The sequence below is a fragment of the Streptococcus sp. 2018110 genome (genome assembly GCF_019754115.1).
Classification (GTDB): Bacteria; Bacillota; Bacilli; order Lactobacillales; family Streptococcaceae; genus Streptococcus; species Streptococcus hashimotonensis.
On record NZ_JAIJZO010000008.1, the window covers coordinates 1 to 98,993 of the forward strand.

Below are 98,993 nucleotides of genomic sequence, written 5' to 3' on the forward strand. Positions count from 1 at the left end.
TTAGCCTTGGCCACCTAGCCTAACAGCTTCAAACCTGTTATCAAATGAAATCATCAACTTACTCAAACATAGTGAAACATCTAATTCTTGACTAAGGTAAGGTGGCTAACTTCATTATAGAACTTTCGAAGGGAGATAAATTCCTGATTTTTCTAAAATACAAGGATATTGCTATGTATCCAAAGGAATCTTTTGGTATAATGGAGAAATGAATAATCAAATTATCTTATTAACTATTCAGGTCTTTATTATAGCCCTGATTCTTTGGATGCTTTACACAATTCTATACTATGCTAAAAAGCACGATATTTCTCTAAAAGAGAAATTTTGGACAGGATTTGGTATCGGTTATGTTACTGATTTGCTAGACACCTTGGGGATTGGAACCTTTGCAACGACAACCACTATGTTTAAACTGACAAAGTTGGTGGAAGACGATCGTAAAATTCCTGCGACCATGACAACGGCGCACATCATACCAGTCTTAGTAGAGGCGCTATTGTTTATTACGATAGTTGAGGTTGACATGGTCACTCTGATTGCTATGGCAGTAGCGGCATTTACGGGTGCCTTTGTTGGTGCCAAGGTAACTCAAAAATGGGATACAAAGAAAGTTCAACGAATTCTTGGGATTTTGCTAATTATTGCAGCCTGTTTCATGGTCTATCGCATGATTACTAACCCTGGCGCAGATCTTACCAATGAAGTAAAGGGCTTAACTGGTTGGAAACTGGCTGTTGGTATTGCCTTTGATTTTATGGTGGGAATGCTGATGAGTATGGGACTGGGTAACTATGCTCCTGAGTTAATCTTCTTCTCATTGATGGGAATTAGTCCAGCGGTTGCTCTTCCAGTTATGATGTTGAATGCTGCTATGATTATGACAGCGGGTGCCAAGCAGTTTATCCAATCAGGACGAGTAAACTGGCCAGGAGTTCCAGGAATCATTGTCGGTGGGGTACTGGGTGTTTTGACAGCCGCTTTCTTCTTATCAAATTTGGATATTAATAATTTAAAAATTTTGGTTGTCTTCATTGCAGCGTATACAGGCTTTACTCTGCTTCGTTCTTCCTTTGTTACTAGGATTAAAAAATAGTAGGAGGACCTATGGATATTTATTTACGAAATGAAATTGATCTGGACGGGCAGATTGAGGTAGTGGATCAGCAATTTCAAGTGGAAGTTAAGGAAAAAGATGGCACTCTCTATCTCATTTATAGTAACGATGAAGCTGAAAAAGTTGTCATAAAATGTGACGAAGAAGAGTTAGTGATGACACGCTTTTCCACTCCGAAGTCTATTATGCGATTCATTTCTGGTAAAGAAGCTATTGTGACCATTCCTACACCGTTAGGAATCCAGCATTTTGTGACCGATACAAAACGTTACCAATTAAACCGTTCGGATCAAAGTGTCCAGTTGCAATATGAATTAAAGGGATTAGAGAACCAGCAAGTTTTTGCTTCCTATGATTTGGAAATCTCGTGGAAATAATCTCTTATTTCCAGAAAAATATTCTTGAATTTCTCGGGATTTTTGATATAATAGTTAACAAATCGAGGGAGTAGCTAGCGGAAATTTCCGTGATATTGTCGTCAATCCGACTTGTTTCCGGCAATATATTAAATAGCGAGACTTGTTTTAATAAGACAGGTCTCTTTTTTATTTGTTAGGTAAAAAAGAGACCGAGAAGGAGAAGGAAATTGTCAAAAGAACAAAAACGCGATTTGTTTTATACACAGAGCGAAGAGCAAGTATTGTCAAGCATGGGGTCTTCTTTGGACGGTTTGTCTAGTGATGAGGCAAGCAAACGTCTAGCAGACTACGGTCGTAACGAATTGGATGAGGGTGAAAAACGCACACTCTTAGCTAAATTCTTGGATCAGTTTAAGGACTTGATGATCATTATCTTGATTGCAGCAGCAATCTTGACGGTGATTACAGAAGGTTCACACGGTTTGACAGATGCCATTATCATCTTGGCCGTGGTTATCTTGAACGCTGCCTTTGGTGTTTATCAAGAAGGGCAAGCTGAGGCAGCCATTGAGGCGCTAAAAAACATGTCAAGCCCAGTTGCGCGTGCGCTTCGTGACAATCATGTAGTCGAAGTTGATTCTAAAGACTTGGTACCTGGTGACATCGTCTTGCTTGAAGCAGGTGATGTTGTTCCTGCCGATATGCGTTTGTTGGAAGCTAACTCCCTCAAAATCGAAGAGGCAGCTCTTACAGGTGAGTCTGTACCAGTTGATAAAGATTTGTCAGCAGTTTTGGCTGAAGATGCACCGATCGGTGACCGTGTCAACATGGCTTACCAAAACTCAAACGTTACTTACGGTCGTGGTCTTGGTGTGGTTACAAATACAGGTATGTACACTGAAGTTGGTCATATTGCTGGTATGCTTGCCAATGCTGATGAGACTGATACACCATTGAAACAAAACTTGCACCAGTTATCAAAAGTCTTGACTTATGCAGTTCTTGTCATTGCTGCGGTAACCATGGCTGTTTCGGTATTTGTACGTGGAGAAGGTATCTTACCTGCTCTTATGACTTCTGTAGCTCTTGCGGTTGCGGCCATTCCTGAAGGTTTGCCAGCTATTGTTACAGTGGTTCTTTCGCTTGGTACACAGGTCTTGGCTAAGCGTAACTCGATTATCCGTAAGTTACCAGCTGTTGAAACACTTGGTTCAACTGAAATCATCGCATCAGATAAGACTGGTACTTTGACTATGAACCAGATGACTGTTGAAAAAGTTTATACAAACGGTCAGTTGGTGGATGCTAAAGAAGCTTTGGATGCAAGCAATACAACGCTTCGTGTTATGAACTTTGCCAACGATACAAAAGTTGACCCAACTGGTAAATTGATCGGTGACCCAACTGAAACGGCACTTGTTCAATTTGGTTTGGATCAAAACTTTGATGTTCGTGAAGTCTTGGTATCTGAGCCTCGTGTAGCTGAATTGCCATTTGATTCAACACGTAAATTGATGTCAACCGTTCACCAACAAGCTGCTGGAAACTTCTTCGTAGCTGTTAAAGGTGCTCCAGACCAATTGCTCAAACGTGTAACGCAAATTGAAGAAAACGGTACAATCCGTCCGATTACCGATGCGGATAAACAAGCTATTCTTGCAACTAACAAAGAGTTGGCTAAACAAGCCCTTCGTGTCTTGATGATGGCATACAAGTATGTTGATGCTATTCCTGAATTGGAATCTGACATTGTTGAAAACGACCTTATCTTCTCAGGTTTGGTTGGTATGATTGACCCTGAGCGTCCTGAAGCAGCAGAAGCTGTTCGTGTCGCTAAGGAAGCTGGTATCCGTCCAATCATGATTACAGGTGACCACCAAGATACAGCTGAGGCAATTGCAAAACGTCTTGGGATCATCGATCCAAACGATACAGAAGACCATGTATTTACAGGTGCAGAGCTCAACGAATTGACGGATGAAGAGTTCCAGAAAGTCTTCAAGCAATATTCTGTATATGCTCGTGTATCTCCAGAACATAAGGTTCGTATTGTAAAAGCTTGGCAAAATGATGGTAAGGTTGTTGCAATGACTGGTGACGGTGTTAACGATGCGCCATCACTTAAGACTGCCGACATTGGTATCGGTATGGGGATTACAGGTACGGAAGTATCTAAAGGTGCCTCTGATATGGTCCTTGCAGATGACAACTTTGCGACTATTATCGTAGCGGTAGAAGAAGGACGTAAGGTCTTCTCAAACATCCAAAAAACTATCCAGTATCTCTTGTCAGCTAATACAGCTGAGGTATTATGTATCTTCCTTGCTACCCTCTTTGGTTGGGACGTATTGGAGCCAGTTCATCTTCTTTGGATTAACTTGGTAACAGATACACTTCCAGCGATTGCCCTTGGTGTTGAACCTGCTGAGCCAGGTGTGATGCAGCACAAACCTCGTGGTCGTAACTCAAGCTTCTTCTCAGGTGGTGTCTTGAGCTCTATTGTCTATCAGGGTATTCTACAAACAGCATTGGTACTTGGTGTCTATGGTTTTGCACTGCTTTACCCAGAACACAGTACTTATGAAGAAATCCATGCAGATGCCTTGACAATGGCCTATGTTACTCTTGGATTGATTCAGTTGGTACATGCCTTCAACGTTAAGTCTGTCTACCAATCTATCTTTACCGTTGGTCCATTCAAGAACAAACTCTTTAACTGGTCTATCGTAGCTGCCTTCTTGCTCTTGATGGCAACTGTTGTGATTCCAGGATTCAACACCTTCTTCAAGGTTTCAATCTTGACACCAACTCAATGGATGGTAACGGTAATTGGTTCAGGTCTCATGGTTGTTGTTGTAGAAATTGTTAAATTTGTACAACGTAAGTTGGGCTTGGATGAAAAAGCTATCTAATATAGTTATTCAGCTTATCTTTTATTACTTCGTTAACTCGCCTTGGGAGTGGGAAAGAACTCAACCAAGATAAAAAGAGTTCGTCTTCCCACCCCCGCACAGTTGATTAGGCCAGATTTGGAGTGCAAAACACGAACAAATCTGCCAATCAACCACTGCGCTGAGATGTTGACACGAACTCTGAATAGTGGTTCTGGGCTTTTTGCCCAGCCTCCTGCGACTCGTTGCCTTGTACTAAAAGCAAACTGAAGACTATATCATTTGAAAAAGCTCAGATTTAGTGGTCTGAGCTTTTTTCTGTACTGATAATGTATTTTGGGAAGATTACTTGTCCCAAAAATGTAAAGATTAGAGATGTAGCAAGTAGGATTATCTTTATCATCGTAGAAAATTGGAAAAAGATGACAATTGGAAGGATAGCCAAGCTGAAATAGTAGAGGGTGAAGTACCTACTACTTTCCACTATTTGGACCCTATCGCCGTCTTTAACTTGAATGCTTGATTTTTTATCCCCTCGAATGCTTAGTGTAACAGATGGTTGTGTAATTGGTAAGCTTAGAATTTTACCTTGAGTAACTGTCACAGCAATTTTTCCATCTACCAGGAGTGGAAGTTTTTGGGAGGATAGTTGTTTGATAGGTTTTGGATAATGAATAATAACTCTCATATGAACCTCCTTGTAATCTAGTTTCATTATAGCAAAAAAAGAAAATATGTAAACGATTTCTGGTACTGTTTTCCCCTGTAGGCTTGCTTGAAGAATAAGAAACTGCTATAATTTTGAAGAGGTAGGAGTTTATATGAATTATCTTCAGAATTATATTTTAAGTAAAAGTAGTTATTTGCCATCTGATAAGTTATTCATTCTGCAAAAAGAACTAGAAGATTTAGATGATGAGGCTTTGAACGTTCTTATGATGGTTGAGATGCGTCACCCTCTTGTCGCTCTTATTTTGGCTATTTTCTTCGGTGAGTTTGGTGTCGACCGTTTTTATGTCGGGAATAAAGAATTGGGATTTGCCAAGCTGATTGCTTTTGCAGTATCTTTTGTTACGCTATTTATCTTGATTGGGTTCTTGTTATTTTTGGGACTTTATTTGTGGAAGTTTATTGATTGCTTCTTAATCATGCGAGCATGTAAGGAGGCGAACTTTGAGCGTTTGATGCTACAAATCCATCAATATAAGGCTTTTCAGCATAGCCATCAGACATTTTAAGTAAGATATTTTTGTGAATAAGGGGAGGCTTGGTATTGTCTTCCTTTTCTGTTTTTTAGCAGGATGTAAAGTACTTGTAATATGGAACGAGCTTTGTCACAGAAGTGACATTTTATGGAACAGCATTTATGATATAATGATAAAATATGCTAGTTGAGAGGAGAATTTCTATGCAGACAAAGAAAATGAGTATGTTTTTATTTTTTGCCTATCTCCTTTTACTTACTTGGATGATTGTCTTTAAGATGGACTTGAGCATCTTATATGGACGCTATGGTTATGCTAGTATAAACTTAATTCCGTTTGCAGGAACAGCAGTCTATGATGGAGTGCTGGATTTTCCAGAAATTCTATTTAATATTGTAAGTTTTATTCCCTTTGGTATTTATATGGAAATGCTATTTCGCAAGGCATCGTGGGTGGCTAATCTATGTTTGATTATGTTAGTGAGTCTCTGCTTTGAGGTTCTGCAATATCTTCTTTTACTTGGAGTTGCAGATATAACTGATTTACTGGCAAACGGCTTAGGGGGAGCAATCGGTATTAATGTCATGTATGTCTTGACCAGTATTTGGCGGGAGAAGGCCTATGTTCGTATGAATATTTTTTGTTTTGCGCTAACGTTTTTTGTTATATTAATAACTTATTTAGCTATGTAGGTCTTGCTAAATATATCCAAAGTTTGCTAAAATGAATATAATGAATATTAAGGAAGAGATTATTAAATTATCTCAGGAAATTGGAATTTCGAAGATTGGTTTTACAACGGCTGATGATTTTGCTTATTTGGAGAAATCACTTCGTGCTAGTCAGGAAGAGGGGCGTTCGTCAGGATTTGAACATAAGAATATCGAAGAACGTATCCGTCCCAAACTGTCGTTAGAATCTGCCAAAACCATCATTTCTATCGCGGTAGCTTATCCTCGACATTTGCCTGTCAAACCGCAGAAGACCCAATACAAACGTGGGAAGATTACCCCTAGTTCATGGGGGCTTGATTACCACTATATCTTGCAAGATAAGATGGAGCGTTTGGCACGGGGAATTGAGAAACTGACGGATGGTTTGGAATATAAGGCCATGGTGGACACTGGTGCCTTGGTGGATACAGCGGTCGCTCGTCGTGCAGGAATTGGCTTTATCGGTAAGAATGGGCTAGTCATTTCTAAGGAATTTGGTTCCTACATGTTCTTAGGAGAATTAGTGACCAACCTGGACATCGAACCAGATCAACCAGTAGATTACGATTGTGGTGATTGCAATCGCTGTGTTGCAGCCTGTCCGACGTCTTGTCTATTAGGTGATACGACCATGAATGCCCGTCGCTGTCTGTCCTTTCAGACACAGGATAAGGGTATGATGGACTTGGAGTTTCGTAAGAAAATCAAGACGGTCATCTATGGTTGTGATATTTGCCAGATTTGTTGTCCCTACAACAAGGGAATTTCAAGTCCACCTGTTGTAGAAATCGACCCTGATTTGGCTGAGCCTGAGCTGATTCCATTCTTGGATTTGTCAAATGGGCAATTCAAGGAAAAATTTGGCATGATTGCTGGTTCTTGGCGAGGGAAAAATATTCTCCAGCGCAATGCCATCATAGCCTTGGCTAATAGTAATGATCGCTCTGCTATTCCCAAACTCCTAGAAATCATCGATAAAAAACAAAATCCGGTCCACATGGCAACGGCTATCTGGGCCTTGGGGCAATTGGTCAAACAGCCCAATGATGAAATGGTAGACTTTATCGCAGGTATTTCATCAGACAATGATGATGTTATAGCGGAGCAAACGGCCTTTCTCAGCATGGTCAAGGACTTGCAAATGTGATATAATAAAGATTATGAATAAAAATGAGGTGTATATGGATACAGCAGAAATTCGCCAAAAGATTGAAGAACTTGGCAAAAAATTAACTTCTTTTAGGGGGTCACTTTGACTTAGAAGGTCTGGAAGAAGAGATTGCCATTCTTGAGAACAAGATGACGGAGCCAGATTTCTGGAATGATAATTTGGCAGCCCAGAAGACGTCTCAGGAGTTGAATGAATTAAAAAATACTTATGGAAATTTCCATCAGATGTTGGATTTATATGATGAATCTGAAATTTTGCTAGATTTTCTAGCAGAAGATGAGTCTGTTCGGGAAGAGTTGGTTGAAAAGTTGGCAGAATTGGACAAAGCCATGACTGCCTATGAGATGACCTTGCTCTTGTCGGAACCCTATGATCACAATAACGCTATCTTGGAAATCCATCCAGGTTCGGGTGGTACCGAGGCACAAGACTGGGGAGAAATGCTCCTGCGGATGTATCAGCGCTATGGAAATGCCAAAGGTTTTACAGTAGAAACATTGGATTATCAAGCTGGTGATGAGGCAGGTATTAAGTCCGTAACTCTAAGCTTTACTGGGCCAAACGCCTATGGCTTGCTTAAGTCAGAAATGGGTGTTCATCGTTTGGTGCGCATCTCACCTTTTGACTCAGCTAAGCGTCGTCATACTTCCTTTACATCTGTAGAGGTAATGCCTGAGTTGGACGATACCATTGAAATTGAAATCAGAGATGATGAAGTGAAGATGGATACCTTCCGGTCAGGAGGTGCTGGTGGACAGAACGTCAACAAGGTCTCAACGGGTGTTCGATTGACGCACATTCCGACAGGGATTGTGACTCAGTCCACAGTTGACCGTACTCAGTATGGAAACCGAGACCGTGCAATGAAACTCTTGCAGGCTAAATTGTATCAATTGGAGCAGGAGAAGAAAGCGGCAGAAGTAGACTCACTCAAGGGAGACAAGAAAGAGATCACTTGGGGAAGTCAGATTCGTTCTTATGTCTTTACACCTTATACAATGGTAAAAGACCACCGTACTGGTTATGAGGTGGCTCAAGTCGATAAGGTTATGGACGGAGACTTGGACGGCTTTATAGATGCTTATTTAAAATGGAGAATTAGCTAAGAATCTGTATTTACAAGTGAGGTGCTTGTAAATAAGAGAGAGTTTTTCGCTCATCAAGGAAGTTTTTTGAGAGAATACGGACTGTATTTTGAAAAAAACGTTCTCAAATCTAAAGAAAGGACTGTCTAAGACAGGAAATCCTATGGGAATAATAGAAATGAAAGACGTTTCCAAGAAATATGGAAACGGAACGACTGCCCTTCGCGGAGTATCAGTCAATGTTGAAGCGGGAGAATTTGCCTACATTGTAGGTCCTTCTGGTGCAGGTAAGTCAACCTTTATCAAACTCTTGTATCGGGAGGAAAAGCTCGATAAGGGGAGTTTAAAGGTTGGTAAGTTTGACCTTGCAAAAATTAAAAAGAGAGATGTTCCTCTTCTACGTCGTAGTGTAGGAGTGGTTTTCCAAGACTACAAACTCTTACCTAAAAAGACTGTCTTTGAAAATATTGCTTATGCGATGGAAGTTATCGGTGAGAAACCACGGAATATCAAGAAACGTGTAATGGAAGTTTTAGATTTGGTTGGTTTGAAGCACAAGATTCGTTCTTTCCCAAATGAACTTTCAGGTGGTGAGCAACAGCGGATTGCTATTGCCCGTGCCATTGTAAATAATCCTAAAGTATTGATTGCTGATGAACCAACTGGTAACTTGGACCCTGAAAACTCTTGGGAAATCATGAATCTATTGGAGCGAATTAACTTACAGGGGACAACGATTTTGATGGCGACACACAATAGTCAGATTGTGAATACACTTCGTCATCGTGTTATTGCGATTGAAGATGGTCGTGTAGTACGTGATGAAGCGGAAGGAGAATATGGATACGATGAGTAATCGATTTTTTAGACACTTTATTGAGTCATTGAAGAGTTTGAAGCGAAATGGTTGGATGACAATTGCAGCTATCTCATCTGTAGCGATTACTCTTACTTTGGTTGGTCTATTTGCTTCAGTTATTTTAAACACAGCAAAGCTTGCTTCGGATTTGGAACAGAATGTACGCATCAATGTATACTTGAGAGCGAACTCAACTGATCAAGCTGAGACGATTGTGAACGAAGCAGGAGAGACGGTAGCTAATCCAGATTATCAAAAGGTGTATAATCAGATTACAGCCTTAGAAAATGTACAATCTGTTACTTATTCAAGTAAGGATGAACAGTTGCAGAAATTAACAGCTACCTTGGGAGACACTTGGAACTTATTCCAAGGAGATGCCAATCCACTTTACGATGCTTATATCATTGATACGACAGATCCAAATTATGTTAAATCTGTGGCTGCAGAAATTGCAAAAATTGATGGTGTTACAGAGGTTCGAGATGGTGAAGTAGAGACAGAGCGCATTTTCAAGTTGGCTGATTTAGTTCGGACTTGGGGATTGGCAGCGACTGGTTTGTTGCTCTTTACTGCGGTCTTCTTGATTTCCAATACCATTCGAATTACCATTATTTCTCGTAGCCGTGAAATTCAGATTATGCGTCTGGTTGGTGCTAAAAACAGTTATATTCGTGGACCATTCCTCTGGGAAGGTGCCTGGGTAGGGTTCCTCGGAGCTATTTTACCTTCTGTTTTAGTCTATTCTCTTTATAAGATGATCTATACTTCAGTAAATGCTAGTCTTGCTAGTCAAGATTTGTCTCTGATTAGTATGAATGTCTTTGTTCCAGGAATGATTGGCACACTTTTTGTAATTGGTATTATTATTGGTTCCTTGGGATCAGTCATTTCCATGAACCGCTACTTAAAAATTTAATAGACAAGCTACATGTAAAAAGGTCTGCACAATAATGAGGCAGACCTTTTTGTTATGGATGTCTATGGTGAGAAGATTTGTTCATCTCTTGCTTAATAGTACAGTCGCAGGAACAATCTCCGCAGGATCCTTTTCCTTTGATGAGACTGCGAATAGCAAGAGAAAATAAGATGACGATGATGAGAAAGAGGATAAGAGTAGGCATTAATATTCTCCTTTTTCTAATGTTTTTAGCGTGACGATTGGAAGAGTATTGGCTGGTTTTTTCACTAGGCTGTAGATGGCTATGATAATTAGAAAGATAGCGATAAATGTCCAGACGGTTGGTAATTGTCCGTAGATAAGTACAAGACCAATCTGATAGATAACCAAACTACTTGCATAGGCTAAACCTGTTTGAAAACCGATAGCAATCCATGTCCACTTGGCTTCTCCCATTTCACGGTGAATGGCACCAATAGCCGCAAAACAAGGGGCACAGAGGAGATTGAAGACTAGGAAGGAATAGGCTGATAATGCGGTATAGTCTTGTTGTAAAAGCCCCCAGAGTTCGGGATTTTCTTCGGTTGTTTCTCCTAATTTATAGAGGATACCAAAGGTGGCAATGACGGTTTCCTTGGCTAAGAGACCTGTAATGGCTGCAACAGTTGCTCGCCAATTTCCAAAACCAAGTGGGGTAAAGAGGAGAGAAAAACTGCGTCCAATGGAGGCTAAGATACTCTCATCTGTTTCTACCATTTGTAAAGACCAATTATAGGAACTGCTGAACCAAATAATGATGTTGGTCACAAATATAATGGTACCAGCTCGTTTGATAAAACTAAGTGCCTTATCGAATGCATACCGGAGAACCGTACTGAGTTTCGGTAAGTGATAAGATGGTAATTCCATGATAAAGGGGCTTGCGACTCCACCGAGCTGCTTGGTCTTTTTTAGTGCCATTCCGGATAGGACGATGGCGGCCATACCGACAAAATAGGCGCTTGGAGCAATCCAAGGATTGTCAGGAAAGAAAGCACCGGCCACCAGAGAAATGATAGGAAGTTTGGCAGAACAGGGCATGAAGGTTGCTGTCATAATGGTAATTTTCCGGTCCTGTTCATTTTCAATAGTCCGACTTGCCATGACTCCTGGAACGCCACAGCCTGTGGAAATCAACATGGGAATAAAGGATTTGCCTGATAGACCAAAACGTCTAAAAATCCTATCCATGACAAAGGCTACTCGACTCATATAGCCGATGTCTTCCAAGATTCCCAAGCAGACGAAGAGGACGAAAATTTGTGGTACAAAACCGAGGATGGCTCCGCATCCTGCAATAATGCCATCAAGGACCAGAGATTGTAGCCAGCCAGCGATTTCAAATCGATCTAGATTTTCCTGAATAAGACCTGGAACAAGCTCTCCGAAGAGGACATCATTCACCCAGTCCGTCCCCATTGTACCAACCGTTTGAATAGACAGGAAGTAGGTCAGCCACATGACTGCCGCAAAGATGGGGAGGGCAAGAAAACGATTGGTAACAAGTCGGTCTATGTTATCAGACAGATTAAAAGCCTTATCGCTGTCTTTTGTGACCAGTTCTGTGATTTTCTCGATAAATTGGTAGCGTTGATTGACGATAATGGCTTCCATATCGTCTGCGTAAATTTTTTCCAAAATGGCAATGATTTCGGTCAAATCAAGCATATCTTGTGCATTGAGTTGCAATTGATCTAGAATGACTTGATCTTGTTCGAGTAGCTTAATGGCGTAGAAGCGTTTTTGATGATTTGGGATGGAATCCGATAATAGGTCAATAACTTGGGCAAGACCGGCTTCAAATTGCTTATCATACTGAGGATAGATTGGCTCGGCTTGTTGATTGGTAATTTTTTCTACTTCATGGAGGAGCTGGGATATACCTAGCTTTTTTAGTGCACTGATAGGCTGTACAGGAACTCCCAGTTGATAGGAGAGTTGGTCGCTGTTTATTGAGCGACCTTGACTTTTCAGGGCGTCTGTCATATTGAGGGCGATAACAGTAGGAAGGCCCATTTCTAATAACTGCAAGGTCAGATAGAGATTTCGCTCCAAGTTTGTTGCATCAAGGACGTTGAGGATAGCAGCTGGTTGGTCCGCTATCAAATAATCTCTGGCAACCCGTTCTTCTGGTGTGTATGGAGATAGTGAGTAGATACCTGGTAAATCTTGAATTAGTAAATGCTTTCGCTTTTTGATTGTTCCAGATTTTCTTTCAACGGTGACTCCAGGCCAGTTACCAACACGTTGGTTGGTTCCTGTTAGGAGGTTGAAAAGAGTTGTTTTTCCGCTATTTGGATTTCCTGCAAGGGCGATGTGTTTTGTCATTTCTTCACCTCGCTTGTGATTTGAACACCAATCATTTGCGCTTCGGATTTGCGTAGTGTTAGCTCATATCCTCTCAAGGTAATTTCGATTGGATCTCCCAGGGGCGCGACTTTTTTGAGAAATAGCTGCGTGTTCTTTGTAAGTCCCATATCCATGAGGCGACGACGGAGTGCACCTGTTGCATAGATGTCCATGACCTTAGCTGAGCTACCAATAGGTGCCTCAGATAGATTGATTATTTCCGTAGCTGACTTTTCTATTAAAACCAGAGATTCAATAATTTCTCTATCTAGGGCTAGACGGCTTGCCTTGACTTGGAAAATAGCATTGGTCTTGGTTTTTGAAATGATGCGAATCTCTTCTCCGACTTTTAAACCCAAGTGCGCTAAGTGTTTACGAATATCATCTTGCGTTAGACAATCTTTGACTAAATAAGATTGTCCAACTTGAAGGTTTTGCAGTTTCATATCGTTTCCTTTGTGATTTTTATAACAATAGTATAGCATAATTCCTTAAAAGTGTCAGATAATTTTTAGGAACGACTTATTTTCGGACTTATTTTTTTCCATATTTCCAAAAAATCCATTGACTTTTTTTAGAGATATGATATACTAGTCAAGTACTGCTGGTTTAGCTCAGTCGGTAGAGCGCATCCATGGTAAGGATGAGGTCGCCGGTTCAATCCCGGCAACTAGCATCAAATAACGCTAAAAACCCTTGATACACAAGGGTTTTTGTTATGTCTGCCCCAAATCTGCCCCAAATTTTTCAAATATCCTTCTTACCTTTTCGTTACTCTTCTCTTTTAATGTTTCAAGTTGGTGAGCGTAGACTTTGAGTGTGATGTTTAAATTCTCATGCCCTAACAACTGGGAAATGGAAATCAACTCAACACCTTGGGTAATCAAGTATGAAGCATAGGTATGTCTTAATGAGTGTATATGGACATTCCGCCCAACAATTTTCTTAATTGTCTTATTTGCTGCCGCATTCGATACGGAAGCAAAAATTCTATTTTGATCATTCTCAATCCAATAATTTTCTTTGTACTTAATCAGCAAATTGATAGTCTGGTCATCAATAGGGACTTTTCTCATCGAGCTACTATTCTTTGTTGGTGCAAAATCAAAAGTAGTATTGTAGTTGTAAGTTTTATTGATATCAATCAATCCATTTTCAAAATCTATATCATCCCAGGTTAATCCAACGGCTTCAGCAAAACGCATACCTGTTACAGCGATTAAGTAGATAATAGCATACGAATGATATTTTATCTTTTCTCTTGTCTGTCGGATTAGGTCGGTGTATTCTTCCATTTCTAAAAACTTGGTTTCTTTCGCGAATGATTCTACTGACGAGCGTATAATAGCAAAATCGCAGAAGTTCCGCTCAATGATGCCCTCGTGCACCGCCATTTTGACTGCTGCCTTTACTTGGTAGTGGAACTTTTCAACTGTTTCTTGGGTGTGTGTGCTGGCGAATTGATTCAGCACCTGTTGATACATGCTGTTTGTAATTTCGGTTAGCTTTGTATCTTTAAAGTACAACTTGACTTTGCTTTCTGTATGCTGATATTTCTTCCAAGTGACAGGCGTGACATTTGGCTTTTTATGTATCTCAGCCCAGTTGTGATAATAGTCTAAAAATGTTTGTTTGTCATCAACAAAGACATTATTGTTAAGTAATCTCTCTGTTTTGCTTGCAGCAGATTGAGCTAACTTTTTAGTAGCAAATCCACCTTTTGATTTTTGCTTAAATGATCCATCAGGAGCCTTATATGAGATACGGTATTCCCATCCGTTATCCCTTTTTCTAAAGTATGCCATTGATTTACCCTTTCAAATTTGATAAAATGGGTATAGTAAAGAGACCTACTGCAAAGCAGGTTTTTACTATATCGAATTCGCCTTACGCTCTCCTCGACCAAAATTTGAGCGTAGGGCTTTTTTTATTCTACAATCAATTCACCAACTGGAATGATGTCTTGCGTTTTTGATGATTTTGCAATCAAATCATACTGATCAGCAGAGACTTCATATCCAAAATTTATCACCGTTGTATCGTCTGGCAACTTTTTAGCCAGTTCGGAGATAGTCATACGGAGCAATGTGATAGCATTGCTTTGTTCTGTTGTTGCGGTATTTGAATAGACTGCCTCCAGAGCTTCTTTAGCTGATTTTTGTGACTCACCTGTCAGTAAGACTTTGATAATGTTATGTCCGTCTGGATATTCAGAATCAATGACATCATTTTCAACTTCAACTGTGACTTCTCCAGTATTATTTGGATCCAAAGCTGTCTTGATTTCAGCTACAATCCTGTCATATTGGCTGTTATCAACCTTTTCTTGTGTGGTTGTCTCTGATTGTGTTGTTTGTGCTTTACTGGTTGATGCAGTAGTCTCTTTATTTGATTGAGAACACGCTACAAGTGTTACAACAGATAATAGAGTAATTGTTCCTGTCAGTATTTTTTTCATTGAGTGCTCCTTCATTATATGATTGGTATCAAATTTCCACCTAATTGATTATATATAAAATCTTTGTCTGCTGGGTAGAGTTTAAGATAGTTGTTGATAGCTTCTTGTATTTTAAAATTGAGTATTGTGACTACCTGGTAAACTTCTCCAGTTGTTGAAAACCAAGATAAGGCTGATACAAGGGTTGCTAGACCAAATTGTCCTTTTCCTTGCTTGTATTCAGATTCGGTAATTTTCATCCTATCATGGAATAATTTGTTGTAGTGAATCTTATTTTTGGTTGTTTCAAAATTAAAGACTCTTCCGAGGTGTGCACAACGATTTCGGTAAGCTAAAAGGAAGTACAGAATGTTAATAATAAGGGACTTGAAATCATCAGAAACTAATTCAACTGGGATACCTGTTAATTCACTGACTATTTCTGATTTCACTTGGCTTTTTTGAAGCTTATAGAATGCTATCAAGTTCCCAAATGTCATTCCTTTTACGAGAATCCAAGGCGGAACGTTTCCGTGTTTTTCTCGGTAATGTTTATAGGGATGAGAATCATCGTTGATGATCTTATGACATTTCTTTAATAACTTGTCTCGTTGAGAAGTTTGAAATTTATCATCCCCTCTTTCGTAGTTTTCTCTGTTCAGATAGATATTCTGGTCTGCGGTGTAGTGTTTGGCTACAGTATAGGATAGGGCGGTTCTTAGATGAGCTTCTATTTCAAGTATAGCGGCATTGACTGCTGAGCGAATTTCTTTGTCCATATTAAAAACATGGAAAAGTTGTTCAAATGTAAAGCCGTCTTTGAAAGTCTCACCTGTCTGAATACCAATATCCTTGTAACCGTTGATAAGTTCGTAGTAACCAACAGTAGCCAATATCCTTTTGGCTGAAGGCTCATGCAGGAAAGTGAGGTTTCTGGACTTTAGAATCTCAATCTGTTCATCAATAGTTTTGAATGGTTTAGTCAGCATATTTACCTCAAAATCAAAAAGAGCTACTGTGCGGACACAATAGCTCTTTAGGGCTCCCAGGGGGGAGCATTCACTTCGATTGTCTCTATTGTATCATGGTGTGTTTCAATTGTCAAATTTATTGTAATCGTAGAATATTAAAAATTTGATCCCCACCTTGTCGATAGTTCATGACCAACTTCAAGGCATAGCTTTCAGCGTACTGTAAATTATAGATTAAGTAATTCATCAATCTATTATGTAGAGCAGGTTTGCTGATGTGGGTTTCACGTTGGATAGATTCAAAAAGTTCCCTCGTTGTGAGTGCCTTTCTGATTCGTTCATCTGTAAGATATAGGATTGAAGCTACAGTGTCAGCTTCTTTTTCGATTGGGATAAGTTCGTCTGGATATTTCTCACTTGCATTCTTACTCATGAGAGACATATAGACTGACGGACTCTGATTATTCTTAAGGTGACAGTATATATGACTAAGTTCGTGTAGAATAGTAAAGATAACACGACCTTTAGTATTTGTATGTTGATTGATATAGATGATGTACCGTCCAAGTTCTAAGTCTGGGACAGTCAGACCAGCACAGCTTTCACACAGTACCTTATCTGTAAAGGTTACTGTCCGATTGGCAACCAACCCCCTATACTTAATATCAGCATCTGTTGGTTGGTAATCTGGTAATTCTGGAAAGTGTTCTTTCATTTCATCATAATCAAGAAAGTTAAAGAGAATTGGGAAATGCTGTTCAAAATATCTAATGACATCCTGATAGCGAATACTCTCTTTGTCTTTTCCAATCTGGCTTAGTATCTGATAAGCCTTTGCGTGATATTCAAAATACTGCTCCCTTGTTAATGGTTGGTATTTCAATAAACCACCTACTTCCAGTTAGAATCATCTTGAATCAGTTGTCTCGCTGTTTTCATTAGTCCTGCAAGAGCAACATTGAATCGTTCTTTTTCAGACTCTGATAAATTCTCTGTTTCTTTCCGAAACATTACAATTGCTTGCTGGGTCAGATTATCAACAGCAGGGTCATTCTGTTCATCGCTGGCAATCCGTGGGTTGTCGGTCCGTCCGAGCAGGTAGTCTAGAGAAACATTAAGGTAGTCGGCAATTTCCTGCATTCTATCTGTACTAGCATTTTGCTTCTTCAGCGAATACAGTGTATTTCTACTATAGCCCAGTTTCTCTTCAAGTGAGTTAATTGAAAGACCTTGTTTTTTAGCAAGCTCTTTTATTCTATCAAATGTTATAGACATTGATATATCAACCTTTCTAAGAGATTGACAAAAAATATTTAAATTATTTAGTTAAAACAGTTGACAAACTTAAATAAATAATTTAAAATAATTCTTGTAAGTTAAAGAGTTAGTGAAAGCAAAAGTTAAAACTAATTCAAAAAATAAAAGCTTTGGCGAGCAGATTGTATTGATTGAACTGGGTTTTATCAAGTGTTTTCTTTATGCTTTGATTTTAAATGATTTATTTAAAAATGTCAAGAGTTTTACTAACTTTTTAACTAATTTTATAGAAAGGAGGGGGAATATGAGTCTTCAAAAACAAAATCCAGACACTATTGATTCTCTCTTGGAAAGCATCAATGATGTGATTTATGGAATCGAACACATTGGAGGATACAGTTCTCTCAATGATTATGGTCGTGGTCAGTATGACATGATGATCCGAATGAAGCGGAAGCTTAGGAACATTCAAAAAGCGTCCGAAGACGCTCGTGACGATGACAATCTAGAAGCCTAGTTTTTCATCTGGTGAACCATCAGCGATGGTGACAATTTGGTCAGGTGCGATATACATCTCTTCACCATTCGCAAGAGTGTAGATGTTATCCACGACAGCTGTCACTTTCAAGGTTTTGTCATTTTTCAATGTGACAGCTGCCACCTTACCAGAGTCAGTAAGTTTTTTTAGAAACTTATCCATGACTTATCTCCTTTCCGTTATGATAAGTCAATTATACCAAAAATAGAAAGGGAAAATATGAGCCAACAACATCAAAAATGGATTGATTTGGTTAAAAAGCGACTACACGAACGTGGTTGGTCGCAGTCAGATTTTGCGGTTGTGCTTGGTGTTTCACCAGCAATGGTCAGTCGACTACTAAAAGATGGTCATGGTAGTGATGACCTCAAACTGAAAGTAAACAAGAAACTTAGAATTTCTGAGAGTTGGGAAAGTTTTGGAGAATATGAGTAAGAAGCTAATCGCCAACTGGCAAAAGAAAAACTACCAGCTCAGTCAACTGATAGTCGATAGCCTTGAGGGGCTAGACGTGTGGGAGACTGTGGTGGCGCTCGGAGAGATAAGGAGGGGAAGTATATGAACGAAATTATCAATGTTAGTGTGAACGACAATCAAGAGCCTGTTGTGTCTGGTCGGCAGTTGCATGAGGCTTTGGGTGTAAAAACACCATACTCAATGTGGTTTGACCGAATGGTCGAATATGGTTTTACAGAAAATCAAGATTTTTTTGCTTAACAATTTTGTGAAGCAAACAGGTCGCGGTGGTCACAACAAAGTTGACCATATTATCAAGCTGGACATGGCCAAGGAAATTGCTATGATCCAACGGTCTGACCGGGGCAAGCAGGTTCGTCAGTATTTTATCCAAATAGAAAAGGACTTCAACAGTCCAGAGAAGATTATGGCTCGCGCTCTGCTATTGGCCGACAAGAAGGTGCATCAGTTGGAAGCACAGATTGAGGCGGATAAGCCCAAGGTGCTGTTTGCGAATGCGGTCGAGGCTAGTGCTACATCTATCTTGATTGGGGACTTTGCCAAGATTTTGCGACAAAACGGCTACAATATCGGGCAAAATCGCTTGTTTGAGTGGTTGCGTAATAATGGCTTTCTCATTCGGAAACGTGGTGAGAGCTACAATATGCCGACCCAGAGGTCTATGGATATGAGCTTGTTTGAGGTCAAGGAGCGGACACATAATGAGCCTAATGGCAGCATTCGGATCAGCAAGACGACCAAGATGACGGGTAAGGGTCAGACTTACTTCATCAACAAGTTTTTGAACGAAGACATGCAAAAAGCCTGACGGCAATCAGGCTCAAATATAAACATACAAGAGGATTATACCATGGACAGCAGATTATTACAAATGGTTGATGAATTCGAGTCAGCCCTAATGGACAGAGCGTTGAAGGTCATGCACGTTGTTACGGACGAAAAAAGACGGTTTCCAATGGAACTCAACAAGTCACAATGTGCTGAAATGTTGCTTGGTACGAAAGACACCAAGTCATTTGATGCAAGATTTAATTGTCACAAAGATTTTCCACGGATCCAAAACGCTCGCGAGAAGTACCCTCGTGATGCCGTCATCGAATGGTACCACAATAATTGGCAAAGGACTGCGATATGACAGAAGAATTGATGTTGACGACTGAACAGGGTTTGGTATTTATTGCTATTTTGACCCCAATCTTAATATGGCTGATCCGTAAGCCTGTAGAGATTGAAATAGAGGTCAAAGAGCCTGTGATTGAAAAGAAGCAACCAGAGCGAAATTTGAGATACTTGCAGATTAGGACCTACTATGGAGGATGATATGAAATTTTGGAACATGATGAGGAAGTTTATGAGCATTGAGGAAGATGACTATATCCCTCAAAGTCAACATGAGTTGGAACGTGAATTGGCTAACGCTAGGCATACAGCCAAGGAATACAAAAAACTGGCTTTGCTGAAAAATCAGGAATGTATCGGTCAGGCTAGGCTGATTGATGAGCTACGCATACGGATCGCCTTCTTGGAGAATGTCAACAAGTGCCAGGCGGAACTGTTGGCAGATCGTGAGGTCTAGCTATGGTTTGGGTTGTGGCAAAGAAGACCAAGACCAAGCGTGGTTATAGATTTTACCAAAAACGGTCATTTGATACCTGGCAGAAGGCTAGAATTTATCAGCAGGATTTGTTTAATAAAGGTGTAAATGCTGAGATGTGGGAGGAGCAATTTAATGGCTAAAGATTTTATGCTTCAATTGGCACTTGAAAGTCTGTCTAAGTGCCTGAGTGAAGAGTGGAGAGAGTCGGACGAAGTGATTCTTTTCAGCTTCGCAAATAAGGAACAGATAACACAAGATGAGCGGTACAGAGAAACCGAAAAATGTAACTACTTTGGTAAGCGTATTTGTATTTTCGCGAGCCAAATCAAGAAAAATAACTATATCACTCTACACAAAAATACGCTGACAAAGATTGTTGAGCTAATGGAGAAAAACTCAAATCAGAAAGTAGAGGAAGACAATGAATGATCTACACAGTCCACCTCAAGATATTTTAGCTGAGCAGGCAGTCCTTGGGTCTATCTTCATTGACCCAGACAAAATTGTATTAGTCGCTGAACATCTGAAACCAGAAGATTTTTACAGACCAGGGCATCAGATCATCTTTCGGACCATGCAGAGTTTGTCTGATAAAGGGCAGGCGATTGATGCTGTCACGATGAAGACCGCTCTTGAAGACCAAGGAGACTTGAGTGGCATTGGAGGATTGGCTTACATTGCTGAGATTATCACTGCTGTGCCGACCAGTGCTAACGCTGAATTTTACGCTAAGACAGTTGCTGAGAAGGCTCTGTTGAGGAAAGTCATTGCCAATCTTTCTGACACAGTTTCTGGTGCTTATTCTGGCGAAATGTCTGCCAATGACCTGATTGCCAGGGCGGAACAAGCCTTGGTCAATGCAAGCAATTCTAATCACAACACAGGTTTCAAACCAATCTATGATGTGATTTTAGACAGTCATAGCAAGATTGAGCAACGCTCAAATGTGTCAAGCGATGTGACGGGAATTGCCACTGGATTTACTGATTTTGACAAGCTGACAACGGGCTTGCATGAGGACCAGTTGTTTATCTTGGCGGCTAGACCTGCAATGGGAAAGACGGCATTTGCCCTCAACATTGCCCAGAACGTAGCATGCAAATCCAATAAGCCTGTGGCCATATTCTCTTTGGAAATGGGTGCAGAGAGCTTGGTGGAGCGTATGCTTGCAGCTGAAGGCACTATCAAGAGCTATCACATCAGGACAGGGAAGCTGACACCGATTGAATGGCAACGGTTGATTTATGCCCAAGGGCAACTAGCAGAAGCACCAATCTATATTGATGATACGGCTGGCATCAGAATAGCTGAAATCAGATCACGAGCTAGAAAGCTAGCTCAAGCAACAGGAGGACTAGGCCTGATAGTCATTGATTATCTGCAGTTGATACAAGGGTCGCGGTCAGACAATAGACAACAGGAAGTGTCTGAGATTTCCCGTCAGTTGAAGATTATCGCCAAGGAATTGAAAGTGCCTGTCATTGCTCTGTCACAGCTTTCTCGTAGCGTTGAACAAAGGCAGGACAAACGGCCAATCATGAGCGATTTGAGAGAGTCGGGCAGTATTGAGCAAGATGCTGATATTGTAGCCTTCCTATATCGTGATGATTATTACCAGGACAAAAAGGACGATCAGCCAGAAAAGAACTTAACTGAGCTGATTATCAAGAAGAACAGGCATGGTGACCTTGGAACAGTCAAGATGTACTTCCATAAGGAATACACCAAATTTACAAATGCGGAGGAATGAGGATGCCAAACTGGTTTGTACGAATAAACCACAGAAAATCAAACAAAGAGGATTTTTATTCAGAACAAGTTGAACGTAGGCTGTATTTTAACATTGACACAAAAAGGGATGTTTTGGCAAAAATTAAAGAGGATTATCCAGAATATTTTTCCGAGAAGGTACCTCAGAGGACTGTTAATGGCGAGTTGTTCTATGTCAATGTTTATGAACTTGGAGAATATTGGGAAAAGTTTTGGACAGAACAAATCCCTTGTCGATTTTGTGGTCAAAACCCTGTTAATCGTATTGATATTAAAAATAATAACTACAGTGGCTATTATTTTTGTTGCTTAGAGCATGAAGAAACTTTTTACGCTAATAGGTTAGCAGAGGATGAACGGACTTACAAAAGCGGAGGGGTGATTGGATTTATCTACAAAATCACTCATAAGGCAACAGGCAAAGTTTATATTGGCAAAACCATCAATCATCCAATTTTTCGTTGGTTCCAGCATTTCAAAGCTCAATCAGGTAGCTATTTCCATGAAGTTATGAAAGAGAGTAACATCACAGATTGGACTTATGAGGTACTGGATGCACTGAAAGATGGAACTGAAAGAGATTTATTGGATTTAGAAAGCCAATATATCTCTGAATACAATGCTACAAATCCAGACTATGGGTACAACACAAGAAATTAAGAAAGGAGTGAAAAATGGCACAACGCAGAATGTTCAGTAAGAAAATTACTGAGACTGACCGTTTTCTTGAAATGCCTTTATCATCGCAGGCTCTATACTTTCACCTGAACATGGGTGCAGATGATGAGGGGTTTATTGATAAGGCTAGAACAATTCAACGAACTATCGGAGCAAGTGACGATGACATGAAGCTACTAATCGCAAAAGGTTTCCTACTTCCTTTTGATAGTGGAGTGGTTGTTATTAGGCATTGGCGAATTCATAACTATATTCAATCAGATCGTTTTCAGTCAACCATGCACCAATCAGAAAAATCTCAGTTAGATTATGATAAGTCAAAAACGGCTCATTTCAAACCAGATGAAAAATGTATCCAAAATGTATCCAAAACGGAGACACAGGTTAGGTTAAGTAAGGATAGCATAGATAAGGATAGCTTAACTACCTATCCTACTGTTTCAGACCATGATGAAGATGAAATTCCATACAAAGAAATTATTTCTCATTTGAATGAAAAAGCCAATAGGAATTACAAGGCAAATGGTTCAAAGACTCGAACCAACATCAAGGCTAGATGGAACGAAGGATTCAGATTAGATGACTTCATCCATGTGATTGACACAATGGTCAAAGACTGGTCTGGCACTAAGTATGAGAAGTATCTCAGACCTGAAACTCTATTTGGCCCCAAATTTGAAGGTTATTTGAATCAGTCTCCACGGACCACTCCAGAATCAGTCGACGAAAGGTTGGGCTTTTAGATGAATCCATTCAAAAATTTTCAGACCAGGCAAGTCTTGGACGAAACCTGTGAGGTCCACGGTTGTCAGCTTTGGTTGACCAAGGTACCGATTAAGGGACAGTTGGAAGAACTCAAGCAATGTCCAGAATGCACTAAGGCAGCAATCCAGACCTTTGAAAACAAACTGAACAGTCAGAGCAAGGTCAACAATAAGCTTGCTGACACTTATGCAGTCTTGGAGAGAGACAGCCTGGTATCTGACAAGCTGAAAAGTAAGAGCCTTGATAACTATGAGATTAAGGCTGACATTGACCAGAAGGCTGTCAATTTTGCCAAGAGGATTGAGCAATTTTATCGGCATGAGGGCTTTGGCAATGCCATTGTGACTGGGCCGTCAGGGGTTGGCAAGAGTCATCTGACATACGGATTGGCCAAGTACATGAACGAGCAATTCAAGGCTTACGGACATCCGAGGTCGGTACTCTTTGTATCACTTGTCACTCTCTTCACAAAAATCAAAGAGAGCTTCCACACAGACAATGGGTACTCACAGGCTGAGATGATTGAATTACTCAGCAAGGTTGATTTTCTCTTCCTGGACGACCTTGGGAAAGAGAGTCGGAAGGCTGACACTCGGAATAACGAGTGGACACATCAGATTCTCTACGAGATTTTGGATAAACGGAGCAACACGATCATCAATACGAATCTGACCAGCAAGGAAATCAAAACCTTGTATGCAGATGATTATGGCAACGGTGCTTTGTCCAGTCGGATTTTGGAAGGTGTGGTTGGGAATAGCTTTGTATATCCGAAAGAGACGGAAGATAGGAGGTATTGATATTGAAGCTATGACGGTTTGGGCTCTCTTTGATAGTGGCAATGGTTCCTACACAAAAGGAGCTGCTACACTTAAACGTTCAGGGGGGGCGAACATTGATATCTATCCGATTGGGATAGACATAGAAAACAAGAACAATCACATTATCAACTTGAATTTAGCTGACTATGGTAGGCTTTTCGGGGACAACACTCTATTTGATACTTTGGATAAATTACCAAAACCTGACCTGATAATCGCAAGTCCACCATGCGAGTCATGGTCCAACGCAAGTACTATGAATGAAGGAAATGCCTGTTGGAAACAAGAAGACCTTTCAGATAGTTTATTCGTACCACAGCGTGAGGCTAGTATGTTTACAATCAGGAATAAGTCCGACTATGAACAGGCTTATATCAATTATCAGTACGATAGGCAGTTCATGAAGCGTGTCAATGGGGAACTATGTGCCTTCAACACTGTTGAGATTATCAAGCGGTACAATCCTAGATATTTCATCATTGAAAACCCTGCAAGTGGTCGGCTATGGAAGTATATTGAGGATGTTATGGGATTTAAGTTACCTTACCTAAACATTACAAGGTACAACAACTATGATTATCCACTTCAAAAACCTACAAAGTTTGCTAGCAATATCAACTTAGATTTGAAAAATGAAATCATTAAACAGGAAATCGAGTGGGGACATTTTTCAAAGTCATACAATGAGAGGTCAAATATACCTCAAAAACTTGTGATTGAGATATTTAGCAAGGTATATAAGGATTTTATTAAATTATATGATTGAGCTATATTTTATCTTCAATGGTCATCGCAGATATTATCTTGGAAACTTTGTTCAGGTCCAAGATGCTATCGATGCACTCAAAGCACACCAAAAAACATCATCAGCTATCAACAATCCACGTTTTCACAAAAGTATGAGTGGAAATGCTATCAGGATTGATTATGGAGCAGTTGATTGTTATTACTTGATTACAGTTTCAAAAGTAAAGGAGAAAGAACAAAATGACTAAAACACTTGATGAAAAAGTCCAGCAATGGTTTATTGACCGCAACTTACACGAGGCTAACCCAGTCAAGCAATTTGAAAAGCTCATGGAAGAGGCTGGAGAACTTTTTGAAGGAGTTGCCAAGGGCAAGTCTGACTTGATTAAGGATGCCCTGGGTGACATGCAGGTTGTCTTGACGGGTCTTGAGCTACAAGTCAAAAATGGTGCTGACATTCAAGCAACACCAGAGGAAATGGAACTGTTGCTGATGGTTGCCAGTCTCGGTCACTTAGCTGATAAATTGCATAAGCATATCTTTTATGATGAAACCAAGACACCTCTTATCAAGCCAGATTTGATTATACTACATAGCAACATCCATTCGGTCGCTATCCATAATTGCACCACAGCAGACACTTGCCTAAAAATCGCTTATGACGAAATTAAGGACCGTAAGGGCAAGATGATTGACGGAGTATTTGTGAAGGAGGCGGACTTGTGAGAAAGACTTTGACAGGTATCGGTAACTTTTGTATTTTACTATCAATCCTCGTGAGTCCTTTGCTGATCATCTACAAGATTGACAAGCTAGATGCCAAGATTGAGCAACCAAAAATTATTGTCTATCAAGTAGACAATGCAGGAGCTGAAATGGTTGGTACTGTGACGGACAAGGAGATTATCCAAAGCAGATACATTGTGACGGTTGAAGCCTATGGGAAATTTATGGTCACTAAAGAGCAATATGACCAAATCAACATAGGCGATCCAATACCAGAATTTCTGAAAGGACGTGGGAGCTGATGACACATTGTGATTTTACGACTAAACGATTGAACATGCCGACTGATGCAGGTCAGTTTACTGGTTTCAGGGTTATTCATGACAACGTGAACAATCCAAGCCATTATCAAGGCAACTATGGCATGGAGTCAATTGATGTGCTTAGAAACTTCATGACACCAGAACAGCTGAAAGGTTTTCATCTGGGAAATGCCTTGAAGTATCAGCTACGCTATCAAAAGAAAAATGGTCTGGAAGACCTGAAAAAAGCAAGAAAGAACCTTGATTGGTTGATTGAGGAAGAGGAAAAGAAATGCACAGAACAGTAGGTATCCTTGAATTTAAAGAATTTATAGCACTTGAAGATGGTCAAGCTGTGCCAGTATATCTGCACAGTGCCAATCCGAATGTGCCAACAACCAACAAAGACGATGCAATGCGAGTGACCAAATGTCGCTACAAGAAAGAATTTGCTGATAAATATATTTTTAGGAAGGTGGAAAATTAGAATGAATAATCTAATGATTGGAATTGTTGTCCTGAGCATCATAACAGCCATACTGCACTTAGGCCTCATTATAGTTTATGCAGTATCTATCAAAGAAATCGACAGAAAACAAGAAAGCTATAAGCGGGAATTACGTCGAATGTTTGGCTGGGACGAATCCGAGTGGAGATATCGGTTTGACGACTATAAGAGAAAAGTAGATAGAGCAACTAAAGAAATCAAGGAATTAAACAATCTTGATTTAATCAAACAAGGCAAGAAATTAGCCACTCTTCAAAAGTTGCAACGTGAACAAGAAGAAACCAAAAAAGAAATTGATAAATTGACGGGGGTATCTGATGATCAATAATGTTGTACTGATTGGTCGATTGACCAGAGATGTAGAATTGCGTTACACACCTAACAATGTGGCAGTAGGTGCATTCACGCTGGCCGTCAATCGTAATTTTAAGAATGCAGCTGGTGACCGTGAGGCAGATTTTATCAACTGCGTCATATGGCAAAAACAAGCTGAAAATCTAGCCAACTGGACCAAGAAAGGTCATTTGATTGGCATTACAGGTCGAATTCAGACCAGAAGCTATGAAAATCAGCAAGGGCAACGTGTCTATGTGACCGAGGTTATCGCTGAGAGTTTCCAGGTGCTTGAAAAGCGTGACAATAGTGCTAATTATTCCAGTATGGATGAGCAGATGCCACCGAATTTCAGCGGTCAGCCGATGGATATTACAGATGACGACTTGCCGTTTTAGGAGTGTTGAATGACAGCTGATATTGTTCAATTTATTCCAAAACATGATATATGTCACGAATGCTACAAGAGAAGAGCGACAAAGTTATGTGATTTTATAATTGGTCAAACAGGAATAACATTCTACCGAAGTTTCAGTTTATTTAAAAATCAGCAACCAAGGTTTCTTACTTGCGACAAGCTACTCTGTGACAGATGTTCCAACAGATTTCACGGTATGGATTTATGTAAGAACCATAATAAAAAAATTACAGGAGGAAAATAATGAGTAGACCTAACCGCTATCCCTACTCTCAGGATCCATGGGTAATTGAAAAGACTAGGACTTTTTCAATTATCAATGGAAAGTATGGTACACACACGAAAGTCACGATGTATCGAAACCTATTTACAAGCAAAATCAAACATGATTGGATTGAATGGAGGACAGGATTTAATGACTAAACTTATTGGATTTGGCCGAGGTTTCGGCAAAACTACAATGGCTATTTTGGAAAGTCATGCGACAGGTAATCAGATTATCTGTGCAAATAATAGAATTGCAAAGCATACCTCGGATTACGCAAGACAACTTGGCTATACTATTCCTCAGCCAATATCAATCAATAACCGTAACTTGAAAGAAGTCACCAGCAATCTCAATAGAGCAGGTCTTGGAGTTGTAGTCGATGATGTTGAAATGGTCTTGCGAGCACTGTTGGGTTGTCAAATTGATACTATCACATTTGATAGCCCGAATGTGATTAGTACAGAAGACCGCTACGTTGAAGAAATAGCTGAGCTTAAAAAGGAGTTGGCTGCATGCTACCGTGAAAAGGAAGAGGACCAGGCTATCATCGAGACCCTGAAAGACAAATGCGTGGACCTCATGCTTGAAAACCCAGATTATGTCTGGGACGAAATAGCCAGAGAAACAGCTAAGCAACGGGCAAATACAAGAAAATGGAGGGCGAAATGATTACAATTCAGCTTGATGAAGAGTTACTGACAGCACTTGTTTTTGCAGCAGCTCAAAGCTCATGTGGTTTCAATCGAAACACTTTGCAGGAGAACCAGTTGTGGCATCTACATTGCTGTGACTATAATGAACCAGTATATGAAGTGGCAAAGCAAATAAACCTTGATGACATTCAAGACGAAAGCTACAGAGCCTATTTTCAAGAAGTAAAGACGAAAGGTGATAAATATTATTCGGAGGTAGAAGAGGATGAAAAACAAAATTAAATTAGTATTAACAACTATTGGAGTGATTGGTATGTTAGCTGGGTGTTCTGACCAAGCTGATGTTGTTCGACATAACTTATCGGAAGAGGCAGACAATTTCAACGTAGTACGAAAGGTTACAGTATTGAATGCTATCACAAATGATGTGATGTTTGAGATGAGCGGTCGGATGTCAATTGTAGCAGACACGACAGATAATCAACTGGAAATTTTGGTCGAAACTGCCGATGAGGAATATCAAAAGCATATCATTGGATTGTCTGATAATGTATCCTATGTGGTCCAGGATGTGAAGACAAAGGATGTGTCGAATTACGATTACACTATCAACTTCAATCCGAAGATGTGGTTGCCACTGGAAGTCAAGGCTGTAGATTAGGAGGAACTATGATTTTACTTGAAATTATTAAATTCTTGGCAGCAATGATTGCGATTGCATTTCTGTTGGTTGTACTAATCGCTATCATCATGGGAGCTTGGGAGACTTATAAGAAACATGAACAAAAGAATCAAGAAAAAGAAAGCTAAACAAGCACGGCAACAAGAACTGGAACAGTTGGAACAGGAACTGGCCAAGTTGTCTACCGAACAACTAGATGGTGTGATAGATCTTATCAACCAGTGTATCACAAATATGGCTGAGATAATCGCTCCAGTCAAAATAAAACTCGTGGATGAGATTAGTTCTGATTTGAGTATGATAATGGAGGAACGACTTGACAAAGAAGACAGCAATCAAGACTAGACGTGATTTTCTTGAGTTTGAACTTGAAGCCAAGTATCTTAAGATTGATAAACTTATCGGACAGCGTCGTCACGAATTAGAAAGGCTCTATGCGGTTAAGAATTTAACAATACCAGACATAGACGATTCAGGAGCAAGTAGAAGTGGGACTTCATGCAATACATCCGAGAACCTAGCCATTGCTTACGCTAGTGATCCAATGATTCTAAGACTTGAAGAATTTCAGAGAGCTATTTCAAAATTATTGGACGTACTGGAACCTGATGATAAGAAAATATTCCACTTGAGGTGGGGAGAGCATACAGGATATGACTGGATTCAAATTTGGCACATTATGCAGAATGGAGAGACTGGTTATTTATATAGACATAGCAAGCAAATCTACAGAAGACGAGAAGTCATCCTTGACACTCTTGCGAAACTATTATTCATGTAACTTGTCAAAAAAATATATAGAATTGACAGAAACAATCTGATAGATTGATAGTGTCGCTAAGCACCGAGAAATCCTTGGTGCTTTATTTTTTACGAAAGGAGCAAAGTGATGAATATTGTTGAACCGCTAAGAGATAAAGATGATATCCAAGCTATGAAAGATTACCTCTTATCTTGGAATGAAAAGTATTACATGCTATTTCTTTTGGGAATCAACACTGGCTTCCGTGTTGGAGATATTCTGAAATTGAAGGTCAAAGATGTTCAAGGCTGGCATATTAAAATTAGGGAACAGAAGACTGGAAAATATAAGAGTATCAAGATGACAAGACCACTCAAAAATGAATTACGGGAATTCGTAAAAGATAGAGCCTTGCATGAGTATCTATTCCAAAGTCGAGTTGGCAAGAATAAAGCCCTCAGTTACAAGACAGTATATTGGTTTTTGAAAACAGCAGCTGAAGACTTAGGCATTGATAATGTAGGCACTCATACCATGCGAAAAACATTTGGCTATCATTATTACAAGAAGTACAAGAACGTTGCTGACTTGATGTCCTTGTTCAACCATTCAAGCCCAGCTGTCACACTAATTTATATCTGTGTAAGACAAGATGAACTTGACACTAAGATGAGTAATTTTAGTCTCTAATATTTTTTTGCCTTATTTCAACTATCTATAACGAGGAAGTTTCTAGTTTATTTTTAGGAGGTTGTCCGAAGCCTTGTTTTTATTGACTTTTTAGCATGAAACATAATTGGATAAAATATAAGATATAGATAGTTCAGAGTGGTTATTTTACATAATTTAGACCGTTAAAAACAATCTTGTCAAAAAAATGGGTATTATTGACAAAAACAATCTGATATATTGGTAACATGAGCAAGAGGGACAGGTCGTTGACTTGTCCTTTTGCATTGACAGGAGGAATGTATGGCACATTATTACAAGCCAGTCAGACAATCCCTGAAGTCAAAGAAGTGGGAAAAGTTCCGAGACAAGATGATGAGGAAGTCTGACTACCTGTGTCAAGAAAGTTTGAGATACGGTTTGTCGGTACCAGCTGAAATGATTCACCACATCTTCCCAGTGTCTGAATATCCTGAGCTTGAGTTCGTAGAATGGAATTGCTTAGCATTAACTAATCGAAAGCATAATACTTTTCATGACAGGGTAAATGACAGAGTTGTCGGCCAAGGAATTTATTGGCAAAAAAAGAGAAAGAAGGAATTTCAAGATTTTTATGGGTACCCCCCCACTTTTCGAAATATTCTTGAGCGTCCTGGGAACCGGTGAAGGGAACTTTTTCCAAGTCGGAGGCACTCAGACAAAAAGGGGGTAAAAACTCAGCGATTTTGTAGAAAGGGGGTTAGTTTTTGGCTAAACCAATTACAGTGAAGTCAATCAAGTCAAAAGTGGTCAAGCAGATGAAGGACTTGGGCACCTATCGAAAAGAATTTGAAATGATCATTGATATCTTTGCTGGGATGTTGTTTCAGTACCAGAAACTAGCTCAAGACTATGCTGACATGGGCTATCCTGTCACAGATGTCTATGTCAACAAGGCTGGTGCTGAGAATGAGCGGAAAGTTCCAATCTTGACTGCAATGGAAATACTCAGAAAAGACATCTTGAGCTATTCAAACCAGCTTATGCTTAATCCAAAGTCACTGGGTGAGGTGGTCGAGCAGGACAAAGGCTCACCACTAACAGAGGTTATTAAGTTCAAGAATGAACTGAAAAAGAAGCGGGTGAGAGATGGATAAAGACTTTGAAAAACGGTTTGCCGATTTTCGCCACGCTACAACCAATCTTGGAAAAGCTAAAGCCTATGTTGATTATGTCCTGAGCTATCAAGAGGAACATAACGAAGAACGGATTTTGGCTGCTGAACGCTTTTTGAGGGATTTGGAAAATCCAGCCTATGAACTTGATGAGGATATAGTGGACTTTGCTGTTCACTTCATCGAAAACTCTATAGTCCATCAGCAAGGAGATGACATGTTTGCCATGTCTATCCGTAACAAGCCTTTGATTTTGCAACCGTGGCAACATTTTACGGTTGTCAATCTCTTTGGTTTCTATCATGCTGGGACAAATGAGCGTAGGTTCAAGGAAGCCTTGATAATGCTGGCACGGAAAAACGGTAAGACCAGTTTTACTGCTGCTATTGCTCTGCTTTATCAGATTTTGGATGCTGATAGTGGTTCGAAATGTTACATCGTGGCAAATTCAGTCAAGCAGGCATTGGAAGCTTTCAACTTCATCAAGTTCAATGTGGAACGGTGGAATGATAAGTCTATCCGTATCAAGGACAACAACCAGGAACACTCTATCACAGCAAATTTTGGAGATGATGGTTCGTTTTATATACAGGCCTTAGCCAATGATGAGAGCCGTTTGGACTCTCTGAATGGTAATGTTACTGTTATTGACGAAGCTCACACCATGCGAAATTCCAAGAAGTATGGTCTTATGAAGAAAACAATGTCGGCATACCGTAACAGTATGCTTTTTGTTATCTCAACGGCTGGGGATATTCCAACAGGATTCCTTGCTAACAGGCTGAAATACTGTCAGAAGGTGCTCAAGCAGTTAATCACTGATGAATCGCTGTTCATTTTTATCTGCAAGGCTAACCAGACGACGGACGGCGATGTTGGAGACTATCTGGATGACAATGTTTTGAAGATGGCCAATCCGTCTTGGGGTGTCACGGTGTCCATGCCAGCCTTGAGAGCAGAAGCTGAGCAAGCTATGAACGATCCACAGACAAGGAATGAGTTTTTCAATAAGACTTTGAATGTCTTCACTAACTCTATGAATGCTTATTTCAATCCTGATGAGTTCATAGCTTCGGATGACTGTTATGATTGGAGCTTGGAAGAGCTGGCACGCTTGCCGATTAAGTGGTATGGTGGGGCGGACTTGTCACGCTTGCATGACTTGACAGCTGCTGCACTCTATGGCATCTACAATGACGGTGAGAAAGACATTGACATCTGTATTACTCACGCTTTCTTCCCTCGTGTCAATGCTCAGAAGAAAGCCAATGATGATGGTATTCCACTTTTTGGGTGGCAGTCAGATGGTTGGTTGACAATGAGCAACACTCCAACGGTACTCTATGATGATATCGTCAAGTGGTTTATCGAGATGAGGCAGAAAGGCTTCAAGATTGCTGCTGTTGGTATGGATAGAAAGTTTGGTCGTGAGTTTTTGAGCAAGATGAAAAAAGCTAAGTTCAAGATGATTGACCAACCACAGCTTTTCTATCTGAAATCAGAAGGGTTCAGACGGATTGAGTTCAAGGTTAAGAATAGGGAGTTTTATTATCTGCATTCTGAAGCCTATGAATACTGTGTTAGCAATGTCAGAGCGATTGAAAAGGTGGACGATGCGGTGCAATATGAAAAGTTAGATGGTGACGGTGGTACGGCAAGGATTGACTTGTTTGATGCCAGTGTCTTTGCATGTATCCAGGCTCTTGCTAATCTTGGCAAGAACCAGAATGTGATGCAATTCTTTGATTAGGTTAGAAAGGAGGTGAGAAAGAATGGGTTTCTTTGATAGGTTCCGTAAGAGGAGTAAGCCACAGTCAACTGTGAGTATGCTTAGTCACTCGGATTTTGGAATTATCTTTGAGGGTGATGGTTATGTGCCGCTTGCTAGGAATCCTGATGTGATACTGGCTGTCAATAAGATTGCTGATATGGTGTCGAATATGACCATACATCTGATGGAAAACACAGACAAGGGCGATATTCGTATCAAGGACGGCTTGGCTCGGAAGATTGACATCAATCCTTGTGCACACATGACCAGGAAGACTTGGATTTTCAAGATTGTGCGTGACTTGTTGCTGTACGGCGACGGTAATTCTGTCCTTCATGTCGAATATGACCCTGTGACAGACTATATTTTGAACTTGAGACCCTTCCCTATGGATGAGGTCTCTTTTAAGTCCAATGATTTAGACTATGTGATTTGCTACAAGGGTAGGGAATACGAGCCTGACGATGTTGTCCACTTTGCAATCAATCCTGATCCAGATAGTCCTTATGTCGGAACAGGGTATCGGCTGGCTTTGAAGGACATTGTCCGCAACCTAAACTTAGCTACTCAGACTAAAAAAGGTTTTATGAGTGGCAAGAATGTTCCGAGCTTGATTGTCAAGGTCGATTCATCCAGTGATGAGTTGGGCAGTCAAGAAGGCCGTGACAGGATTGCTAAGAAGTATCTATCCACAAGCCAGTCAGGAGAGCCGTGGATTATACCTGATGCCCTTATGGAAGTTGAGCAAGTCAAACCGTTGAATTTGAATGACATTGCTTTGAATGAATCGGTTGAGATTGACAAGAAAACAGTGGCTGGGCTTTTGGGAGTACCAGCTTTTATCCTGGGTGTTGGAGACTTCAACAAAGAAGAATACAACAACTTTGTCAATACCACGATCATGAGCATTGCTACAACAATCACTCAGACATTGACAAGGGATTTGCTGGTATCTAGCAATCGTTATTTCAAGTTCAATCCACGGTCTCTCTATTCTTACGACATTACAGAGTTGTCAACTGTTGCTCAACAGATGACAAACAGTGCTGCTATGCGTCGGAATGAGTGGAGAGATTGGGTTGGCATGACTCCTGATCCTGAAATGGATGACATCATTGTTCTCGAAAACTATCTACCGCAGGGTGAGTTAGGCAATCAGAGCAAATTAAACAAGGAAGGAGGAAATACCGATGCAGAAACGTAAGGCTTACATGGCCACACAATTTCAAACTCGCGAGGAACAAGAGTCTGGCGATTTGATTTTGAGTGGCTACTTTATCAAGTTTGATGAAGAGACTGAACTTTGGCCTGGTTATTTTGAAGTGATTAAGCGTGAGGGTGTCGAGAAGGCTATTAAAAATGCCGACATCCGTGCCTTATTTAACCATGACCATAGTTTGGTACTTGGTCGGACTGGAAATGACACAGTGCGGCTCGGTGTTGATGATGTTGGTCTGTTTGGCGATATTATCATCAACAAGGATGACCCACAAGCGGTCGGTGCCTATGCTCGCGTTCAACGTGGCGATGTGATTGGTTGTAGTTTTGGCTTCTTCCCAATCAAAATCAATACGGAAGAGCGTGATGACGGTTCTTACCTGGACACTATCTTAGACCTTGAAATCTTTGAAGTTAGTCCTTGTACTTTCCCAGCATATCCACAGACTGAAATTGCTGCACGTCAGAAGGACTTTGAATGTCAACTACGTGCAAATCGTGAAATGCTTGATAAGCGTAAAAAAGAAATAAAGGAGAAATTTAAGCTATGAATAAAGCTCTAATTTTTGGTGCTCGTATGCGAGCTAAAGCTACAAAAGTAGTTGAACTTGAAGAGTCCATCAAGGACTTGCAGAAACGTACTGCTCTTGAAGCCGATAAGTTGGAACGTGCTGAGACCGAGGAAGAAGTGTCAGCTGTTGAGAAAACTCTTGAGGAACTTCAAGTAGAACTGGAATCCAAAGAAGCCGAAAAGGCTGAATTGGAAAAGGAAATCGAGGACCTTCAAAAGCAAATCGATGAACAAAACCGAAACGCTCCACGCTATGGAGAAAGCCGAGGAGGTAAGAAAGACATGAATGAACGTGAAGCGTTTAACCATTATTTGCGAACTAAGGGGCAATTACGCGACGGATTTAAGTCTACTGAAGGAGAGGCCCTAATCCCAGAAGATTTGCTTCGCCCTAAAGAAGCTAAACGTGATGAAACAGACTTAACATCGCTGGTAAACGTCGTTAAAGTACGCAATGCAAGTGGTAAGTGGTCTGTGATTAAGTTGACTGACCAGGTCATGAATACGGTTGAGGAGTTAGCTGAGAATCCTGATTTAGCAAAACCTACCTTCACAAAAGTTTCCTATGAGATTGAAACTCGTCGTGGTCATTTGCCAGTTTCTCAAGAATTGATTGATGACGCTGATTATGATGTGATGGGGCTTGTCGCTAAGCAGGCAATGAATCAGGAACGTATCACTAAGAACGCTGAAATTGCGAAAGTATTGAAGAAAGCAACTGCAAAAAATGCATCTGGACTTGATGGTTTGAAAGATATTTTAAATCTTGAATTGAAACCATATTACAATGCTAGTATCGTAGCCACCCAATCTCTTTTCGCCGCTTTGGATAAAATTAAGGATAAAGACGGTCGATATATGTTGCAGACGGATATTACCTCTCCTACTGGGTACAAGTTTGCTGGTCGTGTGATTTATGTTTACCCAGATGATGTTATTGGCACTTCAAAAGGCGATATGAAAGCATTCATCGGGGATGTGACAGAGTTTGCAACGTTATTTGACCGTGCCCAAACTACTGTTAAATGGCAGGATGATAAAATCTATGGTCAGTATTTAGCAACTGCTAACCGTTTCGATGTAGAGGTTGTCGATGCTGATGCTGGTTTCTATGTGACTTACACCGACGCTGTTTTGTAAGGAGGTAGTCAATGGCTTACAAAGTTATCCGTCCTTTCAAGGACTTGACAGACCCAAATAAACATGATTACGCTTTGGATGAAACCTACCCTCGCGACGGTCACAAACCTTCAGATGATTTCATCCAAGGTTTGCTGACTGGCTCAAATTCAGCTGGCTCAATCTTTTTGACTACAGTTGAAGAAGAGTCAGAGCTTCCAGAAGGCGATAAGTCTGCTGAAGAAGAGTCAGAGCTTCCAGAAGGTGACAAGCCTGCTGATGAACCAGTAGAAAAACCAAAGCGGAAACGTACCACTAAGAAAGCAGAGGAATAGTCATGGACACTGATCAGCTATTAGAACTGCTTAAACTGAAGCTAGGCATTTCAACCACTCTCAGGGATAAGCCGTTGAAGAAAATTCTTGATGCCGTCATTTCTGAACTAACACAGACTTTCGGTATTGAATTGGATTCTGCTAGAGCTGATCATGAGATGTTTGTGGTTGATTTTGCTGCTTATCGCTACGAGGGTGGGGTGGATATGCCACGTCACCTTCAATGGCGATTACACAATCTGCAAGTTTCATCAAAAGGAGAGATTAGCGATGTGGAATCATGAAATCACTCTGATAGCAAAGAGAATCACTGGAAAAGACAAGTTGAAGCAGAACATCACTGAGGAAATCAAAACTGTTCTGCTGTGTCGCAAGAAGTCAATTAGCAGGTCAGAGTTTTACCAAGCCAATCAGGCAGGTATTCGTCCAAGTCTAGTAGTTGATATTCATAGTTTTGAATACGACAATCAAGAGTTGGCTGAATTCGAAGGGGAAAGATACCGCATCCTTAAGACCTATCCTGTTGACCTTGAAACCCTTGAATTAACCTTGACGGAGAAATTATCATGAGCAAGGATTTAGCCAATGAGATTGCTAAAGCTTTAGCTGAGTATTCGTCTGAGATAGAAGATGAAGTTGACCTTATTGCAGAAGAGGTGGCTAGCGAAGCCGTGGACGAACTGAAAGTGACTAGTCCTAAAAGGTATGGAAAGTATGCTAGGAATTGGCGATTTAAGAAGAGCGCTAAGGGGTCGTATGTGGTCCATAATGCTGCACCAACTTACCGACTTACTCACTTACTGGAAAACAGTCACTTGTTACGAAATGGTGGTCGTAGTAAAGCACAACCTCATATCAAACCTGTCGAGGAAAAGGTCAAAGAAAACTTTGAAAAACGGATTAAGGAGCTCGGTCGATGAAGCTATCAGAATTTGCAGATATTTTGGAACAGGCTGAGTTGCCTGTAACCTATCGAGCATATCAAGAGGGGCATGTCCCTGATATGCCTTACCTTGTGTATTTCGAATCTAATCCTATTGTCAATTCTGCTGACAATACAAGGAACCATGAGATTAAGTCGGTGGTTGTTGAGTTGGCATTTGAGAGAAAGGATGAGGATTTAGAGGAGCGTTTGGAAGAGCTATGGTCTAACCATGAGCTCTTTTTTGAAGCTCAAGAAGAAACTTTTATTGAGACTGAAAGGCTTTATGTCAAGCCTTACACAGTCTATCTCTACTAGAGGAGGAATGACATGGAAAATAAAGTGACCTATGGTCTGAAAAATGTACACGTTGCACCAATTACTAGCATCAGTGCTGAGACAGGGGTGCTAACTTACGGAGAGATTTTCCGTTTCCCTGGGGCAATGGAAATCACTCTTGAACCGAAAGGGGAATCAGGTGCTATTCAAGCAGATGATATTGATTATCACTTCATGAATGCCAATGAAGGTTATGAGGGTAAATGGAAAGTACCTCACATCATTGATCAGTTTGCCACGAAAATTCTCGGTGAGATTAAAGATACCGAGACAGGTGTATTGACAGAAAAAGGCGATGCCGAGCCAACACCGTTTGCCTTAATGTTTGAATTTTCAGGGGACAAGAACAAGACCCGACATGTGTTCTACTACTGTTCTGCTAGCCGTCCAGCAACTGGCTCTAAGACAAAGAGTGGCACAAGTGTCAATGAGCGAGAATTGACTTTCAATGCTAGCCCACGTCCGCTTGATACTGTAGTGAAACGCTCGGTCACCTCGGCAGACAAGAAGGAAGTCTATGACAATTGGTTCAAGAAAGTCTATGAGCCAGCCGCTGTAGGTGGATAAGGAGGTCTTGCATGCGTAAAATTATTCCGATTGGTGATCAGGAGTATGAATTGGCCACAAATGGCTATACTCCTATTGCTTACAAGAAAGAGTTTGGTAAGGACTATTTCCAGGACCTATTCTCAATGCTGAACAGTCAAGCACTCTTGTCTAAACTGGATAAGTTGGAGCCTGGTCAGGAATTACAGGCAAGTGACATTGATATGTCGGCCCTTGCTGACTTTGATATGACTTTCTTTAACCGTCTTTTCTGGACCTTTGCCAAGTCTGCCAACCCTCGTATCAAGCCTTATGCTCAATTCTTCATGGAAATGGAAGAATTCCCTGTTCAAGAAATCGGACAAGACTTGATGGAAATGTTGAATGCGAGCATGCAGACAAAAAAGAAACAGACTCGTCAGAATCTGCAAGCGATGAAATCTTTACAGTAGAATCCTATCTCTCTTGTTGTAAGGAGACAGGTTTATCCATTGATGACTTGAAGCATATTTCAATCGGTATGGCTCTGGATTATCAGACGGATTATGTGAATTTACGCAGTAAAGATAAGGATGGCGAAAGAAAAGCTACTCAAGAAGATTTTGACAACTTTTAAGAAATTAGCAGTGCTGAGAGAGTGATTCTAAGGTCAAGTTCCCTGTAATAAGTGGACTTTCGGTCATAGATGAGCTTGTAAGCTCTGCTATTTTTCGTTTGAGGTGGGTGGGTCGGCAATCTTCAAAAGAAAGGAGGAAACAAATGGCAAGTAACATCAAAGGGATTAAGATTGAAATTGATGGCGACACGCAACCCTTGCAGAAGGCCCTGAAAGATGTCAACAAGAATGCTACTGAAGCAACCAAGGAACTGAGACAGATTGATAAGGCCTTGAAGTTTGATACTGGCAATGTAACCTTGCTGACCCAGAAACAGGAAGTCTTACAACAGCAGGTATCCAATACCAAGGAGAAGCTTGAAACTCTGAGACAAGCCCAAGCACAGGTGGAGAAGCAATTCCAGAATGGAGACATCGGAGCTGATCAGTACCGTGCTTTCCAACGTGAACTGGAAACTACTCAAAATGTCCTCAAGGGTTATGAGAATAAGCTTGAAAATGTCAATAGAGCTCTGGCCAATAACGGTCAAGCTGTAGAAACCAATGTCAGTCAACTGAACAGCCTACAGAATGAGCAGAGCCAGTTAGCATCCGAGATGGACAAAGTGACCAGTTCTTTCAAACTACAAGAGAGTGAGCTCGGTCAGAACGCTTCTGAATCTGAGAAAGTCGCCCTGGCTCAGAAGAAGATTGCTGCTCAATCCGAGATTGTGGAAAAACAGATCTCGAACCTTGAGCGACAGTTGGAACTGACAAAGAGTGAGTACGGTGAGAACTCTACTGAAGCGAATAAACTAGAGAAATCCTTGAACGAAACCAAGGCCGCATTCAATGGCTTGCAGTCTGAAATGAATGGAATGACTGGTGCTAGTGCTAGTGTTAAGTCAGACTTATCAGAAACAAACCAACTACTCAAAGCTGATTTACTAATGGATTTCAGTGATAAGCTCAGTCAAGTTAGTGACAAGTTGATAGAGCTTGGTCAGAATGCACTGGAAGCCTTCAGAGAAGTTGATGCTGGCATGGACACTATCATCACAAAGACTGGGACAACAGGACAGGCTCTGGATGAGATGATTGGGATAGCTGAAAATATAGCGACCTCTATTCCTACGGATTTTGAAACTGCTGGCAGTGCTGTTGGTGAAGTCAATACTCAATTTCAGTTGATGGGTGAAGCACTGCAATTAACGGCAGAGGATATGATTAAATTTGCTGAAATCAATGGAACTGATGTTGCAGCAAGTACGGTCAATTCTAAGCGAGCCTTGGAAGCCTACGGGCTTTCGGTTGATTGGTTGAGCGATGTCCTGGATTCCACAACCTACGTTGCACAATCTACAGGAGTGTCAGTTGATGACTTGATGAAGAAAGCGACTGATGGGGCACCACAAATCAAAGCCCTCGGACTGGAATTTGATGAGGGTGTGACTCTCATCGGACAATTTGAGAAAGCTGGTGTGGATTCGTCAGCTGCATTAGGCACTTTATCGAAGGCGGCAGTCAATTATGCCAAAGACGGCAAGACCATGAAAGAGGGACTTGCTGAAACCATCGATAAAATCAAATCCAGTACATCTGAAACAGATGCTCTTACAATAGCATCCGAAGTTTTCGGTACGAAAGCAGCACCTAGAATGGTTGATGCCATTAAACGTGGGGCTTTTTCTTTTGAAAACTTGGCAGGAACTGCTGAGAACGCCGCTGGAGTTGTCAGTACGACCTATGAAGCAACGTTAGATCCGATAGATAGATTCACCACAGCTCAAAATGAAGCGAAACTGGCCATGGCTGATATTGGGAACGCTATATCAGAGGTGCTAGCCCCAATCATGGAAGTGTTAGTTGATGTATTGAAGAGCGTGGTTGAATGGTTTAATGGGTTAGATAGCCCTGTGAGAAACTTCATTGTTATCATTGGTCTAGTTTTAGCAGCTGCTGGAACGTTACTCCCAATTATTATTGGGCTAGCCGTCGGGTTCTCTACGTTATTACCATCAATTATGGGAGTTGTCACAGCTATGGCTCCAATTGTCGGGACAGTCCTAGGAGTTATAGCTGTAATAGGTCTTTTAGTTGCAGCAATAGTTTATCTATGGCAAAACAATGAAGGTTTCAGAACGGCTGTTACAGAGATATGGAATGCCATTATGTCTGTCATCAATACGATTGTTCAGCAAATATCTGATTTTGTGATGTCTATTTGGGGGACTTTGTCTACCTGGTGGGCTGAAAATCAAGAACTGATTCGGGCAACTACTGAGACAATCTGGAATGCTATACAATCGGTTATTCAGACGGTCATGAGTATACTTGGTCCGCTAATTGAAGCTAGTTGGAGCAACATTCAACTGGTCATCTCAACTGTTTGGGAAGTTATCAAGACTGTTGTTGAAACAGCCATAAACGTTGTCCTGGGCATTATCACAGCAGTCATGCAGATCATCAATGGAAACTGGTCTGGTGCTTGGGAAACGATAAAGGGAGTATTCTCAACTATCTGGAATGGTATTCAGAGCATTGTTCAGACGATTCTATCCGCTATTCAATCATATATTGGAAATGTGATGAGTGGTATATCTGGAACGATTTCAAACATTTGGAATTCTATCTCAGGAACCGTCAGCAACATCTTAAACGGGATATCAAGTACAGTTTCTAATATCTGGAACGGCATCAAGAACAGTATTTCCAATGCCATCAACGGTGCAAGAGATGCTGTCTCAAATGCTATCAATGCTATCAAGGGCTTGTTCAACTTTCAAATCCGTTGGCCACACATTCCTTTGCCACATTTTAGCATCTCTGGCTCAGCTAACCCTTTGGATTGGTTGAAAGGTGGAGTGCCGAAAATCGGTATTGAGTGGTATGCCAAGGGTGGTATTTTAACCAAGCCGACGGCATTTGGCATGAACGGTAATAATCTCATGGTTGGTGGTGAGGCTGGCAATGAAGCTATCTTACCGCTTAATGATAAGACGCTCGGAGCCATTGGTCGTGGTATTGCTCAGACAATGGGAGGCAGCACACCAACCATCAACATCACTATCACAGACAATGTTGTCCGTGAAGAAGCTGATATCACGAAGATTGCCAATCAAGTTGCTCAGCGTATTGCAGATGAGCTACAACGTAAAACACAATTGAGAGGAGGGTAAACATGATTAGACATAATGAATTAGTGATTGACGGTGTGAAGACATCGTCTTTTCCTTTCAAAGTGATTGTGCATGAGTCCCCTTTTATCACGTTGGGAGACAGTAAGACTAACCTGCTGGAACATGATGGCATCAGCGGAGCGATTGTGCAGACCAACAAGCACCGTAGGTTGATTGAAAAATCCTACACAATCTATCTTGTCAAGCCAACAGAGGAACAATTGAATAAATTCATGAGCTTATTTATCCGTGAAAAGTTTTGGTTTGAGAATGAGCGTGTGAAGACAACAAGGCTTTGGTGCTACAAGGTCAGTGTCACGGATGTCGAACAAGAGAAACCTGGTCTTTATGTGACCAAGGCGACTTTTACTTGTCACCCTACTAAGTTTTTTAAGACCACAGATACCCAGACTGTGACTGGAAATGGGGTGTTGAGGGTGCAAGGGTCTGCTTTGGCATTTCCGAAGATTACCATTGTTGGTCAGAATGCTTCTGAGACATCGTTTACGATTGGCAGCCAAGTCATTAAGCTTGAAAAGCTCTCAGAATCGCTTGTGATGGTCAATGATCCTGACAATCCTAGCTTTAAAACGGTTACTGGAAAGCTCATAAAGTGGTCGGGCGATTTCATCACAATTGATACAGCTAAAGGGCAGAATGTTGGTGTGGTTTTGGGACCAGGCATAACGTCATTAAAATTTGAAACAGTTTGGGGGTGGGCATAGTTGCTTTATTTACTTGATAAAGAAGTCAAGACAGTTAAATGGAATGGCATTCCGTTACACGAAGCGAGCTCTGCTATTGTCAAAGAAGAAATCAACGGTGATTTTACTTTGACTGTCCGCTATCCTATCACGGACACAGGCATCTATCAGCTTATCAAAGAGGATATGTTGATAAAGGCTCCAAGCCCAGTTCTAGGCCCGCAACTTTTTCGCATCAAGAAGCCTGTAGAAAATGATGATAGTCTGGACATCACAGCCTACCATATCACTGATGATATTATGCAACGGTCTATTCCTGCAATGAGTGCTGTAGGTGTTGGTTGTGCAACTGCCTTATCATTGATGGTTCAACAAGCCAAGTCTGATTTAGCACCTTTTACTTTCACTAGCAATATTTCAACCAATAGGACATTTAACACGAAGGAGGCAATGACTCTCTACTCTGTGTTAATGGACGGTAAGCACAGCATGGTTGGTACGTGGGAAGGTGAACTTGTCCGAGATAACTTTGTTTTATCAATTAAGAATAGCCGTGGTTCCGACCGTGGCGTTGTTATCACAACACATAAAAACCTCAAGTCTTATCAACGGACCAGGAATTCTCAAAGCGTGGTCACTAGAATTTACGCTAAGTCAACTTTTAAGGCTGAAGGTGCTGAGGAAGAAACAACCATCAACGTGACAGTTGATAGTCCACTTATTGGCAATTATCCATACATCAACGAAAAAGATTATGAGAATAATAACGCTAAGACAGTGGATGAGCTGAGAAAATGGGCTGAGGCTAAGTTTAAGAACGAGGGTATTGATAAGATATCCGATGCCATTGAGATAGAGGCCTATGAGCTTGATGGTCAAGTTATCCATCTGGGCGACACGGTCAACATCAAGAGCAGGAAGCACAGCGTTGATATTTACAAGAAGGCTATTGCTTACGAATACAACGCTTTAACGGAAGAGTACATCTCTATCACGTTCGATGATAAGCCTGGGGTTGGAGGCTCTGGTGTATCTAGTGGAGTCTCTAATGCTGCTGATGTGATTTTGAGTGCCAATAAAACCGCTCAAGAAATTGCAATTGAGCGAGTCGTCAAGAATGCTAATCAGGCCTTTGACGCTGAATTTGACAAGCGAGTCGAGGAAATCAACGACGGCATCGAACAGTCTAGGGCAGAGGCTGAACGGTATGCGGATCAGATAAAGACTGAGATTAGTCAGGAATTTGATACTTTTGAACACGAGTATCAGGCAACTAAACAAAGTCAGAGTCAGCAGATAGCTGATATCTTGGCCAAGGCTCAAGCTAATACCATTTTGGCTACTGATGCCAAAAATATTGGCAATCAAGCAAAAGCAGATGCAGCTAATGCTCTGTCAAAAGCTATTCAGTATAAAAATGAGGCGATTGCTGAAGCAACACGGCTTGACACAGTCGAAAGACAGGCTACGGAAACAAAGTTGGCAACAGCTAAGAGTCAAGCAATATCAGAAGCAACTAGGATGGTTGAAACTGCCAAAAGCTTATTATCTGGACAGATATCTAATATATCTACAGATTTGAGCCAAACCAAGGAAGCTATCAAGTTGCTTGCCACAAAGGCAACCGTTGATACGCTGACTGGTCGTGTATCGTCGGCCGAGGCTATGATACAAGTACAAGCTGACCAGATTTCTCAACGTGTCAAAACTAGCGATTTTGATCAAGCGAAACAGCGTATCTCAACAGCTGAAAGTTCTATCACACAGCTTGGCAACAGGATAACAACTGAGATTAGTGAGACGGTGGCGAAAATACCGACAGAACTAGGCATTAGAAACCTTATCAAAGGTACAAAGGATTTGAGTGGAAACAACCCAAATCAAAACACCTCAGATACCTACCTTGGTTTTAATATTGCAAGAAGCAGACCAAGTTCAGGGTACATTGATACTTTTAGAGCTGCTACCACAATCAATGCAACGGCTACATCGTATGTTACTACGTTTTACGCTAGGTCAGATGTTGACGGCTTTCTTATTGATTGCCACCTTTTCTCACCAAACACTACAACTTCCGCAGAAAGTAGTACAGGACATAAGACTAAAGCCGTAGATGGTCTGGTCAATGTCAGGTTAACTACGGAGTGGACACGGTATTGGGTAAAGTGGACTCAAACACCAGTCAATGAAATCAAAAATTTCATTGTTGGCCGTAACAGAGTAGACAGAGGAAATGCCACCGTTGAAATTGCTGGAGTTGCCCTCTATGAAGGGGACATCCCAAAAGACTGGTCTCCAGCTCCTGAAGATGCCGTGGCAGAGATTGAGAATGTTAAAACTACCATTACTCAAACTGCTGAAGGCCAAGTTCAACTTTCAAATAAGTTGACTGAGACAGCTGGTAAAGTGACGGCTGCTGAAACCAGCATCAGACAACTGGTAAATGATGTATCTAGCAAGGTTTCTCAAACAATTTTTGACAATCTTAAAAGGACTGTTGAAAGTCAGGGGACTACTATCAGTCAAAATCAAAGTGCCATTGCACTGAAGGCTGATAAGACGGTCACTGACCAACTCAGCAAGTCTATTGAGAAGACCAATGCAGAATTGAAAGTGACCTCAGATGCTGTTAATACCAAGGTGTCAAGCGTTGATTTTAATGTAGTCAGTGGAAGGCTAACGACTGCTGAAACTACGATTAAAACCATGGCCGGTACCATTGAAACCAAATTATCACGAACTGATACTGAAGGGATTGTAACAAATGCCATAACACAGTCTGAGAATGGGACAAATCAACGTATCAGTCAGGTAGAAGGGAAAATCCCAACTAATCTTGGAGGCACAAATCTTGTCCGTGGTTCGGCAGAATTAAAACGAGGTTCTGGAGCATGGTCGCAAGGACACTGGAGAGGTTCGGGCAGTGGTGGAAAAGTTGAATATAATGTGACATTGCCATCTAGTCCTATCAAAGGAATTGCTACTGGCGCTAAAATCACGAGTGATAACAGTAATCAAATAGGTTTATGTCAAGACGGTACATCACTTGAAGCTGGCACCTACACACTTAGTGTATGGGTTTTAGGGGCAAGTGGTCTCAAAGTTCATGTATCTTCAGCGTATTCACAAGATACCAACAATCCATACACAGCAGGAAATAAATTTGTAACTTTACAGGACAACTCTTGGACTTTGATAACTCAAACATTTACTTTGACAAAGAGATACAATAATATTTCTCTTGCCTATTTAATGTTTGACTCACCAGGGACAGTATATTTTGCAGCACCCTACATTCACGCATCAGAACTTCCTGGCGATTGGTCACCAGCGCCTGAAGATATAGTAACAGTATCAAAATTCAATGAAGTTTCAGATACCGTAGATGCCCACAAAAGGACAATTTCTGAACAAGGGAATTCCATTTCACAGGTTATCCAGACCGCTCAAGGTCTAGTTACTAGGATTTCAAATCTTTCAAGTGGTAACAGGAACATGCTGAAAGGAACGAAAGATTTGTCTGGTATGTTTAATCAGGCCTATAAGACAAGTGATAACTACCAAGGTTTTACCATTGCAAGAACTAGTTCTGGAAGTGCTGCATACTATGATACATTCAGAACGTCAACAACGATCGTACCGACTTCTGACACATACATTATCAGTTTCTATGGTAGAGCATCAGTTGAAGGGACAAGAATTGCTAATCACTTTTTTAGTCCTAACACTACGCTAACCAGTGAAACTAGTGATGGGTATAAGAGCACCTCCACGGATGGAACAGCTTATGTCACACTTTCAACAAGTTGGAAAAGGTACTGGATAATTTGGACACAGCGAGAAACCACGACAATCAAGAATGTTATTGTGGGTCGTAATCATAGTACAAATAATGCCACCGTTGAAATTGCTGGAGTTGCCCTCTATGAAGGCAACCTTAACAAAGACTGGTCTCCAGCTCCTGAAGATGGAGATACTGCTTTTCAAGCGGTATCGACCCAAGTTAGTACTCTTGCAGGGTCATGGTCTGTACAGAACTTGAACAGCTCCGGTGACATCTTGTCACAAGCCAACCTATCATCCGCTCAATTCTTGCTGGAAGCGGCTAAAATACGTTTAAAGGGCAAGACCTTGGCGGATGAAATTCAAGCGATTGATGGTAAGTTTGGAACGCTCTTTGTTGCAGATGGTACCTTTGCTAAATTAAATGCAAACGTTATTGACTCTCAAGCAATCACAGCGGACAAGTTAAAGGTTGACCAAGCTTTCTTTACTAAGTTCATGGCAAATGACGCTTATCTAAAACAACTCTTTACCAAGTCAGCTTTCATCACCCAGGTTCAAGCAGTGACCATGTCTGCTAGTCAGATTTCAGGTGGAATCCTGACGGCAACAAACGGAGCAATGCAAGTCAACCTAAATGCTGGTCAAATTATGTACTACACAGACCAAGCAGCACTCAAGCGTGTTTTAACTGGCTATCCTACCCAGTTTGTTAAGTTTGCAACAGGTACGGTTTCTGGCAAAGGGAATGCGGGGGTAACCGTAATTGGATCCAACCGTTGGAACTCTGAATCGTCAAATGACGGTGGATTTGTCGGTATTCGTGCTTGGAATGGTGCAAATATAGATTCATTGGACTTAGTTGGAGATGAAATCAGATTGGCAAGCTCTGCTTTTGATAATCCTGATGGTTGGGATGTGAAAACTCTTGATTCTGGTCTAAGAATTGCACCTCACAATAGAGCAGCAGAGCGGAACAGTCGAATTGAGGTTGGAGATGTGTGGATTATGAAAGGAAATGGAACCTATTCATCATTACGTGACATCTTAAATGCTTTCAACGGAAACTTCTCAAAAGGTCCAAATGCTGATTCTTATACTTACTACCCTAATGGATTTTAAACTAGAAAGGAATAATATGGCTCAAGAACAACAACTCATCCAAGCTCTACGCTTGACGATCGATGAATTAACAAGCAAGCTAGCCGAAGAATCAACGACTAAGAATCTGCTAGCTGTCCAGTTGACAGCTGCTGAACAAGATAAACAGGTCTTGTCTCAGCAAAACAATCAATTGCAAGAGCAAGTTTCTGAACTGGAAACTCTACTCGACGAACAAACTAAACCAGAAATCATTGAAGGAGAATAATCATGACTGAAACTACTAACAACACATTACTTGACCTTTCTACAATTACAGAACCATTTGACCTCGCTACTGCATTGCAGTACATGAAGGACAATGGGGAATTTATTCGCTGCAAGAATGCGACAAATGATTTTTATATGTACCGTGATGTCCAACGTCGACCAGGTATTGTCAATGGCCGTCGTCAATTTGTGGAAGTTGAAACTGTATGGGCCTTTAACCAATGGGGCGGGACTACAACAACAATCAACGTTGCTGATCTCTTCAATGAGGAGTTCTACATCATGAAGTTTGACGAAAACGGAAATCCAGACTGGACAGATCCAACATTGCCAAAAGAATAGGAGGAATTCTATTGCCTATCGAACACGCAGAACGAATAGCTCAAAGCCAAGTGGCTTGGGCTATTTTGTTTATCATTTTATTTTTCATTGTGGTTAGTTATCTTGTGAAAACATCCAACAAACGCGAAGCTAAACTGATGGAATTTTACGACCAATCTAAAGCTGACTCTAAAATGAGGGAAGAGCGATTGTTGGCTCACTTAGATGCAACAAACACACAATTTGGTAGAATTTCGGACACCTTGGTAGATGTGCAAAAAGAGTTGGTCCGAATGAACGATCGCATGGACCATTTTGAAAGAGGAGAATAACCATGACAAACATTTCAGAAATCATTATCAGTGCTGCCCTCGGAATTTTGACAATTTTGGGAGGTACGCTTATTAGTGCTATCAAGAGCTATATTGTGGCGAAGGGTGGCGAGAAGGCTATCAAAATCGTTGAAATTTTGGCTTATAATGCAGTCAATGCGGTCGAACAGGTTTCTACAGAAACTGGTTTTAAGGGCAAAGACAAACTTGCCGAAGCTAAAAAAGCTATCTTAAATGAACTAACCAAATACAATATCCACATGACCGATGAAGATTTGACCGTCTTTGTAGAGTCTGCTGTTAAACAAATGAACAATGCCTGGAAGGAGTAACTATGGGAGTGAATATTGAAACTGCTCTACGTTGGATGAGTGACCGCAAAGGCCGTGTGACCTACTCAATGGATTATCGGAACGGTCCGAACTCTTTTGACTGCTCTAGCTCTGTTTATTACGCTTTGATGTCCGCTGGAGCTATCTCGGCTGGTTGGGCTGTAAACACTGAGTATGAGCATGACTGGTTGATAAAAAACGGTTATACACTCATTGCAGAAAATACTGACTGGGATGCCAAGCGTGGGGATATCTTCATCTGGGGTCGACGTGGTCAGTCTGCTGGTGCTGGTGGTCATACTGGTATCTTTATTGACCCTGACAATATTATCCACTGCAACTACGCTCGCAATGGCATTACGGTTGATAACTACAATCAGACGGCTGCGGCCAGTGGTTGGATGTATTGCTACGTGTACCGCTTGGCCAATCAAACCAGTACATCGGGTAAAAGCCTTGAAACCTTGGTACAGGAAACTTTGGCTGGAAAATACGGAAACGGAGATCAGCGGAAAGCAGCTCTTGGTAATCAATATGAGGCTGTCATGGCAGTTATCAATAGCAAAGCTACGGCAAGTCAAAAGAGCATTGATGAGCTTGCTCAAGAGGTAATCCAAGGCAAGCATGGTAATGGTGAAACTCGTAAAAAGTTACTTGGTAGCCAATATGAAGCTGTGCAAAAACGTGTGTCTGAATTGCTCAAAAAACCACCCTCAGAGCCATCAAAGAGTCCAGAGGTAAAACAGGCCACGGAATCCAAAACAAGCCAAACTGAGCCAACCGGACAAGCCACAGAAAGCAAAGAAGAAGGAGACCTATCTTTCAATGGTGCTATCTTGAAAAAAGCTGTGCTGGATAAGATTCTGGCTAAGTGTAAAGAGCATGATATCTTGCCAAGCTATGCTCTGACTATTTTGCACTATGAGGGCCTTTGGGGAACGTCAGCTGTAGGAAAAACTGACAACAACTGGGGTGGCATGACCTGGACAGGTCAAGGCAACCGTCCAAGCGGTGTCACGGTCACACAAGGCTCTGCCCGTCCATCAAATGAAGGTGGTCACTATATGCATTATGCCAGCGTAGATGACTTCCTGACAGACTGGTTCTATTTGCTTAGAGCTGGTGGCTCTTACAAAGTATCAGGAGCCAAGACTTTCTCAGAAGCTGTCAAAGGAATGTTTAAAGTTGGCGGTGCAGTCTATGATTATGCTGCTAGCGGATTTGACAGCTACATTGTCGGAGCGTCAAGCCGATTGAAAGCCATTGAGTCGGAAAATGGGACACTGTCCAAGTATGATACTGCTACCGTCACAGATGTCGGTAGCAAAGATCACATAGACATCACGGTTGATGGCATTGAAGTCATCATCAATGGTGAAACTTACAAGCTGGAAAAGAAACCAGTCTAATATACAAACAAAGCCCTCAGCGATTGCTGGAGGCTATTTTCTATTGGGGTGGACATTTTTGAAAATGTCTGTTTTGATGGAATTTATTTGCTCAAACTCTGATAATATGCAGTAATCTTTATCACTTTATCAAACGACATGCCGCCAATGTCAGTCCGTCCTTTGACATAGTTTGCCAATGTTTGTTCTGATATGCCCGTGGATTGTGCAATTTGATATCGCGAATGTGTCTGGAAGAAGTTCATCATTTCTTCCTTTGATAATACTTGGATCATATATACTCCTTATTTGAAAACCAACCAGAGTATCAATGCAATGAGCAATGACCACGCTAGGAAGGCTTTCCAGTCAAAACCGTGTTTATTTACTTTGTATTTTACTTTCATAGCATTTTTTGATAACATTTAAGTACACCCCCGAAGGGGTGGATAGTGATTACTCACTATCCAATTCGAAGTGCCATTCAAGAGTTAGAATGATAAGATTGAGTTTGACGACTACTTTATTATTCTTTATCTTGATTGGCTTTTTTAAGTACCTAAACATTTATTACTCCTTTCTGTTAGTTTCCTTGTCTAAGGTAACCTCCCCTTACCTTATGTATCTATTATACTATTATTTATAATAGTAGTCAAGTGTTTTTACAAACTTTTTTGAAATTTGTTTAAAAAAAAAAGTTCTTGCCCCAAATCTGCCCCAAATTATTTTCAAAGTTTGCCGAATTTAACCTGACGGAAAAACAAAAAAGCCCTATTTCACAGGCTTTTCATTCGGTTAATTCCTGCTAATTCAGGTGCTAAAAGGTGGCAACTAGCATCGAATACTATCGAAAGACCTTGTTTGACAAGGTTTTTTCTTATTTTTGTCCTAAATTCGCCCCAATTGTCAAAAAATCCCTTGACATGAATGTTTATTGTGGTAGAATAGGGCTTAGAAATATGAAAGGAGTAAAACAAATGAACAAGCAACTTGTCATGCAGCAAGCTATTTTTTATCATACACTCCTTTCTAAGCAGGAAAACAGGGCTCATTGATAAACTTATGAAGTTTTTCGTGGGCTATATTTTGAAACATTGAGACAATCAAGCACTGTGGCCATGGTGTGATAAAAATTGTCGACTATGTTCAAGAGCTGGTCTATTTTTGTGGACTTACGCAAGCCTAGGTGGAGTGAAATGCTTCCCTAGGCTTTTTTGTGCGCTTAGAAAGGTAAGGTCTATCAACTGTTACTCATTGAATAAAGTGGCAAATGATAGGTTATAGATTTGTAAAGGAGATATATGTTTCGATTAATTTTTGACTACATCAAGCGTCATAAGTGGCTCTATCTATTGGTTGCTGTGACCTTGATTATTTATGACGCCACACTTTTGCTACCAACGCAAATCATACAGCGGATGGTCGATATACTGACCAAGAATGAATTGACTCAGGCCATATTGGTTCAGGAGATGACCTTATTGTTATTGGTAACAGTACTGAACTATGCAACAGCCTTCATTTGGCATCTGAAATTATTTCAGGCCTCTGTCAACTTCAAGTTTGACATGCAGCAACGTGCCTTTAAAAAATTAGTAACCATGCGGACTCCATTTTATGAAAAATTCCGCTCAGGAGATGTCATGACTCGTTTTTCAACGGATGTGGATGGCCTGATGGAGATGGTGGGTTACGGTCTTATGATTGTCGTCTATGCAGGCGGTATGTTGGCTTTTATCATTCCCACGATGTTCTTTATTGATTGGAAAATTTCGCTAGTAGCTTTACTACCGATGCTGTTCATGACACTATGTATATTTTTTATCGGGAGAAAACAAGATAAGGCGATTGATGCCAATAGGGAAGCTGTAGCCCAGCTCAATAATGAAGTTTTGGAGGTCATCGAAGGTATTCGAGTGACTAGGGCTTATAGTAAAAAAGCAACTCAAAAGGCTCAATTTCAAGCTCGTACCAAGCAATTGGCTCAGGGTGGGGATCGCATCACTTCCTTGCAATCATTGTATAATCCATTAGCCACAGTCTGTTTGGGATTATCTACTATTTTCGTGCTTCTCATGGGGGCACAAGCTGTGAAAGCAGGGCAACTGACCTTGGGACAAGTAATTGCCCTTCAATTGTATGTTGGTTCGCTTTTAGAGCCGTTTTGGACACTAGCAGATTTCATCCTTGTTTATCAGACTGGTAAGACATCTTTTGAAAAACTGCAAGAGCTGATTGAGACGGGTGATGATTTGGAGGCTGATGGTTCTAAGGAAATTGCAGAGCTGTCTAGTATTTCCTTCAAAAATTATAGCTTTAGTTATCCACAGGCGGAAAGAGCCAGCCTACAGGACATCAATTGGACACTGAAAGCAGGGCAAACTGTAGGTATCGTTGGGAAAACTGGTTCGGGAAAAACGACCTTGGTTCGCCAATTCTTACGCCAGTATCCGATTGGTCAGGGAAATTTTTTCATCAATCATCAATCTGTTTTAGACTTTAAACGTTCTAGTATAGAGGAAAAAATTGGCTATGTTCCACAAGAACACATTTTGTTTTCAAGGTCTGTTGGAGAAAATATTGCCCTTGGGAAAGTAGCTAGTAGCTCTGAGGAGATTGAACAAGCCATTGCCACAGCAGCTTTTAGTCAAGATTTAAAACGGATGAGTGATGGTCTTGATACCATGATTGGTGAGCGTGGTGTATCTATTTCTGGCGGTCAGAAACAACGGATTTCCATTGCCCGTGCTTTCCTGCGAGAGCCAGATTTGCTAATTCTAGATGATTCTTTGTCGGCAGTGGATGCTCGGACAGAACGCCAGATTATCCAAAATATTCAAAAAGAACGTGCAGGCAAAACCAATGTCATCGTGACCCATCGTCTATCTGCTGTCAACCATGCAGACTGGGTACTAGTCTTGGATGAGGGGCGTATCGTTGAGGAGGGGCGTCCAGCTGATTTGCTTGCCCAAAGAGGTTGGTACTATGAACAATACCAACGACAACAAAGCCAGGAAGGAGGAGAGTAATGACTATTTTAGGTTTTTTATTAAAACAAATCGGTCGTGTTAAGTGGCTATTTATAGTAGCTGTCGGCTTCTATCTACTGGCTTCGACCATGGTTCGATTGGCTCCTCTGCTGATTCAGCAGGCGATTGATGGACCGATTACGGATTTAAGCAAGGGATTGCCCTTTGATGAAGCTGTTTTCTTAAACCAGTCAGCTCAATACATGGGAATGATTATTCTAGGAGCTATTGGCTTCTACCTATCTATGCGTTTACTCATGCATTGCGCCAATCGTATTGCTGAAAATCTGCGTAATCAAGCCTACGATGTTATGCAACGGTTGCCTATTTCTTATTTTGATGATAAGCCCGCTGGAAAAATTGCAACTAGAATTGTCAATGATACAGAAACCCTGCGGACACAATTTTATGGGACCTTAGTTAATGCCTTTAACAATATTGTTCGTTTGCTCTTTACATACGGTGTCCTATTTTACATGAATAGGAGTCTCGGTTGGCTGATGTTACTCTTAATACCACTCTATATCGGCATTCAATTTGCTTACAAGAAAATGACAGACAAGCCAATGAAGGATTTTTATGATGCAAGGAGTGACGTCAATACACAGGTAAACGAGACCATGAATGGTGCAAGTTTGATTCAACTTTTTGGACAAGAAGAGCGCATCATGAGAGAATTTGAAGTGACTACTGACAAGATGCGTCGGGCAGATAATAAGATTATCTGGGCCCAGTCTATTGCCACGTGGAATCTGAGTGGTTTTCTGCAAAATTTGGTCATTGCTGCGATTTTAACGGTAGTCGGCTATCAGTTTCTTGCGGGACAGGATGGAGTTACAGCTGGGAAACTCTTTGTTTATGTCAACTATATCGAAGGAGTCTTCATTGCTTTGGGAGCGCTGGTTCAACAGTTCCCAAATATGCTTCGCTCTTTTGAAACAGGTAAGCGTCTAATGGCCCTTCTAGAAGAAGAGGTGGAGGACGACTGTGATCGTATTTTGGAAGTTGAACAAGGGCAAGTCGTGTTTGAACATGTGAACTTTAGCTATGAAGAAAACAGACCAGTTTTGAAAGATATTACCATTCGAGCAGAAAAAGGAGAAACAGTTGCTCTGGTTGGGCATACTGGGTCTGGTAAGTCTTCTATTATGAACCTCCTCTATCGTTTCTATGATCCACAGGAGGGATGTGTACTGATTGATGGGAAAAACATCCGTGATTATTCCCGTGAAAGCCTGCGCAGTCACATGGGGATTGTTTTGCAAGATCCCTATCTCTTTACAGGGACGATTGCCAGCAATGTTTCCATGAATGAAGAGGAAGCAGATAGAACAAGAATCCTGCAGGCGCTAGAAAAAGTTGGTGCAGGGCCTATGCTATCTCGCTTAGAGAAAGGGATTGATGAACCAGTTGTTGAGAAGGGAGCGGCCTTTTCAAGTGGGGAACGTCAGTTGATTGCCTTTGCGCGGACACTCTACTCTGATCCTAAAATTCTGATATTGGATGAAGCAACTTCTCATATTGATACGGAGACGGAAGAAATTATCCAACATGCTATGGAAGTGGTGAAAGAAGGTCGGACAACCTTTATTATTGCCCATCGACTTTCTACCATTCAAAATGCAGACCAGATTCTTGTTTTAGATCAAGGTCGAATTATTGAGCATGGGAAGCATGAAGAATTGGTTGCGAGTGGAGGAGTATATGCTCAAATGCATGAGATTCAAGCAAAGGTGTAATAAGCAGTTAAAAATTCCAAGCTTTGGCTGGAATTTTTTGCTATAATTGACTCATGAAAGCCTTAATTTTTGATGTAGATGATACGCTTTATGATCAGATTCAACCGTTTGAACGTGCTTTGGAAAGACATATTGAAGTAGCAAGGGAGCAAATTGAACCACTTTACCTTTCCTTTCGTAGATATGCGGATGAAGTATTTGAAGCGACAGCAATTGGAAAGATGAGTCTGAAAGACAGTCATATTTATCGGATGAAACATGCTTTGGCAGATTTTGGGTATCAGGTGTCTGATGCAACAGCCTTAGCTATTCAAATAGATTATGATTATTTTCAAGGGCAGATAGAGCTCAGTCCAGTGTTTCCAGAAATATTTTCGTGGTGTCAGGCGCAAGGAATTGCAATGGGGATTATTACGAATGGACCTTATAGACATCAGTTGAGAAAGATACGCACGATGGGGTTAGTTAATTGGTTTGAGCTAGAACATGTCCTTATTTCTGGACAAGTTGGTATCACAAAGCCAAATCCTGCTATTTTTCAACTAATGGAAGAACGTTTGGGGATGTCAGGCGAAGATATTTGTTATCTAGGGGATTCGTTTGAAAATGATGTGGTAGGAGCGAAAGCTGCGAATTGGAAGGCAATTTGGTTTAATCATAGAAAGAGAGTAGAGCCAGTAGCTCCCTATCAGGCAGATAAAGTGGTGACAGCTTGGGATGAACTGGTCGAAGTTATCCAGTCTTTCTAGTGGTTTCTACAAGGGATTATCAATTTTTTATAGGTGTGGTAGATAAAATATATTAGCAGCATACCTGTCTTTATGATAGCATAAAATGTAAGCATAGAAGTATAGGTCTGAATCCAAGCAGATTTTTATTCCTACTCTATGAAATTTTTTGAAATGGAGTTGCCTATGACACAAGCTTTCTTTCCTATCCATACTCTAGAGACTGTTAGTCCAGAATTACGAGAAAACCTTGCGACTGTCAAGAAAAATAATGGCGGTTATATTCCTAATCTCATCGGTCTTTTAGCCAATTCTCCTACAGCCCTAGAAACCTACCAAACTGTCAGTGGTATCAATCGCCGTAGTAGTCTGAATCCGACGGAGCGTGAAGTGGTACAAATTACAGCTGCCCTTACCAATGGCTGTGGATTTTGCGTGGCAGGTCATACGGCTATTTCTATCAAGCAGGTTAAGATGCCAGATGTTATTCTACAAGCTCTACGCCAGGGAACTCCCATCGAAACGGATGCAAAATTAGATGTTCTCGCTCGATTTACTCTGGCTGTTATTCATGAAAAAGGTAAGGTTGGACAGCCCTTGCTAGAGGAATTTTTCCAAGAGGGCTACACGGCTGAAAATGCCTTGGATGTGGTGTTAGGAGTCAGTCTTGCAACTCTTTGTAATTATGCCAACAATCTCATCAATACTCCTATCAATCCAGAATTACAGGCCTATGCTCTGTAGGAGTTCCAGCAGAATATGTATCGAAAACTAGTTAGGACGTTTACGTTATCCTAACTAGTTTTTTTGAATTAACCAAGTATGATTTTCCTAATATACATTTGAGATGGCCTTTGTTTTCTAAAACTAGTTTTAGAAGAGGTATAAAATGTTGAAACTAGTTTCAAAAGAAGACTATTTTCTTTCAAAATAGAAATTAGATTTTAAATGAGGAACTGGGATTGAAAAAAAGTTAATGTGCTATATAATAATATTGTAAGCGCTATCTAGGATCCAAAAATAGAAAGGAGAAATTAATGAGCAAGATCAGTAAAGAAGCTCTAAAAGAACAGATAAAAGATGGAATTATCATTTCCTGTCAGGCTTTGCCAGGCGAACCCCTGTATAGGGAAGAAGGCGGTATTATGCCTTTACTAGTCAAGGCTGCCCAAGAAGCAGGGGCTGTCGGTATTCGGGCCAATAGTGTACGAGATATTAAGGAGATAAAAGAAGTAACTACTTTGCCAATTATCGGAATTATCAAGCGAGACTATCCCCCACAAGAGCCCTTTATTACGGCTACGATGCGAGAAGTAGACGAGTTAGCAGCTCTAGATATTGAGGTCATTGCTCTTGATTGTACCAAGCGTGAGCGTTATGACGGACTCGATGTTGTTGATTTCATTAAGCAAATCAAGGAAAAATACCCCGAACAACTTTTTATGGCAGATATTTCAACCTTTGAGGAAGGCTTAACTGCTTATGAAGCAGGCATCGATTTTGTTGGGACAACACTTTCGGGGTATACATCCTATAGTAGGCAGGAGGAGGGACCGGATATTGAATTGGTTGACCGCTTGTGCCGAGCAGGTATCGATGTGATAGCGGAAGGAAAAATACACTATCCTGACCAAGTAAAAATGATTCATGATTTAGGTGTGGCAGGAATTGTTGTAGGCGGTGCGATCACACGTCCAAAGGAAATCGCAGAGCGGTTTATTAGTGCTTTACATAAATAATAAATAGGTTATAGAAAGGAATGGAGTATGAATTTTAAGAAGTTTTCTCAGCTAGGGCAGGCCTTTATGCTGCCAATCTCAATTTTGCCTGTTGCTGGTCTCTTACTGGGAATTGGAGGCGCCTTATCAAATAGTAACGCTGTAGCACAATTTCCTGTATTGGATCAAGCGTGGTTGCAAGCTGTATTCACTATCATGAGTACCGCAGGTAGTGCGGTATTTGCGAATTTAGCGTTGATTTTTGCAATTGGTGTTGCTGTAGGTTTGGCAGATGCTGATAAGGGGACTGCTGGCCTATCTGCTGGTGTTGCATACTTGGTTTATACGGCTACTATTAGTGGATTTTTAACTCTTTTTGCAGATAAGGGAGCAAGCATTGATACTGGAGTTTTGGGCGCTTTAGCGATTGGTATCACTGTAGCAACTTTACACAATAAATACCGAAAAATTGAATTACCAGCCTTTCTTGGTTTCTTCGGAGGCTCGCGCTTTATTCCAATTATTTCATCATTTGCAGCAATTGCGATTGGCTCCGTTTTTTATATAATTTGGCCACCGATTCAGAATTTGTTAGTTGATTTTGGTAAGGCAATAGCAGAGATGGGAAGTTTTGGAACCTTCTTGTACGGTTTTGGATTACGTTTGACAGGTGCATTTGGCTTGCATCATACCATCTATCCAATGTTTTGGTATACTTCATTAGGTGGAAGTGAAGTGGTAGCAGGTGAGACAATCCAAGGTGCGCAAAATATTTTCTTTGCTCAATTAGCAGATGCGAACCATACAGGCTTATTTACCTATGGAACTCGATTTTTTGCTGGTCGATTTGCAACGATGATTTTTGGTCTACCAGCATCTTGTTTGGCTATGTATCACGCAATTCCTAAGGAAAATCGTAAGAAGGTTGGCAGTTTTTATTCAAGTAGTGCATTAACTTCCCTATTGACAGGAATTACTGAACCAATCGAGTTTTCTTTCTTGTTTGTTGCTCCATGGCTATATGTTGTTCATGCATTTTTAGATGGACTATCATTCTTAGTTGCGGATCTCCTGCAAATTCGTATTGGGAACTCATTTTCTGGTGGGCTTATTGATTACTTGATTTTTGGTGTTTTCCAAGGAAATGACAAAACCAATTGGATTTACGTGATTCCTGTTGGCTTGCTTTGGGCAGCAGTTTATTATCTAGTTTTCAAATTTTTAGTAACCAAATTTCACGTGCTAGTTCCTGGTATGGAAAGCAGTGATCAAGCATCGCATTCTGAAAAAGTTTTATCAAACGGTTCTAGTCTTCGTGATAATGCAATTGCTATCATCGATGCTCTTGGTGGAGCAGATAATATTGAGAATGTGACTGCCTGTGCGACTCGATTAAGAGTATCGCTCAGAAATAGTGGTCTTGTGGATAAGGGAGTTATTCAGTCGATAGGTGCAACGGCTGTTTTGGATGTAAAAGGCGGAATACAGGCTATTTTCGGAGGTAAGGCTATTCTGTATAGCCAAGAAATCAATCAAATTCTTGGTCTTGAAGAATAGAGTTAGATTTAAGCGAATTAAAAGCATTCAAACTGTACCTATCGGGTATTTTTGAATGCTTTTTGTCTTATTAAGAGTGTTGTGAAATAGAAAGATGGATAAATTATTCTCTAATAGTTTGCTTGAAAATATTCTCTTTTTTCTCCTTGTCAATAGCCAAAAAATAGGCGTAGATAATATCTAGCATGATGAGCAGGGGAATTTGTGGCGAAATACGGTTGCCATAATTAAGATGTCGTACAGAGGCAACGGGAATAATTTGGTCATAAGGTGCTTGTTGAAAAGATTTTGTCGTCAAGAGGGCGGTTGGTATTCCTTTTTGACTCGCAAGGAGCAAGTGTTCCATGACTTCCTCGGTTTGTCCAGACAAAGAAAGGCCGATAACCAGGCAGCTAGTATCCAAAATATTAGTTGTCCAGATGAGATTGTTTTTATCAGTAATTGCATCACAGACTACACCCAGTCGCATAAAGCGGGATTTGATTTCCATTGCAACCAAGCCAGAACTGCCGATTCCGTAAAAATAGACACGCTTGCTACTGTCAATCAGTTTGGCAATTTCTTCCAATTTTTCTTCATCAACGAGTTTATTGGTAGCAGTTAGGATTTCCTCATAGTCTATTAAGACTTTTTTTGTTAGGCTCCGCTGTAATTTTTCAAAATGTTTATCCAAGTATTGTTGGTTATTTTGAAAGGCAAAGACAAATTCTCGATAACCGGAAAATCCACATTTTTTGGCAAAACGGGTAAGAGCAGATGGAGAAATGTGGAGTTGCTGTACAGTGTTTTCTTGGCTAAGATCGGCGCTAGATGGATCTAACTGAGTAAAATAACTGGCAATCTGCTTTTCAAGTCTAGTCATCTGATCCAGATGAGACTCAATGATGGCAGTGATGTGTTTCGGTGTTTGTAACATTTTCCATTCCTCTGATAGCTTCTGAGGACATTATACCACTAAAACCCCCTCATTGATAGGTTTTATGATATAATGGAAACGTAAAAGGAATGTAAGATTATGTATATTGAAATGATTGATGAAACAGGGCAGGTTTCTGCTCGAATGCAGGAGCAGATTACGGAATTGCTCCAGTTTGCTGCCGAAAAAATTGGCAAGCAGAATAAGGAAATGGCTGTGACCTTTGTGGACAATAAGCGTGTCCATGAGGTTAACTTGGAGTACCGAGGAATTGACCGTCCGACAGACGTTGTCAGCCTAGAATATAAGCCAGAGTCGGAGATTGTTTTTGATGAGGAAGACTTACTGGACAATCCTGAATTGGCTGAAATGATGGAAGATTTCGATGCCTATATTGGTGAATTGTATATTTCTATCGATAAGGCGCGTGAGCAAGCTGAAGATTACGGACATAGCTACGAGCGCGAAATGGGCTTTTTAGCTGTACACGGTTTTCTGCATATCAATGGCTATGATCATTATACGCCAGAAGAAGAAGCAGAAATGTTTGGTTTACAAGAAGAAATTTTGACGGCCTATGGACTTACAAGAGAATAATTCAAAAAATCGCTGGAAAAACCGAGAATTGATTGCTAGTCTAGAATTTGCAGTAACAGGTTTGTTGACGGCTTTCAAGGAAGAACGCAATATGAAGAAGCACCTTGCTTCTGCTATCCTTGTTGTGCTTGCGGGACTTATTTTCCAAGTATCTGTGACAGAATGGCTCTTCCTCTTGCTTAGCATTAGTCTGGTTATCGCTTTTGAAATTGTGAATTCGGCTATTGAGAATGTGGTGGATTTGGCCTCAGACTATCATTTTTCTATGTTGGCAAAGAATGCAAAAGATATGGCAGCAGGGGCAGTCTTGTTTGTGTCAGGATTTGCCTTGTTGACAGGATTGATTATCTTTGTGCCGAAAATTTGGGACTTTATTTTTTAGAATATAAGGAGAATACATGACATTTAAGTCAGGTTTTGTGGCGATTTTAGGTCGTCCAAACGTTGGGAAATCAACCTTTCTCAACTATGTAATGGGGCAAAAAATTGCCATCATGAGCGATAAGGCTCAAACAACCCGTAACAAGATTATGGGGATTTATACAACAGAAGAAGAGCAGATTGTCTTCATTGACACACCAGGAATCCACAAGCCTAAGACGGCCTTGGGTGACTTTATGGTGGAATCTGCCTATAGCACCCTTCGTGAAGTGGACACGGTCCTCTTTATGGTGCCAGCCGATGAAAAACGAGGCAAGGGTGACGACATGATTATGGAACGCCTTAAACAGGCCAAGGTTCCAGTCATTTTAGTGGTTAATAAGATTGACAAGGTTCATCCAGACCAGCTTTTGGAACAGATTGATGATTTCCGTCAACAGATGGACTTCAAGGAAATTGTGCCAATTTCTGCTACCCAAGGGAACAATGTTAATCGTCTCATGGAAATTCTCAAGGAAAATCTGGATGAAGGTTTTCAATATTTCCCTGCGGACCAAATCACTGACCACCCAGAACGTTTCTTGGTATCTGAGATGATTCGGGAGAAGGTTCTACATCTGACTCGTGAGGAAATTCCGCACTCTGTTGCCGTTGTCATCGAGTCCATGAAACGTGATGAATTTACCGACAAGGTCCATATCCGAGCGACGATTATGGTTGAGCGTGATAGCCAGAAAGGCATCATCATCGGCAAGCAAGGAGCCATGCTCAAGAAAATTGGCTCCATGGCCCGTCGTGATATTGAATTGATGTTGGGCGACAAAGTCTTCCTCGAAACCTGGGTCAAAGTCAAGAAAAACTGGCGAGACAAAAAACTCGACCTCGCCGACTTTGGCTATAATGAGAAAGAGTATTAATAAGGTTTGGGGAACGTGATCGACGGTTCCCACATCATTCGACTATAATGATGTGGGAAACTAGTAAGTCGCCTAGGCAATTCTGCTGGGAATTGCCGTAAGTTGAGTAGCTTTTCAAAGCACTCAACTTTGGCGAGTTGAACCCTAGCTTGAAAACTAGAGAGCGAGGCAGCCTGGGGATAGGCTGTCTAAGTCAATCACTTAGAAATAGTTAGCAGAAAAGCCGAAAGGCTTTTACTGCGTTATGGAGAAATCTTTTTAGTAAACAAGAAAGGAAAGCCGATTAGGTGTTGGGATTGAACATGCCTAGGTCTCTTTGAGAAAAGCCAACCGTGACCTAGGTGCCGAAGCACCGTCGGTCAGGTTTCTATTTGCTTTGTAATTTTATTAGGAAGGACTAGTGTTAGCGTACTTGAAAAGGTAGTTTGTTGCACTATTTAAGGCTAGTGTCAACATCTCAGCACAGTGGTTGATTGGCAGATTTGTTCGTGTTCCACACTCCAAATCTGACCTATACTAAGGAAGCGAACCCTGTTCGCACTATTTCCAACCTCCAAAGGTTCCCCAAACCTTTGGAGCTGTGTGGGGGTGGGAGTAAAATAGTCCAGTGGACTATTTTAGCCCGAACTTAGATTTATGGATGTGAGGTAAGCTCTTCTAGGATTGTTCGAGTTCTTTCCCTCTCCCAAATAGATAGAGCTCCTTGTGTGCAAGTCACACAGCGTCGCTCTCCTTTTATCTTGTTATCATTATTTAGAAAGGAAAGCTGGTTAGGTGTTGTAATTGAACACGCCTACGACTCTTTGAAAAAAGATAACCATGACCTAGGTGTCGAAGCACCGTCGGTCAGGTTTCTATTTTTCTTTGAGTCGCTTAACGGCTTAGTATCTTAGTATGCCCGAATTGCCTGAGGTTGAGACGGTTCGTCGTGGTTTGAATCGGTTGGTCAGAGGAAAGGTCATCGAAAAGGTCGAGGTGACCTATGCTCCTATGATTAAGACTGGTGTGGATACGTTCTGTCAGGACTTGATTGGTCAGGAGATTTTAGATGTGGACCGTCGTGGCAAGTATCTTTTGATTTACCTGACAGACCATGTCCTCATTTCCCACTTGCGGATGGAAGGCAAGTATAATTTCTTTCCTGACCAGGTGCCTGCCAACAAGCATTTCCATGCCTTTTTTACTTTTACAGATGGCTCGATCTTGGTTTATCAGGATGTCCGAAAGTTTGGCACAATGGAACTGCTGGGCAAGGCAGATGTGGATGCCTACTTTCTCAGTCGAAAAATCGGTCCTGAGCCGACGGAGGAAGATTTTGACTTGGAAGCCTTTGCTGCTAAGTTGGCCAAGTCGAAAAAGCCCATTAAGTCGCATCTTTTGGACCAGTCTTTGGTGGCTGGTTTGGGCAATATCTATGTCGATGAGGTCTTGTTCAAGGCCCAAGTCCACCCTGCTCAAGCCAGTAATCAGCTATCGGCTGAGCAGGTGGCAGACCTCCGTCAAGCTACTATAGAAGTTCTTCAACTGGGTATCGAAAAAGGTGGCTCAACCATTCGGACCTATAAGAATGCCTTGGGCATGGACGGGACCATGCAGGATTATTTACAAGTTTATGGAAAGACAGGGCAGGCCTGTCCCCGTTGCCAGACAGAGATTGTCAAAATCCAGCTGGGCGGTCGTGGGACACATTTCTGTTCTCAGTGTCAGGTGAAACATGGCTAAAATTATTGGTTTAACAGGCGGTATCGCCTCTGGAAAATCAACGGTTACAGCTTTTTTGCGAGAACAGGGCTATCCAGTCATCGATGCGGATGCGGTCGTGCATGGGTTGCAGGTTAAAGGCGGTAAACTCTACCAGGTTTTGCTTGCCGAGTTTGGGGAAGCTATCCTGTCAGCTGATGGCAGTCTAGATAGGGCTAAGCTGGGACAGGCTGTCTTTGCGGATAGCAATCTGCGGGCTCGTTTATCTGTCTTGCAGGATAAGATTATCAGGCAGGAGCTGTTAGACAGAAGGGATGCTCTCAAGCAGACTGAGGATGTAATTTTCATGGATATTCCTTTGCTTTACGAGGCTGATTATAGCGGGGAAGTAAATGAAGTCTGGCTAGTTTATGTCGATAGAGCGCAGCAGTTGGAACGGCTCATGAAACGCAATGGCTTAGCTGTTCAAGATGCAGAAAATCGTCTGGCTGCTCAGCTTTCTTTAGAGGAAAAACGGTCGCAAGCCCAGGTGGTGATTGACAATAGCGGAGCGGTTGAGGCGACCTTAGCACAGGTTGCGCAACTTTTGGAGGAATTAAAGGATGGACGACGGTAGTAGTTATTGGAAGCAGAATTTGAAGGTGGCTTGGTTGGGAAATTTCCTAACAGGGACGAGTTTTACCTTGGTTATGCCTTTTATCTCGGTTTTTGTGGAAGAATTGGGGGTAGGCCCTGGACAGGTAGAATATTATGCGGGACTTGCGGTATCTGTTAATGCCCTTGCGGCAGCCTTGATGGCACCTATTTGGGGGAGTTTGGCAGACCGTTACGGTCGCAAGCCTATGATGGTGCGGGCTGCTTTTGCGATGATTTTTACTATGGGTGGCATGGCCTTTGTACCAAATGTTTTTTGGTTGCTTGCCTTACGTGTCCTAAATGGGGTATTTACAGGGTACATTCCCAATGCGACTGCCTTGATTGCCAGTCAGGTTCCAAAGGATAAGACGGGGTATGCTCTGGGGACCTTATCAACAGGTGCGGTAGCGGGTAATTTGATTGGTCCGACCCTAGGTGGTATCTTAGCAGAGATGTTTGGCGTACATACGGTATTTTTGCTGGTGGGACTTCTTTATGCTATCGTTGTGTTACTGACCGTTTTCTATATTCGAGAGGATTTTGTTCCAATCAAAAAAGGCGAAGAGATGTCGGTTAAAGAGGTATTTGAGCAGGTGAAAGATCGGCAGATGCTGGTTGGGCTTTTTGTGACTTCTATGATTATTATTGCAGCTGCTCAGGCTGTTGTTCCTATATTGACCCTCTACGTGCGGCATTTGGGACAGACAGATAATCTGTTATTTGTTGCTGGTTTTATCATTTCCTTGCCTGGTATGGCATCGCTAGTGACATCAGGTTATTTAGGGAAAATTGGTGATCGTATTGGCAATCATCGCCTTCTATTGATTGCTTTGACTTACAGTCTATTGATTAATGTTTTCTGTGTTTTTGCAGAAAATCCTTTCCAGCTTGGTTTGTTGCGATTCATGTATGGTTTTGGGACAGGAGCATTGTTGCCTTCGGTCAATTCTCTTTTGACCAAGTTGACTCCAAAAGAAGGGATTTCAAGGATATTTTCCTACAACCAACTCTTTAATAATCTAGGTTCTGTTGTTGGTCCCATGATGGGGTCTGCGGTGGCTGCTCACATGGGTTATGACTGGGTTTTCTATCTGTCGAGCGGACTTGTCCTCTTTAACCTTATCTGGTCTTTGACCAATTTTAGAAACTATTTGAAAGTAAGGGATGTTTAGTGAGAGTTAAAATCAATTTACAATGTTCAGAATGTGGTAGTAAGAACTACTTGACTAGCAAAAACGCCAAGACTCATCCAGATAAGATTGAAGTCCTTAAATACTGCCCAAAAGAGAGAAAAGTAACCCTCCACCTTGAAACTAAGTAGGTTTTATGGTATAATGTCATAAGTTATTGTAGAAAGTGAAAAAAATATGTATCAAGCATTATTAGCAATTCTGTTGATTTTATCTGTTATTTTGATTGTAGTGATTTTTATTCAACCGGCTAAAAACCAGTCTAGCAACGTCTTTGACTCTTCTAGTGGAGCCTTATTTGAACGTACAAAGGCCCGTGGTTTTGAAGCGGTGATGCAACGCATTACAGCTATTCTTGTTTTTCTTTGGATGCTGGATGCGCTGGCACTTGTTATCATTTCAAGTAAGTAGATAAATCAGACTGGGACTTGTTCTTGGTCTATTTTTTTAGTAAAGGTAAGATGAAAAACGAAATTATTAACTATATTAAAGAAGTTGGTCCTGTGACCATGGACCAGCTGGCAGATCAGTTTGGAGCCAGTTCTGCTAAGAGCTTCACAGACTTGGTCAAGCTGGTTTCTAGCATGGAAGGCAGTCGTCAACTTGTCTTTGACGATGCTGGTCGGATTACTCTTCCTGCTCCAAAAATCTCCAAGAACAAGGTGACCTTGCAGGGCATTTTCCGTGCCCACAAGTCAGGTTTTGGTTTTGTGACCATTGACGAGGAGGAAGATGATCTCTTTGTCAGTCGTGACGATGTTAATTTTGCCATCGAGGGCGACCGAGTGGAAGTGGCGATCAAGAAAGTGGCGGACAGGCTCAAGGGGACGGCTGCGGAAGCGGAAGTCATTGATATTTTAGAACATAGCCTGAAAACTGCGGTAGGCTTGATTGTTTTTGACGAAGACAAGCCTGAATATGCAGGTTACATCAAGTCTAAAAACCAGAAAATCGCTCAGAAGATTTACATCAAGAAATCACCTCTGGTATTGACCGGAACGGAAATCCTCAAAGTTGATATTGAAGCCTATCCAAACAAGAAACGGGACCACTTTGTTGCGATCATTCGGGACGTGGTGGGCCACAAGGACGATGTGGGCATCGATGTCTTGGAAGTTTTGGAATCCATGGACATCGTGTCGGAATTCCCTGATGAAGTCTTGGCGGAGGCTAATCGAGTGCCAGAAAGTCCGTCTGAGAAAGACTTTGAAGGCCGCTTGGATCTGCGAGATGAAATCATCTTCACTATCGACGGTGCGGATGCCAAGGACTTGGATGATGCGGTCCATATCAAGCAGCTCAAGAACGGCAATCTGGAGCTGGGTGTCCATATCGCTGATGTCAGCTATTATGTGACCGAAGGTTCTGCCTTGGACCAGGAAGCTGTCAAGCGTGGGACTTCTGTCTATGTGACCGACCGTGTGGTGCCAATGCTACCAGAACGCCTGTCAAATGGTATCTGTTCCCTTAATCCAAATGTAGATCGCCTGACCCAGTCGGCTATTATGGAAATTGACCGCAAGGGCAAGGTGGTCAAGCACTGGATTGGCCAGACGGTCATCAAAACCACCTTCCGCATGACCTATTCCGATGTCAATGACATGATTGCGGGTAATCAGGAAAAGTTGGATAAATACAAGGCAATCGTGCCGAGTGTGGACCTCATGGTCAAACTCCATGAAACCTTGGAAACCATGCGGTACAAGCGTGGGGCTCTGAACTTTGACACGACAGAAGCCAAAATCATCGTCAACAAGGATGGTCTGCCAGTCGATATTCAACTGCGCCAGCGAGGCATTGCCGAGCGGATGATTGAGTCCTTCATGTTGGCTGCCAACGAGTGCGTTGCTGAGCATTTTGCCAAGTTGGACCTGCCTTTCATCTATCGGATCCACGAGGAGCCTAAGTCGGACAAGTTGCAGAAGTTCATCGACTATGCGACCAGTTTCGGTCTGACGGTCTATGGTACGGCCAGCTCTATCAGCCAGGATGCCCTTCAGGATCTCATGGAGCGGGTCAAGGATGAACCCTATGCGGATGTTCTCAACATGATGTTGCTTCGCTCCATGCAGCAGGCGCGTTACTCAGAGTACAACCACGGCCACTACGGACTGGGTGCGGAGTTTTACACCCACTTCACCAGTCCTATCCGCCGCTATCCTGACCTGCTGGTACACCGTATGGTGCGGGAATATGGTCACAATCCTGCGGAAAAAGCAGAGCATTTTGAGCAGGTCATTCCTGAGCTTGCCAAGTCTTCGTCCAGTCTAGAACGCCGTGCTATTGAGGCAGAGCGGGAAGTCGAAGCCATGAAGAAGGCAGAGTTCATGCAAGAATTTGTTGGGCAAGAGTTTGATAGTGTCGTGTCTAGCGTAGTCAAGTTTGGGCTTTTTGTTGAGTTACCAAACACCGTTGAAGGCCTGATCCATGTCACCAACCTCAACGAATACTACCAGTTCCACGAGCGGACTCTGACCTTGCAGGGTGAGAAATCTGGTCGTGTCTTCCGTGTCGGTCAGCCAATCCGTATCAAGCTAACGCGGGCGGACAAGATGACAGGGGAAATCGATTTTGCCCACGTGCCGTCCGAGTTGGATATTGTCGAAAAAGCTTTGAAAGCCAAGCGGAGAACGGCTAGTCACTCCAACCGCGATCGTGATGATCGGTCAGGGCGAGGACGGGGCAAGCACCACAAACAAGAAGCTACTGGTCGCGACAGCGGACGTCACAAGTCTGGGAAAGACCACAAGTCAAAAAGCGGCAAAAAAGACAAGAAAAAGAAACCATTTTACAAAGAAATGGCTAAAAAGAACAAGAAGAAAAGGAGATAGGCATGGCCAAGGGTGAGGGCAATGTGATTGCGCAGAATAAAAAAGCCCGCCACGACTATACCATTGTCGATACAGTGGAGGCGGGGATGGTCCTGACGGGGACGGAGATTAAGTCTATTCGTGCGGGGCGGATCAACCTCAAGGACGGCTTTGCCCAGATTAAGCAGGGCGAGGCTTGGTTGGTCAATGTCCATATCGCTCCCTATGATGAGGGCAATATCTGGAACCAGGAGCCAACGCGGACCCGCAAACTTCTCTTGCGGAAGAAGCAAATCGAGTCCTTGGGCAATGAGGTCAAGGGAACAGGGATGACCCTGGTGCCCCTCAAAGTCTATATCAAAGACGGCTTTGCCAAGGTCCTGATAGGGCTTGCCAAAGGGAAGCACGACTACGACAAGCGAGAGTCAATTAAACGCCGTGAGCAAGACCGCGATATTAAGCGGACCATGAAGGCGATTAATGCGAGATGAGTTTGGTGTGTTAGTATCCAATCCATTGAATAATAGAGCCAGAATGAACTACTGTATTTGTTTTTTTTATATAGTAGGAAGTCTATAATTCTATTTATTTTTTAGCATTAAAAAGTATAACTTTTTAAATTTTTGCAGTTTAATTCCCAATTTTCTAATAGTCAAATAGTTATAAAATTGGTACTTTATTTCCCATTCTAGGTGACTTTTATCAGTGATGAAAATTTTTTTTAACAACAATCCTCTTTTGATTATTATATAGTTTTCTCTTTCTTCAAATTTGGCAAATTTACATTCAAGAAGGAAGGTATAAAAAATATACATAATTATTTCGGTTGCAAATGAAATGATAGAAAAATGCAATTGTACGATTGTATAGATAAAAATAAGAGGGACTAACGAGCAAACTACTTCATATACTGGGAATTTTAAAAGTTTTTTTATTGGGAGGTCTTCTATATCGAAAGTTGGCAAGATATTTAATAAATCATTAGAAAAATTATTTATAGACTGGTGGGGGAATAAAGTATTAATTTTATTTTTTGAATCAGATTTAACGTTAAAGATACCAGCATGTAAGGAACAAATCTTAAAAACTGCTTGTCCTAAAGACTGCTTTAGGACAAGATAGCTAATATCTATTTTATTTATTTCTATAAGATTTTTTTGAAATATCCCGTTTGAAATGATTAATGAATGTTCAGTATTATAAACTTTAAAATTGATATAGTCCCATATTTGTTTGGCAATACTAGTCAGTGATAGTATTATAATTAATATAAAAAAGGAGACATATAGTGGGTTAGAATAATAAAAAATAAATAAATATTTATCAAAATGGATATCTAAGTATTGAAGAATTTCAGAAATAGTCCAATAAATTGTATAAATGTAAAGATAGTTTGAGCTAATAAAAGCAGAAAGAACAATTTTATAAATTGGTAAAGGAATTACTGGGTATAAATTGTCAACATTTGGTTCATTGTTGCTGTTTTCTTCATCAGTAATTAGAAGTTTATTGGACAAATAATTTTTTTCTTCGTTATTCAAAATGGGGAGAGTAATTGATTTATTATCACCGGTATCAGGGAAAAAAATTTGAACCTGATAAATTTGAAAAAATCTAAAAAGAAGATTCTGGTGAAATTCATAACCAAGTATCTTGGAGTATCTTACTTTATATATTTTCTTGAGAAAGATTCCTTTTTTTACTATTAAATAATTTGTGGTGAACTCAAAATTAAAATAGTTCGAATAGTAGATGATTCTGTAAATCAAAAATGAAGCACTTATTATAGTTGAAAAAATAAAAAATTTAGTGGCTAGTTCGTTGTTAAAAAATAGCAAAAAGCTGTAATTAGCTATCATCGCTTTTGTGAAATCATATATGTATTTAAGTAGTAGTAATATTTTTTTCATTAAGACAGGTTTTCTATATGCTGTACAATGGCCTGTAAATCGCCATGAGCGATTCCTTTAATTTCAAATTCAGAATCTAAAGTTTTCAAAGCAATATTATAACAATCTAGTTTACTGGAGAGGAAATTTTCTTTTATTTCAAAACTGTATACTTTGGATAGGAGTACCACTTTTTCTATTTTTAATATAGTTCCGTAAGAACAGATTATTTTATTTTTTTCAACAGTAATATACCAAGTTTTATTGAGGAAAAATTCTCTTATTAGATTTATGCAAGAAATTGAGCAAATAAACACTAAAACATAATGATACCATGTGATATTCCAAAATATAGACACTGCAAGCGAGACAAAAATGGATAGCATAGTATAAAATATACTCAATAAAAATTCGTGGTACAAATAATTGTTTGAATGAGAAATGATTTTTTTCTCCATAGCCGATAATCAGTCCTTATAATATCTAAAAGTTAAAATAAAACTCCATATTTTATGGAGTTTTATTTTAATGACATTGCATGAATAAAATTAGACAATGTCGTTATTTAATTCCTAAAATCTGTTTAATTTTAGAAAGAATCCATTCAAAGTACATCCCAATATCTAGCCATTTCTGGACAGTTTTCCAGTTATTTTTAGCCCAATAGTAGGCTGCTTTTAATACTTTAAACAACCAATTTAATAATGCTTTCATAATATTTCTCCTCCTTCTGTGGGGGTTACCCACAGTTTGATTATAAAACAAAGAAAAAAGATTGTCAACAAAAATCGTATCATTTATCTATTTGTTTGCTAAATGTTCGTTTTTTAATGTTACTGGCTTCTATTTTTTGAAAAAAGTTGAGAGTGGTTCGTTTTTTTGATAAAATGGACTGTATTACATGAAGGGAGAATAAATTTGGTTTCACTATTTTTATTTTACATGAAGCGAGACTTAAAATCCTTTAAAACAGCGATTGTCTCAGCAGTCTATTTTTTCATCACTTATCTTTTCATTAGATACGGAGATAGTGTTGGAAGAATTTTTGATAATTCGGATGGTTTCGCAATTTTGAAAGTTATGTATGCCGTTTTTGCTTTTGTCGGCTTTCTATTTGGAGCATCACTGTTTTCTAATATTATTTCTCAAGGGATTTCATCGAGGGATTTTAGATTTATTTTACCTTATAAATCTCGACGGGTACTTTATTTTTCAAAGTTTTTAATGTCGTTTGTCTTTTTCCTCTTACAAATTTTGATTGCAACGATAGTTGTGCTTGTGTTCCGAGAAGATGCCGTTTTTTCTTCCCAACAGTTTTGTAATATTAGTATTTTTTATTTTTATATGCTTTCGATTATCACATTTATTTCCACGATTAGTAAAAATGATCGAACAGCTATGCTATTAAATATCATTATTAGTATTATTTACCCTGCTATTTTTCTTTTTTCTAACTTTGTCAATCATGATTTTTTGGAACTGTTGTTGTGGATCACTCCCTATCATTATATTGAAAAAACATGGGAAGTTCTATTTTTAATGCTCTTGTCAGTTGTTTTTTTAGGTATAGGGGTTTCAGTTTTTGAGAAGAAGGAGATATAAGATGATTGAAGTGAAAGACATTTCCAAATCATTTAAGGAAAACATGGTTTTGGACAGCATAACTATGACTGCATCAGATGGAGAAATCACATCTATCATTGGTAGTAATGGAGCAGGGAAGTCCACTTTAATAGCAATTATAATGGGTTATTATTTTTCAGATAGAGGAACAGTTCAGTCTGGAAATGTCTCAGTGATGCCAGATGCAAACGCTATGTTTGAGGATGTTACAGGTCTTGAATTTTTAAACTTTATATCAGACTTGAAAAACGTTCCTAGGGAAGAAGCTGTAAAATATGCTGAAATACTAGGAATCAAAGATGATTTACAAAAGAAGATCCAAGGCTATTCATTTGGAATGAGAAAGAAGATTAGCTTCATACAAGCTGCTATCGGAAATTTCCAAAACTATATTTTTGATGAGCCAACATCAGGAGTAGATGGTCCATCTGCTCAAAAGATGTTAGAGATTATTCTGACATTGAAAAAGAATGGTGCGGCAATCTTACTAACATCGCACAATTTAGAAGAATTAGAGAGAGTTTCTGATTATATTTATGTATTGGAAGATGGCAAGATTACAAGAGAAGGAACTGTTATAGACATTACTTCTAGAACGTGTTTGACAGAGAAAGATTCTTGGATAGAGTATATCCTTAGGGTTAGAAACATTGATCTTTTACAATCGAAGTTGACCGAGTATTTTCCAGAGCAAATTGATTCAGAAACTCTTTTGATTAAACTTTCAAAAGGCGACACGATTTATTCTGTTTTTCAAACATTACAAGAAGTATCAGAGTACATTGACGAGTTTTACCTCTATAGAAGGTCATTGAGAGATATTATCTATGGGCAATGAGCCCAAACGTTCGAAGGCTATCAATGGTCGCTAGGACTGGGAGAAATCCTGGTCCTTTTTTTTATAGGAAAACAAATACCCCAGACAGTTTCGAGACTATCTGGGGTTTTCTTTTGTATTATACTCAATGAAAATCAATATCAGGTTAGGCGACGCAGATGCAGGTAGAACTGAAGTTCATCAAATCAAGTCAACAACGGCTGAGTTTGATTTTCGAAGAATATTAATCCACCGTCACCATTGCTTTAATCGTTTTACGGTTGGCCATGTCTTTGTAGGCTTGGTCGATATTGTCCAGGCTGTAAGTTTGGGTGAAAACTCGACCTGGGTTGATGTCGCCTTTGAGAACAGCATCGAGCAAAATTTCCTTATCATAGGTTGTGACAGAAGCAGAGCCGCCACCGATAATGATATTTTGAGCAAAGGTTGAGCCAAGGGCGTGGTTATTGTAATGAGGTACACCGACAAAACCGATGCGACCGCCATTGTGAAGAACACCGAGGGCTTGGTCAATAGAAGCTTCTGTTCCGACACATTCGAGGGCAGCATCAGCGCCACCGCCAAGAATTTCACGGACTTTGGCGATACCTTCCTCGCCCCGTTCTGCTACGATGGCAGTAGCCCCTGATTCCAAAGCCATCTGCTGGCGATCTGCGTGGCGACTCATCATGATAATCTGAGAAGCTCCGCGCATTTTTGCAGCAATGACGGCACATTGACCCACTGCACCATCACCGATGACAACAACCTTGTCACCAGGTTTGACATCTGCAACACGCGCAGCATGGTAGCCAGTTGGCATAACATCTGCTAGTGTCAAAAGGGATTTAATCATGCCTTCCGAGTAGTCGCTTGGCTGACCAGGAATTTTGATCAAGGCCCAGTTGCCGTAGTGGAAACGAATGTATTGAGACTGGTAGTTATTGCCCCAGTTGGTGTAGCCTGGATGGTTGTCACAAGTACCGTCAAAGCCAGCACGGCAGGCATCACAGTGTCCGCAACCATGTGTAAATGGAACGATGACAAAGTCACCAGGAACAAGTGTTGTAATGTCTTCGCCTACCTCTTCAACGATACCGATAGCTTCATGACCAGAGTTTGTGTCACCGTGGTCATGGTGAATATCTTCACCGTAGCCCCAAAGGTCTGACCCACAGACACAGGCCCGAACGACCTTGATAATGACATCATCCTTTGCTTGAAGGCTTGGTTTTTCGATTTCTGCAACGGTCATCTTACCGGCTTTTTCATAAATAGCTGCTTTCATATTCATCACACATTTACTTGTCAGTAAATATCCTTTCTGATTGATATGGAATATTATACACCTTGGAGTTCACTCCAAGTCAAGGAAAAAATGAGTTTGAATTCATATTTCCTTTGTGATAGACTAAGTGTATTGGAAAGAAAAGGAGAGATAATGACGGTTTTAGTTCCTTACAAACGCATGCCCATTTGGAATCAGAATACGGTTCCCCAGCATTTTTTGACCAAGCACAATACCAAGGTGGGGACTTGGGCCAAAATCAAGGTCTTGAGAGGCCAGCTCAAATTTGAGCCGATTTCAGATGATAATGAGATTTTGGGAGAATATGTCTATGGTCCGACAGACGATATTCCTTTTGTGGAGCCACAGGCTTGGCATCGAGTGACCTTATTGACAGAGGATACGGAGTTTTTCTTGGAATTTTTCTGTCAGCCAGAGGATTATTTTGCCAAAAAGTATGATTATACTCGGACGCATTCGGAAGTCTTGGAGGCCTTGAAAATCATTGAGCCCTGCAAGGTTTTGGACCTGGGCTGTGGTCATGGTCGCAATAGTCTCTATCTAGCCCAGCAGGGGTTTGAGGTGACGGCGGTTGATAAGGATGTGCCAAGTATTCGGACACTCTTGCAGGTCAAGGAAGTGGAGGACTTGGACTTGCAGGCTGGAACCTATGACATCAATTCAGCCAGTCTGGAGCAGGACTACGACTGGATTATCTCAACAGTGGTCTTTATGTTCTTGGAGCGGGATCGGGTGCCAGCCATTATCCGCAATATGCAGGAGCAAACACGACCTGGTGGCTATAACTTGATTGTGGCGGCTATGGATACGGAAGATGCGCCCTGTCCTATGAATTTCTCCTTTACTTTTGGAGCAGGTGAGTTGAAGGAATACTACCGTGACTGGGAACTGGTCAAGTACAATGAAGATTTTGGTCAACTCCATAAGCGGGATGAAAATGGCAATTTCCTTAAGATGCGGTTTGCGACCATGTTAGCTAGAAAAAATGTGTAAAATATATCTGAAAGCACTTGCAAGGCAAGTGTTTTTGCGTTACAATGTAGGTGCAAATGGGTAAATCATATTATACTCAACGAAAATCACCTTCTGTTTGGGTCGGAGACTTGTGTAAAATAGTCTCTGGATTCCTATCTTTGGAAGGAGCCTACTTCTGATTTTCACAGAGTATCAGGAAAGGAGAAGTCTATGAAAAAGACTTTTGTTCGTATAGCCACATTTCTAATGTTGGTTTGCCTATTCCCTGCTCAACTTGTTCAAGCCTGTTCAGGCTTTATCATTGGGAAAGGGTTGACAACGGATGGTTCTATCCTTTATGGTAGAACGGAAGATTATCCCTATCCACCAGATAATGGAGCGCACAATAAAAATTATATTGTGGTTCCAGCAGCAACCTATGCTGAGGGAGATATGTTGGTGGATGAAACATTTGGTTTTACAGCACCACACTTGGCAAATGAGTTCAAGTACACCTCTACGCCTGATGCGGCGCGTGGGGATGGTTCAAATGGTAATTATGGGGCGCACGGTTTTAACGAAAAAGGCGTATCCATGACTGCTACTGTAACAGCTATTCCAAATGCTAAAGTCTTGGCAGTTGATCCTCTAGTTGAAGCTGGAGGGCTGGGAGAACCAATTTTGATTGATTATGTTCTTCCTAGGGTCACTAGTGCGCGTGAAGGTGTTGAGCTGATTGCAAAGACAATCGATGAAAAAGGCTCAGCAGAAGGGAATATTGTTATTATTGCTGACAAAAATGAAGTTTGGTACATGGAAATTTTGTCAGGACACCAATACGTAGCCATCAAGTTCCCTGAAGATAAGTATGCAATTTTTGCAAATACTTACTATCTAGGTCATGTTGATTTTACCGATACAGAAAATGTGATTGCTTCTGCAAAGGTTGAAGAAGTAGCCAAACAAGCGGATAATTATGTGACAGTCGACGGGCAGTTCCATATCGCTAAATCATACGGCCCTGCAACTTATGCTGAAGCAGACCGTTCCCGTGTGTATGCAGGTATTAAATTGATGGATCCAGCATCGCCTGTAACCTATGAAGATGCTGTTTATGATTTGCTACGTCAGCCAACAGATTCAAGTCGTCGCTTTAGTTTACAAGATACCTTTGCCTTACAACGTAACCGTTTTGAACATCTTCCAGAATTTCGTCCAGACGATGAAGCAGGCAAGGTAAAACAAGGGGATAATGGTGCGAATGACCAAGCGGCAGATGCGACTTATAAATACGCTCTTGGTAATGAAAACGTCATCGATGCCCATGTTTATCAGATTAATAGTAGCTTGCCATCAGCCTTCGGTGGCACAGTATGGTTGGGCTTGGCTCAGACAAGGAATACACCGTATGTTCCATTTTATGGTATTGTGACTGATACTTATGAAGCCTTTAAAAATCGCTCAGCTTCTTATGACACGAATTCATGGTACTGGACGGTACAAAATATTGATAAGATGGCCATCTCACACCCAGAGTTATTTGGTACATCGATTCAAGAAAAATGGATTGCCCTTGAAAATGAATGGATTGCTGTACAGGCAGCTCTTGATGCTCAATATGCTGGACTTTCAGAAGATGCAGCTGTAGCCTTGGCTCCAACTGTAACAGAGGCAACCTTGGCTCGTTCAGCAGAGATTTTTGCCCAACTAAAAGCTGTTGAAGCTGAAATGATGGCAAAAATTGAAGCGGCAACAAGTCCGTCATCCAGCAGCACCGACTCATCAAGTAGTACTGAACCATCCACTAGCACCGAACCATCATCAAGTAGTACTGAACCATCCACCAGCACTGAGCCATCATCAAGTGGTACCGAAACTTCAACCAGTACTTCAAGCAGTACAAGTCAGTCTACAAGTGCTTCTGACACAGGAGGAGCTACGGATACTTCCTCATCAAGCGGAACAGTAGTATCTTCTGATAAGAAAGTAACACCTACCAATAAAAAAGGTAAATCAAGTCTTCCTAGTACAGGTGAGCAAGTCAGCCTCTTGTTGGTGGCGTTAGGTGTTGCAGGAATTTTAACAGCAATTTTTCTTCATCGGAAAAAATCCAGTAAAGAATAAATGAATATGTAAAAGTAGGTTGGATTGATTTCAATCTACTTTTTTGAAACAACTTTGTTTACAAATGTAGTCGTTTTATGTATAATGTGATTACAAACGTAGTCAAAGGAGAAGGATATGAAACAAGCAAGCTATCCCATTCAAGGCATGACCTGCGCCTCTTGTGCTCTGACGGTTGAAAAAGCTGTTGGTAAATTAGCAGGGGTAGAAGAGGCTAGTGTCAACCTAGCGACTGAAAAATTGAGTGTTAGCTATGATGAAAAGCTTTTGGGACTAGAGGATATTCGTCAGGCAGTTGAAAAGGCGGGCTATCAGCTGGTCGATAACTTGGTGACCGAGTCTTATGACATTTCAGGCATGACCTGCGCTTCCTGTGCTCTGACGGTTGAAAAAGCTTTGGGCAAACTAGAGGGCGTAGAAGAAGTCTCTGTCAATCTGGCGACAGAAAAGGTGACCATCCGTTATAGCCGCGATAGGCAAAATCCAGCTAGTCTTGAAAAAGCAGTTGAGCAAGCAGGCTATCAACTGATTAGACCAGAAGAAGTGGAAGAGACGGTGGATAAGGGACCAAGCAAGGAAGACAGTCTTTGGAAACGATTTGTCTGGTCAGCAGTCTTTACTCTTCCACTGCTCTATATTGCTATGGGGCCAATGTTGCCTTGGGGCGGTCTTCCATTACCAGCCTTGCTCCATCAACCGCTAGTCTATGCGGTCAGCCAAGTCATCTTGCTCATCCCTGTCCTTTATATGGGACGCAGTTTTTTCCAAAAAGGCTTTAAAACTCTCTTGCAAGGCCATCCCAATATGGATTCCTTGATTGCTGTCGGGACTGGAGCAGCCTTGGTTCAAGGTCTTTTGATGATTGCTTTTCTTCTGATGGGGAAAGAAGTAGCCATGCACGGTCACCATCCAGAACTGTATTTTGAATCAGCCGCCGTTATCTTGACCTTGATTACCCTGGGAAAATATTTTGAAGCTAGAGCCAAAGGTCAGACTTCTGAGGCCATTAAGAAATTGATGGATCTGGCTCCCAAGACGGCCCAGGTCTTGCGAAATGGGCAGGAAATGCAAGTGCCGATTGAAGAAGTGGTGGTCGGTGACCAGGTCATTGTTCGCCCAGGTCAGCAAATTCCTGTTGACGGTCAAGTTCTAGAAGGTCAGACACGTGTGGATGAGTCTATGCTGACGGGTGAGAGCCTACCAGTGAAGAAGGCACTAGGCGACAATGTTTTTGGCGGCACCCTTAATCAGCAAGGCGCCATTACCATGCAGGCTACCAAGGTTGGTCGTGATACGACTCTGGCTCAGATTATTCGCTTGGTAGAAGAGGCTCAAGGGTCTAAGGCACCCATTGCCAAATTGGCTGACCAAGTATCTGCCGTCTTTGTGCCAGTTGTCATGGGCTTGGCTTTCTTGTCGGGGCTGGCCTGGTATTTCTTGGGTCAAGAATCCTGGATTTTTTCACTAAGTATTATCATCGCCGTCTTGGTCATCGCCTGCCCTTGTGCTCTGGGTCTAGCAACTCCGACAGCTATCATGGTTGGGACTGGAAAAGGGGCAGAAAATGGTCTTTTGTTCAAGTCTGGTCAAGCTATTGAAACCCTACAAGGTGTGAACACCATTGTCTTCGACAAGACAGGGACTATTACAGAGGGCAAACCCCAGGTGACAGACATTCATCTCTTGTCTACTAAAAATCGTGAGCAGGTCCTCCAGCTGGCAGCAAGTAGTGAGCAATTTTCCGAGCATCCTCTGGCTCAGGCTCTCCTGCAAGCTGCACAGACAGAAAAGATTGATCTCTTGCCTGCCACTGATTTTCAGGCTCTTTCTGGCCGTGGTCTTTCGGTGACAATAGCAGAGCAGACCATCTATCTGGGAAATGAACGGTTGATGCGGGAACAGGGAATTAATGTTTCCCAAGGACGTGCAGTTGCGGAGGCATTTGCCCATCAAGCCAAGACGCCTGTTTTCCTAGCCAGCCAGCAAGAATTACTAGCAGTCATTGCCATTGCTGATAAAGTAAAAGAGACCAGCCGTCAGGCTGTCCAGGTTCTGCAAGCCATGGGATTAGAAGTGGTCATGCTGACAGGGGACAATGAAAAAACTGCCCAAGCCATTGCCAAGGAAGTCGGTATCGAGCAGGTGGTCAGTCAGGTCTTACCAGATGACAAGGCCAACCAAGTCAAGCTCTTACAAGAACAGGGCAAGACAGTCGCTATGGTGGGGGATGGCATCAACGATGCCCCAGCTCTAGCTCAAGCCCATGTGGGTCTGGCCATTGGTTCTGGGACTGATATTGCCATTGAGTCTGCCGATATTGTTCTCATGCATAGTGACATTTTGGATGTGGTCAAGGCTGTTAAACTCAGTCAGGCAACCATGCAGACCATCAAACAAAATCTCTTCTGGGCCTTTGCTTATAATGTGATTGGTATTCCAATCGCCATGGGTCTATTACATGTATTTGGTGGTCCTCTGCTCAATCCTATGTTTGCAGGTGCAGCCATGGCCCTTAGCTCAGTGTCCGTCGTCTTGAACGCTCTGCGATTAAAAACATATAAACTATAGCTAAAATACCAGTCAAAAAACTGGTATTTTTGTTCCTAAACGCTTACAATAGATATATTAAGTGCAAGGGAGATGTTTATGACAACCTTTATTGGAAAACCAGTGACCTTGGTAGGTCCACGATTGCAAGTGGGAGATACTGCCCCTGATTTTGTCCTCATGGCCAATGACTTGAGCCTGAAAAGCCTGAAAGACTTTGGCAAGCAGACCAAGGTGATCAGTGTGGTGCCTTCTATTGACACAGGGATTTGCGATACCCAGACTCGTCGCTTCAATCAGGAACTGGCTGACCGTGACAATACGGTTGTTATTACGGTTTCAGCAGATCTGCCTTTTGCCCAAAAACGCTGGTGTGGGGCTGCAGGTTTGGAGGATGCCATCACCCTATCTGATTACTATGACCATGCCTTTGGTAAATCCTACGGTGTGCTCATGCGAGAGTGGAATTTGCTGGCGCGTGCGGTCTTTGTCCTTAATGCCGACAATGAAATCACCTATGTGGAATACCTGGACAATGTCAACGAACATCCAGATTATGAAGCGGCTTTAGAGGCTGTTAAATAAAAAAATATATAACGGTGTCTGAGCAGGCATCGTTTTTTGATTTTCATATTGACTTATAGTGAACTACAAGTGTTATAATGGCATACAGGAGGTATAGACCATGGACAAACTCGGATACACGATTGCGGAAGTCAGTCAAAGATACCAGATCAATAGTAATACTCTACGTTATTATGAACGAATTGGCTTATTGCCAGATGTTCCAAGAGCCAGCAATGGACATCGCTATTTTACAAAGGAAATCCTGGCTTGGCTGGAGATGATTATCTGTCTGCGTCACTCAGGTGTCAGTATTGAAACGCTGACAGAGTATGCTTCCTTGTTGAAGCAGGGCAATAGCACCGTCAAGGAACGGGAAAACTTGTTGCGGGAGCAGTTGACGACTCTCTATCAAAAGCAGGCCAACCTCCAACGCTCCATTGACCGCTTGGAGAAAAAAATAGCTTTATATGAATCAGGTGAGATTGAACAAGACCTTTCCTACTTTGAAGACTATGCGATTTTATCCGATGAAAAGGATAGTTGGAAGGAGATAGATGTATGAAAATAGATGTATTTGCCCATGTATTGTTGCCCCAGTTTTATCAGAAAATGTTGGTCCTTAATCCAGCCTTGCCTCAAAAAATGCCTTTTTTACAGAATCCTATCCTACAAGATATGGAAAAAAGGCAGGCTCTGCAAGATTCAGCTGTCAAACAGATTATTTCATTTGTCAATGTCAATCCAGAAGATTATCTGGAAGCAGAGCCAGCCTTGGCTTTGGTTCAAGAAGCCAATCAAGAACTCTTGGAAACTGTTCAGGCCTATCCAAATCAATTTTTTGCTGGTGTGGGCATGCTGGTCCTGAACAATATTGAGGGAAGTCTGGAAATTTTGGAAGACTTTGTCGCTAAAAATCCTGAAATTGCTGGAATCCAGCTATTTTCAAGACATCTTGGTCTGTCCATTGCAGACCCGTCATTTAGACCAATCTTTGCCAAATGTGAGGAGTTGAATATTCCAATCTGGTTGCACCCTGTATTTGATAATCGCAAACCAGATAACAACATTGTTTTTTCATGGGAATACGAGCAGAGTCAGGCTATGCTGCAATTGGTTCAGGCTGGTATCTTCCAAGATTTTCCTAATCTGAAAATCATTGTTCACCATGCAGGAGCCTTGGCACCGTTTTTTAGCGGACGAATTCAGTACATTTTACCAGAAAAACAGGTGGAGGACTTCCGCAAATTCTATGTGGACACCGCCATCTTAGGCAATCCAAAGGCTTTAGAATTGACCCTTGACTATTTCGGATTGGACCGTGTTCTCTTTGGAACCGATGCGCCTCTTGGGATTGCGCCTGCAGGGGCTACGCTGGTCATCTCAGAAGCTATTGACTCCTTGCACTTATCTCAAGAGGACAAGCAAGCCATTTACTCTGAAAATATCAAACTATTACTGAAGGAGACAAAATAGATGAGTAAGCCAGTTGTTCATTTATTTCATCTAGGAGTTGATGAGAAAAATCGTGATAGCTTTTACCAAGTGGGTATGGAAAATTTCCAGACCTCCTATGAAGAGGAAGCTGGCACTCTTGCCATGTACGCCAGTTCTTTAAAGGGAAATCCGTTGGAGTACAAAATTTTTGAGGTCTATGCAGATGAGGTGGCCTACCAAAGTCATCGGACTTCTCTGCACTACCAATCCTATGTAGAGCAGGTGGGATCCAAACTCACCAAGCGGGAGGTCTATGAAGTAGAAGCCTTGTTTTTGGAAGAAAAGTTGCCGTCTGGAGTGTGGCTAGGACCAGAACACCATTTCCTAAAATTTGCTCAGGTTCAAGTGAGAGAGGGAAGCCAGGAAGCCTTTGAAAATAGTGTCCTAATAAACATGCAAACTTCTATAAAAGAAGAATCAGGTGTTTTAGCAATGTATGCCGCAAAGGACAGCCAGCAATCAAATCGTTATTATTTCTACGAAGTGTATGCGAGTGCGAAAGCCTACGAAGACCACCGTTTGACTCCGCATTTTCAACGCTATATTTCAGAAACGCAGGATTTGGTGGAAGAAAAAAACTTACAGGACTTGGAAAACAGTATCGCAATCTCGAAAGGGCAGTTGGCTTTTTCTAGCTAATTTGTATCCCCTAACTTTCTGTGCTATACTGTTGAAATGAAAAAATTTTAACAGGAGATTCTATGCCCTTTATCAAGCATAAAAAGGTCGAGTTGACCGAATTATTTTATGATTTAGTTTATGTCTATACTATCAGTCAGCTGACGTCGATAATCCACCATGCCCATCAGGGAGTTGTCAGTCTTCAGTCCTTTTTTAACTTCTCAGTTGGCCTGATTATTTTTGTTAATTCCTGGATGGTGCAGACAGTCTTTACAAATCGTTTTGGAAGTAACAGCTTGAGAAATATCATTTTTATGTTTTTACAGATGATTTGTCTTTTGGTGGCATCAAGTGCAGTTGCAGGAGAGTGGCAGAATCGTTTTGTATGGATTTTTCTACCCATGGCCATTATTTCCTTGCTGCTTCTGGTTCAGTACATTTTAGAATATTTCCAGACTTCAAACGATGCGGATCGGAGTCTGATGAAGCAGTTTTTCTATATCCTCGGTTTGCGGTCTGTCATGCTCTCCCTTTCCTTATTTTTCCCTTATGAGATAGGTATGTGGATTGCCTTGGTTGGTATTCTCTCGACCTGGTTGCTACCTGGATTGCTCAGCGATCCCAACCGTGGCTTTGTTTCGGCTGACTTGAATCCAGTAAATTTTCCACACTTGATGGAGCGCTTGTCGCTCTTAGTGATTATTACCTTGGGTGAGTCCTTGATTGGAATCTCAGAGCATTTTAGTCCAGAGAATTTTTCTTGGGAATCCATTGCGATTTTCATTACTCTAACAAATCTTTTCATGGTCTATATTGTAGAAGTGGACCACCTGTTTGATGTAGAACGGGAAGAAACTGGGATTCGTGCCATTTATAGTCACTACCCCATACTCTTTGGGCTCAGCTTGATAACCATAGCCCTCTCATTTTTTGGAAATGGTGACATGAATACCCAGTACACCGTCTTTTATTTTTATGGTGGCCTAGTCCTCTTTATACTCGGACTCCTTCAGCACAATGTTTATAATAAGCAAGGCAGAATCCTATCCAAGCAGTTTCAATCTACCCAGCTCCTGCTCATCAGTATCGGCTTTGGAATTAGTCTGCTAGTCTTTACTCAGTCATGGAGTTGGTTGATCGTGACCAGCTTGATCGTGACTAGTCTGATGATGATTGGTTTTGTTGGTATGAACCTTGGTCATTCGGCAGAATAAAAAATCCCGCTTCAATCGAAGTGGGATTTCTGCTTACTGACGCTCAATAGTCAGGCTGATTTTGACGATTGGTTTGCCTGGCGTCCGCTTGGTCCACCAGTCTTTTATGTGGAAATAGCTGAGCAGGGCAAGCAGGATTGGATAGGCAGTTGACCATATACTGATAAGTGTATGGAGTTTTGAGACTTGAAGTACCAGTGATTCCTTGGTTGCCAAAAGGATGCTCTTATCACGAATGTAGTCTTGAATGCTGTCAAATAAGACCTGCACATCACCAATTTTCGTCAGGGGAGCTTCAGCTACGATGGCTTGAATTTCCGTCCCAATCGCCAGAACATCCAGGTCTTGTATGGCTTGGGCATTTTTCCATAAGTCAAGTCCAGTCGAGAGACTGGTCACCAAACCAAAGACAAGCAAGCCGATTGAGTCCCAGAACAAGAGGCGGTAGCCCCAAAGAATGAGCTTGTTAATCTTGCCATCCATGAGCTTGAAGGCCTTGAAGAGCTTGCCGGTTAAGAAGTAGAAGAGAATGATTTCGACCAGACAGATGAGGACCATGACAAGTAGGAGCAGGATTGCCCGTCGTACCCAACCTTGTATCAGCTGGTCTTGAATCAGATCGCTGATGTTTTCTAGGTCAAGCTGGAAAAGGCCTTGGATTTACTTGTTAAAAATGGTACGTGAAAGAAGAAAATCAAACAAGTCAGTCCGAATAGACTGGAATATTTTTGTCTAATTTGATATACTAAGTTCATCAAAAACAAGGAGGGTCTTTTATGGAAAAGACAAAGATTATTCAAGACGTTTTGGCCCTCATTCAAGACTTGAATCAGGCCTTTCAAGCAGATAAAGTAGGAACAGCTGATGAGCAACGGTTCCAGCATAATTTGACAGAGACGACACGCATATTGTCGGAGGCCAAGTCGGTCACCAATACAGAACTGATTGCGATTGAGAAATTCTACCGTTCGACCAGTTTTTTGGTTGGACTGGGCGATCTGCGGTTGAGTGAGACCAGCAGGCAGGCTTGGCAGGCCTTTGATCGCTACTACTACCAGACCATCAGAGAAGAATTGAAACTCTATGGTGGCTCTGCTATTGCCCAAATCTAAAAGATAATAGGAGAGGGTGAGAAACCCTCTTTTGTGCTATAATAAGTAGTAAGAATACAGTTGTTAGGAAGAGAAGAAGCGAGGTGTGCCATGTCCTACATCCAAGTAAAGAATTCGTCAAAATACTACCAAATGGGGGATGCGACCATTGTGGCAAATGACGGTGTGTCCTTTGAGATTGAAAAGGGGGAGCTGGTCATCATTCTTGGCTCATCGGGGGCGGGCAAATCCACTCTGCTCAATATCTTAGGTGGCATGGATAGCAATGACGAGGGGGAGGTTTGGATTGACGGTGTGGATATTGCTAAGCTTTCAAGTCATGAACTGACCAACTATCGTAGAGATGATGTAGGTTTTGTCTTTCAATTTTATAATCTGGTCGCCAACCTGACCGCCAAGGAAAATGTGGAACTGGCAGCAGAAATTGTCAAGGATGCCTTGGATGCCGAGGAGGTCTTGGAACAGGTCGGACTCGGTCACCGTATCAATAATTTCCCCGCTCAGCTTTCAGGCGGCGAACAACAACGTGTGGCCATTGCCCGTGCTGTTGCAAAAAAGCCTAAAATTCTCCTCTGTGATGAACCGACTGGTGCCCTGGACTACCAAACTGGTAAGCAGGTCTTGCAAATCCTACAAGATATGTCCCGCAAGCAGGGGGCGACGGTGATTATCGTTACCCACAATAGTTCCCTAGCCCCTATTGCAGACAGAGTGATTCGGATGCGGGATGCCCGTGTACACTCCGTTGAGTTACACGCAGAACCACAGGATATTGCAAGCCTAGAATATTAGTGGGTGAAACTATGAAAAAGAAAATCTACTGGAAGGATATGAGACAATCTCTGCTTTCTTCCAAGGGACGTTTTTTGTCCATATTTAGCCTGATGATGCTAGGAGCTCTAGCTTTGACAGGTCTGAAAGTAACAGCTCCCAATATGGAAAAGACGGCCCAAGCCTATATAGCTAGTCATCGAACGATGGATTTGGCAGTAATTTCAGGTCTGGGACTTAGTCAAGCTGACCTTGACGAATTAGAAACGATAGAAGGTGCTACTCTTGAAGCGGGCTACTTTAAAGATGTGGTTACTAATGAAGGTCAGACTGCAATTCGGCTGTTTTCAGTTCCCAAGACCCTATCGACCTATAAGCTAATAGAAGGGGAAATGCCCAGTCAAAAGGGGCAAATAGCCCTATCAGCTTCTTTAAAAAATCGTTACAAATTGGACGATACTGTTCAAGTGACGGAGTCTGATAAGGATGGAAAAATCTTGACACAGACAAGTTTTACTCTTGTGGGCTTTGTCGCATCAGCAGAAATTTGGGACAATGAAACCATGGGCATGGCTGCGAGTGGTGATGGGCAGTTAGGTGGCTATGGCCTTGTTAGTCAGGATACCTTCAAATCAGAAGTTTACACTATTGCCCGTATTCGCTATGATGATTTGGTTGATTTACCATATTACAGTCAGGCCTATCAAGACAGGTTGGACCAGCACCAAGAAGACTTAGAAAAGTTATTGGCTAACAATGATGAACAACGATTGGCAGCTATTCAGTCAGATGGACAGACAGATATTTCAAAAGGGGAAGAGGAAATTGCTCAGGCCCAATCCCAGCTTGAACAGGCAGAGTCAGAACTGGAAACAGGGGAGGAGCAATTAGCGACAGGTCGTAGAGAGTTTGCACGTGGTAGGGCTAAGGTTGTCCAAACGGAAGTTGAATTACGAGCCGCCCAAGCCCAACTATTAAAAAATAAGTTTGAATTGGAAGAAAGTAAAAAGGAATTGGACGGGCGTAAGGCTCAATTAGAACAGACTGCTTCGTTTCTAGACGGCTATCAGATGGAATTAGAAATGTCAGCCCAGCAGTTAGAAAAGGCCAAGCAAGAATTGGATTCCCAAAATGCCCAACTGAGTCAGACCGCATCTCAGATTTCCACAGGGCGAGCTAGTTGGTTTCAAGCTCAGCAAGAGTTAGACCTTGAAATTGCCACTCACTTGCAAGAAGGCCAAACCCTCTCAGACTATCCTGACTTGTTAGCTAGACAGGAAGGTTTGGATGTTGAGAAAAGCCGATTAGACCAAATGAAATCTGTCCATGAGCAGGCCAACCAAGCCTATTTACAAGGTTATGATTACTATCAAACCAAACAAAATGAATACAATAGCAATCTAGCCCAGTACCAAACTTGGAATCAAGAATATCAGGCAGGTTTGGCCCGTTATCAAGCAGGTTTTAGTCAGTATGAACAAGGCATTGCAGCCTACAATAAAGGAGTAGAAGACTATGAATGGGGACTGAGTCAGTTAGAGTCTTCAAATCAACTGCTCCGTCAGGAAGAACTCCGTTTGGAGGAGGCTGATAAAGAGTTAAGTCAAGCTCAATCCCAATTTTCTGAAAAGAAAGCTTCGGCCGATCAAGAAATTAGCCAAGCTCAAACCGAGATTGCTCAGGCTAAATCCGACTTAAGTAAGCTGGAAAAAGCGCCTTATCAGGTCTATACTCGAACAAGCCTACCAGGGGGGGATGGCTATACTACCTATAGCAATGCGACTAGGTCTATTGCGGCAGTGGGCAATGTCTTCCCAGTTGTTCTCTACCTTGTCGCAGCTCTAGTGACCTTTACCACCATGGCCCGTTTTGTCGACGAAGAGCGAACCCAGTCAGGTCTCTTCAAGGCCCTTGGCTATACGAATAGACAGATTATGGCTAAGTTCATTCTCTATGGTTTGGCGGCAGGTCTGGCAGGAACAATAGTCGGCATAATAGCAGGTAATCTCCTCTTGTCTCCACTTATTTCCAACATTATTACGCAGACAACCGTGATTGGACCAGCTAAACTTCATTTTTATCCCCTTTGGACAGGTTTAGCCTTGCTCCTGTCTCTGGCTTCCTCGGTCCTGCCAGCTTACTTGGTGGCTCGTCGGGAACTGACAGAAAAACCTGCTCAGCTACTTTTACCTAAGCCACCGGTTACAGGCTCCATCATTTGGCTCGAAAAATGGCCGGCTATCTGGTCTCGTCTAAGCTTTACCCATAAGGTGACAGCCCGCAATATCTTCCGCTACAAGCTTCGTATGCTTATGACCATCTTTGGAGTAGCAGGGACCGTCGCCCTTCTTTTTGGAGGACTGGGTATCCGTTCCTCTATTTCAGGAGTTGTCCAACGACAGTTTGGAGAGCTGATCCATTATGATATGTTGGTGGTGGAAAATAGCAGAGCTACTGAGGAAGAGTTGGATAAGTTAACACATTTTCTTCAGTCAGATCAGGTTCGCCAATCCTTGCCAGTGGCTTTTGAACAGCTCAATCAAACGGTGGATGAAAACGGTCAGAGAAAGAATCTATCGATTAGTCTCTACATTTCAGACCGTCGGGATTTTGGAAATCAAGTCAGTATGGAAACTTCGACAGGTCAGCCTATTAAACTGAGTGATAGGGGGATTGTCCTCACAGAAAAATTGGCGCAAATCTACGGAGTCTCAGTTGGTGATAAATTATCACTGACCTTGGAAGATAAGGAAGTTTCAGTCAGGGTAGAGGCTGTGGCTGATATGTACGCAGGGCATTTTATCTATATGACAGATAGCTACTACGAACAAGTGACCGGCAAGCAGAAGACTGCTAATGCCTATCTGGTTCAGTTGAAAGACAGTCAGTTGGGGCATATTCAGACTCTTGCAAGTCAACTCCTAGCGATGCCAGCAGTTAGAAGTTTGGTTCAAAATACTTCTCTTATAGACATGCTTACCACGATTGCAGGCTCGCTTCAGACCATCATGACCATTCTAGTCATTCTATCCATCTTGCTTGGCTTGGTTATTCTTTACAACCTTACAATTATCAATATGTCTGAACGGATTCGTGAATTATCTACCATCAAGGTACTGGGCTTCCACAATAAAGAGGTGACCATGTACATCTATCGTGAAACTATTTCCCTTTCGCTGATTGGTATGTTGGTTGGACTGGTTGGCGGTATTTATCTCCACAAGCTCCTTCTTGCCATGATTGGTTCGGATAGTATCCGATTCAATCCATCTGTCGGACTAGAAGTCTATCTCATTCCTATCTTAGCCATTAGTGGAATTTTGGCTGCTCTTGGTTGGCACATCAATCATCATCTGAGAAAGGTGGATATGCTGGAGGCCTTGAAGTCGGTTGATTAAAACAGTCTGGGAATAGACTGTTTTAACCCGAGCCTTGAAAAAGGAGAGCGAGGCACAGTCTGGGTTTGGAAGGAATTTTAAAAAGAGAATGACAGTCTTGCGATTCAAAAATCCTAGTGTATCTAGGATTTTTCTGTAAACACAAGTCTATAAGTATGCTATAATCATCTCATGAAAAAAATAAGTGATTTAGGATTAACAGGTCGAAAATTAGTTGGAGAAGGTCTGATTTTAGTCTTCATCGGTATTGGATTTTTAATTGCTGGTTGGCAATTTCCAGGACTGATTCTTCGATTTGTTCACGCAGGTTTATTCTTTTTGGCTTTATATGAATTAAGCATGATCTTTTTCAGAAAGAAGAAGTCGAGTGAAAGTGTGCTTGCCCTAGTGGGAAAAGCAGTATTATTTGGTATTTTGGCAAGTATTGATTTGGCTATTCAAATTCCTCTCTATTTTGCAGCTATTTTTATAGGGATTTACCAGCTTTTTACGGCAGTCATTAATTTCATTACTTTCTATCTATATAGAAAAGATGGGGTGCAGCCACGGATTCGTTTTTTGATTGACGGAGTTTGGCTATCCCTGTTAGGCATCGCCTCTCTCTTTGTATCAGGCACACAGCTAGTTGTTCAAACAATTGTCATCGGTGGGTATCTGGTCTTGTACGGACTAACTAATCTGCGTGATGGTTTCTTGTTTGAAGAGGCTATTGAGCAACAAAATCTTAAGCGCCATGTCCGTTTGCCCCTACCATTATTTTTAGCAGCTTTGATTCCTCGTATGACCCTGCAAAAAGTCAATGATTACTTGGCGGATAATAAGGGACAAACGGCTCAATCTATCTATAACCGCCACAAAGAAATTGCGGAGCTTCCAGCCTTAGAAGTCTTTGTACACGTTGGAGAAGAAGGGTTCGGAGCAGTTGGGCATGTTGATTTGAGTTACAAAGGGCAGGTCTACGGTTTTGGTTCATACGATGTCCTGTCGGAGCGTTTGGGTGGTGCAATTGGTGACGGAGTTTTGTTTAAAGCTGAACGTCAGGCCTACATTGATTTTTGTAACCAAGAAGGAATGACTATGTTGGGCTATCAATTAGCATTGAGTTCTGAGCAGGAAAAAGCAGTAGAAACGCGACTAGCTGAAATAGAAGGTTTACTGCTTCCATGGCAACCAAGTGCGGAAAAGGTCTCTAGAAGGCCAGACGGCCAGCCTATCGAAATGTATGCCTACCGCATGAAAGAGGCAATTGGGGCAGCACTTTTCAAATTTAAAAAATCAAAATTCAAAACCTACTTTGTCCTCTCAACCAACTGCGTCCTTTTGGCTGATTCAGTAATCGGTCAAGCAGGAACAGATGTCCTAGGCTTGCGCGGTTTCATTGCTCCAGGAACCTACCAATCTTACCTAGATCAAGAATATGAAAAACCACATAGTTTAGTAGTCGCAAAGAACATTTATTATCGAAAAGAGAAATCCTAGTCACTGACTGGGATTTTCTATTATTCCAGCCCTCCCTAGTCCACTAAAACATACGTTTCATGCTATAATAGAGACATGAAAAAAAATAAATTATTATTAATCGATGGCTCTTCGGTAGCCTTCCGTGCTTTCTTTGCACTTTATAATCAAATTGATCGTTTTAAGAGTCCGACAGGCCTTCACACCAATGCTATCTACGGCTTCAATCTCATGCTAGACCACATGATGAAGCGGATTGAACCGACCCATATTCTCGTGGCTTTTGATGCTGGAAAGACCACTTTCCGTACGGAGATGTATGCAGACTATAAGGCAGGTCGTGCCAAGACTCCAGACGAATTCCGTGAGCAGTTTCCTTTTATCCGTCAGATGTTGGATGCCATGGGAGTCAAGCATTACGAACTGGATCAGTATGAGGCAGATGACATTATCGGTACCTTGGACAAAATGGCAGAGCGGACAGACATTCCTTTCGATGTGACCATTGTTAGCGGTGATAAGGATTTGATCCAGCTGACTGATGAGAACACCGTAGTCGAAATTTCCAAGAAAGGCGTTGCCGAATTCGAAGAATTTACCCCAGCCTACCTCATGGAAAAAATGGGGATTACCCCTACTCAGTTTATTGACCTCAAGGCTCTAATGGGAGATAAGTCCGATAACATCCCTGGGGTGACCAAAATCGGTGAAAAAACAGGTCTAAAACTCCTGACAGAATTTGGTTCTTTGGATGGTATCTACGAAAACATTGATAGCATGAAGGCTTCTAAGATGAAGGAAAACCTGATTGCTGATAAGGAGAAGGCCTTCCTATCTCGTACACTTGCTACCATTGATACTCAGGCACCAATCGAAATTGGTCTGGATGACATTGTTTATCAAGGTCCTAAGGTGGATGAACTGGGACAATTTTATGATGACATGGGCTTCAAGCAATTAAGGGCTCAGTTAGGTACGACCAGCTCGCAAGAGGAAGCGGTACTCGATTTCCAAATGGTAACGGAAATCAGCCCCGCTATGCTCAAAAAAGACCAGTTTTTCTATTTTGAAATCTTGGGTGAAAATTATCACCGAGAGGATTTGGTTGGTTTAGCTTGGGGGGATAAGGAGAAAATCTATGTCGGAGGGCCTGAGCTACTTGATAGTCCAGTCTTGCGTGACTTTTTCGAAAACCAAACCATAAAAACCTATGACTTTAAGCGTGGAAAAGTTCTTCTTGACCGAAAAGAGATTACGCTACCTCCAGCTACTTTCGATAGCCGTCTAGCCAAATACTTGCTTTCCACTGTTGAGGACAACTCCCTAACAACCATTGCCAACCTCTATGGTCAGACCAGTCTTGTTCCAGATGAGGCAATTTATGGCAAGGGTGCTAAGTTAGACTTGCCTGAACGCGAGGTCTTTTTCCCACACTTGGCACGTAAGGTTCAGGTTTTGATTGAGACAGAAGAGCCGATGTTGACTAAATTAGAAGAAAATCAGCAATTAGATCTTTTGTTTGACATGGAGTTGCCACTGGCAAATGTTTTAGCTAAGATGGAGATTGCTGGTATTAAAGTGGAAGCTGAGACTCTCAAAGCTATGCAATCTGAAAACGAAGTTTTGATTGACCAGTTGACCAAGGAAATCTATGAACTAGCTGGTCAGGAATTTAATATCAATTCGCCTAAGCAGCTTGGGACCATTCTCTTTGAAGATATGGGCCTACCGTTGGAATATACCAAGAAGACCAAGACAGGCTATTCAACAGCAGTGGATGTCTTAGAACGATTAGCGCCAATTGCACCAGTTGTTTCAAAAATCTTGGAATACCGTCAGATTACCAAGCTTCAATCAACTTATGTAGTCGGCTTGCAGGATGCCATTTTAGAAGATGGTAAGATTCATACCCGCTATGTACAGGATTTGACACAAACAGGTCGCCTATCTTCGACCGACCCTAACTTGCAAAATATTCCTGTTCGTCTAGAACAAGGGCGCTTGATTCGTAAGGCATTTGTGCCATCGCTTGAAAATAGTGTCCTTTTGGCATCGGACTATTCACAGATTGAATTGCGCGTCTTGGCTCATATTTCTCAGGACCAGCATTTGATTGAGGCCTTCCAGCAAGGTGCAGATATTCACACTTCGACAGCCATGCGGGTCTTCGGTATCGAAAAAGCTGAGGATGTGACACCAAATGACCGTCGGAATGCCAAGGCTGTAAACTTCGGTGTCGTCTATGGTATTTCAGATTTCGGTCTATCCAATAACTTGGGGATTACACGTAAGGAAGCTAAAGCCTATATCGATACCTATTTTGAACGCTTCCCAGGAATTAAGAATTACATGGAAACCATTGTTCGTGAGGCACGTGATAAGGGTTATGTAGAGACGATTTACAAACGCCGTCGTGAATTACCAGATATAAACTCTCGCAATTTCAATGTCCGTAATTTTGCGGAACGAACAGCCATCAACTCACCAATTCAAGGTTCGGCTGCAGATATTCTCAAAGTAGCCATGATTAATCTTGACAAGGCTTTGACTGAAGCAGGTCTTGCGACACGTATGTTATTGCAAGTACACGATGAGATTGTTTTGGAAGTCCCGGTGGCAGAGCTAGAAACGGTAAAAGCCATGGTAAAAGAGACCATGGAATCGGCAATTAGCCTGTCTGTACCATTGATTGCGGATGAAAATGAGGGACCGACATGGTATGAAGCTAAGTAAGAAAGGAAGAGTATGAAAAAGATAGTTCTTTGTATTGGTCTATGTAGTCTTCTGCTCGCAGGTTGCGGAAAAACATCGCAGAAGGCAGAGAAAACACCAGCTTCCTCAGGAGAAGAGTTTTCAACCACTTTACCGATTTTGCAAGAAAAGCAGGATACTACGAACGAACAGTTCAATGTTTTAGCAAATGCAGAGCTTGTAGCTGTTAATAGTACACCACCTGCTGACGAAACACAAAAAGGCCACAAGATTTATGCGGCCAATAATGGTGTTGCTGAAAAAGATGAAAATGGGAATATCAAGGAATATTTCCGTTATTATGATGTACCATCTACTTGGACAATTAATGCAGAAAATACTCAGGATGAGACAGTCGCTGCAGTCTATGATGTTAAAGAAGGTTCCAGCAATTACATGGTCCAACTCTATAATATCAATGCTTTTAATCAGTCTCCATTGGAAGACGGTCGCAATATGACGCCGGAGGAATTAGAAGCACGGATGGTTGAAACAAATCATTCTTTCAGTGAAAAGACGGTTGTCACAATCAATGGTCAGGAATGGCAGGTTGGGCGACAGTTATTAACAGATCAAAAATTAGCTCGTCTGACTTTTTATCGGATGGAATCGACAGCTGCTTATGATGACTCCGTGGTTGTGGGTTCAATCTATTATTCCTTAGATCCAGGAACCGATAAAGATCGGACCAACCTTAAAAAGGTTATCGGCCAAGTTAAGGATGTCGTGTACCAAATTGCTAAAAAATAATTAAGGTAGACAAGCTATAATCAGTAACGAGTTATAGTCTTTTAGTTTACTTTTAGTAGTAGGCAACGAGCTGCAGGCTGTACTGGAGTACGGCAAAGCGAGTTAACGAAGTAATAAAAGAAAAACTAAATGACGATAAAACTGACAAGATTGTGTTATAGCACCTTTATTCATTAAACTTTTATTGATTCTAACATTTAATATACATTAAAGGAGGTCTCTATGTCTTATTCCTTCCAAAATCCTAGTCAGGACATTATCTTTGACTATTTGAAAAATGCTAAGACCATTGCGGTGGTCGGTTTGTCTAGTCGAGAAGAGACGGCAGCCTACCGCGTTTCCAAGCTCATGCAGGAAGCGGGCTATAAAATTATTCCAGTTAATCCCAAGGCTGCTGGTGGGACTATTTTAGGAGAATTGGTCTATAGTAGTCTAGCAGAGATTGACCAACCTATTGATATTGTAGATATTTTCCGTAGAAGTGAATTTTTACCAGAGGTAGCACAGGAATTTATCCAGTCGAACGCCAAAGTTTTCTGGGCTCAACTTGGTTTAGAAAGTCAAGAAGCAGAAAAACTGTTGCGTCAGGCAGGTCGTAACGATATTGTCATGAATAAATGTATCAAGATTGAATATCTTGAAATGAAAGAACAATACGAATAGAGGCTGGGCAAAAAGCCCAGCGGCTACTACTCAGAGTTCGTGTCAACATCTCAGCGCAGTGGTTGATTGGCAGATTTGTTCGTGTATTACACTCCAAATCTGACCTAATCAACTGTGCGGGGGTGAGAAGACGAACTCTTTTTTAGACCAGTCGAGTTCTTTCTCACTCCCTTTTTCATCGAAAAAGCAGCTCAATGAACCATTGAACTGCTGGATGACTCTAAGTGAGGAACGCTTAGAATTGGAACAAATTACTACACATGGCGTAAAAATAGAAAGGAAGAAATCTGCTCCAATACCAAGCAGGCTAAAATAGTCCTTTGTCGCTCCTCAGTCATAGTATAACACAATCCAAATGTTTGTACCAATTATTACTATATTTTTTTCTTAAATATCAACATAAAAAGCGTGTATAAAAATAAGAGCATATATCGCTCTTATTTTTATACGTAACTCATTTTCTTAGCCTGATCATCTAAAATTTCTTCATGGAAGTGCATTTGGGCAGCATAGTGATACGGCCATACATATAAACCAGCCAGGCCAAATGTAATAATGACAAGAAGGAACCAGCCAATGAAGGATAAATCAAGTGTAAAGCGTTTAAACTTGTAACCTTTCATCAACTTTCGGCTAGACCGAATGATTGAAAAGGCACTTGTATATTCTTCGCGTTCTAATTGTTCAAACAAGATATATTCTACCTGTGAGTAGGCATAGATTTGTGGAATATAAAGAGCCAACCCTAAAAGGATAAGTAGGATACCTCCCATAGCCATTAGCCCCAGTATGGCAAGGATTTCCATAGGAAGCGCATTAGGATCCAAGGTTTGACTGGATGCAGCTATAATTGTAATCATCGTTCCAGCACCGATAAGTAGACCGATGCCAAGGTAAAACAGGAGTCCCCAAAGGAAGAGCAAGAAACTTTTTAAAATGTAGGTTCGAAAGATTTTCCAGAAATCTTTATGATTGAAAATCATCAGTGCATCTTTAAATGATGTGGAAGTTTTTACCCCTTTGATAAGATGAAATATAGTGCATATAATGGATAAGTGCAATAGTCCTAATAGCAATCCGTAAAATATTGGAAACAAGGAGGTAGAAATAAAGTAGCTAGGACTAGCAAGTTCCTCAGCCGACACTCCAGCAAGGCTATTGCGAGAGAAAGAAATTAACTGAACGATAACAGAAATAGTGACGGGGATGACGGCCACTTGATAGATACCAGGTGTCTCGTTTAGTGTTTGGCGAGCCCGCTCACGTATATTAGAAATTGTAAACATCTACATAACCTCCTTACCCAACATTGTAACATAATTCTAGATGACAAGCTAGGCTTTTTTTGATAGACTGGAAGGTGCTGTGGTAATTTGTCAGTTTGTTGTGATGTGCCTATCTATTTACTATTAAATAAGTAGAAGACAAGGTAAATATCGCTGAAATAAGCGAGAACATTTAAGACATTCTGATGGATTAGACCATGCAAGATTAAGAAACTGTATTCACAGTGAAGTGCTTTTATGTATGATATGAAAGAGCTGAACTGTGAATCCAGAACTAATATCCTAGGACTGTTTTTCCTAGCGGGAGGTAAATAAAACATGACAGATGTTCCAATCAAGTATCGCTTGATTAAGAAAGAAAAGCACACAGGTGCACGTTTGGGCGAAATCATTACCCCACACGGGACCTTTCCAACCCCCATGTTTATGCCAGTTGGAACTCAGGCAACGGTAAAAACCATGTCGCCTGAAGAATTGAAGGCGATGGGTTCAGGAATTATTCTATCCAATACCTATCATTTGTGGCTTCGTCCAGGTGACGAATTGGTGGCGCGTGCAGGTGGTTTGCACAAGTTTATGAATTGGGATCAACCGATTCTGACTGACTCTGGTGGTTTCCAGGTTTATTCTTTGGCGGATAGTCGCAATATCTCAGAAGAAGGTGTGACCTTCAAAAACCATCTCAATGGTAGTAAGATGTTCCTGTCACCTGAAAAAGCTATCTCTATTCAGAACAATCTTGGCTCTGACATTATGATGAGCTTTGATGAGTGTCCGCAGTTCTACCAGCCTTATGACTATGTGAAAAAATCTATCGAACGTACCAGCCGTTGGGCAGAACGTGGACTCAAGGCCCACCGACGTCCGCATGACCAAGGCTTATTTGGTATTGTACAGGGTGCTGGTTTTGAAGATCTTCGTCGCCAATCAGCTCATGATTTGGTTAGCATGGATTTTCCAGGATACTCTATTGGAGGATTGGCTGTTGGTGAGACACACGATGAAATGAATGCTGTACTGGACTTCACGACCCCTCTTTTACCGGAGAATAAACCACGCTATCTCATGGGTGTTGGAGCACCAGATAGCTTGATTGATGGCGTAATTCGTGGGGTTGATATGTTTGACTGTGTATTACCAACACGTATTGCGCGTAATGGAACCTGTATGACCAGTCGTGGACGTCTTGTAGTGAAAAATGCTCAGTTCGCTGAGGACTTTACACCGTTAGATCCAGAGTGCGATTGCTACACATGTAAAAACTATACACGTGCGTATCTCCGCCATTTACTTAAGGCCGACGAGACATTTGGTATTCGTTTGACAAGTTATCACAACCTCTACTTCTTGATTAATTTGATGAAGAATGTCCGCCAAGCAATCATGGATGACAACCTTTTGGAATTCCGTCAAGACTTTATGGAAAAATACGGTTACGGTAAAAACGGACGCAATTTTTAATGCTATTAGACTCCCTACTATTTGTAGGGAGTTTGTTTTATTCAATGGATGATTTCTATCTGTTTTTTGTGTAAATAATGATGTTCGGATTTTATATAACCACAGTCTAGTTTTAACCAAAATAAAGATGATTGTAGAAAGAGGATTGAATACTTAAAGAACAGCTATGTTTTGACTATTTACCCTATCGAATTGATTATATATTCGAAAATAGCAGAAAAATTTAATTTTTTATTAATAAATATTGCTTTATCTACAAGGAAGAGTATGGAGATGGTATAAATAAAAAACGAATAAAAATCAATTTGAAAAGATTTAAAGTTCGATAAAACAGCAATTGCTATGCTGTATTTGTAGAAAAAACGTAATGAAACGATATAAGGTTGAGCCAGTTACATTGACGGAATTAGACAGAAGAGATATAATCGGAATTCAGGCATTCGGTTTGAGTTGGAGTGCCAAAAAATTTAGAGGAGATTACATAGAACATATGTTTAGAGATCAATCAAAGAAGATGATCAAGAAACAGGAGTATTTCTCATTGCGCAAATTTAAGCGTGGATTAGCTTCTGTTACTGTCGGTGCATCATTATTCATGGCTGGTGTAGCGACAGAAACGCTTGTCGTACAGAAAACAGCAGTTGTATATGCAGATGTGGCAGACTATGCTATAAATTCAACATGGGAATTGAGTGATAAAATAGCAAGCGGTCTTCAAACACCGCGAGATGCAGATTTGGCATTTTCAAGTGCAACAGCGACGGTTGTTAAGAAAGACGGCTCAAATGTAGCAGTTCATGTTGCAATCACTCCAACAAATACAGACCAAACAGGTAGTGTATATGTAATGCAAGGAAACAATCAAGGAGTCTATAGCGCCACTGCTAATATGTTTGCAGGAGAGACGGCACCGGCTACTATGCCTGCCTTAGCTGTAATGGTTCAGACACCAATGTCTAAAGCTCCTGAGCGAAGCCAAGAGCTAATTGATAAACTTAACTTTAATGGTAAAGTTGACCAGGGATTTTTAACGATTACATTCAGTGAAGCTGTAACAAATCCGATAATTGATATCTCTGGTTTAGGTGGGTTAGGTCAGGCTAATTCAACAACATACGCTCGTGGTTCATTTAACTCAACGGATCTTGAATTATTGACCGAGGGAGTAAGTTTAGAGGCAGCAAGTTCAGGAACAAACCTGGCGATTACTCCTACTAAGATAACAGTTGTCGATCGCAATACGTATAATCATTCTGTTGTTACCGAGAATCAACACACTGGTTCAGGAAATACACAATCACCACGTCTTGCACCGGCAGGAGCAGGTTCAATCCGAGTTATTGGAACGACAAAAGAGGTAAAATTTAAACTTACTCATGTGTCTACTCCATTTTCTTCATTTTCGAAAGATGCCTATAACACAGGGGATGCTTATTTTGTAAATAATAATAACTATCTAGCTGATGGTATCAATGGCTATAATAAGTTTTGGAATGAAACATATGAGACTGCTGGAAGGACAGCAAATAACGATCAGTTCAGACTCTCAGTTCGTTTGAGCAATACTAAGTACGGTTCAGTAGTTGTTAACTATGTCGATACTGAAGGTAACGTAATCGGTACAGAGTTCAAAGACACTACAAACCAAGCGGTAGGTACAGCCTACGATACAACGGCTGACTCTGGTACAGTCGCATCAGATAAAACAACAGAGCGTCCAGCAGTGATTACCAAAGACGGTAAGACTTACAAGTTGGTTGCAAAAGAAACAACTGCAACAGTTGGTAAAGTTAATGCAGACGGTAGCTTGGCTACAAATGGAACAAACTTTAGCTTCGGTACAGATACACCAACAGGTACAGTTGCTGAAGGTACTAAATCAATCACTTACGTATATGAAGAAGTGAAAGGTTCAGTTATCGTTGATTACGTTGATACAGACGGAAACAAGATTGGTACACAGTTTGTTGATACTGCCAATGTAGCACCTGGTACTGCTTACAATACAGCAAACGATACAGGTACAAAAGCTTCAACAGATACTTCAGAGCGTCCATCTGTGATTACCAAAGATGGTAAGACTTACAAATTAGTCCCTGCTGGTGACTACAATGTAGGTACTGTTGGAACAGATGGAAACTTGACAGCAACAACTAAAGATTTGGGAACAGATGCAGTTTCAGGTGAAGTTGCAGAAGGTACGAAGAAAGTTACTTATGTCTATGAAGAAGTGAAAA

Annotated in this window: 111 protein-coding genes, 1 tRNA gene and 1 pseudogene; 95 read left to right on the forward strand and 18 right to left on the reverse strand. The window is 41.3% G+C overall.

The genetic code is table 11. From position 1 onward, the window contains the following. Nucleotides 1–208: 208 nt before the first annotated feature. From K5Q34_RS06080 to K5Q34_RS06090, 3 genes are all read left to right on the forward strand, one after another. Nucleotides 209–1,096: a sulfite exporter TauE/SafE family protein gene (locus tag K5Q34_RS06080; protein WP_205028273.1), complete on the forward strand. Its 888-nt coding sequence runs from the start codon at nucleotides 209–211 to the stop codon at nucleotides 1,094–1,096. Nucleotides 1,097–1,107: 11 nt separating this feature from the next. After that, on the forward strand, nucleotides 1,108–1,494 hold the full coding sequence (locus K5Q34_RS06085) for a DUF1934 domain-containing protein (protein WP_044681082.1): 387 nt from the start codon (nucleotides 1,108–1,110) through the stop codon (nucleotides 1,492–1,494). A gap of 209 nt (nucleotides 1,495–1,703) precedes the next feature. Continuing rightward, complete coding sequence (locus K5Q34_RS06090) at nucleotides 1,704–4,388, forward strand: cation-translocating P-type ATPase (RefSeq protein ID WP_074391760.1); 2,685 nt, start codon at nucleotides 1,704–1,706, stop codon at nucleotides 4,386–4,388. A 277-nt stretch (nucleotides 4,389–4,665) separates the two neighbouring features. On the opposite strand, the gene K5Q34_RS06095 is transcribed toward K5Q34_RS06090, so the two are convergent. Beyond that, nucleotides 4,666–5,055 carry a hypothetical protein gene (locus K5Q34_RS06095; RefSeq protein WP_221864681.1) on the reverse strand — a complete coding sequence of 130 codons (390 nt, stop codon included), beginning with the start codon at nucleotides 5,053–5,055 and terminating at the stop codon, nucleotides 4,666–4,668. 133 nt (nucleotides 5,056–5,188) lie between these two features. Between K5Q34_RS06095 and K5Q34_RS06100 the strand changes: the two genes are divergently transcribed. From K5Q34_RS06100 to ftsX, 6 genes are all read left to right on the forward strand, one after another. Continuing rightward, nucleotides 5,189–5,605: a TM2 domain-containing protein gene (locus tag K5Q34_RS06100; RefSeq protein ID WP_105138958.1), complete on the forward strand. Its 417-nt coding sequence runs from the start codon at nucleotides 5,189–5,191 to the stop codon at nucleotides 5,603–5,605. Between the two features lie 170 nt (nucleotides 5,606–5,775). Continuing rightward, nucleotides 5,776–6,264, forward strand: a complete 489-nt coding sequence (locus K5Q34_RS06105) for a VanZ family protein (RefSeq protein WP_024406710.1) — start codon at nucleotides 5,776–5,778, stop codon at nucleotides 6,262–6,264. Between the two features lie 40 nt (nucleotides 6,265–6,304). Beyond that, nucleotides 6,305–7,432, forward strand: a complete 1,128-nt coding sequence (queG, locus tag K5Q34_RS06110; protein ID WP_029171516.1) for a tRNA epoxyqueuosine(34) reductase QueG — start codon at nucleotides 6,305–6,307, stop codon at nucleotides 7,430–7,432. A 34-nt stretch (nucleotides 7,433–7,466) separates the two neighbouring features. Next, nucleotides 7,467–8,562, forward strand: a protein-coding gene (gene prfB / locus K5Q34_RS06115) for a peptide chain release factor 2 (protein WP_105095241.1) whose coding sequence is annotated in 2 segments (ribosomal slippage) — nucleotides 7,467–7,538 and nucleotides 7,540–8,562 — 1,095 coding nt in all. Because the reading frame shifts where the segments join, the coding sequence is not laid out codon by codon here. A 142-nt stretch (nucleotides 8,563–8,704) separates the two neighbouring features. Then, nucleotides 8,705–9,397, forward strand: coding sequence for a cell division ATP-binding protein FtsE (gene ftsE, locus K5Q34_RS06120; RefSeq protein WP_002936190.1), 693 nt, complete (start codon nucleotides 8,705–8,707; stop codon nucleotides 9,395–9,397). After that, the gene (ftsX, locus tag K5Q34_RS06125) at nucleotides 9,390–10,319 is read left to right on the forward strand and encodes a permease-like cell division protein FtsX (RefSeq protein WP_161944137.1); all 930 of its coding nucleotides are present in this window, start codon (nucleotides 9,390–9,392) and stop codon (nucleotides 10,317–10,319) included. The genes ftsE and ftsX overlap by 8 nt, the downstream gene beginning before the upstream one ends. 52 nt (nucleotides 10,320–10,371) lie before the next feature. Here the strand turns inward: ftsX and K5Q34_RS11810 are convergent, their stop codons facing one another. From K5Q34_RS11810 to K5Q34_RS06135, 3 genes are read right to left on the reverse strand one after another with little or no spacing between them, the layout of a single operon-like run. Then, nucleotides 10,372–10,524 (reverse strand): FeoB-associated Cys-rich membrane protein, encoded by a 153-nt coding sequence (locus K5Q34_RS11810; RefSeq protein WP_105119105.1) that lies wholly within the window; start codon nucleotides 10,522–10,524, stop codon nucleotides 10,372–10,374. Beyond that, nucleotides 10,524–12,668, reverse strand: coding sequence for a ferrous iron transport protein B (gene feoB / locus K5Q34_RS06130; RefSeq protein ID WP_105150940.1), 2,145 nt, complete (start codon nucleotides 12,666–12,668; stop codon nucleotides 10,524–10,526). The genes K5Q34_RS11810 and feoB overlap by 1 nt, the downstream gene beginning before the upstream one ends. After that, entirely contained in the window at nucleotides 12,665–13,135 is a 471-nt protein-coding gene (locus K5Q34_RS06135; RefSeq protein ID WP_014637631.1) for a ferrous iron transport protein A, read from the reverse strand. The genes feoB and K5Q34_RS06135 overlap by 4 nt, the downstream gene beginning before the upstream one ends. A gap of 157 nt (nucleotides 13,136–13,292) precedes the next feature. Between K5Q34_RS06135 and K5Q34_RS06140 the strand changes: the two genes are divergently transcribed. Continuing rightward, nucleotides 13,293–13,365: transfer RNA gene (locus K5Q34_RS06140), tRNA-Thr, on the forward strand. A 40-nt stretch (nucleotides 13,366–13,405) separates the two neighbouring features. On the opposite strand, the gene K5Q34_RS06145 is transcribed toward K5Q34_RS06140, so the two are convergent. From K5Q34_RS06145 to K5Q34_RS06165, 5 genes are all read right to left on the reverse strand, one after another. Then, a complete protein-coding gene (locus tag K5Q34_RS06145) occupies nucleotides 13,406–14,494 on the reverse strand; it encodes a site-specific integrase (RefSeq protein ID WP_221864682.1) in 1,089 nt (362 codons plus the stop codon). Between the two features lie 122 nt (nucleotides 14,495–14,616). Continuing rightward, a complete protein-coding gene (locus tag K5Q34_RS06150) occupies nucleotides 14,617–15,147 on the reverse strand; it encodes a hypothetical protein (RefSeq protein WP_221864683.1) in 531 nt (176 codons plus the stop codon). A gap of 14 nt (nucleotides 15,148–15,161) precedes the next feature. Then, a complete protein-coding gene (locus tag K5Q34_RS06155; RefSeq protein WP_221864684.1) occupies nucleotides 15,162–16,115 on the reverse strand; it encodes an Abi family protein in 954 nt (317 codons plus the stop codon). Between the two features lie 118 nt (nucleotides 16,116–16,233). Then, on the reverse strand, nucleotides 16,234–16,980 hold the full coding sequence (locus tag K5Q34_RS06160; RefSeq protein WP_221864685.1) for an ImmA/IrrE family metallo-endopeptidase: 747 nt from the start codon (nucleotides 16,978–16,980) through the stop codon (nucleotides 16,234–16,236). Nucleotides 16,981–16,988: 8 nt separating this feature from the next. Continuing rightward, complete coding sequence (locus K5Q34_RS06165; RefSeq protein ID WP_221864686.1) at nucleotides 16,989–17,372, reverse strand: helix-turn-helix domain-containing protein; 384 nt, start codon at nucleotides 17,370–17,372, stop codon at nucleotides 16,989–16,991. Nucleotides 17,373–17,658: 286 nt separating this feature from the next. Here K5Q34_RS06165 and K5Q34_RS06170 point away from each other — a divergent pair, with 286 nt between their 5' ends. Beyond that, the gene (locus tag K5Q34_RS06170) at nucleotides 17,659–17,871 is read left to right on the forward strand and encodes a hypothetical protein (RefSeq protein ID WP_221864687.1); all 213 of its coding nucleotides are present in this window, start codon (nucleotides 17,659–17,661) and stop codon (nucleotides 17,869–17,871) included. On the opposite strand, the gene K5Q34_RS06175 is transcribed toward K5Q34_RS06170, so the two are convergent. Beyond that, a complete protein-coding gene (locus K5Q34_RS06175) occupies nucleotides 17,860–18,054 on the reverse strand; it encodes a hypothetical protein (RefSeq protein WP_221864688.1) in 195 nt (64 codons plus the stop codon). The two genes, K5Q34_RS06170 and K5Q34_RS06175, sit on opposite strands and share 12 nt — an antisense overlap. 57 nt (nucleotides 18,055–18,111) lie before the next feature. Between K5Q34_RS06175 and K5Q34_RS06180 the strand changes: the two genes are divergently transcribed. The 48 genes and pseudogenes from K5Q34_RS06180 (at nucleotide 18,112) to K5Q34_RS06410 (ending at nucleotide 50,049) form a co-directional block, all read left to right on the forward strand. Beyond that, nucleotides 18,112–18,327, forward strand: a complete 216-nt coding sequence (locus K5Q34_RS06180) for a helix-turn-helix transcriptional regulator (RefSeq protein ID WP_221864689.1) — start codon at nucleotides 18,112–18,114, stop codon at nucleotides 18,325–18,327. 123 nt (nucleotides 18,328–18,450) lie between these two features. After that, nucleotides 18,451–19,177 (forward strand): annotated as a pseudogene (locus tag K5Q34_RS06185) (phage antirepressor KilAC domain-containing protein). Between the two features lie 42 nt (nucleotides 19,178–19,219). Then, nucleotides 19,220–19,504 (forward strand): DNA-binding protein, encoded by a 285-nt coding sequence (locus K5Q34_RS06190; RefSeq protein WP_221864690.1) that lies wholly within the window; start codon nucleotides 19,220–19,222, stop codon nucleotides 19,502–19,504. Then, on the forward strand, nucleotides 19,501–19,689 hold the full coding sequence (locus K5Q34_RS06195; protein WP_221864691.1) for a hypothetical protein: 189 nt from the start codon (nucleotides 19,501–19,503) through the stop codon (nucleotides 19,687–19,689). The genes K5Q34_RS06190 and K5Q34_RS06195 overlap by 4 nt, the downstream gene beginning before the upstream one ends. A gap of 1 nt (nucleotide 19,690) precedes the next feature. Further along, on the forward strand, nucleotides 19,691–19,945 hold the full coding sequence (locus K5Q34_RS06200; protein WP_221864692.1) for a hypothetical protein: 255 nt from the start codon (nucleotides 19,691–19,693) through the stop codon (nucleotides 19,943–19,945). Nucleotides 19,946–19,947: 2 nt separating this feature from the next. Next, entirely contained in the window at nucleotides 19,948–20,106 is a 159-nt protein-coding gene (locus K5Q34_RS06205; protein WP_221864693.1) for a hypothetical protein, read from the forward strand. Continuing rightward, nucleotides 20,099–20,395, forward strand: a complete 297-nt coding sequence (locus tag K5Q34_RS06210; protein ID WP_221864694.1) for a hypothetical protein — start codon at nucleotides 20,099–20,101, stop codon at nucleotides 20,393–20,395. The genes K5Q34_RS06205 and K5Q34_RS06210 overlap by 8 nt, the downstream gene beginning before the upstream one ends. Continuing rightward, on the forward strand, nucleotides 20,388–21,716 hold the full coding sequence (gene dnaB / locus K5Q34_RS06215) for a replicative DNA helicase (protein ID WP_221864695.1): 1,329 nt from the start codon (nucleotides 20,388–20,390) through the stop codon (nucleotides 21,714–21,716). The genes K5Q34_RS06210 and dnaB overlap by 8 nt, the downstream gene beginning before the upstream one ends. Before the next feature lie 2 nt (nucleotides 21,717–21,718). Next, the gene (locus K5Q34_RS06220; protein ID WP_044760593.1) at nucleotides 21,719–22,396 is read left to right on the forward strand and encodes a GIY-YIG nuclease family protein; all 678 of its coding nucleotides are present in this window, start codon (nucleotides 21,719–21,721) and stop codon (nucleotides 22,394–22,396) included. A gap of 14 nt (nucleotides 22,397–22,410) precedes the next feature. Then, nucleotides 22,411–23,157, forward strand: a complete 747-nt coding sequence (locus K5Q34_RS06225) for a conserved phage C-terminal domain-containing protein (RefSeq protein WP_221864696.1) — start codon at nucleotides 22,411–22,413, stop codon at nucleotides 23,155–23,157. Continuing rightward, nucleotides 23,158–23,979, forward strand: coding sequence for an ATP-binding protein (locus tag K5Q34_RS06230; RefSeq protein WP_221864697.1), 822 nt, complete (start codon nucleotides 23,158–23,160; stop codon nucleotides 23,977–23,979). 10 nt (nucleotides 23,980–23,989) lie between these two features. Further along, on the forward strand, nucleotides 23,990–24,766 hold the full coding sequence (locus K5Q34_RS06235; protein WP_221864737.1) for a DNA methyltransferase: 777 nt from the start codon (nucleotides 23,990–23,992) through the stop codon (nucleotides 24,764–24,766). Then, entirely contained in the window at nucleotides 24,759–24,995 is a 237-nt protein-coding gene (locus K5Q34_RS06240) for a hypothetical protein (protein ID WP_221864698.1), read from the forward strand. Before K5Q34_RS06235 ends, K5Q34_RS06240 begins: the two co-directional genes overlap by 8 nt. Continuing rightward, on the forward strand, nucleotides 24,988–25,473 hold the full coding sequence (locus tag K5Q34_RS06245) for a MazG-like family protein (protein WP_221864699.1): 486 nt from the start codon (nucleotides 24,988–24,990) through the stop codon (nucleotides 25,471–25,473). The genes K5Q34_RS06240 and K5Q34_RS06245 overlap by 8 nt, the downstream gene beginning before the upstream one ends. Next, complete coding sequence (locus K5Q34_RS06250) at nucleotides 25,470–25,775, forward strand: DUF1372 family protein (protein WP_313770352.1); 306 nt, start codon at nucleotides 25,470–25,472, stop codon at nucleotides 25,773–25,775. Before K5Q34_RS06245 ends, K5Q34_RS06250 begins: the two co-directional genes overlap by 4 nt. After that, a complete protein-coding gene (locus K5Q34_RS06255; RefSeq protein ID WP_079395343.1) occupies nucleotides 25,775–26,083 on the forward strand; it encodes a DUF3310 domain-containing protein in 309 nt (102 codons plus the stop codon). The genes K5Q34_RS06250 and K5Q34_RS06255 overlap by 1 nt, the downstream gene beginning before the upstream one ends. Further along, the gene (locus tag K5Q34_RS06260; protein ID WP_221864700.1) at nucleotides 26,068–26,262 is read left to right on the forward strand and encodes a hypothetical protein; all 195 of its coding nucleotides are present in this window, start codon (nucleotides 26,068–26,070) and stop codon (nucleotides 26,260–26,262) included. Before K5Q34_RS06255 ends, K5Q34_RS06260 begins: the two co-directional genes overlap by 16 nt. Nucleotide 26,263: 1 nt before the next feature. After that, the gene (locus K5Q34_RS06265) at nucleotides 26,264–26,611 is read left to right on the forward strand and encodes a hypothetical protein (RefSeq protein ID WP_221864701.1); all 348 of its coding nucleotides are present in this window, start codon (nucleotides 26,264–26,266) and stop codon (nucleotides 26,609–26,611) included. Then, nucleotides 26,601–27,014 carry a single-stranded DNA-binding protein gene (gene ssb, locus K5Q34_RS06270; RefSeq protein ID WP_221864702.1) on the forward strand — a complete coding sequence of 138 codons (414 nt, stop codon included), beginning with the start codon at nucleotides 26,601–26,603 and terminating at the stop codon, nucleotides 27,012–27,014. Before K5Q34_RS06265 ends, ssb begins: the two co-directional genes overlap by 11 nt. Before the next feature lie 263 nt (nucleotides 27,015–27,277). After that, a complete protein-coding gene (locus K5Q34_RS06275) occupies nucleotides 27,278–27,457 on the forward strand; it encodes a hypothetical protein (protein ID WP_044752720.1) in 180 nt (59 codons plus the stop codon). After that, nucleotides 27,450–27,971, forward strand: coding sequence for a hypothetical protein (locus tag K5Q34_RS06280; protein WP_221864703.1), 522 nt, complete (start codon nucleotides 27,450–27,452; stop codon nucleotides 27,969–27,971). The genes K5Q34_RS06275 and K5Q34_RS06280 overlap by 8 nt, the downstream gene beginning before the upstream one ends. Continuing rightward, nucleotides 27,968–28,237, forward strand: a complete 270-nt coding sequence (locus K5Q34_RS06285) for a hypothetical protein (protein ID WP_044752723.1) — start codon at nucleotides 27,968–27,970, stop codon at nucleotides 28,235–28,237. The genes K5Q34_RS06280 and K5Q34_RS06285 overlap by 4 nt, the downstream gene beginning before the upstream one ends. Continuing rightward, entirely contained in the window at nucleotides 28,221–28,616 is a 396-nt protein-coding gene (locus K5Q34_RS06290; protein WP_024406259.1) for a hypothetical protein, read from the forward strand. Before K5Q34_RS06285 ends, K5Q34_RS06290 begins: the two co-directional genes overlap by 17 nt. A gap of 8 nt (nucleotides 28,617–28,624) precedes the next feature. After that, nucleotides 28,625–28,765: a hypothetical protein gene (locus K5Q34_RS06295; RefSeq protein ID WP_153593971.1), complete on the forward strand. Its 141-nt coding sequence runs from the start codon at nucleotides 28,625–28,627 to the stop codon at nucleotides 28,763–28,765. Next, a complete protein-coding gene (locus tag K5Q34_RS06300; RefSeq protein ID WP_221864704.1) occupies nucleotides 28,734–28,982 on the forward strand; it encodes a hypothetical protein in 249 nt (82 codons plus the stop codon). Before K5Q34_RS06295 ends, K5Q34_RS06300 begins: the two co-directional genes overlap by 32 nt. Beyond that, the gene (locus tag K5Q34_RS06305; RefSeq protein WP_044475316.1) at nucleotides 28,954–29,418 is read left to right on the forward strand and encodes a hypothetical protein; all 465 of its coding nucleotides are present in this window, start codon (nucleotides 28,954–28,956) and stop codon (nucleotides 29,416–29,418) included. Before K5Q34_RS06300 ends, K5Q34_RS06305 begins: the two co-directional genes overlap by 29 nt. Before the next feature lie 108 nt (nucleotides 29,419–29,526). After that, nucleotides 29,527–30,069: a site-specific integrase gene (locus K5Q34_RS06310; RefSeq protein WP_044475317.1), complete on the forward strand. Its 543-nt coding sequence runs from the start codon at nucleotides 29,527–29,529 to the stop codon at nucleotides 30,067–30,069. Between the two features lie 351 nt (nucleotides 30,070–30,420). Beyond that, entirely contained in the window at nucleotides 30,421–30,714 is a 294-nt protein-coding gene (locus K5Q34_RS11815) for an HNH endonuclease (protein WP_253214100.1), read from the forward strand. 80 nt (nucleotides 30,715–30,794) lie between these two features. Beyond that, nucleotides 30,795–31,184, forward strand: coding sequence for a P27 family phage terminase small subunit (locus K5Q34_RS06315; protein WP_221864705.1), 390 nt, complete (start codon nucleotides 30,795–30,797; stop codon nucleotides 31,182–31,184). Beyond that, nucleotides 31,177–32,952, forward strand: coding sequence for a terminase large subunit (locus K5Q34_RS06320; protein WP_221864706.1), 1,776 nt, complete (start codon nucleotides 31,177–31,179; stop codon nucleotides 32,950–32,952). The genes K5Q34_RS06315 and K5Q34_RS06320 overlap by 8 nt, the downstream gene beginning before the upstream one ends. A 22-nt stretch (nucleotides 32,953–32,974) precedes the next feature. Next, nucleotides 32,975–34,177 (forward strand): phage portal protein, encoded by a 1,203-nt coding sequence (locus tag K5Q34_RS06325; protein WP_221864707.1) that lies wholly within the window; start codon nucleotides 32,975–32,977, stop codon nucleotides 34,175–34,177. Beyond that, nucleotides 34,164–34,742, forward strand: a complete 579-nt coding sequence (locus K5Q34_RS06330; RefSeq protein ID WP_221864708.1) for an HK97 family phage prohead protease — start codon at nucleotides 34,164–34,166, stop codon at nucleotides 34,740–34,742. Before K5Q34_RS06325 ends, K5Q34_RS06330 begins: the two co-directional genes overlap by 14 nt. Further along, nucleotides 34,739–35,902, forward strand: a complete 1,164-nt coding sequence (locus K5Q34_RS06335; RefSeq protein ID WP_221864709.1) for a phage major capsid protein — start codon at nucleotides 34,739–34,741, stop codon at nucleotides 35,900–35,902. The genes K5Q34_RS06330 and K5Q34_RS06335 overlap by 4 nt, the downstream gene beginning before the upstream one ends. 11 nt (nucleotides 35,903–35,913) lie before the next feature. Continuing rightward, nucleotides 35,914–36,216, forward strand: a complete 303-nt coding sequence (locus K5Q34_RS06340) for a hypothetical protein (protein ID WP_221864710.1) — start codon at nucleotides 35,914–35,916, stop codon at nucleotides 36,214–36,216. A gap of 2 nt (nucleotides 36,217–36,218) precedes the next feature. Further along, nucleotides 36,219–36,500 carry a hypothetical protein gene (locus K5Q34_RS06345; protein ID WP_221864711.1) on the forward strand — a complete coding sequence of 94 codons (282 nt, stop codon included), beginning with the start codon at nucleotides 36,219–36,221 and terminating at the stop codon, nucleotides 36,498–36,500. Next, a complete protein-coding gene (locus tag K5Q34_RS06350) occupies nucleotides 36,487–36,786 on the forward strand; it encodes a phage head closure protein (RefSeq protein ID WP_221864712.1) in 300 nt (99 codons plus the stop codon). Before K5Q34_RS06345 ends, K5Q34_RS06350 begins: the two co-directional genes overlap by 14 nt. Further along, nucleotides 36,783–37,136, forward strand: coding sequence for an HK97 gp10 family phage protein (locus tag K5Q34_RS06355; RefSeq protein ID WP_221864713.1), 354 nt, complete (start codon nucleotides 36,783–36,785; stop codon nucleotides 37,134–37,136). Before K5Q34_RS06350 ends, K5Q34_RS06355 begins: the two co-directional genes overlap by 4 nt. Next, a complete protein-coding gene (locus K5Q34_RS06360) occupies nucleotides 37,133–37,456 on the forward strand; it encodes a hypothetical protein (protein WP_221864714.1) in 324 nt (107 codons plus the stop codon). Before K5Q34_RS06355 ends, K5Q34_RS06360 begins: the two co-directional genes overlap by 4 nt. Nucleotides 37,457–37,468: 12 nt before the next feature. After that, nucleotides 37,469–38,044 carry a major tail protein gene (locus K5Q34_RS06365; RefSeq protein ID WP_043033224.1) on the forward strand — a complete coding sequence of 192 codons (576 nt, stop codon included), beginning with the start codon at nucleotides 37,469–37,471 and terminating at the stop codon, nucleotides 38,042–38,044. 11 nt (nucleotides 38,045–38,055) lie between these two features. Continuing rightward, on the forward strand, nucleotides 38,056–38,475 hold the full coding sequence (locus K5Q34_RS06370) for a hypothetical protein (RefSeq protein WP_221864715.1): 420 nt from the start codon (nucleotides 38,056–38,058) through the stop codon (nucleotides 38,473–38,475). Nucleotides 38,476–38,782: 307 nt separating this feature from the next. Further along, on the forward strand, nucleotides 38,783–41,797 hold the full coding sequence (locus K5Q34_RS06375) for a phage tail tape measure protein (protein WP_221864716.1): 3,015 nt from the start codon (nucleotides 38,783–38,785) through the stop codon (nucleotides 41,795–41,797). 2 nt (nucleotides 41,798–41,799) lie between these two features. Beyond that, nucleotides 41,800–42,522: a phage tail protein gene (locus tag K5Q34_RS06380; protein ID WP_221864717.1), complete on the forward strand. Its 723-nt coding sequence runs from the start codon at nucleotides 41,800–41,802 to the stop codon at nucleotides 42,520–42,522. Then, complete coding sequence (locus K5Q34_RS06385) at nucleotides 42,523–47,406, forward strand: phage tail spike protein (protein WP_221864718.1); 4,884 nt, start codon at nucleotides 42,523–42,525, stop codon at nucleotides 47,404–47,406. A 16-nt stretch (nucleotides 47,407–47,422) separates the two neighbouring features. Further along, nucleotides 47,423–47,653 carry a hypothetical protein gene (locus K5Q34_RS06390; protein WP_221864719.1) on the forward strand — a complete coding sequence of 77 codons (231 nt, stop codon included), beginning with the start codon at nucleotides 47,423–47,425 and terminating at the stop codon, nucleotides 47,651–47,653. Between the two features lie 2 nt (nucleotides 47,654–47,655). Next, nucleotides 47,656–47,997 (forward strand): hypothetical protein, encoded by a 342-nt coding sequence (locus K5Q34_RS06395; protein ID WP_221864720.1) that lies wholly within the window; start codon nucleotides 47,656–47,658, stop codon nucleotides 47,995–47,997. Nucleotides 47,998–48,008: 11 nt separating this feature from the next. Continuing rightward, entirely contained in the window at nucleotides 48,009–48,308 is a 300-nt protein-coding gene (locus K5Q34_RS06400) for a hypothetical protein (RefSeq protein WP_221864721.1), read from the forward strand. A gap of 2 nt (nucleotides 48,309–48,310) precedes the next feature. After that, nucleotides 48,311–48,640, forward strand: a complete 330-nt coding sequence (locus K5Q34_RS06405) for a phage holin (RefSeq protein ID WP_024402342.1) — start codon at nucleotides 48,311–48,313, stop codon at nucleotides 48,638–48,640. 2 nt (nucleotides 48,641–48,642) lie between these two features. After that, complete coding sequence (locus tag K5Q34_RS06410) at nucleotides 48,643–50,049, forward strand: peptidoglycan amidohydrolase family protein (RefSeq protein ID WP_221864722.1); 1,407 nt, start codon at nucleotides 48,643–48,645, stop codon at nucleotides 50,047–50,049. A gap of 83 nt (nucleotides 50,050–50,132) precedes the next feature. On the opposite strand, the gene K5Q34_RS06415 is transcribed toward K5Q34_RS06410, so the two are convergent. Then, nucleotides 50,133–50,324, reverse strand: a complete 192-nt coding sequence (locus K5Q34_RS06415; protein ID WP_221864723.1) for a helix-turn-helix transcriptional regulator — start codon at nucleotides 50,322–50,324, stop codon at nucleotides 50,133–50,135. 1,005 nt (nucleotides 50,325–51,329) lie between these two features. Between K5Q34_RS06415 and K5Q34_RS06420 the strand changes: the two genes are divergently transcribed. From K5Q34_RS06420 to K5Q34_RS06445, 6 genes are all read left to right on the forward strand, one after another. Beyond that, the gene (locus K5Q34_RS06420) at nucleotides 51,330–53,057 is read left to right on the forward strand and encodes an ABC transporter ATP-binding protein (RefSeq protein ID WP_029186307.1); all 1,728 of its coding nucleotides are present in this window, start codon (nucleotides 51,330–51,332) and stop codon (nucleotides 53,055–53,057) included. Next, entirely contained in the window at nucleotides 53,057–54,796 is a 1,740-nt protein-coding gene (locus K5Q34_RS06425; protein WP_221864724.1) for an ABC transporter ATP-binding protein, read from the forward strand. The genes K5Q34_RS06420 and K5Q34_RS06425 overlap by 1 nt, the downstream gene beginning before the upstream one ends. 53 nt (nucleotides 54,797–54,849) lie before the next feature. Beyond that, nucleotides 54,850–55,545, forward strand: coding sequence for an HAD family hydrolase (locus K5Q34_RS06430; protein WP_105150938.1), 696 nt, complete (start codon nucleotides 54,850–54,852; stop codon nucleotides 55,543–55,545). A gap of 165 nt (nucleotides 55,546–55,710) precedes the next feature. Continuing rightward, the gene (locus K5Q34_RS06435; RefSeq protein WP_105150937.1) at nucleotides 55,711–56,268 is read left to right on the forward strand and encodes a carboxymuconolactone decarboxylase family protein; all 558 of its coding nucleotides are present in this window, start codon (nucleotides 55,711–55,713) and stop codon (nucleotides 56,266–56,268) included. 293 nt (nucleotides 56,269–56,561) lie between these two features. Beyond that, nucleotides 56,562–57,263, forward strand: coding sequence for an N-acetylmannosamine-6-phosphate 2-epimerase (locus tag K5Q34_RS06440; protein ID WP_136628284.1), 702 nt, complete (start codon nucleotides 56,562–56,564; stop codon nucleotides 57,261–57,263). 27 nt (nucleotides 57,264–57,290) lie between these two features. Further along, nucleotides 57,291–58,799 carry a PTS transporter subunit EIIC gene (locus K5Q34_RS06445; RefSeq protein ID WP_208498056.1) on the forward strand — a complete coding sequence of 503 codons (1,509 nt, stop codon included), beginning with the start codon at nucleotides 57,291–57,293 and terminating at the stop codon, nucleotides 58,797–58,799. Between the two features lie 103 nt (nucleotides 58,800–58,902). Here K5Q34_RS06445 and K5Q34_RS06450 read toward each other — a convergent pair whose 3' ends face one another. Then, a complete protein-coding gene (locus K5Q34_RS06450) occupies nucleotides 58,903–59,715 on the reverse strand; it encodes a MurR/RpiR family transcriptional regulator (RefSeq protein ID WP_221864725.1) in 813 nt (270 codons plus the stop codon). Between the two features lie 99 nt (nucleotides 59,716–59,814). On the opposite strand from K5Q34_RS06450, the gene ybeY reads away from it, so the two are divergent. The 11 genes from ybeY to smpB all read left to right on the forward strand — a co-directional run bounded on the left by ybeY (nucleotide 59,815) and on the right by smpB (nucleotide 68,438). Next, nucleotides 59,815–60,312, forward strand: coding sequence for an rRNA maturation RNase YbeY (ybeY, locus tag K5Q34_RS06455; RefSeq protein WP_105153333.1), 498 nt, complete (start codon nucleotides 59,815–59,817; stop codon nucleotides 60,310–60,312). Beyond that, a complete protein-coding gene (locus tag K5Q34_RS06460; RefSeq protein WP_002935751.1) occupies nucleotides 60,293–60,694 on the forward strand; it encodes a diacylglycerol kinase family protein in 402 nt (133 codons plus the stop codon). The genes ybeY and K5Q34_RS06460 overlap by 20 nt, the downstream gene beginning before the upstream one ends. Before the next feature lie 16 nt (nucleotides 60,695–60,710). Next, nucleotides 60,711–61,610, forward strand: a complete 900-nt coding sequence (gene era, locus K5Q34_RS06465; RefSeq protein ID WP_002935752.1) for a GTPase Era — start codon at nucleotides 60,711–60,713, stop codon at nucleotides 61,608–61,610. Nucleotides 61,611–62,317: 707 nt separating this feature from the next. Continuing rightward, nucleotides 62,318–62,503 (forward strand): hypothetical protein, encoded by a 186-nt coding sequence (locus K5Q34_RS06470; protein WP_221864726.1) that lies wholly within the window; start codon nucleotides 62,318–62,320, stop codon nucleotides 62,501–62,503. Nucleotide 62,504: 1 nt separating this feature from the next. Then, on the forward strand, nucleotides 62,505–63,332 hold the full coding sequence (gene mutM, locus K5Q34_RS06475; RefSeq protein WP_172115374.1) for a DNA-formamidopyrimidine glycosylase: 828 nt from the start codon (nucleotides 62,505–62,507) through the stop codon (nucleotides 63,330–63,332). Further along, complete coding sequence (coaE, locus tag K5Q34_RS06480) at nucleotides 63,325–63,927, forward strand: dephospho-CoA kinase (RefSeq protein WP_172115372.1); 603 nt, start codon at nucleotides 63,325–63,327, stop codon at nucleotides 63,925–63,927. Before mutM ends, coaE begins: the two co-directional genes overlap by 8 nt. After that, nucleotides 63,914–65,119 (forward strand): multidrug efflux MFS transporter, encoded by a 1,206-nt coding sequence (locus tag K5Q34_RS06485; protein ID WP_024411776.1) that lies wholly within the window; start codon nucleotides 63,914–63,916, stop codon nucleotides 65,117–65,119. Before coaE ends, K5Q34_RS06485 begins: the two co-directional genes overlap by 14 nt. Further along, nucleotides 65,119–65,268 (forward strand): 50S ribosomal protein L33, encoded by a 150-nt coding sequence (gene rpmG / locus K5Q34_RS06490; protein WP_012775228.1) that lies wholly within the window; start codon nucleotides 65,119–65,121, stop codon nucleotides 65,266–65,268. Before K5Q34_RS06485 ends, rpmG begins: the two co-directional genes overlap by 1 nt. A gap of 46 nt (nucleotides 65,269–65,314) precedes the next feature. Then, complete coding sequence (secG, locus tag K5Q34_RS06495; RefSeq protein ID WP_002935768.1) at nucleotides 65,315–65,548, forward strand: preprotein translocase subunit SecG; 234 nt, start codon at nucleotides 65,315–65,317, stop codon at nucleotides 65,546–65,548. Between the two features lie 50 nt (nucleotides 65,549–65,598). Continuing rightward, on the forward strand, nucleotides 65,599–67,968 hold the full coding sequence (gene rnr / locus K5Q34_RS06500; protein WP_221864727.1) for a ribonuclease R: 2,370 nt from the start codon (nucleotides 65,599–65,601) through the stop codon (nucleotides 67,966–67,968). A 2-nt stretch (nucleotides 67,969–67,970) separates the two neighbouring features. Then, nucleotides 67,971–68,438, forward strand: a complete 468-nt coding sequence (smpB, locus tag K5Q34_RS06505; RefSeq protein WP_014637647.1) for an SsrA-binding protein SmpB — start codon at nucleotides 67,971–67,973, stop codon at nucleotides 68,436–68,438. Nucleotides 68,439–68,528: 90 nt separating this feature from the next. On the opposite strand, the gene K5Q34_RS06510 is transcribed toward smpB, so the two are convergent. The 3 genes from K5Q34_RS06510 to K5Q34_RS06520 all read right to left on the reverse strand — a co-directional run bounded on the left by K5Q34_RS06510 (nucleotide 68,529) and on the right by K5Q34_RS06520 (nucleotide 70,550). Then, nucleotides 68,529–69,857, reverse strand: a complete 1,329-nt coding sequence (locus K5Q34_RS06510; RefSeq protein ID WP_205026951.1) for a PH domain-containing protein — start codon at nucleotides 69,855–69,857, stop codon at nucleotides 68,529–68,531. After that, nucleotides 69,857–70,294: a hypothetical protein gene (locus K5Q34_RS06515; RefSeq protein ID WP_041179201.1), complete on the reverse strand. Its 438-nt coding sequence runs from the start codon at nucleotides 70,292–70,294 to the stop codon at nucleotides 69,857–69,859. The genes K5Q34_RS06510 and K5Q34_RS06515 overlap by 1 nt, the downstream gene beginning before the upstream one ends. Before the next feature lie 103 nt (nucleotides 70,295–70,397). Further along, nucleotides 70,398–70,550: an aureocin A53 family class IId bacteriocin gene (locus K5Q34_RS06520; protein WP_014637649.1), complete on the reverse strand. Its 153-nt coding sequence runs from the start codon at nucleotides 70,548–70,550 to the stop codon at nucleotides 70,398–70,400. A 204-nt stretch (nucleotides 70,551–70,754) separates the two neighbouring features. Here K5Q34_RS06520 and K5Q34_RS06525 point away from each other — a divergent pair, with 204 nt between their 5' ends. Beyond that, a complete protein-coding gene (locus K5Q34_RS06525) occupies nucleotides 70,755–71,438 on the forward strand; it encodes a hypothetical protein (protein ID WP_105154250.1) in 684 nt (227 codons plus the stop codon). 1 nt (nucleotide 71,439) lies between these two features. After that, a complete protein-coding gene (locus K5Q34_RS06530; RefSeq protein WP_014637651.1) occupies nucleotides 71,440–72,297 on the forward strand; it encodes an ABC transporter ATP-binding protein in 858 nt (285 codons plus the stop codon). 223 nt (nucleotides 72,298–72,520) lie between these two features. Here the strand turns inward: K5Q34_RS06530 and K5Q34_RS06535 are convergent, their stop codons facing one another. Further along, entirely contained in the window at nucleotides 72,521–73,564 is a 1,044-nt protein-coding gene (locus tag K5Q34_RS06535) for a zinc-binding dehydrogenase (RefSeq protein ID WP_208581896.1), read from the reverse strand. Nucleotides 73,565–73,717: 153 nt separating this feature from the next. Between K5Q34_RS06535 and tehB the strand changes: the two genes are divergently transcribed. The 8 genes from tehB to K5Q34_RS06575 all read left to right on the forward strand — a co-directional run bounded on the left by tehB (nucleotide 73,718) and on the right by K5Q34_RS06575 (nucleotide 83,106). Then, nucleotides 73,718–74,578, forward strand: a complete 861-nt coding sequence (gene tehB, locus K5Q34_RS06540) for an SAM-dependent methyltransferase TehB (protein WP_105133782.1) — start codon at nucleotides 73,718–73,720, stop codon at nucleotides 74,576–74,578. Nucleotides 74,579–74,770: 192 nt separating this feature from the next. Continuing rightward, nucleotides 74,771–76,663, forward strand: coding sequence for a C69 family dipeptidase (locus K5Q34_RS06545; RefSeq protein WP_205026950.1), 1,893 nt, complete (start codon nucleotides 74,771–74,773; stop codon nucleotides 76,661–76,663). Between the two features lie 117 nt (nucleotides 76,664–76,780). Then, the gene (locus K5Q34_RS06550; RefSeq protein WP_221864728.1) at nucleotides 76,781–79,231 is read left to right on the forward strand and encodes a heavy metal translocating P-type ATPase; all 2,451 of its coding nucleotides are present in this window, start codon (nucleotides 76,781–76,783) and stop codon (nucleotides 79,229–79,231) included. A 78-nt stretch (nucleotides 79,232–79,309) separates the two neighbouring features. After that, on the forward strand, nucleotides 79,310–79,795 hold the full coding sequence (gene tpx, locus K5Q34_RS06555) for a thiol peroxidase (protein WP_044668344.1): 486 nt from the start codon (nucleotides 79,310–79,312) through the stop codon (nucleotides 79,793–79,795). Nucleotides 79,796–79,895: 100 nt separating this feature from the next. Further along, the gene (locus K5Q34_RS06560) at nucleotides 79,896–80,339 is read left to right on the forward strand and encodes a MerR family transcriptional regulator (protein WP_044668345.1); all 444 of its coding nucleotides are present in this window, start codon (nucleotides 79,896–79,898) and stop codon (nucleotides 80,337–80,339) included. Then, nucleotides 80,336–81,250, forward strand: coding sequence for an amidohydrolase family protein (locus K5Q34_RS06565; protein WP_221864729.1), 915 nt, complete (start codon nucleotides 80,336–80,338; stop codon nucleotides 81,248–81,250). Before K5Q34_RS06560 ends, K5Q34_RS06565 begins: the two co-directional genes overlap by 4 nt. Further along, entirely contained in the window at nucleotides 81,251–81,910 is a 660-nt protein-coding gene (locus K5Q34_RS06570; protein ID WP_074391781.1) for a putative quinol monooxygenase, read from the forward strand. Nucleotides 81,911–81,972: 62 nt separating this feature from the next. Beyond that, nucleotides 81,973–83,106, forward strand: coding sequence for a low temperature requirement protein A (locus tag K5Q34_RS06575; protein WP_221864730.1), 1,134 nt, complete (start codon nucleotides 81,973–81,975; stop codon nucleotides 83,104–83,106). Nucleotides 83,107–83,139: 33 nt separating this feature from the next. Here the strand turns inward: K5Q34_RS06575 and K5Q34_RS06580 are convergent, their stop codons facing one another. Next, complete coding sequence (locus K5Q34_RS06580; RefSeq protein WP_221864731.1) at nucleotides 83,140–83,664, reverse strand: hypothetical protein; 525 nt, start codon at nucleotides 83,662–83,664, stop codon at nucleotides 83,140–83,142. Between the two features lie 218 nt (nucleotides 83,665–83,882). Between K5Q34_RS06580 and K5Q34_RS06585 the strand changes: the two genes are divergently transcribed. From K5Q34_RS06585 to K5Q34_RS06615, 7 genes are all read left to right on the forward strand, one after another. Then, the gene (locus K5Q34_RS06585) at nucleotides 83,883–84,218 is read left to right on the forward strand and encodes a helicase BlpT (RefSeq protein WP_221864732.1); all 336 of its coding nucleotides are present in this window, start codon (nucleotides 83,883–83,885) and stop codon (nucleotides 84,216–84,218) included. 90 nt (nucleotides 84,219–84,308) lie between these two features. After that, the gene (locus K5Q34_RS06590) at nucleotides 84,309–85,010 is read left to right on the forward strand and encodes an ABC transporter ATP-binding protein (protein ID WP_024406738.1); all 702 of its coding nucleotides are present in this window, start codon (nucleotides 84,309–84,311) and stop codon (nucleotides 85,008–85,010) included. An 11-nt stretch (nucleotides 85,011–85,021) separates the two neighbouring features. Beyond that, complete coding sequence (locus tag K5Q34_RS06595) at nucleotides 85,022–88,387, forward strand: FtsX-like permease family protein (protein WP_253214098.1); 3,366 nt, start codon at nucleotides 85,022–85,024, stop codon at nucleotides 88,385–88,387. 171 nt (nucleotides 88,388–88,558) lie between these two features. Then, the gene (locus K5Q34_RS06600; RefSeq protein ID WP_221864734.1) at nucleotides 88,559–89,866 is read left to right on the forward strand and encodes a hypothetical protein; all 1,308 of its coding nucleotides are present in this window, start codon (nucleotides 88,559–88,561) and stop codon (nucleotides 89,864–89,866) included. A 75-nt stretch (nucleotides 89,867–89,941) separates the two neighbouring features. Next, nucleotides 89,942–92,578 carry a DNA polymerase I gene (gene polA, locus K5Q34_RS06605; protein ID WP_221864735.1) on the forward strand — a complete coding sequence of 879 codons (2,637 nt, stop codon included), beginning with the start codon at nucleotides 89,942–89,944 and terminating at the stop codon, nucleotides 92,576–92,578. 12 nt (nucleotides 92,579–92,590) lie between these two features. Beyond that, on the forward strand, nucleotides 92,591–93,346 hold the full coding sequence (locus K5Q34_RS06610; protein WP_044677002.1) for a hypothetical protein: 756 nt from the start codon (nucleotides 92,591–92,593) through the stop codon (nucleotides 93,344–93,346). 222 nt (nucleotides 93,347–93,568) lie between these two features. Further along, a complete protein-coding gene (locus K5Q34_RS06615) occupies nucleotides 93,569–94,009 on the forward strand; it encodes a CoA-binding protein (RefSeq protein ID WP_029172547.1) in 441 nt (146 codons plus the stop codon). A gap of 443 nt (nucleotides 94,010–94,452) precedes the next feature. Here the strand turns inward: K5Q34_RS06615 and K5Q34_RS06620 are convergent, their stop codons facing one another. After that, nucleotides 94,453–95,295, reverse strand: a complete 843-nt coding sequence (locus K5Q34_RS06620; RefSeq protein ID WP_172078858.1) for a DUF975 family protein — start codon at nucleotides 95,293–95,295, stop codon at nucleotides 94,453–94,455. A 318-nt stretch (nucleotides 95,296–95,613) separates the two neighbouring features. Between K5Q34_RS06620 and tgt the strand changes: the two genes are divergently transcribed. Next, a complete protein-coding gene (gene tgt, locus K5Q34_RS06625; protein ID WP_002935810.1) occupies nucleotides 95,614–96,756 on the forward strand; it encodes a tRNA guanosine(34) transglycosylase Tgt in 1,143 nt (380 codons plus the stop codon). A 367-nt stretch (nucleotides 96,757–97,123) separates the two neighbouring features. Next, the coding region (locus K5Q34_RS06630; RefSeq protein WP_221864736.1) for a YSIRK-type signal peptide-containing protein at nucleotides 97,124–98,993 on the forward strand (1,870 nt) is incomplete at its 3' end.

Bases quoted from the DNA above. Each gene is read 5' to 3' on its own strand.
- K5Q34_RS06080 (WP_205028273.1), top strand. From the start codon at position 209: ATGAATAATCAAATTATCTTATTAACTATTCAGGTCTTTATTATAGCC.
- K5Q34_RS06085 (WP_044681082.1), top strand. From the start codon at position 1,108: ATGGATATTTATTTACGAAATGAAATTGATCTGGACGGGCAGATTGAG.
- K5Q34_RS06095 (WP_221864681.1), bottom strand. From the start codon at position 5,055: ATGAGAGTTATTATTCATTATCCAAAACCTATCAAACAACTATCCTCC.
- K5Q34_RS06100 (WP_105138958.1), top strand. From the start codon at position 5,189: ATGAATTATCTTCAGAATTATATTTTAAGTAAAAGTAGTTATTTGCCA.
- K5Q34_RS06105 (WP_024406710.1), top strand. From the start codon at position 5,776: ATGCAGACAAAGAAAATGAGTATGTTTTTATTTTTTGCCTATCTCCTT.
- queG (WP_029171516.1), top strand. From the start codon at position 6,305: ATGAATATTAAGGAAGAGATTATTAAATTATCTCAGGAAATTGGAATT.
- ftsE (WP_002936190.1), top strand. From the start codon at position 8,705: ATGGGAATAATAGAAATGAAAGACGTTTCCAAGAAATATGGAAACGGA.
- ftsX (WP_161944137.1), top strand. From the start codon at position 9,390: ATGAGTAATCGATTTTTTAGACACTTTATTGAGTCATTGAAGAGTTTG.
- K5Q34_RS11810 (WP_105119105.1), bottom strand. From the start codon at position 10,524: ATGCCTACTCTTATCCTCTTTCTCATCATCGTCATCTTATTTTCTCTT.
- feoB (WP_105150940.1), bottom strand. From the start codon at position 12,668: ATGACAAAACACATCGCCCTTGCAGGAAATCCAAATAGCGGAAAAACA.
- K5Q34_RS06135 (WP_014637631.1), bottom strand. From the start codon at position 13,135: ATGAAACTGCAAAACCTTCAAGTTGGACAATCTTATTTAGTCAAAGAT.
- K5Q34_RS06145 (WP_221864682.1), bottom strand. From the start codon at position 14,494: ATGGCATACTTTAGAAAAAGGGATAACGGATGGGAATACCGTATCTCA.
- K5Q34_RS06150 (WP_221864683.1), bottom strand. From the start codon at position 15,147: ATGAAAAAAATACTGACAGGAACAATTACTCTATTATCTGTTGTAACA.
- K5Q34_RS06155 (WP_221864684.1), bottom strand. From the start codon at position 16,115: ATGCTGACTAAACCATTCAAAACTATTGATGAACAGATTGAGATTCTA.
- K5Q34_RS06165 (WP_221864686.1), bottom strand. From the start codon at position 17,372: ATGTCTATAACATTTGATAGAATAAAAGAGCTTGCTAAAAAACAAGGT.
- K5Q34_RS06170 (WP_221864687.1), top strand. From the start codon at position 17,659: ATGAGTCTTCAAAAACAAAATCCAGACACTATTGATTCTCTCTTGGAA.
- K5Q34_RS06175 (WP_221864688.1), bottom strand. From the start codon at position 18,054: ATGGATAAGTTTCTAAAAAAACTTACTGACTCTGGTAAGGTGGCAGCT.
- K5Q34_RS06180 (WP_221864689.1), top strand. From the start codon at position 18,112: ATGAGCCAACAACATCAAAAATGGATTGATTTGGTTAAAAAGCGACTA.
- K5Q34_RS06190 (WP_221864690.1), top strand. From the start codon at position 19,220: ATGGACAGCAGATTATTACAAATGGTTGATGAATTCGAGTCAGCCCTA.
- K5Q34_RS06195 (WP_221864691.1), top strand. From the start codon at position 19,501: ATGACAGAAGAATTGATGTTGACGACTGAACAGGGTTTGGTATTTATT.
- K5Q34_RS06200 (WP_221864692.1), top strand. From the start codon at position 19,691: ATGAAATTTTGGAACATGATGAGGAAGTTTATGAGCATTGAGGAAGAT.
- K5Q34_RS06205 (WP_221864693.1), top strand. From the start codon at position 19,948: ATGGTTTGGGTTGTGGCAAAGAAGACCAAGACCAAGCGTGGTTATAGA.
- K5Q34_RS06210 (WP_221864694.1), top strand. From the start codon at position 20,099: ATGGCTAAAGATTTTATGCTTCAATTGGCACTTGAAAGTCTGTCTAAG.
- dnaB (WP_221864695.1), top strand. From the start codon at position 20,388: ATGAATGATCTACACAGTCCACCTCAAGATATTTTAGCTGAGCAGGCA.
- K5Q34_RS06220 (WP_044760593.1), top strand. From the start codon at position 21,719: ATGCCAAACTGGTTTGTACGAATAAACCACAGAAAATCAAACAAAGAG.
- K5Q34_RS06225 (WP_221864696.1), top strand. From the start codon at position 22,411: ATGGCACAACGCAGAATGTTCAGTAAGAAAATTACTGAGACTGACCGT.
- K5Q34_RS06230 (WP_221864697.1), top strand. From the start codon at position 23,158: ATGAATCCATTCAAAAATTTTCAGACCAGGCAAGTCTTGGACGAAACC.
- K5Q34_RS06235 (WP_221864737.1), top strand. From the start codon at position 23,990: ATGACGGTTTGGGCTCTCTTTGATAGTGGCAATGGTTCCTACACAAAA.
- K5Q34_RS06240 (WP_221864698.1), top strand. From the start codon at position 24,759: ATGATTGAGCTATATTTTATCTTCAATGGTCATCGCAGATATTATCTT.
- K5Q34_RS06245 (WP_221864699.1), top strand. From the start codon at position 24,988: ATGACTAAAACACTTGATGAAAAAGTCCAGCAATGGTTTATTGACCGC.
- K5Q34_RS06255 (WP_079395343.1), top strand. From the start codon at position 25,775: ATGACACATTGTGATTTTACGACTAAACGATTGAACATGCCGACTGAT.
- K5Q34_RS06260 (WP_221864700.1), top strand. From the start codon at position 26,068: ATGCACAGAACAGTAGGTATCCTTGAATTTAAAGAATTTATAGCACTT.
- K5Q34_RS06265 (WP_221864701.1), top strand. From the start codon at position 26,264: ATGAATAATCTAATGATTGGAATTGTTGTCCTGAGCATCATAACAGCC.
- ssb (WP_221864702.1), top strand. From the start codon at position 26,601: ATGATCAATAATGTTGTACTGATTGGTCGATTGACCAGAGATGTAGAA.
- K5Q34_RS06275 (WP_044752720.1), top strand. From the start codon at position 27,278: ATGAGTAGACCTAACCGCTATCCCTACTCTCAGGATCCATGGGTAATT.
- K5Q34_RS06280 (WP_221864703.1), top strand. From the start codon at position 27,450: ATGACTAAACTTATTGGATTTGGCCGAGGTTTCGGCAAAACTACAATG.
- K5Q34_RS06285 (WP_044752723.1), top strand. From the start codon at position 27,968: ATGATTACAATTCAGCTTGATGAAGAGTTACTGACAGCACTTGTTTTT.
- K5Q34_RS06290 (WP_024406259.1), top strand. From the start codon at position 28,221: ATGAAAAACAAAATTAAATTAGTATTAACAACTATTGGAGTGATTGGT.
- K5Q34_RS06295 (WP_153593971.1), top strand. From the start codon at position 28,625: ATGATTTTACTTGAAATTATTAAATTCTTGGCAGCAATGATTGCGATT.
- K5Q34_RS06300 (WP_221864704.1), top strand. From the start codon at position 28,734: ATGAACAAAAGAATCAAGAAAAAGAAAGCTAAACAAGCACGGCAACAA.
- K5Q34_RS06310 (WP_044475317.1), top strand. From the start codon at position 29,527: ATGAATATTGTTGAACCGCTAAGAGATAAAGATGATATCCAAGCTATG.
- K5Q34_RS11815 (WP_253214100.1), top strand. From the start codon at position 30,421: ATGATGAGGAAGTCTGACTACCTGTGTCAAGAAAGTTTGAGATACGGT.
- K5Q34_RS06320 (WP_221864706.1), top strand. From the start codon at position 31,177: ATGGATAAAGACTTTGAAAAACGGTTTGCCGATTTTCGCCACGCTACA.
- K5Q34_RS06325 (WP_221864707.1), top strand. From the start codon at position 32,975: ATGGGTTTCTTTGATAGGTTCCGTAAGAGGAGTAAGCCACAGTCAACT.
- K5Q34_RS06330 (WP_221864708.1), top strand. From the start codon at position 34,164: ATGCAGAAACGTAAGGCTTACATGGCCACACAATTTCAAACTCGCGAG.
- K5Q34_RS06335 (WP_221864709.1), top strand. From the start codon at position 34,739: ATGAATAAAGCTCTAATTTTTGGTGCTCGTATGCGAGCTAAAGCTACA.
- K5Q34_RS06340 (WP_221864710.1), top strand. From the start codon at position 35,914: ATGGCTTACAAAGTTATCCGTCCTTTCAAGGACTTGACAGACCCAAAT.
- K5Q34_RS06345 (WP_221864711.1), top strand. From the start codon at position 36,219: ATGGACACTGATCAGCTATTAGAACTGCTTAAACTGAAGCTAGGCATT.
- K5Q34_RS06350 (WP_221864712.1), top strand. From the start codon at position 36,487: ATGTGGAATCATGAAATCACTCTGATAGCAAAGAGAATCACTGGAAAA.
- K5Q34_RS06355 (WP_221864713.1), top strand. From the start codon at position 36,783: ATGAGCAAGGATTTAGCCAATGAGATTGCTAAAGCTTTAGCTGAGTAT.
- K5Q34_RS06360 (WP_221864714.1), top strand. From the start codon at position 37,133: ATGAAGCTATCAGAATTTGCAGATATTTTGGAACAGGCTGAGTTGCCT.
- K5Q34_RS06365 (WP_043033224.1), top strand. From the start codon at position 37,469: ATGGAAAATAAAGTGACCTATGGTCTGAAAAATGTACACGTTGCACCA.
- K5Q34_RS06370 (WP_221864715.1), top strand. From the start codon at position 38,056: ATGCGTAAAATTATTCCGATTGGTGATCAGGAGTATGAATTGGCCACA.
- K5Q34_RS06375 (WP_221864716.1), top strand. From the start codon at position 38,783: ATGGCAAGTAACATCAAAGGGATTAAGATTGAAATTGATGGCGACACG.
- K5Q34_RS06380 (WP_221864717.1), top strand. From the start codon at position 41,800: ATGATTAGACATAATGAATTAGTGATTGACGGTGTGAAGACATCGTCT.
- K5Q34_RS06390 (WP_221864719.1), top strand. From the start codon at position 47,423: ATGGCTCAAGAACAACAACTCATCCAAGCTCTACGCTTGACGATCGAT.
- K5Q34_RS06395 (WP_221864720.1), top strand. From the start codon at position 47,656: ATGACTGAAACTACTAACAACACATTACTTGACCTTTCTACAATTACA.
- K5Q34_RS06405 (WP_024402342.1), top strand. From the start codon at position 48,311: ATGACAAACATTTCAGAAATCATTATCAGTGCTGCCCTCGGAATTTTG.
- K5Q34_RS06410 (WP_221864722.1), top strand. From the start codon at position 48,643: ATGGGAGTGAATATTGAAACTGCTCTACGTTGGATGAGTGACCGCAAA.
- K5Q34_RS06415 (WP_221864723.1), bottom strand. From the start codon at position 50,324: ATGATCCAAGTATTATCAAAGGAAGAAATGATGAACTTCTTCCAGACA.
- K5Q34_RS06420 (WP_029186307.1), top strand. From the start codon at position 51,330: ATGTTTCGATTAATTTTTGACTACATCAAGCGTCATAAGTGGCTCTAT.
- K5Q34_RS06425 (WP_221864724.1), top strand. From the start codon at position 53,057: ATGACTATTTTAGGTTTTTTATTAAAACAAATCGGTCGTGTTAAGTGG.
- K5Q34_RS06430 (WP_105150938.1), top strand. From the start codon at position 54,850: ATGAAAGCCTTAATTTTTGATGTAGATGATACGCTTTATGATCAGATT.
- K5Q34_RS06435 (WP_105150937.1), top strand. From the start codon at position 55,711: ATGACACAAGCTTTCTTTCCTATCCATACTCTAGAGACTGTTAGTCCA.
- K5Q34_RS06440 (WP_136628284.1), top strand. From the start codon at position 56,562: ATGAGCAAGATCAGTAAAGAAGCTCTAAAAGAACAGATAAAAGATGGA.
- K5Q34_RS06445 (WP_208498056.1), top strand. From the start codon at position 57,291: ATGAATTTTAAGAAGTTTTCTCAGCTAGGGCAGGCCTTTATGCTGCCA.
- K5Q34_RS06450 (WP_221864725.1), bottom strand. From the start codon at position 59,715: ATGTTACAAACACCGAAACACATCACTGCCATCATTGAGTCTCATCTG.
- ybeY (WP_105153333.1), top strand. From the start codon at position 59,815: ATGTATATTGAAATGATTGATGAAACAGGGCAGGTTTCTGCTCGAATG.
- K5Q34_RS06460 (WP_002935751.1), top strand. From the start codon at position 60,293: ATGGACTTACAAGAGAATAATTCAAAAAATCGCTGGAAAAACCGAGAA.
- era (WP_002935752.1), top strand. From the start codon at position 60,711: ATGACATTTAAGTCAGGTTTTGTGGCGATTTTAGGTCGTCCAAACGTT.
- mutM (WP_172115374.1), top strand. From the start codon at position 62,505: ATGCCCGAATTGCCTGAGGTTGAGACGGTTCGTCGTGGTTTGAATCGG.
- coaE (WP_172115372.1), top strand. From the start codon at position 63,325: ATGGCTAAAATTATTGGTTTAACAGGCGGTATCGCCTCTGGAAAATCA.
- K5Q34_RS06485 (WP_024411776.1), top strand. From the start codon at position 63,914: ATGGACGACGGTAGTAGTTATTGGAAGCAGAATTTGAAGGTGGCTTGG.
- secG (WP_002935768.1), top strand. From the start codon at position 65,315: ATGTATCAAGCATTATTAGCAATTCTGTTGATTTTATCTGTTATTTTG.
- rnr (WP_221864727.1), top strand. From the start codon at position 65,599: ATGAAAAACGAAATTATTAACTATATTAAAGAAGTTGGTCCTGTGACC.
- smpB (WP_014637647.1), top strand. From the start codon at position 67,971: ATGGCCAAGGGTGAGGGCAATGTGATTGCGCAGAATAAAAAAGCCCGC.
- K5Q34_RS06510 (WP_205026951.1), bottom strand. From the start codon at position 69,857: ATGAAAAAAATATTACTACTACTTAAATACATATATGATTTCACAAAA.
- K5Q34_RS06515 (WP_041179201.1), bottom strand. From the start codon at position 70,294: ATGGAGAAAAAAATCATTTCTCATTCAAACAATTATTTGTACCACGAA.
- K5Q34_RS06520 (WP_014637649.1), bottom strand. From the start codon at position 70,550: ATGAAAGCATTATTAAATTGGTTGTTTAAAGTATTAAAAGCAGCCTAC.
- K5Q34_RS06530 (WP_014637651.1), top strand. From the start codon at position 71,440: ATGATTGAAGTGAAAGACATTTCCAAATCATTTAAGGAAAACATGGTT.
- K5Q34_RS06535 (WP_208581896.1), bottom strand. From the start codon at position 73,564: ATGAAAGCAGCTATTTATGAAAAAGCCGGTAAGATGACCGTTGCAGAA.
- tehB (WP_105133782.1), top strand. From the start codon at position 73,718: ATGACGGTTTTAGTTCCTTACAAACGCATGCCCATTTGGAATCAGAAT.
- K5Q34_RS06545 (WP_205026950.1), top strand. From the start codon at position 74,771: ATGAAAAAGACTTTTGTTCGTATAGCCACATTTCTAATGTTGGTTTGC.
- K5Q34_RS06550 (WP_221864728.1), top strand. From the start codon at position 76,781: ATGAAACAAGCAAGCTATCCCATTCAAGGCATGACCTGCGCCTCTTGT.
- tpx (WP_044668344.1), top strand. From the start codon at position 79,310: ATGACAACCTTTATTGGAAAACCAGTGACCTTGGTAGGTCCACGATTG.
- K5Q34_RS06560 (WP_044668345.1), top strand. From the start codon at position 79,896: ATGGACAAACTCGGATACACGATTGCGGAAGTCAGTCAAAGATACCAG.
- K5Q34_RS06565 (WP_221864729.1), top strand. From the start codon at position 80,336: ATGAAAATAGATGTATTTGCCCATGTATTGTTGCCCCAGTTTTATCAG.
- K5Q34_RS06570 (WP_074391781.1), top strand. From the start codon at position 81,251: ATGAGTAAGCCAGTTGTTCATTTATTTCATCTAGGAGTTGATGAGAAA.
- K5Q34_RS06575 (WP_221864730.1), top strand. From the start codon at position 81,973: ATGCCCTTTATCAAGCATAAAAAGGTCGAGTTGACCGAATTATTTTAT.
- K5Q34_RS06580 (WP_221864731.1), bottom strand. From the start codon at position 83,664: ATGGTCCTCATCTGTCTGGTCGAAATCATTCTCTTCTACTTCTTAACC.
- K5Q34_RS06585 (WP_221864732.1), top strand. From the start codon at position 83,883: ATGGAAAAGACAAAGATTATTCAAGACGTTTTGGCCCTCATTCAAGAC.
- K5Q34_RS06590 (WP_024406738.1), top strand. From the start codon at position 84,309: ATGTCCTACATCCAAGTAAAGAATTCGTCAAAATACTACCAAATGGGG.
- K5Q34_RS06595 (WP_253214098.1), top strand. From the start codon at position 85,022: ATGAAAAAGAAAATCTACTGGAAGGATATGAGACAATCTCTGCTTTCT.
- K5Q34_RS06600 (WP_221864734.1), top strand. From the start codon at position 88,559: ATGAAAAAAATAAGTGATTTAGGATTAACAGGTCGAAAATTAGTTGGA.
- polA (WP_221864735.1), top strand. From the start codon at position 89,942: ATGAAAAAAAATAAATTATTATTAATCGATGGCTCTTCGGTAGCCTTC.
- K5Q34_RS06610 (WP_044677002.1), top strand. From the start codon at position 92,591: ATGAAAAAGATAGTTCTTTGTATTGGTCTATGTAGTCTTCTGCTCGCA.
- K5Q34_RS06615 (WP_029172547.1), top strand. From the start codon at position 93,569: ATGTCTTATTCCTTCCAAAATCCTAGTCAGGACATTATCTTTGACTAT.
- K5Q34_RS06620 (WP_172078858.1), bottom strand. From the start codon at position 95,295: ATGTTTACAATTTCTAATATACGTGAGCGGGCTCGCCAAACACTAAAC.
- tgt (WP_002935810.1), top strand. From the start codon at position 95,614: ATGACAGATGTTCCAATCAAGTATCGCTTGATTAAGAAAGAAAAGCAC.